This window comes from Methylobacterium sp. C1 (assembly GCF_001854385.1).
Lineage (GTDB): Bacteria > Pseudomonadota > Alphaproteobacteria > Rhizobiales > Beijerinckiaceae > Methylobacterium > Methylobacterium radiotolerans.
The window spans coordinates 3,424,021-3,539,363 of the sequence record NZ_CP017640.1 but is presented as its reverse complement, the minus strand read 5'-3'; the positions used below and the strand labels follow the sequence as shown (position 1 = coordinate 3,539,363).

Annotated in this window: 93 protein-coding genes, 1 tRNA gene and 1 other annotated feature (2 of these 95 only partly in view); of the genes, 49 read left to right on the top strand and 45 right to left on the bottom strand. The window is 71.6% G+C overall.

Translation table 11 applies throughout. The features are described 5' to 3' along the window. The 3 genes in view from trpC to glp are tightly spaced (at most 3 nt apart) and all read left to right on the top strand, a layout consistent with a single transcriptional unit that may run on beyond the window. A protein-coding gene (gene trpC / locus BKE41_RS16430; RefSeq protein ID WP_043074027.1) for an indole-3-glycerol phosphate synthase TrpC crosses the window boundary here: on the top strand, positions 1 to 533 show its 3' portion. The gene continues 355 nt to the left of window position 1, outside the view; only the last 533 of its 888 coding nucleotides appear in the window; the start codon falls outside the window, past its left edge; the stop codon is at positions 531 to 533. A gap of 3 nt (positions 534 to 536) precedes the next feature. Further along, on the top strand, positions 537 to 1,028 hold the full coding sequence (moaC, locus tag BKE41_RS16425; protein ID WP_024829527.1) for a cyclic pyranopterin monophosphate synthase MoaC: 492 nt from the start codon (positions 537 to 539) through the stop codon (positions 1,026 to 1,028). After that, positions 1,025 to 2,254: a gephyrin-like molybdotransferase Glp gene (glp, locus tag BKE41_RS16420; protein ID WP_012320044.1), complete on the top strand. Its 1,230-nt coding sequence runs from the start codon at positions 1,025 to 1,027 to the stop codon at positions 2,252 to 2,254. The genes moaC and glp overlap by 4 nt, the downstream gene beginning before the upstream one ends. A 3-nt stretch (positions 2,255 to 2,257) precedes the next feature. Here the strand turns inward: glp and BKE41_RS16415 are convergent, their stop codons facing one another. Further along, positions 2,258 to 4,042: a hypothetical protein gene (locus tag BKE41_RS16415; protein ID WP_059408410.1), complete on the bottom strand. Its 1,785-nt coding sequence runs from the start codon at positions 4,040 to 4,042 to the stop codon at positions 2,258 to 2,260. Between the two features lie 205 nt (positions 4,043 to 4,247). Here BKE41_RS16415 and BKE41_RS16410 point away from each other — a divergent pair, with 205 nt between their 5' ends. From BKE41_RS16410 to BKE41_RS16400, 3 genes are all read left to right on the top strand, one after another. Beyond that, entirely contained in the window at positions 4,248 to 5,750 is a 1,503-nt protein-coding gene (locus BKE41_RS16410; protein ID WP_070999838.1) for an NAD(P)/FAD-dependent oxidoreductase, read from the top strand. A gap of 113 nt (positions 5,751 to 5,863) precedes the next feature. Further along, positions 5,864 to 7,147, top strand: coding sequence for a PQQ-dependent sugar dehydrogenase (locus BKE41_RS16405; protein WP_043074025.1), 1,284 nt, complete (start codon positions 5,864 to 5,866; stop codon positions 7,145 to 7,147). A gap of 113 nt (positions 7,148 to 7,260) precedes the next feature. Then, positions 7,261 to 7,578, top strand: a complete 318-nt coding sequence (locus BKE41_RS16400; RefSeq protein WP_012320040.1) for a cytochrome c — start codon at positions 7,261 to 7,263, stop codon at positions 7,576 to 7,578. A 104-nt stretch (positions 7,579 to 7,682) separates the two neighbouring features. On the opposite strand, the gene lepA is transcribed toward BKE41_RS16400, so the two are convergent. From lepA to BKE41_RS16385, 3 genes are all read right to left on the bottom strand, one after another. Then, the gene (gene lepA / locus BKE41_RS16395) at positions 7,683 to 9,485 is read right to left on the bottom strand and encodes a translation elongation factor 4 (RefSeq protein WP_012320039.1); all 1,803 of its coding nucleotides are present in this window, start codon (positions 9,483 to 9,485) and stop codon (positions 7,683 to 7,685) included. Between the two features lie 309 nt (positions 9,486 to 9,794). Then, positions 9,795 to 9,995 carry a hypothetical protein gene (locus BKE41_RS16390; RefSeq protein ID WP_010682254.1) on the bottom strand — a complete coding sequence of 67 codons (201 nt, stop codon included), beginning with the start codon at positions 9,993 to 9,995 and terminating at the stop codon, positions 9,795 to 9,797. Between the two features lie 61 nt (positions 9,996 to 10,056). Beyond that, a complete protein-coding gene (locus BKE41_RS16385) occupies positions 10,057 to 10,842 on the bottom strand; it encodes a DUF2470 domain-containing protein (RefSeq protein ID WP_012320038.1) in 786 nt (261 codons plus the stop codon). A 316-nt stretch (positions 10,843 to 11,158) separates the two neighbouring features. Here BKE41_RS16385 and BKE41_RS16380 point away from each other — a divergent pair, with 316 nt between their 5' ends. From BKE41_RS16380 to BKE41_RS16365, 4 genes are all read left to right on the top strand, one after another. Next, a complete protein-coding gene (locus BKE41_RS16380) occupies positions 11,159 to 11,869 on the top strand; it encodes a response regulator transcription factor (protein ID WP_012320037.1) in 711 nt (236 codons plus the stop codon). A 17-nt stretch (positions 11,870 to 11,886) separates the two neighbouring features. Then, positions 11,887 to 13,692 (top strand): sensor histidine kinase, encoded by a 1,806-nt coding sequence (locus BKE41_RS16375; protein ID WP_024829532.1) that lies wholly within the window; start codon positions 11,887 to 11,889, stop codon positions 13,690 to 13,692. Next, positions 13,692 to 14,132: an aldolase gene (locus BKE41_RS16370; protein ID WP_024829533.1), complete on the top strand. Its 441-nt coding sequence runs from the start codon at positions 13,692 to 13,694 to the stop codon at positions 14,130 to 14,132. Before BKE41_RS16375 ends, BKE41_RS16370 begins: the two co-directional genes overlap by 1 nt. Positions 14,133 to 14,306: 174 nt before the next feature. Further along, positions 14,307 to 14,708: a PTS sugar transporter subunit IIA gene (locus BKE41_RS16365; protein ID WP_010682249.1), complete on the top strand. Its 402-nt coding sequence runs from the start codon at positions 14,307 to 14,309 to the stop codon at positions 14,706 to 14,708. Between the two features lie 10 nt (positions 14,709 to 14,718). Here the strand turns inward: BKE41_RS16365 and BKE41_RS16360 are convergent, their stop codons facing one another. The 7 genes from BKE41_RS16360 to BKE41_RS16330 all read right to left on the bottom strand — a co-directional run bounded on the left by BKE41_RS16360 (position 14,719) and on the right by BKE41_RS16330 (position 24,379). After that, complete coding sequence (locus BKE41_RS16360; protein WP_070999837.1) at positions 14,719 to 15,606, bottom strand: DMT family transporter; 888 nt, start codon at positions 15,604 to 15,606, stop codon at positions 14,719 to 14,721. A gap of 159 nt (positions 15,607 to 15,765) precedes the next feature. Then, positions 15,766 to 17,079 (bottom strand): ATP-dependent protease ATPase subunit HslU, encoded by a 1,314-nt coding sequence (hslU, locus tag BKE41_RS16355; RefSeq protein WP_012320033.1) that lies wholly within the window; start codon positions 17,077 to 17,079, stop codon positions 15,766 to 15,768. A 100-nt stretch (positions 17,080 to 17,179) separates the two neighbouring features. Next, the gene (locus tag BKE41_RS16350; RefSeq protein WP_012320032.1) at positions 17,180 to 18,676 is read right to left on the bottom strand and encodes a SulP family inorganic anion transporter; all 1,497 of its coding nucleotides are present in this window, start codon (positions 18,674 to 18,676) and stop codon (positions 17,180 to 17,182) included. Between the two features lie 60 nt (positions 18,677 to 18,736). Then, positions 18,737 to 18,792: a sequence feature (sul1 is cis-regulatory element that is thought to sense ions involved in sulfur or methionine metabolism; They are found in Alphaproteobacteria), on the bottom strand. Between the two features lie 132 nt (positions 18,793 to 18,924). Further along, the gene (locus tag BKE41_RS16345; protein ID WP_024829536.1) at positions 18,925 to 20,595 is read right to left on the bottom strand and encodes a methyl-accepting chemotaxis protein; all 1,671 of its coding nucleotides are present in this window, start codon (positions 20,593 to 20,595) and stop codon (positions 18,925 to 18,927) included. Positions 20,596 to 20,749: 154 nt separating this feature from the next. Beyond that, a complete protein-coding gene (locus BKE41_RS16340; protein WP_012320030.1) occupies positions 20,750 to 22,438 on the bottom strand; it encodes a CHASE3 domain-containing protein in 1,689 nt (562 codons plus the stop codon). Positions 22,439 to 22,917: 479 nt separating this feature from the next. Next, on the bottom strand, positions 22,918 to 23,445 hold the full coding sequence (gene hslV / locus BKE41_RS16335) for an ATP-dependent protease subunit HslV (RefSeq protein WP_024829538.1): 528 nt from the start codon (positions 23,443 to 23,445) through the stop codon (positions 22,918 to 22,920). A gap of 124 nt (positions 23,446 to 23,569) precedes the next feature. Then, positions 23,570 to 24,379 (bottom strand): GDSL-type esterase/lipase family protein, encoded by an 810-nt coding sequence (locus BKE41_RS16330; RefSeq protein WP_012320028.1) that lies wholly within the window; start codon positions 24,377 to 24,379, stop codon positions 23,570 to 23,572. Between the two features lie 332 nt (positions 24,380 to 24,711). On the opposite strand from BKE41_RS16330, the gene BKE41_RS16325 reads away from it, so the two are divergent. The 3 genes from BKE41_RS16325 (at position 24,712) to BKE41_RS16315 (ending at position 26,603) form a co-directional block, all read left to right on the top strand. Further along, on the top strand, positions 24,712 to 25,938 hold the full coding sequence (locus BKE41_RS16325; protein ID WP_012320027.1) for an MSMEG_0565 family glycosyltransferase: 1,227 nt from the start codon (positions 24,712 to 24,714) through the stop codon (positions 25,936 to 25,938). Beyond that, positions 25,931 to 26,209 (top strand): MSMEG_0570 family nitrogen starvation response protein, encoded by a 279-nt coding sequence (locus BKE41_RS16320; protein WP_024829540.1) that lies wholly within the window; start codon positions 25,931 to 25,933, stop codon positions 26,207 to 26,209. The genes BKE41_RS16325 and BKE41_RS16320 overlap by 8 nt, the downstream gene beginning before the upstream one ends. A gap of 94 nt (positions 26,210 to 26,303) precedes the next feature. Beyond that, entirely contained in the window at positions 26,304 to 26,603 is a 300-nt protein-coding gene (locus BKE41_RS16315; RefSeq protein WP_012320025.1) for a hypothetical protein, read from the top strand. A 106-nt stretch (positions 26,604 to 26,709) separates the two neighbouring features. Here BKE41_RS16315 and selB read toward each other — a convergent pair whose 3' ends face one another. Further along, on the bottom strand, positions 26,710 to 28,683 hold the full coding sequence (gene selB, locus BKE41_RS16310; RefSeq protein ID WP_071000702.1) for a selenocysteine-specific translation elongation factor: 1,974 nt from the start codon (positions 28,681 to 28,683) through the stop codon (positions 26,710 to 26,712). A gap of 371 nt (positions 28,684 to 29,054) precedes the next feature. Here selB and BKE41_RS16305 point away from each other — a divergent pair, with 371 nt between their 5' ends. From BKE41_RS16305 to BKE41_RS16260, 10 genes are all read left to right on the top strand, one after another. Beyond that, positions 29,055 to 30,572: a CYTH and CHAD domain-containing protein gene (locus BKE41_RS16305; protein WP_070999836.1), complete on the top strand. Its 1,518-nt coding sequence runs from the start codon at positions 29,055 to 29,057 to the stop codon at positions 30,570 to 30,572. A 90-nt stretch (positions 30,573 to 30,662) separates the two neighbouring features. After that, the gene (locus BKE41_RS16300; RefSeq protein WP_029357799.1) at positions 30,663 to 31,829 is read left to right on the top strand and encodes a carboxylate-amine ligase; all 1,167 of its coding nucleotides are present in this window, start codon (positions 30,663 to 30,665) and stop codon (positions 31,827 to 31,829) included. A 230-nt stretch (positions 31,830 to 32,059) separates the two neighbouring features. Continuing rightward, the gene (locus tag BKE41_RS16295) at positions 32,060 to 32,521 is read left to right on the top strand and encodes a tellurite resistance TerB family protein (protein WP_024829545.1); all 462 of its coding nucleotides are present in this window, start codon (positions 32,060 to 32,062) and stop codon (positions 32,519 to 32,521) included. A 127-nt stretch (positions 32,522 to 32,648) separates the two neighbouring features. Continuing rightward, positions 32,649 to 33,905 (top strand): Zn-dependent hydrolase, encoded by a 1,257-nt coding sequence (locus tag BKE41_RS16290; protein ID WP_029357800.1) that lies wholly within the window; start codon positions 32,649 to 32,651, stop codon positions 33,903 to 33,905. Between the two features lie 87 nt (positions 33,906 to 33,992). After that, complete coding sequence (locus BKE41_RS16285) at positions 33,993 to 35,276, top strand: beta-ketoacyl-ACP synthase (protein ID WP_070999835.1); 1,284 nt, start codon at positions 33,993 to 33,995, stop codon at positions 35,274 to 35,276. Further along, positions 35,273 to 36,040, top strand: coding sequence for an SDR family NAD(P)-dependent oxidoreductase (locus BKE41_RS16280; protein ID WP_070999834.1), 768 nt, complete (start codon positions 35,273 to 35,275; stop codon positions 36,038 to 36,040). The genes BKE41_RS16285 and BKE41_RS16280 overlap by 4 nt, the downstream gene beginning before the upstream one ends. 2 nt (positions 36,041 to 36,042) lie before the next feature. Further along, positions 36,043 to 36,360: an SH3 domain-containing protein gene (locus BKE41_RS16275; RefSeq protein ID WP_012320017.1), complete on the top strand. Its 318-nt coding sequence runs from the start codon at positions 36,043 to 36,045 to the stop codon at positions 36,358 to 36,360. Between the two features lie 11 nt (positions 36,361 to 36,371). Then, complete coding sequence (locus BKE41_RS16270; protein ID WP_012320016.1) at positions 36,372 to 37,394, top strand: zinc-binding dehydrogenase; 1,023 nt, start codon at positions 36,372 to 36,374, stop codon at positions 37,392 to 37,394. A 138-nt stretch (positions 37,395 to 37,532) separates the two neighbouring features. After that, on the top strand, positions 37,533 to 38,549 hold the full coding sequence (locus BKE41_RS16265; protein ID WP_012320015.1) for a lipid A biosynthesis lauroyl acyltransferase: 1,017 nt from the start codon (positions 37,533 to 37,535) through the stop codon (positions 38,547 to 38,549). 7 nt (positions 38,550 to 38,556) lie between these two features. Next, positions 38,557 to 39,324 carry a DUF1223 domain-containing protein gene (locus BKE41_RS16260; RefSeq protein ID WP_012320014.1) on the top strand — a complete coding sequence of 256 codons (768 nt, stop codon included), beginning with the start codon at positions 38,557 to 38,559 and terminating at the stop codon, positions 39,322 to 39,324. 16 nt (positions 39,325 to 39,340) lie between these two features. Here the strand turns inward: BKE41_RS16260 and BKE41_RS16255 are convergent, their stop codons facing one another. Beyond that, positions 39,341 to 39,562, bottom strand: coding sequence for a hypothetical protein (locus BKE41_RS16255; protein ID WP_024829553.1), 222 nt, complete (start codon positions 39,560 to 39,562; stop codon positions 39,341 to 39,343). A 223-nt stretch (positions 39,563 to 39,785) separates the two neighbouring features. Between BKE41_RS16255 and BKE41_RS16250 the strand changes: the two genes are divergently transcribed. The 5 genes from BKE41_RS16250 (at position 39,786) to BKE41_RS16230 (ending at position 46,204) form a co-directional block, all read left to right on the top strand. Further along, the gene (locus BKE41_RS16250; protein ID WP_012320012.1) at positions 39,786 to 40,502 is read left to right on the top strand and encodes a DUF1194 domain-containing protein; all 717 of its coding nucleotides are present in this window, start codon (positions 39,786 to 39,788) and stop codon (positions 40,500 to 40,502) included. Positions 40,503 to 40,533: 31 nt separating this feature from the next. Further along, the gene (locus tag BKE41_RS16245; RefSeq protein ID WP_070999833.1) at positions 40,534 to 42,036 is read left to right on the top strand and encodes a M81 family metallopeptidase; all 1,503 of its coding nucleotides are present in this window, start codon (positions 40,534 to 40,536) and stop codon (positions 42,034 to 42,036) included. Between the two features lie 120 nt (positions 42,037 to 42,156). Further along, positions 42,157 to 43,227 carry a malate/lactate/ureidoglycolate dehydrogenase gene (locus BKE41_RS16240; RefSeq protein WP_070999832.1) on the top strand — a complete coding sequence of 357 codons (1,071 nt, stop codon included), beginning with the start codon at positions 42,157 to 42,159 and terminating at the stop codon, positions 43,225 to 43,227. Between the two features lie 107 nt (positions 43,228 to 43,334). Then, positions 43,335 to 44,645, top strand: coding sequence for an MFS transporter (locus tag BKE41_RS16235; protein ID WP_024829556.1), 1,311 nt, complete (start codon positions 43,335 to 43,337; stop codon positions 44,643 to 44,645). A 35-nt stretch (positions 44,646 to 44,680) separates the two neighbouring features. Then, on the top strand, positions 44,681 to 46,204 hold the full coding sequence (locus BKE41_RS16230; RefSeq protein ID WP_012320008.1) for an altronate dehydratase family protein: 1,524 nt from the start codon (positions 44,681 to 44,683) through the stop codon (positions 46,202 to 46,204). Positions 46,205 to 46,277: 73 nt separating this feature from the next. Here BKE41_RS16230 and BKE41_RS16225 read toward each other — a convergent pair whose 3' ends face one another. Next, positions 46,278 to 47,324, bottom strand: coding sequence for a saccharopine dehydrogenase NADP-binding domain-containing protein (locus tag BKE41_RS16225; RefSeq protein ID WP_024829557.1), 1,047 nt, complete (start codon positions 47,322 to 47,324; stop codon positions 46,278 to 46,280). Positions 47,325 to 47,464: 140 nt separating this feature from the next. Here BKE41_RS16225 and BKE41_RS16220 point away from each other — a divergent pair, with 140 nt between their 5' ends. Further along, positions 47,465 to 48,277: a hypothetical protein gene (locus tag BKE41_RS16220; protein WP_024829558.1), complete on the top strand. Its 813-nt coding sequence runs from the start codon at positions 47,465 to 47,467 to the stop codon at positions 48,275 to 48,277. Positions 48,278 to 48,379: 102 nt separating this feature from the next. Next, complete coding sequence (gene putA, locus BKE41_RS16215) at positions 48,380 to 52,066, top strand: trifunctional transcriptional regulator/proline dehydrogenase/L-glutamate gamma-semialdehyde dehydrogenase (RefSeq protein ID WP_070999831.1); 3,687 nt, start codon at positions 48,380 to 48,382, stop codon at positions 52,064 to 52,066. A gap of 16 nt (positions 52,067 to 52,082) precedes the next feature. Here putA and BKE41_RS16210 read toward each other — a convergent pair whose 3' ends face one another. The 3 genes from BKE41_RS16210 to BKE41_RS16200 form a co-directional block, all read right to left on the bottom strand. After that, positions 52,083 to 53,675, bottom strand: a complete 1,593-nt coding sequence (locus tag BKE41_RS16210; protein ID WP_012320004.1) for an ABC transporter substrate-binding protein — start codon at positions 53,673 to 53,675, stop codon at positions 52,083 to 52,085. A 148-nt stretch (positions 53,676 to 53,823) separates the two neighbouring features. Continuing rightward, a complete protein-coding gene (locus tag BKE41_RS16205; protein WP_012320003.1) occupies positions 53,824 to 54,117 on the bottom strand; it encodes a DUF2218 domain-containing protein in 294 nt (97 codons plus the stop codon). A 258-nt stretch (positions 54,118 to 54,375) separates the two neighbouring features. Continuing rightward, positions 54,376 to 55,821, bottom strand: a complete 1,446-nt coding sequence (locus BKE41_RS16200; protein ID WP_070999830.1) for an FAD-binding oxidoreductase — start codon at positions 55,819 to 55,821, stop codon at positions 54,376 to 54,378. 137 nt (positions 55,822 to 55,958) lie between these two features. Between BKE41_RS16200 and BKE41_RS16195 the strand changes: the two genes are divergently transcribed. From BKE41_RS16195 to BKE41_RS16175, 5 genes are all read left to right on the top strand, one after another. Further along, a complete protein-coding gene (locus tag BKE41_RS16195; RefSeq protein WP_070999829.1) occupies positions 55,959 to 56,654 on the top strand; it encodes a fumarylacetoacetate hydrolase family protein in 696 nt (231 codons plus the stop codon). Positions 56,655 to 56,667: 13 nt separating this feature from the next. Continuing rightward, entirely contained in the window at positions 56,668 to 57,132 is a 465-nt protein-coding gene (locus BKE41_RS16190; protein ID WP_012320000.1) for an NUDIX domain-containing protein, read from the top strand. 107 nt (positions 57,133 to 57,239) lie between these two features. Further along, positions 57,240 to 57,314: transfer RNA gene (locus BKE41_RS16185), tRNA-Gly, on the top strand. 277 nt (positions 57,315 to 57,591) lie between these two features. Beyond that, positions 57,592 to 58,470 (top strand): NAD(P)H-hydrate dehydratase, encoded by an 879-nt coding sequence (locus BKE41_RS16180; RefSeq protein ID WP_070999828.1) that lies wholly within the window; start codon positions 57,592 to 57,594, stop codon positions 58,468 to 58,470. Positions 58,471 to 58,594: 124 nt separating this feature from the next. Further along, a complete protein-coding gene (locus tag BKE41_RS16175; protein WP_071000701.1) occupies positions 58,595 to 59,092 on the top strand; it encodes a hypothetical protein in 498 nt (165 codons plus the stop codon). Positions 59,093 to 59,124: 32 nt separating this feature from the next. On the opposite strand, the gene BKE41_RS16170 is transcribed toward BKE41_RS16175, so the two are convergent. Then, positions 59,125 to 62,133 carry a PAS domain S-box protein gene (locus BKE41_RS16170; protein WP_070999827.1) on the bottom strand — a complete coding sequence of 1,003 codons (3,009 nt, stop codon included), beginning with the start codon at positions 62,131 to 62,133 and terminating at the stop codon, positions 59,125 to 59,127. A 377-nt stretch (positions 62,134 to 62,510) separates the two neighbouring features. Here BKE41_RS16170 and BKE41_RS16165 point away from each other — a divergent pair, with 377 nt between their 5' ends. Beyond that, positions 62,511 to 65,000 (top strand): PAS domain-containing protein, encoded by a 2,490-nt coding sequence (locus tag BKE41_RS16165; RefSeq protein ID WP_070999826.1) that lies wholly within the window; start codon positions 62,511 to 62,513, stop codon positions 64,998 to 65,000. A 7-nt stretch (positions 65,001 to 65,007) separates the two neighbouring features. Here BKE41_RS16165 and BKE41_RS16160 read toward each other — a convergent pair whose 3' ends face one another. After that, entirely contained in the window at positions 65,008 to 65,607 is a 600-nt protein-coding gene (locus BKE41_RS16160) for a TetR/AcrR family transcriptional regulator (RefSeq protein ID WP_012319995.1), read from the bottom strand. Positions 65,608 to 65,695: 88 nt separating this feature from the next. On the opposite strand from BKE41_RS16160, the gene BKE41_RS16155 reads away from it, so the two are divergent. Both BKE41_RS16155 and BKE41_RS16150 read left to right on the top strand, forming a co-directional pair. Further along, positions 65,696 to 66,955 carry an efflux RND transporter periplasmic adaptor subunit gene (locus tag BKE41_RS16155; RefSeq protein WP_024829565.1) on the top strand — a complete coding sequence of 420 codons (1,260 nt, stop codon included), beginning with the start codon at positions 65,696 to 65,698 and terminating at the stop codon, positions 66,953 to 66,955. Positions 66,956 to 67,068: 113 nt separating this feature from the next. Continuing rightward, positions 67,069 to 70,296, top strand: coding sequence for a multidrug efflux RND transporter permease subunit (locus BKE41_RS16150; RefSeq protein ID WP_070999825.1), 3,228 nt, complete (start codon positions 67,069 to 67,071; stop codon positions 70,294 to 70,296). Here the strand turns inward: BKE41_RS16150 and BKE41_RS16145 are convergent. The 18 genes from BKE41_RS16145 to BKE41_RS16060 form a co-directional block, all read right to left on the bottom strand. Then, entirely contained in the window at positions 70,270 to 71,262 is a 993-nt protein-coding gene (locus BKE41_RS16145; RefSeq protein WP_012319992.1) for a DUF808 domain-containing protein, read from the bottom strand. The two genes, BKE41_RS16150 and BKE41_RS16145, sit on opposite strands and share 27 nt — an antisense overlap. A gap of 124 nt (positions 71,263 to 71,386) precedes the next feature. Next, positions 71,387 to 72,055 (bottom strand): response regulator transcription factor, encoded by a 669-nt coding sequence (locus BKE41_RS16140; RefSeq protein WP_012319991.1) that lies wholly within the window; start codon positions 72,053 to 72,055, stop codon positions 71,387 to 71,389. A 10-nt stretch (positions 72,056 to 72,065) separates the two neighbouring features. Then, positions 72,066 to 74,141: an ATP-binding protein gene (locus BKE41_RS16135; protein ID WP_070999824.1), complete on the bottom strand. Its 2,076-nt coding sequence runs from the start codon at positions 74,139 to 74,141 to the stop codon at positions 72,066 to 72,068. Positions 74,142 to 74,305: 164 nt separating this feature from the next. After that, positions 74,306 to 74,530 (bottom strand): Rmf/CrpP family protein, encoded by a 225-nt coding sequence (locus BKE41_RS16130; protein ID WP_012319989.1) that lies wholly within the window; start codon positions 74,528 to 74,530, stop codon positions 74,306 to 74,308. A gap of 328 nt (positions 74,531 to 74,858) precedes the next feature. Then, complete coding sequence (locus BKE41_RS16125) at positions 74,859 to 75,281, bottom strand: hypothetical protein (protein ID WP_053621132.1); 423 nt, start codon at positions 75,279 to 75,281, stop codon at positions 74,859 to 74,861. A 537-nt stretch (positions 75,282 to 75,818) separates the two neighbouring features. Next, on the bottom strand, positions 75,819 to 77,192 hold the full coding sequence (locus tag BKE41_RS16120) for a hypothetical protein (RefSeq protein ID WP_245295794.1): 1,374 nt from the start codon (positions 77,190 to 77,192) through the stop codon (positions 75,819 to 75,821). Continuing rightward, positions 77,192 to 77,509 (bottom strand): hypothetical protein, encoded by a 318-nt coding sequence (locus BKE41_RS16115; protein WP_059409804.1) that lies wholly within the window; start codon positions 77,507 to 77,509, stop codon positions 77,192 to 77,194. Before BKE41_RS16115 ends, BKE41_RS16120 begins: the two co-directional genes overlap by 1 nt. Positions 77,510 to 77,612: 103 nt before the next feature. Continuing rightward, complete coding sequence (locus BKE41_RS16110) at positions 77,613 to 78,350, bottom strand: hypothetical protein (protein WP_070999823.1); 738 nt, start codon at positions 78,348 to 78,350, stop codon at positions 77,613 to 77,615. 35 nt (positions 78,351 to 78,385) lie between these two features. After that, positions 78,386 to 79,393: a hypothetical protein gene (locus BKE41_RS16105; RefSeq protein WP_053621113.1), complete on the bottom strand. Its 1,008-nt coding sequence runs from the start codon at positions 79,391 to 79,393 to the stop codon at positions 78,386 to 78,388. Positions 79,394 to 79,442: 49 nt separating this feature from the next. Next, on the bottom strand, positions 79,443 to 80,414 hold the full coding sequence (locus BKE41_RS16100; RefSeq protein ID WP_245295793.1) for a hypothetical protein: 972 nt from the start codon (positions 80,412 to 80,414) through the stop codon (positions 79,443 to 79,445). Between the two features lie 44 nt (positions 80,415 to 80,458). After that, a complete protein-coding gene (locus BKE41_RS16095; protein WP_012319982.1) occupies positions 80,459 to 81,268 on the bottom strand; it encodes an OmpA family protein in 810 nt (269 codons plus the stop codon). Positions 81,269 to 81,375: 107 nt separating this feature from the next. After that, positions 81,376 to 82,362, bottom strand: a complete 987-nt coding sequence (locus BKE41_RS16090; RefSeq protein ID WP_070999821.1) for a serine protease — start codon at positions 82,360 to 82,362, stop codon at positions 81,376 to 81,378. Positions 82,363 to 82,442: 80 nt separating this feature from the next. Continuing rightward, positions 82,443 to 83,573, bottom strand: a complete 1,131-nt coding sequence (locus BKE41_RS16085; protein ID WP_070999820.1) for a hypothetical protein — start codon at positions 83,571 to 83,573, stop codon at positions 82,443 to 82,445. A gap of 64 nt (positions 83,574 to 83,637) precedes the next feature. Then, positions 83,638 to 84,162, bottom strand: coding sequence for a hypothetical protein (locus BKE41_RS16080; protein WP_070999819.1), 525 nt, complete (start codon positions 84,160 to 84,162; stop codon positions 83,638 to 83,640). Beyond that, on the bottom strand, positions 84,159 to 85,550 hold the full coding sequence (locus BKE41_RS16075; protein ID WP_070999818.1) for a hypothetical protein: 1,392 nt from the start codon (positions 85,548 to 85,550) through the stop codon (positions 84,159 to 84,161). Before BKE41_RS16075 ends, BKE41_RS16080 begins: the two co-directional genes overlap by 4 nt. Before the next feature lie 159 nt (positions 85,551 to 85,709). Continuing rightward, positions 85,710 to 87,044 carry a hypothetical protein gene (locus BKE41_RS16070; protein ID WP_029359812.1) on the bottom strand — a complete coding sequence of 445 codons (1,335 nt, stop codon included), beginning with the start codon at positions 87,042 to 87,044 and terminating at the stop codon, positions 85,710 to 85,712. Next, complete coding sequence (locus BKE41_RS16065) at positions 87,041 to 89,134, bottom strand: caspase family protein (protein WP_070999817.1); 2,094 nt, start codon at positions 89,132 to 89,134, stop codon at positions 87,041 to 87,043. Before BKE41_RS16065 ends, BKE41_RS16070 begins: the two co-directional genes overlap by 4 nt. 277 nt (positions 89,135 to 89,411) lie before the next feature. Beyond that, a complete protein-coding gene (locus BKE41_RS16060; protein WP_083374365.1) occupies positions 89,412 to 89,669 on the bottom strand; it encodes a hypothetical protein in 258 nt (85 codons plus the stop codon). 883 nt (positions 89,670 to 90,552) lie between these two features. Here BKE41_RS16060 and BKE41_RS30340 point away from each other — a divergent pair. The 4 genes from BKE41_RS30340 to BKE41_RS16040 all read left to right on the top strand — a co-directional run bounded on the left by BKE41_RS30340 (position 90,553) and on the right by BKE41_RS16040 (position 92,808). After that, positions 90,553 to 91,428 (top strand): hypothetical protein, encoded by an 876-nt coding sequence (locus BKE41_RS30340; RefSeq protein WP_245295792.1) that lies wholly within the window; start codon positions 90,553 to 90,555, stop codon positions 91,426 to 91,428. A gap of 49 nt (positions 91,429 to 91,477) precedes the next feature. Continuing rightward, positions 91,478 to 91,882, top strand: coding sequence for a lysozyme inhibitor LprI family protein (locus BKE41_RS16050; protein WP_051252354.1), 405 nt, complete (start codon positions 91,478 to 91,480; stop codon positions 91,880 to 91,882). A gap of 45 nt (positions 91,883 to 91,927) precedes the next feature. Then, positions 91,928 to 92,248, top strand: coding sequence for a YbjQ family protein (locus BKE41_RS16045; RefSeq protein WP_024829581.1), 321 nt, complete (start codon positions 91,928 to 91,930; stop codon positions 92,246 to 92,248). Between the two features lie 266 nt (positions 92,249 to 92,514). Beyond that, a complete protein-coding gene (locus BKE41_RS16040; RefSeq protein ID WP_245295791.1) occupies positions 92,515 to 92,808 on the top strand; it encodes a lysozyme inhibitor LprI family protein in 294 nt (97 codons plus the stop codon). Positions 92,809 to 93,146: 338 nt separating this feature from the next. Here the strand turns inward: BKE41_RS16040 and BKE41_RS16035 are convergent, their stop codons facing one another. The 4 genes from BKE41_RS16035 to BKE41_RS16020 form a co-directional block, all read right to left on the bottom strand. Then, positions 93,147 to 95,585: a PAS domain S-box protein gene (locus BKE41_RS16035; protein WP_012319972.1), complete on the bottom strand. Its 2,439-nt coding sequence runs from the start codon at positions 95,583 to 95,585 to the stop codon at positions 93,147 to 93,149. A gap of 295 nt (positions 95,586 to 95,880) precedes the next feature. After that, the gene (locus BKE41_RS16030) at positions 95,881 to 97,098 is read right to left on the bottom strand and encodes a flagellin (protein WP_024829584.1); all 1,218 of its coding nucleotides are present in this window, start codon (positions 97,096 to 97,098) and stop codon (positions 95,881 to 95,883) included. A 268-nt stretch (positions 97,099 to 97,366) separates the two neighbouring features. After that, positions 97,367 to 98,806 carry a hypothetical protein gene (locus BKE41_RS16025; RefSeq protein ID WP_070999816.1) on the bottom strand — a complete coding sequence of 480 codons (1,440 nt, stop codon included), beginning with the start codon at positions 98,804 to 98,806 and terminating at the stop codon, positions 97,367 to 97,369. 155 nt (positions 98,807 to 98,961) lie between these two features. Then, complete coding sequence (locus BKE41_RS16020) at positions 98,962 to 100,641, bottom strand: hypothetical protein (protein WP_245295790.1); 1,680 nt, start codon at positions 100,639 to 100,641, stop codon at positions 98,962 to 98,964. On the opposite strand from BKE41_RS16020, the gene BKE41_RS16015 reads away from it, so the two are divergent. Further along, positions 100,621 to 101,451 (top strand): GDSL-type esterase/lipase family protein, encoded by an 831-nt coding sequence (locus BKE41_RS16015; protein ID WP_234740640.1) that lies wholly within the window; start codon positions 100,621 to 100,623, stop codon positions 101,449 to 101,451. The two genes, BKE41_RS16020 and BKE41_RS16015, sit on opposite strands and share 21 nt — an antisense overlap. Positions 101,452 to 101,853: 402 nt before the next feature. Here BKE41_RS16015 and BKE41_RS16005 read toward each other — a convergent pair whose 3' ends face one another. Next, complete coding sequence (locus BKE41_RS16005) at positions 101,854 to 103,473, bottom strand: methyl-accepting chemotaxis protein (RefSeq protein WP_071000697.1); 1,620 nt, start codon at positions 103,471 to 103,473, stop codon at positions 101,854 to 101,856. Between the two features lie 247 nt (positions 103,474 to 103,720). On the opposite strand from BKE41_RS16005, the gene BKE41_RS16000 reads away from it, so the two are divergent. Next, positions 103,721 to 106,054, top strand: coding sequence for an EAL domain-containing protein (locus BKE41_RS16000; RefSeq protein ID WP_070999815.1), 2,334 nt, complete (start codon positions 103,721 to 103,723; stop codon positions 106,052 to 106,054). Positions 106,055 to 106,061: 7 nt separating this feature from the next. Here BKE41_RS16000 and BKE41_RS15995 read toward each other — a convergent pair whose 3' ends face one another. Both BKE41_RS15995 and BKE41_RS15990 read right to left on the bottom strand, forming a co-directional pair. Further along, positions 106,062 to 107,876 (bottom strand): thioesterase family protein, encoded by a 1,815-nt coding sequence (locus BKE41_RS15995; protein WP_070999814.1) that lies wholly within the window; start codon positions 107,874 to 107,876, stop codon positions 106,062 to 106,064. 195 nt (positions 107,877 to 108,071) lie between these two features. Next, positions 108,072 to 108,953 (bottom strand): LysR family transcriptional regulator, encoded by an 882-nt coding sequence (locus BKE41_RS15990; RefSeq protein ID WP_012319964.1) that lies wholly within the window; start codon positions 108,951 to 108,953, stop codon positions 108,072 to 108,074. Between the two features lie 207 nt (positions 108,954 to 109,160). On the opposite strand from BKE41_RS15990, the gene BKE41_RS15985 reads away from it, so the two are divergent. The 5 genes from BKE41_RS15985 to BKE41_RS15965 all read left to right on the top strand — a co-directional run bounded on the left by BKE41_RS15985 (position 109,161) and on the right by BKE41_RS15965 (position 114,788). After that, the gene (locus BKE41_RS15985; RefSeq protein WP_053622422.1) at positions 109,161 to 110,471 is read left to right on the top strand and encodes a dicarboxylate/amino acid:cation symporter; all 1,311 of its coding nucleotides are present in this window, start codon (positions 109,161 to 109,163) and stop codon (positions 110,469 to 110,471) included. 52 nt (positions 110,472 to 110,523) lie between these two features. Next, positions 110,524 to 111,363 (top strand): bifunctional allantoicase/(S)-ureidoglycine aminohydrolase, encoded by an 840-nt coding sequence (locus BKE41_RS15980; RefSeq protein ID WP_070999813.1) that lies wholly within the window; start codon positions 110,524 to 110,526, stop codon positions 111,361 to 111,363. Then, on the top strand, positions 111,360 to 111,872 hold the full coding sequence (locus BKE41_RS15975; protein WP_070999812.1) for an ureidoglycolate lyase: 513 nt from the start codon (positions 111,360 to 111,362) through the stop codon (positions 111,870 to 111,872). The genes BKE41_RS15980 and BKE41_RS15975 overlap by 4 nt, the downstream gene beginning before the upstream one ends. A 244-nt stretch (positions 111,873 to 112,116) precedes the next feature. After that, a complete protein-coding gene (locus tag BKE41_RS15970; RefSeq protein WP_012319960.1) occupies positions 112,117 to 113,151 on the top strand; it encodes a TRAP transporter substrate-binding protein in 1,035 nt (344 codons plus the stop codon). Then, positions 113,151 to 114,788, top strand: a complete 1,638-nt coding sequence (locus tag BKE41_RS15965; RefSeq protein ID WP_070999811.1) for an acyl-CoA synthetase — start codon at positions 113,151 to 113,153, stop codon at positions 114,786 to 114,788. The genes BKE41_RS15970 and BKE41_RS15965 overlap by 1 nt, the downstream gene beginning before the upstream one ends. A 478-nt stretch (positions 114,789 to 115,266) precedes the next feature. Here BKE41_RS15965 and BKE41_RS15960 read toward each other — a convergent pair whose 3' ends face one another. Continuing rightward, positions 115,267 to 115,343, bottom strand: the end of a protein-coding gene (locus tag BKE41_RS15960) for a TRAP transporter large permease subunit (RefSeq protein ID WP_012319957.1). 1,816 nt of this gene lie beyond the right edge of the window; only the last 77 of its 1,893 coding nucleotides appear in the window; the start codon falls outside the window, past its right edge — the gene reads right to left on this strand; the stop codon is at positions 115,267 to 115,269.

Sequence of the window (115,343 nt, the reverse complement as noted above, 5' to 3'; positions counted from 1 at the left end):
TCCAGGGTCGTCCCGAGTACCTGACGGCGGCGCGCGCGGCCTGCGGGCTGCCGGTGCTGCGCAAGGACTTCCTGTTCGAGCCCTATCAGGTCTACGAGGCCCGGGCCTGGGGCGCCGACTGCATCCTCGTCATCATGGCCTGCCTCGACGACGACGAGGCCGAGGCCCTGGTCGAGACGGCGCACCTCCTCGGGATGGATGTCCTGGTCGAGGTGCACGACGAGGCCGAACTCGCGCGGGCAATCACCCTCGGCACGGCGCTGATCGGTATCAACAATCGGAACCTCAAGACCTTCGAGGTCTCGTTCGAGACCGCGATCCGGCTGGCGCCGGGGATCCCGGCGGACCGGATCGCCGTGGCCGAGAGCGGGATCGGCGACCACGCCGACGTGGCGCGGCTGCGGGACAACGGCCTCGGCGTGGTCTTGGTCGGCGAGAGCCTGATGCGGCAGCCGGACGTCGCGGCAGCGGCCCGCGCCCTGCTGTTCGGCGACGCGGGGGCCACGGGCGGCAAGCCGCGGAAGAAGGCGTAAGGCATGCGACCGGGCTCGACGCTGACCCATCTCGACACCAGCGGCGCGGCCAACATGGTCGACGTCACCGACAAGCCCGCCACCGACCGGACCGCCCGGGCGGAAGGCCAGATCGTGATGAGGCCCGAGACGCTGGCGCTGATCCGCGAGGGCGACGCCAAGAAGGGCGACGTGATCGGCACGGCCCGGCTCGCCGGCATCATGGCGGCCAAGCGCACCCACGAGCTGATCCCGCTCTGTCACCCGCTCCTGCTGTCGAAGGTGCGGGTCGAGTGCGAGCCCGACGACGCGCTCCCGGGCCTGCGCATCGCCGCCGAGGTCCGTGTCCAGGGCCCGACCGGCGTCGAGATGGAGGCGCTCACCGCCGTCTCGGTGGCCTGCCTGACGGTCTACGACATGGTGAAGGCGGTCGATCGCGGCATGCGGATCGAGGGGATCCGGCTGACCGCAAAGGATGGCGGCCGCTCGGGCGCCTACCGGGCACCGGCGGAATGAGCGGCCTGATCCCGGTCGCGGAGGCGCTGGCCCGGGTGCTCGCGAGCGTCGCCGCGCCGGTCGAGGCCGAGACCGTCCCGCTGGCTCGGGCCGGCGGCCGGACGCTCGCGGCCGACGTCGTCGCCTCGCGGACCCAGCCGCCATTTCCGGCCTCGGCCATGGACGGCTACGCCGTGCGTAGCGCCGACGCCGCAATGGTCGGGGCGACCCTGCGGCTCATCGGCACCAGCGCGGCCGGCCACGGCTTCCCGGGACGCATCGGCGCGGGTGAGGCGGTCCGGATCTTCACCGGCGCGCCGGTTCCGGAGGGCGCGGACGCGATCCTCATCCAGGAGGACGCCGCCGCCGAGGCGGGCGCGGTGCGGGTCCTGGAGCCCGTGGAGCCGGCACGGTTCATTCGCCGGGCCGGCCTCGACTTCACCGCGGGCCAGACCCTGATCCCGGCCGGCACGAGCCTCGACGCGCGGCGCCTCGCGCTCGCCGCGGCGGCCGGTCATCCGCGGCTCCCGGTCCGTCGCCGGCCGCGCGTCGCGATCCTCGCCACCGGCGACGAGCTGGTGGAGCCGGGCGCGACGCCGGGCTGGGACCAGATCGTCGCCTCGAACAGCCTCGCGCTCGGCGCACTCGCCGCGGAGGCGGGCGCCGACATCGTCGATCTCGGCATCGCCGGGGACGACCACGACGCCCTGGCGGACGCGTTCCGTCGCGCCCGCGCGGCGCGGGCCGACCTGCTGGTCACCCTCGGAGGAGCCTCCGTGGGCGACCACGATCTGGTACAGGCCGCGCTCGCCAAGGAGGGGTTGGAGCTCGGCTTCTGGCGGGTCGCCCTCCGGCCGGGCAAGCCGCTGATGCACGGCCGTCTCGGCGACATGCTGGTGATCGGGCTGCCGGGCAATCCGGTCTCGTCCATCGTGTGCGGGCTGCTGTTCGTGGTGCCGGCGATCCGCGCGCTCCAGGGCGATCCGCGGGCGGGCGCCGACCGGAGCGAGCCGGCCACGCTCGGCCGCGACATGCCGGAGAATGACGGGCGGGCCGACTACATGCGGGCGAGCCTCGCCCTCGAGCCCGGCCGGCTGCCGGTCGCGACCGCCGAGCAGCGCCAGGATTCGTCGATGCTCGCCGTCCTCGGCCGGTCCGAGGCCCTGCTGCTCCGCGCCCCGCACGCGCCGGCCGCGCGCGCCGGCGATCCCTGCCGGATCATCCGCCTCGATCGCCGCCTGCTCTGATCGTCAGGGCACCACGCGCCAGGCCTTGAGCGGGCCGGGCACGTCCAGCGGCAAGAGGCGCGCGCTCCGGGCCGCGCCCTCGGCGAGTCGCGTGGCGTAAGCCGTCTCCGCCTGCAGATTCTCGGCCGGCCGTGCCGGGCAGGCCACGAGGTAGCGAACGTGGAACGCCGTGAGCACCCGGTCGAGGTCGGCCTCTGTGCCGCCCAATCCCACGATGGCCGCCGTGAGGCCGGGAATGGCGCGGTGATAGGGCGCGGCGACGATGCTGTGCGGGGTCCGGAGAAGGATCGACGGCCCCATGAAGATCGGTGCGAGCACGGTGCCTTCCGGCAGGCGCGCCAGGGGGCGGACGGCGGCGTCGTCGAGGCAGGCGGTGGTCTCGGCCGCGTCGGGCGCGGTGCGCAGGCCGGGCGCCAGGATCTCCGCCAGGAGCGCGGGGATCATCCAGAGGCTGCTGATCATCGCGGCCCCGAGGAGCGCGGCGGGCCAGCGCCGTTCCCCGGCCGGCAGGGCTTTCCGCGCCAGCGCTCGATCGAGGATTACCCCCGCCACCAGCGGCACGAAGCCGGAGACGATGTACAATCCGCGGAACTGCGCGATGCCGAGGATCAGTCCCGGCCACAGGAACAGCGCGACCACCGACCAGGCCCGGCGGTCGGGCCCGCGCCACGCCATCCCGGTGGCCGTGAGCGCCGCGAGGAACACCACGGGGTAGAAGACCAGCGCTTCCCACTGGCCGCGGGCCACGAACTTTGCCAACGGCGCCATCTCGTTGACCGTGAGCAGCCAGTGGATCCTCACCAGGGCCGGCATGTCGGGGAACGGGCCGTCGAGGCAGGACGGGAAGGCGGCGGCGAACCCGGCCAGCAGGATGGTCCCCGCCATTCCCGCCAGGGTGAGGCGCGCCGATACGGTCGCGAGGCGCTCGCCCGCGGCGGCGGCTGCGGCGACGAGGCCGAGGCCGCCCAGGGTGAGCCAGAGCCAGGGCGGCGAGAGCGCGTCGCAATGGGTGCCCCCCCACTGCGAGGGGGCCGTCTGGAGGGCGAACAGCACGGGCGCGGCCAGGCCGAGGCCCAGGCCGAAGCCCGCCAGCGACGGCAGGGCCGAGCGTCCGCGCAGGCACCACTCACCCGTGAGAAAGAGGGCCGCCAGCGCGACGAAGGGCAGGCCCTCGAGGCCGATCGCCAGCGAGCCCGCCGCCAGGATCCCGCCGATCAGGCCGGGTCGCAAACCCCCGCGGATCATGCAGAAGGCGAGACCGAGGATCGAGAGGATCTGCAGGTTGTGATGATCGACCCGCCCCGCCTGGAACTGGATCGTCACACCGAAAGTCTGCGTGGCCGCGATCACGGCCAGGAGTGCGGCCTCGCTGCCGAAGCTGTGCCGGACTCCGCGATACAGCAGCCAGCCGTAGAGCCCGAAGAGCAGCATCGGCCAGAGTGCGGCCGTCAGGCCCTCGGCGAGCGCGGGGCCCGTCAGGGGCGTGAGCACCAGGATCAGGCCGGCGATGGGCGCGTCGACGAGGCGCGACCAGTGGCCCGGCACGCCGCCCGGAGGCAGGAAGCGGTACTGGACGTTGTCGTACCAGCCCTGGCCGGCCAGCAGGTCGCGGACTTCAACGAGGCGCATGGCGTCGTCGGTATCCGGGACGCGCAGGTGGTGGATCGTCTCCCACACCGCGTGGGGGGCGTTCATCGTCGCGATGCAGAGGCCGGCGAGGACCCACAGCAGCGTGCGGGCCTCGATCCGCCCGCGCGGTCGGGAGAGAGGGAGCGCCGGAGCCGGCATGGTTGGATCACCCGGACGTGCGGTCGATGCCCGCGCCGGCATGCTCGCGCAATTCGGCTTAACGCGCGGTCAAAGGGAGGCGGACGGGCGGTCCAGCCGCCGGTCTGCCCCGCCGGCGCCAGCGATTCCTTAACCACGACCGGGCATGCTGGCGACCGGTCGGCGTCCTGCGCGTCGCGCGCCGCACCAATCGCCGGAGCATGGGATGAGCCACCACACCGAGACGCTGGTGATCGGCGCGGGGCCCGCGGGTCTGACCGCCGCCTACCTGCTGTCGAAGAAGGGCCGCTCCGTCACCGTCCTGGAGCGCGATCCGGCGCAGGTGGGCGGGATCTCGCGCACCGTCTCGCACAACGGCTACCTGTTCGATATCGGCGGCCACCGGTTCTTCTCGAAGTCCCAGGCCGTGGTCGATCTCTGGGACGAGATCCTCCCCGACGACTTCATCGAGCGCCCGCGCCTGTCGCGGATCTACTATCGCGGCCGGTACTACGCCTACCCGCTCAAGGCCTTCGAGGCGCTGCGCAACCTGGGCGTCCTCACCAGCGCGGCCTGCGTCGCCTCCTACCTCTACGCCCGCCTGCGGCCGGTCGCGGAGCCCAAGACCTTCCACGCCTGGGTCCGCAACCAGTTCGGCGAGCGCCTGTTCTCGATCTTCTTCAAGACCTACACCGAGAAGGTGTGGGGCATGTCGTGCGACGCGATCTCGGCCGACTGGGCGGCCCAGCGCATCAAGGGGCTCGACCTCGGTGCGGCGATCCGCGACGGCATCAAGCGGTCGCTGGGCCTGCGCAAGGCGCCGAAGGCCGGCGGTCCGGTCATCAAGACGCTCATCGAGTCGTTCCGCTATCCGCGCCGCGGCCCCGGCATGATGTGGGAGGCGGCGGCCGCCAAGATCCGCGCCCAGGGCGGTCAGCTGAAGCTCGACCGCAGCGTCGACTCCCTCAGCTACGATGCCCACACCGGCATCTGGACGGTGGCGGCCCGCCGCTCGGACGGCAGCCGCGAGACCTTCACCGCCCGCAACGTCGTCTCGTCCGCGCCGGTCCGCGAGCTGGTCGACGCGATCCGCCCGCGGCCGCTCAGCACCTTCAACGCCCGGGCGCTGAAGTACCGCGACTTCCTGACGGTGGCGCTCATCGCCAAGTCCGACAAGAACTTCCCGGACAACTGGATCTACATCCACGACCCGTCGGTGAAGGTCGGTCGCGTGCAGAACTTCCGCTCCTGGTCGCCCGAGATGGTGCCGGACGCGGACCACACCTGCCTGGGTCTGGAGTATTTCTGCTTCGAGGGCGACGGCTTGTGGAACGCCGACGATTCCGAGCTGGTGGAGCTCGCCAAGCGCGAGATCGGGCAGATCGGCCTGATCGACCCGGCCGACGTCGTCGATGCCTGCGTGGTCCGCCAGCCGAAGGCCTACCCGGTCTACGACGAGGAGTATGCCGGCCACGTGGTCACCGTGCGGCGGGAGCTGGAGCGGGATTTCCCGAGCCTGCACCTCGTGGGCCGCAATGGCATGCACAAGTACAACAACCAGGACCACGCGATGATGACCGCGATGCTGACCGTGGAGAACATCCTCTGCGGCCGGCGCCGGCACGATGTCTGGCGGGTGAACGAGGACGCCGAGTACACCGAGTCCGGCGTGTCGGGCTCCGACCTCGCCCTGGGCAGCGAGCGCCTCGTGCCGCGCAAGGTGGCCTGACGCGCGACAGCGCCCCGGCCGCGTCACCGGCGCGGCTTGCCGGTCCATCCCGCGCCTCTATCGTTCCCTCCCGGTAATGCCCTGGTCCAAGGGCTGCCGGGAGGATTCTTTCGATGCGATCTCTGCTTCTCGCCGCGCTCTTCGCGGGCGTGGCCCTGCCGGCGGCGGTGCTCCCCGTCCTGGCGCAGGGCGCCGCCCCTGCCGAGACCAAGGCGAAGACCGACGACCTCGAGAAGCTCGAGGGCTTCCACAGCACCGACACCCAGGCCGCCGCGGAGATCCCGCAGACCGGCCGCCGCGCCGACGCGATCCGCAAGACCCTGTCGAAGATCAAGCTGCCGGAGGGCTTCAAGATCGATCTCTACGCCGTGGTACCGGACGCCCGCGCCATCGCGGTCGGCCCCAATGCCGGGGTGCTGTTCGTCGGCACGCGCAAGAGCAAGATCTACACGGTCACCGACCGCGACAAGGACCGGGTCGCCGACGAGGTCCGCCCCTTCGCGCCGGGCATCACGTTCAAGATCCCGAACGGCGTCTGCTTCTCGAAGGACGGCGTGCTCACCGTGGTCGAGCAGAACCGCGTCCTGGCCTTCCCGGCCGCCGAGTTCTTCTACGAGAACCCGGACGTCGCCGCCGGCGTGCTGGTCAAGCAGGGCCAGCTGATCCCGGCCTCCGAGGAGAGCTTCAACCACACCGCCCGGGTCTGCCGGGTCGGGCCGGATGGCAAGACCTACATCGCGCTCGGCCAGCCCTACAACGTGCCGCCCGCCGAGAAGATGGACCTCTACAAGAAGACCGGTATCGGCGGCATCATCCGCATCGACGCCGACGGCAAGAACCGCGAGGTCTACGCGACCGGCATCCGCAACTCGGTCGGGATGGACTTCAACACCGACAAGTCGCTGTGGTTCACCGACAACCAGGTCGACGGCATGGGCGACGACAAGCCGCCGGGCGAGCTGAACCGCTCCACCAAGGCGGGCGAGAATTTCGGCTTCCCGTGGTTCGGCGGCGGCTCGGTCCGCACGGTCGAGTACAAGGATCAGACCCCGCCGACCGACGCCGTCGCTCCGCAGGCCGAGCTGCCGCCGCACGCGGCCGATCTCGGCATGACCTTCTACAACGGCAAGCAGTTCCCGGCGTCGTACAAGGGCGGGATCTTCATCGCCGAGCACGGCTCGTGGAACCGCACCGAGCCGGTGGGCGCCCGGGTGATGTTCGCCAAGCTCGGCGCCGACGGGAAGGTCGAGTCGGTCAAGCCGTTCGCAGAAGGGTGGCTCACCGGCGACGGCGAGTATCTCGGCCGCCCGGTGGACGTGGCGGTGATGCTCGACGGCTCGCTGCTCGTCTCGGACGATTCCGCCGGGGCGATCTACCGGATCTCCTACGAGAAGTAGCCTCTTGTGACCTGGCGCCTCTCCGCTCGTGAGGCGCCAGGTCGAGGGCGCGCGCGTCCCGTTCCGACGCGAGCGGGCAAGTCTTCACTGATCCCAGAGTTCGAGCTCGCCCGATGATCCGTTTGCTTCTCGTCCTGACCGCCACCCTCGTTCCGCTCTCGGCGCAGGCCGGCGACGCGACCGCGGGCAAGAAGCGGGCGACCGCCTGCCAGACCTGTCATGGGATGGACGGGCTCTCGAAGCTGCCGGAGGCGCCGAACCTCGCCGGGCAGGTCGAGCCCTACCTCGTGAAGGCACTCACCGAGTACCGCGACGGCAAGCGGCAGAACGAGATCATGAACGTGGTCGCGAAGGAGCTGTCGGACGCCGATATCGCCAACCTGGCGGCGTACTATTCCGGCATCCAGATCGACGTGCTGCCGCCGGGCTAGGCGGCACCCCCGTCACTGCGAGCGGAGCGAAGCGATCCGGTTGCGCCAAGCAAACCGACGTCGCGCTAGCCTGGATCGCTTCGCTCCGCTGGCGACGCCGCGGATCAATCGTCCATCTTCAGGGCGGCGATGAACGCCTCCTGGGGGATCTCGACGCGCCCGAACTGGCGCATCTTCTTCTTGCCTTCCTTCTGCTTGTCGAGAAGCTTGCGCTTGCGCGAGATGTCGCCGCCGTAGCACTTGGCGGTGACGTCCTTCGACAGGGCCTTGATCGTCTCGCGGGCGATGATCTTGCCGCCGATCGCCGCCTGGACGGGAATCTGGAACAGGTGGCGCGGGATCAGGTCCTTCAGCTTCTCGCACATGGCCCGGCCGCGCGACTCGGCGCGGGTGCGGTGGACCAGCATCGAGAGGGCGTCCACCGGCTCGGCATTCACCAGGATCGACATCTTCACGAGGTCGCCCTCGCGGTAGTCCGACACGTGGTAGTCGAAGGAGGCGTAGCCCTTCGAGATCGACTTGAGCCGGTCGTAGAAGTCGAACACCACCTCGTTCAGCGGCAGGTCGTAGACGACCATGGCGCGCTTGCCGACGTAATTGAGGTCGATCTGGACGCCGCGCCGGTCTTGGCAGAGCTTGAGCACGCCGCCGAGATACTCGTCCGGCGTCAGGATCGTGGCGCGGATCCAGGGCTCCTCGACCGTCTCGATCTTCATGACGTCCGGCATGTCGGCCGGATTGTGCAACTCCTTGATCTCGCCGTCGCGCATCTTGAGCCGGTAGACCACCGACGGCGCCGTGGAGATCAGGTCGAGGTTGAATTCGCGCTCCAGCCGCTCCTGGATGATCTCCAAGTGCAGGAGCCCGAGGAAGCCGCAGCGGAAGCCGAAGCCGAGCGCGGCCGAACTCTCCATCTCGTACGAGAACGAAGCGTCGTTGAGCCGGAGCTTGCCCATGGCCGAGCGCAGGTTCTCGAACTCTGCCGCGTCCACGGGGAACAGGCCGCAGAACACCACTGCCTGAACTTCCTTGAAGCCCGGCAGCATCTCGGTGGTTTGGCGCTTGTCCTCGGTGATCGTGTCGCCGACGCGGGTGTCGGCCACCTCCTTGATCGAGCCGGTGAAGAAGCCGACCTCGCCCGGGCCCAGCGCATCGATGTCGGCCATCTTCGGCCGGAACACGCCGATCCGGTCGACGCCGTAGACCGCGTCGGCGCCCATCATGCGGATGGTCATGCCCTTCTTGAGGGTGCCGTCGATGATCCGCACCAGCACCACGACGCCGAGATAGGCGTCGTACCAGCTGTCCACGAGGAGCGCCTTCAGGGGCGCGTCGCGGTTGCCCTTCGGCGGCGGCAGGCGCGTGACGATCGCCTCCAGCACCGCCTCGATGTTGAGGCCGGTCTTGGCCGAGATCGGCACGGCGTCGGAAGCGTCGAGGCCGATCACCTCCTCGATCTGCTCCTTCACCCGGTCTGGCTCGGCGGCCGGCAGATCGACCTTGTTGAGGACCGGGACGATCTCGTGATTGGCGTCGAGCGCCTGGTAGACGTTGGCGAGCGTCTGCGCCTCGACACCCTGGGAGGCGTCGACCACCAGCAGCGAGCCCTCGCAGGCGGCGAGCGAGCGCGAGACCTCGTAGGCGAAGTCCACGTGGCCGGGCGTGTCCATCAGGTTCAGGACGTAGTCCTTGCCGTCCTGCGCCTTGTACTCCAGGCGCACGGTCTGCGCCTTGATGGTGATGCCGCGCTCCTTCTCGATGTCCATCGAGTCGAGCATCTGCTCGGACATGTCCCGCAAGGCCACGGTCCCGGTGGCCTGGATCAGCCGGTCGGCCAAGGTCGATTTGCCGTGGTCGATATGCGCGACGATCGAGAAGTTGCGGATGGTGTCGATCGGGGCTGTCATCGGCATTCCGTTGGGGCGCGCGCCGGCGCGCACCGTCTGACGTCGGGACGTGTTCGGATAAAGCGGCTCCCGCGCGAGATAGCAGCGCGGCGGGGAGGCGCCAAGCGCGGCCTGAGCGCCCGGGCGGACGCGCAGCCCGACGCGAAGCACCGGCGGCGGCATTCGGCACCGCGGGCAGGACCCGGAACACTGTCGGTGACAGGCCTGCGCCGCCGGCGGGTCCTCCCGGCGGCGACATAAAAGCAACGGGGGCCGGAACGGGCCGGCCCCCGGGTCACGATCGTGTCTGGCGCCGAGGAGCGATCTGGCTCAGCGACCGCGGTCGCGGATCAGTCGCTCGATCTCGGCCTCGCCGTGGGAGCGCGCCTTGGCCTCGGTCGGATGCTTCCGGTCCGAACGCTGGTGCAGCTTGCCGTGCTTGCGGATGCTCCACTGGAACAGGGAGCCGCTCTCGCCGACCGGCTCCACGTCGAGGCTGAAGGGGTAGGTATCTGTCTGGGTATCGCTCATGGGGCCGATATGGGGCGGTCAGCGACCTTTCGCCATGCCTGATCGGCAAGTCCTTGCGCGTTTACGCGTCCGCACCGGTCGCGCGCGCCCGCGCGGCCATGGCAACGAGGCTTTTGCGCAGCGCACCCATGTCGGTGACGCGCTCCGGATAGGGGACCCGCACGGTGCGGTCGGCGGCCATCAGGTCCATGCCCTCGGGGTCCAGGCCGGTGAGCCGCCAGGGCAGATCGGCTGCGCCGCCGGCGCCGGCGGCGTAGAGCGCCAGCGCGTCCGCGTGATCGGCGTTCATGTGCTCGACCGCGCCGCGCTCGCCCGCCACGATGGCCTGCGCGTCCGAGAGGTCGAGGAGGAGCTGGTCGCGGGTCAGGGTCGCGGCCTTGGCGAAGCCGCCGTTGAGGTGGCCGGCCTCGGGCGCCAGGGCGAAGAAGCCGAAATCCGGGAAGTCGGCGTAGAGCTTGGCCTTGGGGTGGCGAGCCAGGAACCGCTCCCGCGCCCGCGCCTCGACGGTCTGGACGGCGCGGCCCACCACGGTCAGCCGGGGATGGGCGAGGGGATCGCCCTTGCCACCCTGCGAGAACAGCAGCGAGCAGCGCGGGTCGGCCAGCAGGTTGCGGGTGTGGGCCGACAGCCGCGACAGCAGCATCAGCGGCGTGCCGTCCGCGTCGGTGGCGGTCGTGACGAGGGAGGCGAAGGGCGTCCCGTCCGGGTCGAGGGTCGCGAGCGCCCCGGACCGGACGCTGCGCAGGAGCGTGCGCGACAGGCCGATCGCGTCGAACGGGGCCGCCTCGGCCGGCAGCGGACGGGCCGGTCCGCCCGCACCCGGACCCGTGTCGATCGTCTCGCCCATGCGCGATTCCTCCCCCCACCCGAGCGGCCGCCCGGTTTCGCCGCCACGTTAGCGGCGCAACGGGGGCGGCGCGAGGCGCCGCGACCGCGTCAGATGGGCCGGAGGAGGAGCGATGGGCGCCGGTGTTACGGCCAAGCTATGACCGCCGCTCGCTTTTTCCGATCGGCCGTACTAAAGCACCTGTCCCTTTGCGCGTGCCGGGTTGCGCCCAAACTGCCCGGTTCGCGTTTTTGTCTGCCCCCTCGGGGCCGGGACGTGGCGCGGCCTGTGCGAAGAGCCGGGACCGCGCCTGAGCCCGTTCAGTCAGGGACCGCGCATGCCGACCATCGCCCTCGTCGACGACGACCGGAACATCCTCACCTCTGTGTCGATCGCGCTTGAGACCGAAGGCTACCGCATTCAGACCTACACGGACGGCGCCTCCGCGCTGGACGGTCTGCGCCATTCCCCGCCCGATCTCGCGATCTTCGATATCAAGATGCCGCGCATGGACGGGATGGAGCTTCTCCGACGCCTGCGGCAGAAATCGGACCTTCCCGTGATCTTTCTGACGTCGAAGGACGAGGAGATCGACGAGCTGTTCGGCCTCAAGATGGGCGCGGACGACTTCATCCATAAGCCGTTCTCGCAGCGCCTGCTGGTGGAGCGGGTGAAGGCGGTGCTCCGGCGCTTCGCCAAGGAGGCCCCCGGCGGCACGCCCCGCGGCGAGGCCGAGGTCGCGGCCCGGTCGCTCGAGCGCGGCGCGCTGATGATGGATCCCGAGCGGCACACCTGCACGTGGAAGGGCGAGCCGGTGACCCTGACGGTCACGGAGTTCCTGATTCTCCAGGCCCTCGCGCAGCGCCCCGGCGTGGTGAAGAGCCGCAACGCCCTCATGGATGCCGCCTACGACGATCAGGTCTACGTCGATGACCGGACGATCGACAGCCACATCAAGCGGTTGCGGAAGAAGTTCAAGGTCACAGACCAGAGCTTCGACATGATCGAGACGCTCTACGGCGTCGGCTATCGATTCAAGGAGGCGTGATCTCCAGGATCCGCCCCGTGACCGTCCGTACTCAGACCCAGACCGAGGATGCCGCGCCCCGCGCCTCCCTGGCCCAGACCCTGTCCCGACCGCTCGGCTGGCCCCGCGCCGTGTGGGAGGCGATCGGCCAGCGCGCCTCGTCGAGCCTGACGCGCCGCATCGTCGTCCTCAATCTCGTCGGGTTGATCGCGCTCCTCGTCGGATTCCTGTACCTCAATCAGTTTCGCCAGGGCCTGATCCAGGCCCGGATCCAGAGTCTCGCCATCCAGGGCGAGATCATCGCTGGGGCGATCGCCGCCTCGGCGTCCGTGGACACCGACACGATCCGCATCGACCCCGACAAGCTGCTGCAGCAGCAGGCCGGCGAGGCGGCGGAGGAGGAATCGCAGCCGCTCGCCTTCTCGCTCAACCCCGAGAAGGTGGCGCCGCTCCTGTCGCGGCTCGTGACGCCGACGGGCAACCGCGCCCGTGTCTACGACCAGGAGGGCGGCCTCCTGTTCGACACCCGCACCCTGTTCAAGCGCGGCGATGCCAGCCGGCCCGACCCGTTGGAGCCGAAGCCCCACAAGCCCGGGATGCTCGAATCCGCCTTCGAGGCGATCCAGTCCAAGCTCGGCGGCCTGTTCCGCAGCCGGACCGAGACCGCCGAGGAGACCGGGCCGGTGAACGGCCACTCGCTGCGCGAGGTCCAGGCGGCGCTCGGTGGCAATCGCGGCAGCCTCGTCCGCCGGAACAAGCTCGGCGAGACCACCGTCTCGGTGGCGGTGCCGATTCACCGGGCCGGCTCGGTCCGCGGCGCCCTGCTGATCTCGACCCAGGGCGACGCAATCGACCGTGTCATCGCCTCGGAGCGGTTCGGCCTGCTCCAGGTGTTCCTCGTCGCGTCGGCGGTGATGGTGGTGCTGTCGTTCCTGCTGGCGGGCGCGATCGCGGGACCGGTGCGCCGCCTCGCGGAGGCCGCCGAGAAGGTCCGCATGGGCATCAAGACCCGCGAGGAGATCCCGGACTTCACCGAGCGCACCGACGAGATCGGCCACCTGTCCGGCGCCCTCCGGGACATGACACAGGCCCTCTACCGGCGGATCGACGCCATCGAGAGCTTCGCGGCGGATGTCAGCCACGAGCTGAAGAACCCGCTGACCTCGCTTCGCAGCGCGGTGGAGACGCTGCCGCTCGCCCGGAACGACGAGTCCCGCGGCCGGCTGATGGCGATCATCCAGCACGACGTGAAGCGCCTCGACCGCCTGATCAGCGACATCGCCGACGCCTCGCGCCTCGACGCGGAGCTGGCGCGCGCCGAAGCGCGCCGGGTCGATCTCCGGCGGCTGCTCACCACGGTCGTGTCGGTCGCCAACGAGCGGCGGCGCCCCAAGGATTGCCTGATCCAGCTCGACGTCGAGGCGACGGGCTCCGAGCAGGACGCGCCGTTCACGATCATCGGCCACGACAGCCGGCTCGGGCAGGTGGTCAACAACCTGCTCGACAATGCCAGGTCATTCTCACCGACCGACGCGAAGGTCCGGGTCGTGCTGCGCCGGGTGCGCGGCGAGGTCGAGATGATCTGCGAGGACGAGGGTCCGGGCATCCCGGAGCACGCGCTGGAGCGGATCTTCGAGCGCTTCTACACCGACCGGCCGGAGCAGGGCTTCGGCCAGAACTCGGGCCTCGGCCTGTCGATCTCCCGGCAGATCGTCCAGGCCCACCGCGGCACGATCCGCGCCGAGAACCGGCCGGGCGCTCCCGACGAGGACGGCGAGCCGACGGTGCGCGGCGCCCGGTTCGTCGTGCGCCTGCCGGCGGCGCCGCGGCAGCTCCACGCCTGATGGTCACCCTGCACGGCGCCTGCATCGCGCTGCGCGGGGCCGGCATCCTGATTCGCGGTCCATCGGGCGCGGGCAAGTCCAGTCTCGCGCTCCTGCTCGCCGCCGCGCCGGACGGGGCCTTCGTGGCCGACGATCGGGTCGTCTGCGCGATTCGCGACGGGCGGGTCACGGCCGCTGCCCATCCCGCGCTCAACGGACGCGTGGAGGTCCGCGGCCAGGGGATCCTGTCGGCGGTCGATCTGGGGCTCGACGTACGGCCGGAGGCGGTGCTGCACCTCGCCGTCGATCTGGTGGAGACGGCGTCGCGCCTGCCGGATCCGCCGGCCGACGCCGACATCCTGGGGGCCGCTGTGCCGCGCCTCGTCCTCGACCGAGGCGTCCGCGCGGCCGGCCTCGCGCCGCTCCTCGTCCGTGCGGCGCTGCGAAAACCGCGGCCGTGACTTCGCAGCCGCACAGGCGGCTCGATTCGCCCAAGACTGGTATCCCCCATGGCGCACACGCGGCGACCGTGGCATGATCGTGGGAATGTCCGGGCAAAAAAGTCGCGTTCGCCTTGTGGGGGGCTGTGCGATGCACAACATGGCGGCACACACAGGACGTTGGAACACGTGTCGATGATTGGCATGGTGCTCGTCACCCACGGACTCCTGGCGACCGAGTTCAAGGCCGCGCTGGAGCACGTGGTCGGCCCGCAGGATCAGATCGAGACGATCACGATCGGGCCGGAGGACGATATGGAACTGCGACGCCGGGACATCATGTCCGCGGTCTGTCGTGTGAATACCGGGGACGGTGTGGTGGTGCTGACCGACATGTTCGGCGGCACCCCGTCGAACCTCGCGCTCTCCTGCATGAACGGCGGTTCGGTGGAGGTCGTGGCGGGGATCAACCTGCCGATGCTGATCAAGCTGGCCAGCGTCCGCGACGAGGAGAAGCTCGGCGACGCCGTGCTCCACGCCCAGGAAGCGGGCCGCAAATACATCAACGTCGCCTCGCGGGTCCTGGCGGGGAAGTAAGTCTCCGCGATCAGGCTTCCACAACGGCCGTCGGCGGAGCGGAGCGCCGGGCGCTCACGGTGATACCCACCGACGCCGCGATCACCAGCGCGATCGCGAGCCACTGGACCGCGCTGATTCGCTCTCCCAGCAGCACGAGTCCCGCGCAGGCCGCCACGGCCGGCTCCAGGCTCATCAGCACGCCGAAGCTCTTCCGGTCGAGCCGGCGCAGGGCGACCATCTCCAGCGAGTAGGGCAGGGCGCTCGACATCAGCGCCACCGCGAAGCCCGCGGCCAGGAGACCGGGCGCCAGCAGGGCCGGACCGGCCTCCGCCACGCCGAACGGCGCCACGACGAGGGCCGCCGTGAGCATGCCGAGGGATACGGCCTGCCCACCGTCGATGCGCCCGGCGCGCTGCCCGAACAGGATGTAGAGCGCCCAGCACAGGGCGGCGCCGAGATCGAGCGCGATGCCGATCGGGTCGAGGCCGTCCGGGTTGGCGATCGGCAGCAGCAGCGCGAGCCCGGCGATCGCCACGCCGATCCACAGGAAATCCGAGCGCCGCCGCGACGCGATCAGCGCGACCGCCAGCGGCCCGACGAACTCGATGGCCACGGCCGGCCCGAGGGGCAGCCGCGCTAGGGCGAGGTAGAACAGGAGGTTCATCAGCCCGAGGGCGGTCCCGTAGAGGGCGATCCAGCCGGCCTCGCGCGCCGGGAGGCTGCGCCGCCACGGCCGCCAGATCGCGATCAGGATCAGGGCGGAGAAGCCGACCCGCAGGGCGGAGGTCCCGGCCGCGCCGACCGCCGGGAACAGGCTCTTGGCAAAGGTCGCGCCGCACTGGAGCGAGACCATGCCGGTGACCAGCGCCGCCACGGAGAGCACCGTATCCCCGAGGCCGAACCTGATCCGTGACACGCGACGACCATCCTCAGGACCGGGCCAGGGCGCTCGCTTAGCAGATGCCGCGGCCGCCGCGGCCTACGCCGGGCCTCATGGCTCACGCCAGCCCCGCGCGGGGCTCGCCACGCCGGGCTCGCACCGGCCGCCGATGCGCGACGGTGCAGCGATCTGCCCTCACAGGATGAAGCGGCTCAGATCCGCGTTCGACGCCAGATCCTGCACCCGCTCGCGCACGTAGGCCGCGTCGATCGGCACCGTCTCGCCCGACCGGTCGGTGGCGGTGAAGGAGATCTCGTCGATCACCCGCTCCAGAACCGTCTGGAGCCGACGCGCGCCGATATTCTCCACCGAGGAATTCACCTCCACGGCGACCCGCGCGAGGGCGTCGACCGCGTCGTCCGTGAAGGTCAGGGTGACGCCCTCGGTCTCCATCAGCGCGACGGTCTGCTTGAGCAGGCTCGCCTCGGTGGCGGTCAGGATCTGCTTGAAGTCGTCCACCGTGAGAGGCTGCAGTTCCACCCGGATCGGGAGGCGGCCCTGCAGCTCGGGCAGGAGGTCTGCCGGCTTCGAGACGTGGAAGGCGCCCGAGGCGATGAACAGCACGTGGTCCGTCTTCACCGGCCCGTGCTTCGTGGCCACGGTGGTGCCCTCGATCAGCGGCAGCAGGTCACGCTGCACGCCCTCGCGCGAGACGTCGCCGGACGAGCGGCCCTCGCGGGCGCAGATCTTGTCGATCTCGTCGAGGAAGACGATGCCGTTGTTCTCGACCTCGCGGATCGCCTCGCGGACCAGCGCCTCGTCGTCGACGAGCTTGTCGGATTCCTCGGCCATCAGCGGCGCGTAGGCGTCCCGCACCAGGATCCGCCGCGGCTTCCCGCGCTGGCCGCCGAGCGCTTTGCCGAGCATGTCGCCGATGTTGATCGCGCCCATGGAGGCGCCCGGAACGCCGGGAATCTCGAACATCGGCATGCCGGCGGGGGCGCTGGAGGTCAGCTCCAGTTCGACTTCCTTGTCGTCGAGCTCGCTGTTGCGGAGCTTGCGCCGGAAGCTGTCGCGGGTGGCCTGGCTCGCCGTCGGGCCGACCAGCGCGTCGAGGATCCGGTTCTCGGCGGCGGCCTCGGCCTTGGCCTTCACGCCCTCGCGCTTGGCCTGCCGGGTCAGGCCGATCGCCACCTCGACGAGGTCGCGGACGATCTGCTCGACGTCGCGGCCGACATAGCCGACCTCGGTGAACTTGGTGGCCTCGACCTTGAGGAACGGCGCGTTGGCGAGCCGGGCGAGGCGGCGGGCGATCTCGGTCTTGCCGCACCCGGTCGGCCCGATCATCAGGATGTTCTTGGGCGCGACTTCCTCGCGGAGCGGACCTGTGAGCTGCTGGCGCCGCCAGCGGTTGCGCAGCGCGATCGCCACGGCGCGCTTGGCGTCGTGTTGCCCGACGATGAACCGATCGAGTTCGGACACGATCTCGCGGGGAGAGAACGTCGTCACCGCTTTGCCATCCCTGTTCCCGGCCCGAAATCGGCCCCGCGCCGGGAATGGGGTCGCGCGCGGTCCCGCGCAAGGGGCCGCGCGTCGGCCGGTCGCCGCCTCAGTGCGCTGCCGGGACCGCCGCGGCGTCGCCCTTGTCGTGCTGGCCGAACCGCTCGACCAGGGTCGCACTGGCCTCGTTCAGGCCGACGACCGCGACGTCGCGGCCACGGGCGCGAGCCTTGAGGACGACCCGGTCGAGGGCCCCGATGGCGGAGATGTCCCAGAAATGCGCCGCGTGGACGTCGATGACGAGGCGCTCGACCGGCTCCAGCACGTCGATCGCCTCCGAGAACGTGCCCGCCGAGGCGAAGAACACCTGCCCGGTGATGGTGTAGGTCCGGGTGCGGCCGTCGGCCGAGAGGGCCGACGTGATCCGGTTGAGCCGGGCGACCTTGCCGGCGAAGAACACGCCGGAGAGCAGCACGCCGACAAGCACGCCGACGGCGAGATCCTTCGTGGCGACCACGACCAGGACGGTCACCAGCATCACCGCCGAGGAGGGCAGCGGGTTGGTGCGCAGCCGCAGGAGGGAGCGCCACGAGAAGGTGTTGATCGAGACCATGATCATCACGGCCGTCAGAGCCGCCACCGGCACGACGGCGAGCAGGTCCTGCAGCGCCACGAGGAGCACCAGCAGGAACGCCCCCGCGACCAGCGTCGAGAGACGGCCGCGGGCGCCCGAGGAAACGTTGATCACCGACTGGCCGATCATCGCGCAGCCGCCCATGCCGCCGAACACCGCCGACGCCATGTTGGCGATGCCCTGACCCACGCACTCGCGGTTCTTGTCGCTGCCGGTGTCGGTCATGTCGTCGACGATCTGCGCGGTGAGCAGGCTCTCCAGCAGGCCGACGGCCGCGAGCGTGGCCGCGTAGGGCAGCAGGATTCGCAGGGTCTCCAGGCTGAGGGGCACATCCGGCAGGGCGAAGCTCGGCAGCGCGGAGGGCAGGGCGCCGAGATGGGCGACCGTGCGCACGTCGAGGTGGAACATCGCGGTGATCGCCGTCAGCACCGCGATCGCGACGAGCGGCGCGGGGATCGCGCGGGTGATCCGCGGGAACCCGTAGATGATCGCCAGACCCAGGGCGATCAGCCCGTAGGTCGCGGGCGTCACGCCGGTGAGCTCGGGCATCTGCGCCAGGAAGATGAGGATGGCGAGCGCGTTGACGAACCCGGTCATCACCGATTGCGAGACGAAGCGCATCAGCCGGCCCAGCCGGAGGAAGCCGGCCAGGATCTGGATCAGGCCCATCAGGATCGTCGCGGCGAAGAGGTACTGGACACCGTGCTCGCGCACGAGGTCGACCATCACCACCGCGGTGGCGGCGGTGGCGGCCGAGATCATCGCCGGCCGCCCGCCCGCGAAGGCGATGGTGCAGGCGATGACCACGGAGGCGTAGAGGCCGACCTTCGGGTCGACTCCGGCGATGACCGAGAAGCCGATGGCCTCGGGGATAAGCGCCAGGGCGACGACGATCCCCGACAGGGCGTCGCCGCGCAGGTTGGAGGTCCACGACCGGACATATCCGGCGTTTCGGGTCACGGGTGTCGACATCGATGAATCCGCACGAGCGGCGCCCCCGCGTCGCTGGCGGGTCGAGGCGCGTCTCGAATGCGTGGTCCGGCGGATCGGCGGCCGGAAGAGCCACCCGGGCTTTCACCGGGTCCTTGCGAATGCGCCGACCCTAGGGGGCCGGGCACCGCAATGCAACAACGCTCAGGAAAACGGCCCGCGACGCCGTCCCCGTCGCCACTGGCGCCGCTCCGCATTCCCGCCCTGGCGGAACCGTCGGTCCGGTCCGCTCAGGCCGCGCGCACCTGCGCCACGAAGCCCGCCACCTCGCCGCCGAGCCCGTTCGAGCGGCGGGCGATATCGGCGGCGGCGTCGAGGACCTCCGCGGCGCTGACGCCGGTCTCCCGGGCCGCACCCAGGACCAGCGCCATCGTGTCGGTGACGGCGCGGGTGCCGCTGGCGGCCTCCGAGACGCTGCGGGCGATCTCCTGGGTGGCCAGCTGCTGCTCCTCGACGGCGGCCGCCACACCGAGGGCGATGCCGTGGACCTGCTCGATCGTGCCGCCGATCTCCTCGATCGCCGCGACGGCGTCGTGGGTCGCGGTCCGCATGGCGGCGATCTGCCCGGCGATCTCCTCGGTGGCCTTGGCGGTCTGCGTCGCGAGGTCCTTCACCTCGGTGGCGACGACCGCGAAGCCGCGCCCGGCCTCGCCGGCCCGCGCCGCCTCGATCGTGGCGTTGAGGGCCAGCAGGTTGGTCTGGCCGGCGATGGTGGAGATCAGGGAGACGACCTGCCCGATGCCGTCGGCGCTGCGGGCGAGCGCCTGGACGCTCGCCCGGGTCCGCCGCGTCGCCTCGACGGCGCTCTCGGCGGCCGTCGAGGTCTGGGTCACCTGGACGCCGATCTCGCTGGCGGTGGCGGCCAGCTCCTCGGTGGCGGCGGCGACGGCCTCGACGTTGTGGGCCGTGGTCTCGGCCGCGCGCGTGACCGACTGCGACTGCGTGCCGGCGTGCTCGGCGTTGCCCGCCATGGTCGCGGCGGCGCGCTCCAGCCCGGCCGCGGCACCGGCGAGGTGCTCGACCAGGCCGCCGATGCTGCCCTGGAAGCGCTCGGCCAGCCCGGCCATCTCGGAGCGCTTGCGCGTCGCCGTATCGGCCTGCATCCGCTCGTGCTCGTGCCGCAGGGTCTCGGCCTCCCGCATCGTGTCACTGAAGACCTGCATGCTCGTCCAGATCGCGCCGATCTCGTCGCGTCCCGGCTTGACGGCGGGCAGGGTGAGATCGCCGCGCGAGAGGCGCTGGATCGCGTCCGAGACCGCCCGCAGCGGCCGGGCGATCTGTCGCTGGCCGATGAGCAGTCCGAGGGCGCAGCAGATCACGGTCCCGACCAGGGCGAGGCCGAGGAGCAGCAGCGTGCGCGCCTCGAACAGCGCCTGGGTGTCGGCCTTGATCGCCGTCATCTCGGCCCGGCCCTGTTTCACCAGGGCGTCGATGCTCGCCTGGAAGGCCTTGCGGTTCGCCCGGTTGGCGTCGTTGAACCCGAGCTCGGCGGCCGCCTTGGGGCCGGTCGTGTCGCCCGCCTCCGCGAGGGCGCTCCGGAGGGCGCGGAACGCGTCGGCGTTGCGCACCATGGTCTCGAAGAGCGGCCGCTCGGCCTCGGTCACCCGCGGCGCCCAGTCGGCCCGCAGCGCATCCATCTCGGCGAGACCTTTGCGGATCCCGGCGGTGTACTTGGCGGCCTCCGCCCGGTCGGCGGAGGCGTAGACGCCGCGCGAGTCCATGGTGACTTCGGCGGCGAGGCGGTTGAAGTTGGCCGCGTCGAGCGCCCGGACCGAGGCGCTCTCGACGCTCGCCAGCGAGCGCTCGAAGCTCTTCAGCGTCGCGACGCTGACCCCCGCCACGACCAGCGTCGTCAGGCTGCAGGCGCCGACGAAGCTCAGGAGTTTTCCGCCGATTTTCATTGCTATCCAACCGTCGAGGCGCGATTGGCGTCAAAATGCAGGTTATTCGTCAAGACGTAGTAAACTGAGACGATCCGGAATTATTTGTCCTGGCTCGATACTGGAGCGCCCGTGACGCACGGGGCCGGCGCGGCGCGTGCCGCGCCGAACCCGGTCAGGCCGCCCGGACGGTGTCGAGGAAGCGGCTGACCTCGGCGGTCAGGTGTTCGGATTGCCGCGACAGCTCGGAGGCCGCGTCGAGGACCTGGCCGGCGGCGACGCCGGTCTCATCGGCGGCGCCGGCGACGCCGGAGATGTTGCTCGTCACCTCGCCGGCGCCGATCGCCGCCTGGGAGACGTTGCGGACGATCTCCTGGGTCGCCGCACCCTGCTGCTCGACCGCGGCGGCGATCGAGGTCGCCACGCCGCTGATCTCGCGGATCCGGTCGGTGATGCCGGCGATCGACGTGACCGCCTGCCCGGTCGAGGCCTGGATCTGAGCGATCTGGCCGGCGATCTCGTGCGTCGCCTTGGCGGTCTGCTCGGCCAGCGCCTTGACCTCGGAGGCGACCACCGCGAAGCCCTTGCCGGCGGCCCCGGCCCGGGCCGCCTCGATGGTGGCGTTGAGCGCCAGCAGGTTGGTCTGGCCGGCGATGTTGGAGATCAACCCGACCACGTCGCCGATCCGCGACACGGAATTGCTCAGCTCTTGGACGAGGGCGCCGGTCTGATCGGCATCGGAGACGGCCCGCTGCGCCAGGAGCGCCGAACCGTCCACCTGCCGGCCGATCTCCTGCACCGACGAGCCGAGCTCCTCGGCCGCGGCCGCGACGGTGTTGACGTTCGAGGCGGCTTCCTCGGCGGCTGCCGCCACCGTGTTCGACTGGCTCGACGTCTGGGACGCCGTCGCCGACATGGTCCGGGCGGTCGCCTGCAGCTCGGTGGCCGAGGATGAGACCATGCCGACGATCCCGCCGACCGCCCGGTCGAAGCCGTCGGCGAGCTCGATCATGGTCCGGCGCCGCTCGGCCGCGGCGGCCGCGTCGGCGACGCGCTTCATCTCGGCCTCCTCGGCGGCCTTCTTGGCGACCATCGCCTTGATGCCGTCCACGGCGCGCCCGACGGCGCCGATCTCGTCGCCTCGGGCGGCCTCCTCGATCTCGGCCTCGATCTCGCCCCGGGCCATGCGCTGCAGCACCGCCACGAGACGGCCGAGGGGCCGGGTCAGCATCGCGAAGACGAGGAAGGCCAGCAGCACCGCGATGACGACGCTGGCGAGGCTGCCGAGGAGGCTCGCGAGGTAGGCGGCGCCGAAGGAGCGCGCCTGCTCGTCGCTCCGGGCCGTCAGGAGGTCGCGTTCGGCCTTCTCGGCCTCGCCGATCTTGGCGCGCAGCGCGTCCATGGACGCCTTGCCGGCGCCGCTCGCCTCGATCTGCCGGGCCTTGTCGAGGTTTCCGGCCTCGACGAGGGCGATCTCCTTCGCGGCGATGTCCTTCGACCACGTCTCCGCCGAGCCGCGCACGGCCTCCAGGCGCGCCTGCTGGGCGGCATTGTCCGCGGTGAGCGACCTGGCGCTCTCGAGGGAAACCTTGAAGGACTTCTGGCCGGCGTGGAGCGGCTCCAGAAATTTCGGGTCGCCCGCGATCAGGTATCCGCGCAGTCCGGTCTCCTGATTGACCATCGCCTGCGTGAGGCCGTCGAGGGCCGAGATGACCTGATACGAGTGCTCCGTCAGATGATTGACGCGCTCGATCGAAGAAAGATGAGTGTATCCGATGACGCTGATCCCGACCGTGACCGCCGCCAAGGTGCCGAAAGCGGCAGTCAGTTTCGTTACGATCCGGACGTCATTGATCGAGCGCATAGTCAGTCCTCAGGGTCCCATTCGGGAATTCGGTTCTCGTTCCCTGCGGTCAGTAATAATTTATACGATGTAAATTTTGTCTTACTTTGGGCATTAACGCCGTAGACAGCTCTGACGAAAGGTGTTGAGAGCGCGCCGCCCGCGATCAAATTTCTGTGCGCGCCCGGCGTTCTTCTGTCGTCGGCGGTTACAACCTCAGATGAGTGTTGACCGGTCAAGGTCTTCGTCGGCGCTACGGTCGCATTACCGGTACAGACGGGTGGCGGCAGACCCGAAAATCGGTGCAGGACCGTATTCGCGCGCGGTGCAGCTCGCGCGGAAGCTGTGGTGCGCTGCCGTCAGCCGGACGCGCGCCGTGCTGTGCTGCTGAGCTTCGAGCGCCAGCGACGGCAGGCGGGCGCGGCGAGGAACGCCTTGCGCGCGCGACGCCGCGGCGAGGACGGTCGGGCCGGCGCGACCCGGCCCCGCGGAGCCCGGTCTCAGGCGTCCAGCGCCTCGATGACGAGGTTGCCGTTGGTATAGACGCAGATCTCGGCGGCGATCGCCATGGCCCGCCGGACGATCGCCTCAGCGTCGAGGTCGCCCTCCTCCAGCGCCCTGGCGGCCGCTAGGGCGTAATTGCCGCCGGAGCCGATGGCCATGACGCCGCTCTCGGGCTCCAGCACGTCGCCGGAACCCGACAGGAGCAGGCTGACTTCGCGGTCGGCGACGAGCATCATCGCCTCGAGGCGACGTAGGTAGCGGTCCGTCCGCCAGTCCTTGGTCAGTTCCACGCAGGCCCGGGTCAGCTGGCCGGGGTACTGCTCCAGCTTCGCTTCGAGGCGCTCGAACAGCGTGAAGGCGTCCGCGGTGGCGCCGGCGAAGCCGCCGATCACCGCGCCCTTGGCGAGGCGCCGGACCTTGCGGGCGTTCCCCTTCACGATGGTCTGGCCGAGGCTGACCTGACCGTCGCCGCCGATGACGACGCGACCGCCCTTGCGGACCATCAGGATGGTGGTCGCGTGCATCTGGGGGACGGCGCCCCGGTCGTCGTACCTGAATGCGTCCTGGCTCAAGATTCGGCTCCGCTCTCGATCGCGCCGAGATGGGGAGCATCGCCGGCCGAGTCCAGCCGGTCCGGGACCCGGGCGCCTACTCGGCGACCGCCTGGGCGCTGCGCAGCGGGCCGGCATCCTGCAGGATCGACTGCGCGGCGGCCTCGGCCAAGAGTGCGTAGCCGCGATCGGCCATGTGCAGGCCGTCGGCGGCGAAGAGCTGCTTGGTCGTCAGCTTACCCTCGCGGACCCAACCGTGCATCAGGTCGGCCCGCCGGATCACCGGCACGTCGAGCTCGTCGCCGATGCTGCGCACGGCGTCGCGGAAGCGGGAGGCGCCCGGCGTGGATTCGAGCTTCGGGCACCATTGCGGCTCCATCAGCACCACGTCGATGCCGGCATCCCGGATCCGGCGGATCGCCGACACGGTGGCCTCGCGGAAATGCTCCAGCGAGACACCGCGCAGAGGGTCGTTGCTGCCGGTCTGCCAGATGACGAGCTGGGGCTCGGCCGCGATGACGTCGCGGTCGAGCCGCGCCAGCATGTCGTCGACGTGCTCGCCGCCGATGCCGCGATTGATGACCGCGACGTCCAGCCCGTGCAGCTTCTTGCGGAGGTCGATCTGGAGGCGGGCCGGGTAGGCGTTGGCCGGGCTCGAGGCACCCACGCCCTCCGTCGAGGATGATCCGAAGGCCACGATCTTGAGCGGGGCGCCGATGGCAATCTGGCGGGCGACGTGCGGCAGGTCCGGGCTGTCGCCCAGGTCGAAGCCCAGCATATCCAGGGATTCGGGGAGCAGGTCCGCGTAGGCGAGCACCGCGGTCGGCAGAACCAAGAGGGCGCCCAACAAGCCGAGGCGGCGCAGCATCCTGCGGGCGGGAAAGACAGTGTTCAGCGACTTGGACACGGGACCGACGGCTCCGGCTCTCGTGAGCGGTAGATACAATCTGACACAGGGCCCTGAAAAGAGCGGTTCCAGGCAGAGTTTGAAAACACACTGAATTCGTAACACAAAATTAGGCGTTAGTTGGGAGCGGCGGCCTTGCGCGAGGATTCCCGGCAACATCGACCGGCCCATCGGCGCCGCCTGTCGCGGCGACCGCGCTTTCGAGCGCCTCCCGGCCGACTCGGCATGAACCATGCGACCGCTTCGAAACGCGTCTCCGAGAGGGCGGCGGAGCGCGCGGTCGGGCGACGCGGCGCGTCCCCCGACCGGCCGCGGGCTCCACGCGCCGTCCCATGGTCGATTGCTTGCGCATCGCGATCCTCACGCACTCGACCGACCCGCGCGGCGGCGTGGTCCACGCTCTGGCGCTCGGGGAGGCCCTGGGCAGGCTGGGCCACGAGGCGGTCGTCCACGCGCCCGATCCGACCGGCGGCGGCTTCTTCCGCGCGGCGCAGTGTCCGGTGATCTCGGTCGCGGCCAAGCCGGCCGCGGGGTCCGACGCGGCGCTGGTCGGCGCCCGGATCGCCGATTACCTCGCGCATTTCTCGACCCCCGCCGCCTGCGACTTCGACGTCTTCCATGCCCAATGCCGCGTCAGCGGGAACGCGCTCGCGACCCTGACCCGCCGCCGGCTCATCCCGGGCTTCGTGCGCACGGTCCACCGCATCGACACGTTCACCGATCCGCGGCTGGCGCAGTGGGAGGAGCGCGCGATCCTCGATGCCGGGCGCCTGCTCTGTGTCAGCCGGACCTGGGCGGCGACGCTGGCCGCCGAGTACGGCGCGCGGGCCGACGTGGTCGGGACCGGCGTGGACGCGGCCGCCTTCACGCCCGATCCCGGGCCGGAGGACGACGCGCTCCGTCGCCGCCTCGGCCTCGGCGGCGGCCCGGTCTTCCTCGGTGTCGGCGGCTTCGAGGCGCGCAAGAACGCGCTGGCGATCATCGAGGCCTTCGCGGCCCTGCGCCGGAGCTTGCCCGGCGCGCAGCTCGTCGTGGCCGGCGGCGCGTCGTCCCTCGATCATGCCGGGTACGAGGCCCGGTGCTGCGCCGCCCTCGAGCGCGAGGGGCTCGAGGTCGGCCCCGGCCGGCCGGTGATCCGCACCGGCGCCGTGGCGCAGGCGGACATGCCGGCCCTCTACCGGCTCGCCGACACCCTGGTCTTCCCCTCGCTGGTGGAGGGCTACGGCCTGTGCGTGCTGGAAGCCATGGCCTGCGGCACGCCGGTGATTGTGTCGGGAAGACCGCCCTTCACCGAGTACATCGCCCCGGGGGAAGCCCTGTCGGTGAATCCGGAGGACACAGAGGCCATCGCGGCCGCCATGCGGGCGAGCCTGGACCCGAGCCGGCGGGCGCGACTGCGCAACGCCGGCCGCGAGGTCGCCCGGGCGCATGTCTGGGACGCCTGCGCGGCGCGCCACCTCCCGACCTACGCGGAACTCGCGCCCGGGGACGCGCCGTTGATGGCGGCGGCCACGGGGGCTGCGGCCTGGAACACGCTGCGGGTCCCGCGCGATGCCTGAGATGCGCTTCCATATCCGGTGGCCGGACGGGACCCGCGAGGCCTGCTACTCGCCGTCGCTGGTGATCAAGGACCACCTCGCGGTCGGGCAGGACTACCCCCTCGACGAGTTCGTCGCCCTGAGCCGTCTGGCCCTCGGCATCGCCAGCGATCGCGTCCGCGCTCGCTACGGCTTCCCCTGCGGCCGCGCGCAGGCGCAGCTCGCCCGGATCGAGGAGGGGGCCCGCCGCCAGGAGCCCGGGACCGTCCACGTCGAGGCCTTCGAGGACTAGCCCGGGCCCGCCGCGTCGCCTTGCGGCGAGCCGACGCAGCGCGGGCGACGGCCGCGCCGGGTTGTTCGCAGGACCGATGGCGGAGGCGAAGGCGATGATGACCCGGATTGCGACGGCCCTGGTCCTGGCCGCGTCGCCGGTCGCGGCTCAGACGCGACCGTCCAGCACGACGATGACCTGCCAGCAGACGATCCGCCTCATCCAGGCCCGCGGCGCTCTCGTCCTCGGGACCGGCGGCATGACCTACGACCGGTTCGTCCGCGACCGCTCGTTCTGCGAGCCCACCGAGATCGCGCGGCGGGCCTTCCGGCCGACCCGCGACAACCCGAACTGCCTGATCGGGTACACGTGCTACGAGCCCGGTCGCGGCGATTGGTTCGGCGCGGATGACTAGAGCCGGCGCTGACCGCGCTGGCGCGCGCCTTTCCCTCGTCGAGGAGACACCGGCTCAAGGGCGCCTCGGGTGCGAGTGTGCCGCGGTGCGGAGATTCCCGGCCCCGTCACGAATGGGACGCGCCGTCCTGGGCGCCGCGTCGGCCCGCGTCCGGGCCCGCGCGCCCGGTCTCGAGGGCGACGATGACCCGGCGATCTCCCGCCCGTCGGGTGAACCCCGTGGCGTCGAGATGCTCCAGCAGCGGGATGGAGAATTTGCGCGAGATCCCGAGGGTCGCGCCGGCCTCCCGGGCCAGGAAACCGGTCTCGGCCGTCCGCGCCGTCGGGAAGGCGTCGATCAGGCGGGTCTTGGCGCTGTCCACCGCCTCCCGGTGGAACAGCACGGCGCGGCGCTGGACCCGGTCGACGGCGCGGATCACCGTGCCGGCCCCCACGAGGTAGGTCAATGCCTCGCGGCGGCGCACGTCACGGCCGATGGCCTCGGCCTCGTCGGGCGGGTTGAGGCCGGCGCGGCGGAAGACCTGCTCCAGCCGGCGGGCGGCCTCGCTCTCGTTGCGGGCGGGGTCGAATTCGGCCCGTCGCCACAGGGCTGCCGCCTGGGCGACTGCGCCGGCGGCCGCGAGGTCGCGCAGGACGGCGCCGGTCACTGCCTCGGGCAGCGCCAGGGCGCGCGACAGGCGCTCGAGGGCGATGCCGTGCTCCATCGGGTAGTCGCGGTGGTGGTGCGCCAGGGCTGCCAGCGTGCCGGTACGCAGCGCCTCGAAGGCCGCGGCCCCGACGAAGCGGTCGCCGATCGCCCGGGCGCCGCCTTCGGAGAGCACCTGCCGGGCCCGGTCCGGCGCCACACCGGCGATCCGGGCGAGGTCGATGAGCGGCGCTCCGGCCGCGCCGAGCTGCCCGAGGCGGACCGTGATCGCGTCGGCGGGACCGCCCGCCGCCAGGGCGGCCAGGTCGGCCATGACCCGGGGATCGTGGCGCCGCCGGCGGCGGCTCGCCGGATCGAGGATCCGACCGCCCGCCACCGTGACGGAGGGCGAATCGAGCCGCAGCACGAACGGCTCCCGCGCCGGCACCGCCACCGGCTCGCCGAGATGGAGCTGCGCCCGGGTGCTGGCCCCGGGCTCCAGGGCGTCGCGGTCGAGCAGCCGCAGCCGCGCCTCGACCTCGGTGGTCCCGAACAGCAGGCGACAGGCCGTGCCGCCCGCCAGCGCGTCCGACAGGCTCGCGGCCGCGGTGATCGCCACGTCGAGCCACGGGCTCGGCGCGAGCTGGCCCGGCAGCGACAGCGCCTGCCCGCGGGCGATCTGGTCGAGGTCGATCCCGCGCAGGGCGACCGCCGTGCGCCGCCCCGGCTCGGCACGCTCCACCGCGCGCCCGTGGATCTGCAGGCCGCGCACGGTCGCGGTGCGGCCGCCGGGGGCGATCTCGACGGTGTCGCCGACCGCGAGCGGCCCGCGCCGCAGCGTCCCGGTCACGACGGTGCCGAAACCCGGCCGGGAGAAGACCCGGTCCACCGGCAGGTAGGGGAAGCCGTCGTCGCGGCCGGGCTCCGTCTCGGCCAGAAGCGCCGAGAGGGCGGCCGCGAGCTCCGGCAGGCCGTCGCCCGTCACGGTCGAGGTCGCGATGACCGGTCCGGCCTCGATCCCGGCCCGGGCGGCCGCGGCGGCGATCTCGGCGGCGCGGGCCGCTACGGTCTCGGGTGTCGCGAGGTCCGCCTTAGTCAGCGCCAGCACGCCGCGGCGCACGCCGATCAGGGACGCGATCTCGAGATGCTCGACCGTCTGCGGCTTGATGCCCTCGTGGGCATCGACCGCCAGCAGGACGGCCCGCATCCCGGTCGCGCCGGAGATCATGGCGCGGACGAACCGCTCGTGGCCCGGCAGGTCGACGAGGTCGATCTCGCCCTGTCCGGAGGTCAGCAGCGCGAAGCCCGGCACGATGGACACACCGCGGGCGCGCTCCTCCTTGAGCCGGTCGGTCTCGACGCCGGTGAGCGCGCGGACGAGCGCCGTCTTGCCATGATCGACGTGCCCGATCACGCCGACGAGGAGTGTCTTCAAAGCAGCCACCGACCGGATCATCTCCACGGTGCCGCCGTCCACAAGGGGCGCACCGCTCGCTCGGATGGGAAATCCGCCGCGCCGGCGCGTCGTGGCGCCGTGTGCCGCCGGGCGGTCGGGGCCGGGGCTGCGTGGCAGATCGATTGTGGACAATTTGTCTTGCCACGCCGTGCCGTTCTGGGAAAGCGCGATTTTAACGCAGCGCAGCATCCATCTGCCGCGCGGAGGAGCGGCGTCGCAGCTTGACGACGGGAACGCCGCCCCCCTTTGCTGAGTCAGGTGCGTCGGACGGTCACGCCCCGATGCCGGTGTCGCGCGGCGCGATGTGGGAGCCGATGCAACCGGAGCCCATCCCTACCTCGTTAGCGGTGGCAGGCGACGAAGAGGAGCGTATGAGCGATACCGATAGTAACGCCGGGGAGGAGCCCCGCGAGGTCGAGCTGAAGCTCGACTGCGCCGGCCCGGACCTGACGGCGCTCGCGTCCCATCCCCGGCTGACGGACGCGTCGGCGACCGAGCCCGAACTGCTGGTCACGACCTACTACGACACGCCCGACCGCGCCCTCCGCGAGGCCGGTCTGACCCTGCGCGTCCGCGCCAAGGGCGGCCGCCACGTCCAGACCGTGAAGGCCGGGAGCGGCGGCGTCGGCCTGTTCGATCGGGCCGAGTGGGAGACCGAGATCGGCGGCGAGGCGCCGGAGCCAGCGGCCTGGGCCGACACGGCCGCCGAGCCGGTCCTGCGCGAGGCCGACTCGCCGCTGGAGCGACTGTTCGCCACCGTCGTGATGCGTCGGGAGATCCCGGTGATCCAGGGCGAGTCCCGCGTGCTCGTCACCCTTGACGAGGGCAGGGTCGAGACCGCCTCCGGCGACGCGCCGCTCTGCGAACTCGAGCTGGAACTCCAGTCCGGCGAGCCGGCAGACCTGTTCGCGCTGGCGCGGGAGCTGGCCGAGACCGTACCGCTGCGCCTGGGCGTGAAGGCCAAGAGCGCGGTCGGCTACGCGCTTCTCGACGGGAAAGGGCCGGGCGTCGTGAAGGCCGAGCCGGTGGAGCTGCCCGAGGGCGCGAGCGCCGGGGAGGTCTTCCGCCGGGTGGCGCGCGCCTGCCTGCGCCACATGCGCCTCAATGAGACCGCGTTCCTGGAGGGGGGACGGCCGCCCGAGGCGCTCCACCAGATCCGCGTCGCCCTGCGCCGCCTGCGCTCGGCGCTGTCGCTCTTCGGACCCATGCTGGAGACCGATCCCCGGGCCGCGGCCTTCAATGACGAGATCAAGCGCGTCACCGAGCCCTTCGGCCACGCGCGCAACCTCGACGTGTTCCTGAGCGACACGCTGCCGGACATCGCGGAGCAGCGCCCCGACGAGCCCGGCCTCGACGCGTTGCGCGCTCGCGCGGAGGCGGAGCGCGCCACCGCGTACGACGCGGTGTCGGCGACCCTGGAGAACCCGCAGTGGCGCGCGCTCATCATCGACTTCGCCGGCTGGGTCGAGGCGGGGTCGTGGGCAGCCGGGCCGGACGCGGCCGTCGACGGACGGCACTTCGCCGCGCAGGTCCTCGACAAGGCGCGGGCGCGCCTGAAGAAGCGCGGCCGAGGCCTCCGGCACCTCGATCCGCACACGCGGCACCGGGCGCGGATCGCCGCCAAGAAGCTCCGATACGGCGCGGAGTTCTTCGCCGGTCTCTACCGGAAGAAGAAGGCTGTCCGCCGGCAGGAGAAGTTCGGTGCCGTGCTCTCCGACCTGCAGGACCATCTCGGCGCGCTCAACGATCTGGAGACGGCCCGGACGATGACCGAGAGCCTGTCGGGGCCGCCGATGCCGGGTCCGGACGATCCTGGGGCACAGAAATTGCTGGACGCGGCCGCGGACGCGCGGTCCGAGCTCCTCGACGTCAAGCCCTTCTGGCGCTGAGGCTTTTCGTGCCGCCGGTCGGGCCGGAACCCGGCCGGTGCGGCGGCGTTCGCCGGACAACGATCGGCCCGTCCGGGGCAGGGAGCGCGGATGGCCCACGCCTACAGGTTCGGCATCGAGGAGGAGTTCTTCCTGGCCGATGCCCGCACGCGCGGCACACCGCGCGCCGGCCTCCGCGCCTTCCACGCCGCCGTGCGGGCCCGCCTCGACGATGCCGAGCGCGAGCAGCTCCAGTGCCAGGTGGAGGTGGCCTCGCCGCCGACCGCCGACCTCGCGGAGGCGCGGGCGCATCTCGCGGGCCTGCGCGCGAGCCTCGCGGAGATCGGCGGCGAGCGGGGCATCCTGACCTTTGCGGCGGGCACGCATCCGACCGCCCGGTGGCGCGACCAGCGGCCCACCGACAAGGCGCGCTATCACGGCATCATGGCCGACCTCCGGATGCTCGGCCGGCGCAACCTCGTCTGCGGCCTCCACGTCCACGTGGAGGTGCCGGATCCCGCGGCACGGATCGGGCTGATCAACCGGCTGCTGCCCTACCTGCCGGTGCTGCTCGCGCTCTCGACCGGGTCACCGTTCTGGCAGGGGCAGCAGACCGGTCTCGCCGGCTACCGGATGCGCGCCTACGCCGAGCTGCCGCGCACCGGCGTGCCCGAGCTGTTCGCCGATGCCGACGACTACGCCCGCTACGTCGACGTGATGACCCGCTCGGGTGCCATCGCGGATGCCAGCTATCTCTGGTGGCACGTGCGCGCGTCCGTGAAGTACCCGACGCTGGAGCTGCGAATCGCCGACAGCTGCGCGCGCCTCGACGACGCGCTCTGCATCGCCGCACTGTTCCGCTGCCTCGTTCGCCGGGTCGTCGGGGACAGGCGGCTCAATGCCGGCCTGACCGCGGCCTCTCGCGGCTTCGTCCTGGAGAATCTCTGGCGGGCCGAGTGCGACGGCGTCCGCGCGACGCTCATCGACGAGGCGCGGGTCCGAGCCGTGCCGGTCGCCGCAGCGGTCGAGGGCCTGCTCGCCGACATCGCCGAGGATGCCGATGCCCTGGGCTGCGGCGCGGCCTGCGCGCACGCGTCGCGGATCGTCGCGGAGGGGACGAGCGCCGACCGGCAGATGGCCGTCTTCGCGGCCGCGCGCCGGTCGGGCGCGCGGGAGCGCGCGGCGCTGTCGGCAGTGGTCGATCATCTCGCGGCGGAGACCGCCGCCGGCTCGAAGTCCGGGCCTGGGGGGCACCCGAACATCGCTCCGGCGGCGTGACGACGGGCGCGGACACGGCTGAGGGGGGATCGTCGAGGCCGCGGTCCGTCGGCCGCGCTCGAGGACGCGGTCGCCCACACGAGTCGCATGGCCATGTTGCCGAAGGATGTCTGGCCGCTGGTTTCGCCCGCGTATATGGCCGGTCGCGCGGCGACGGGTTCCCTCCGTGTCGTCCTCTGCTATCCCTCGCGTCCCAGCAGCTACCCCGACTCCGCGGCCGAACCTCCGGAATGAGCCTCCTGCGCGACCTCTTCGGCCATGTCGGCCGTACCGTGACGGCCTATGCCGGTGACAAGGCGCTGATGCTCGCGGCGGTCTCGGCCGCCGCCAACGTCATCGTGGCCGACGGCGAGGTCGCGGGCCCGGAATTCGACGCGGCCCTGCACGGCCTGAAGGCCGACCCGGTCCTGATGAAGGGTTACGACGCGCTGATGCTGGAGACGGAGCTCTACGAGGGCATCGCCCGGGCCCGCACCCGGCTCGGCCGGGCCGAGAACCTGCGCCACGTCGCGGCGGTCGCCGAGCGACCCGCGAACCAGCGCGAGAACGTCTTCCTGATCGCCGCGGACGTCGCCGACCAGGACGGGATCAGCAACATCGAGGCGGGCGCCCTCGGCGAGATCGCCGTCGCCCTCCGGGTCGACGCGATCGCTCTGCTGCGCGCCAACCCGGTGCGGCGACCGCCGGCCTGACCGGGTCGGTTGGCATCGCGGTTGCTCGCCGCGGGAATTGTGAGGTGGGAGCGCTGCCAAGGGGCTGGCGCCCCATAACGTTTGCGTCGCACGGCGACCCGCCGTGAAAGGAACCGGCATGGCCGAGATGAGCCTCAGCAAGACCCACAACCTGCGCGCCAACGGTGCGCGCCTCTGGGCGACGATCCTGGAGACCGCGGAATTCGGCGGCACGCCGGCCGGCGGCATCAACCGCCTGACGCTCTCGGCCGAGGACGGCCAGGTCCGCGACTGGTTCCGGGAGGCCTGCGAGGCGGCCGGGCTGACCGTGTCGGTCGACGCCCTGGGCACGCAGTACGCCCTGCGGCCGGGCCGGGACATGAGCCGGAAGCCGATCGCCTTCGGCTCGCACCTCGACACCCAGCCGACCGGCGGCAAGTTCGACGGCGTCCTGGGCGTCCTGGCGGGGCTGGAGGTGATGCGCAGCCTGAACGATGCCGGGATCGAGACCGAGGCGCCGCTCCTCGTGGTCAACTGGACCAACGAGGAGGGCTCGCGCTTCGCCCCCGCCATGATGGCCTCGGCGGCCTACGCGGGCGACTTCACCACGGACGAGATCCTGGCCAAGCGCGACGCCGCCGGCACCACCGTGGCGGAGGCCCTCGACGCCATCGGCTATCGCGGCGTCGAGGCCGTGGGCACCCGGGAGATCGGCGCCTTCGTCGAGCTGCACATCGAGCAGGGTCCGATCCTGGAGGCCGAGGGCAAGACCATCGGCGTGGTCGAGGGCGGCCAGGGTATCATGTGGTTCGACGGCGTGATCACCGGCTTCGAGAGCCACGCCGGGACGACGCCGATGCCGCGCCGCCGCGACGCGCTGCTCGCGCTCTCGGAATTCGCCCTGGCCGCTGAGCGGATCGCGCTGGGCCACGCGCCCTCCGCGGTGGCGACGATCGGCGAGGCCGCGATCCTGGCGCCCTCCCGGAACGTCGTGCCGGGCCGGGTCGCCTTCACGGTGGACGTGCGCGACCCGCGTTCCGAGACCCTGGACGCGATGGAGGCGGCGCTCGGTGAGGCGGCGGCCGAGATCGCGGCGCGGCGCCACCTGGAGATCGCGCTGACCCGGATCTGGCGGAAGGAGCCGGTGCCGTTCGACCCCGCCGTCGTGGCGGCAATCGACGCGTCCGCCGAGAGCCTGGGGCATCCGCGCCGCCGGATCATCTCGGGCGCCGGCCACGACGCCTGCAACCTCGCCGCGAAGGTTCCGGCCGCGATGATCTTCGTGCCGTGCAAGGACGGGGTGAGCCACAACGAGTCGGAATCCGCCACGCAAGGCGACTGCGCGGCCGGCGCCGACGTGCTGCTGCAGACCGTGCTCCGCCTCGCCAACGCGCCGGGCGCCTGAGCCGCCCTGCCGTCACGGCGGTGCCCCGCGCGCGGCACCACCCGCGCGGAGGTGTACCGCGGCGGAAAATCCCGTAAGGACCGCTCCATGAGCGCGCGATCCTACCGCGACGCCAGGGGCCGGCCGCTCGTCGCGGTCACCGGCCTCGGCGTCGTCTCCTCCCTCGGTCAGGGACAGGCCGACACCTGGGCGGCCATGACCGAGGGCCGGTCGGGTATCCACGCCATCGCGCGGTTCCCGACCGACAACCTGCGCACGCGCATCGCCGGGACGGTGGACTTCCTCGACACCGACCCCCTCGTCGCGCCGCTCCTGTCCGAGCGGTTCGCCGCCGTCGCCGCCGAGGAGGCGGTGGCGCAGGCCGGGATCGGCGCCAGGGGCGATTTCCCGGGCGCCCTGTTCATCGCGGTCCCACCGGTCGAGATGGAGTGGCCCCAGCGCCAGGCCCTGGCCGAGGCCGCGGGCGGCGACGGTCCGGTCGACTACGCCGGTCTCCTGCGGGCGGCGGCGACGCGCCGCTTCGATCCCTGGCACGACCTGTTCATCTTCGGCACGGTCGCCGACCGCATCGCCGACCGCTTCGGCACGAAGGGCTCCCCGATCTCGCTCTCGACCGCCTGCTCGTCGGGGGCCACGGCGATCCAGCTCGGCGTCGAGGCGATCCGGCGCGGCGAGACCGCGGCGGCGCTCTGCATCGGCACGGACGGCTCGGTGAACCCGGAATCGCTGATCCGCTTCTCGCTGCTCTCCGCGCTCTCGACCCGCAACGACGACCCCGCCACCGCCTCGAAGCCGTTCTCGAAGGACCGGGACGGGTTCGTCATGGGCGAGGGCGCGGCCGCCCTCGTGCTCGAGGACGCCGAGGCCGCCGTCGCCCGGGGCGCCGCGATCCTCGGCTACGTCCTCGGCTGCGGCGAGAAGGGCGACGGCTTCCACCGCACCCGCTCCAGCCCCGACGGCGCCCCGATCATCGCGGCGATCCGGGCGAGCCTGGACGATGCCGGCGTGTCGGCCGAGGCGATCGACACGGTGAACGCGCACGGCACGTCGACGCCGGAGAACGACAAGATGGAGGCCCTGGGCCTCGCGGCGGTGTTCGGCGACCGCGCTGCCGCCCTGCCGGTCACCTCCAACAAGTCGATGATCGGCCACACGCTGACGGCGGCCGGCGCCATCGAGGCGGCGGTCTCGCTGCTGACGATCCGCCACGGCCGCATCCCGCCGACCATCAACCACCGGGTGCCGGACCCGACCATCGCCCTCGACATCGTGGAGACTGCCCGCGACCTGCCGGTGCGGACCGTGCTGTCGAACTCGTTCGGCTTCGGCGGCCAGAACACCTGCCTGGTCCTCGGCGCGGAGCCCGCGTGAGCGTCGCCGTCACACCGCGCCGGGTCCTCGTGACCGGCGGCGCGTCCGGGATCGGCGCCGCGATCGTCCGTGGCCTGGCGGGAGCCGGTCTCGGCGTCGACTTCACCTACCGCGCCTCGGCCGAGGCCGCGCAGGCGCTGCTGGCCGAGCTTCGGGCGACCTACCCGGACCGGCCGTTCGCGGCCCATGCCGTCGACCTCGCCGACCGGGCGGGGCTGGAGCTGTTCTGCGAGGCCGCCGAGGCGACGGGCTATTACGGCCTCGTCCACAATGCCGGCCAGTCCTGCGACGCCCTCGCGGCGATGCTCGATCAGGAGCGGGCCGAGGCCGCCATGCAGGTCAATTTCTTCTCGCTGACGCGCCTCGCCAAGACGCTGGTGCGGGAGATGACCCGCGCGCGCGCGGGCCGCATCGTGGCGATCGGGTCCGTCGCCGCCCTGCGGGCCAATGCCGGCAACGCCGCCTACGCGGCGACCAAGGGCGCGCTCATCGCGTATTGTCGGACCCTGGCGATGGAGACGGCCAAACGCGGCGTGACCGTCAACGTGATCGCCCCGGGCTTCGTCGACACCGCCATGATGGAGCGCTACGCCGCCTACCGGGACGGCATGGAGCGCCAGATTCCGATCGGCCGCTTCGGCCGGCCCGAGGATGTCGCGGCGCTGGCGGCCTTCCTGATGGGCGAGGGGGCATCCTACATCACCGGCACCGTGCTGCCCGTCGATGGCGGCCTGACCGCCATGATGGGTGTCCACCGGACCTGACGGTGGCGCCGCCGAACCGGACGACCCTGACGATGCGCGCCAGCCTCGCCCTCACCGCCGCCCTCTGCGGCGCGGCTCTCCTGGCCCCGGGCCACGCCCGGGCGGAGCCGCAGGTCTACCGGGTCTCCGGCCTGCCGCCGGGCGAGCCGCTCAGCGTCCGCGCCGAGCCGGACCCGTCCGCCGAGCAAGTCGGCGAGATCCGGACCCGCGCCCTGGTCTTCGGCTGCACCAACGACACGCCGAGCCGCACCACGTGGTGCCGGGTGAAGGCCGGACGCGCCCTGGGGTGGGCGCGGCGCCGCTACCTGGCGCCGGAGTGACGAGAGACACGATGCGAGCCCTCCAGCTTTTCGGCGACCGCGACCTGCGCCTCACCGAGATCGAGCCGCCGCCCGCGCCCGGGGCCGACGAGGTCCGGATCCGCATCCGCGCGGTCGGCCTCAACTTCATCGACGTCTGGGGCTTCCGCGGCATGGCCTTCGCCAAGCGGAAGATGCCGCTGATCGTCGGCGCGGAGGCGGCCGGGACCGTCGAGTCGGTCGGGGCGGGCGTCACCGGCCTCGTCGCGGGCGACCGGGTCGTGCCCTACGGCGCCATGACCTGCGGCCGGTGCAAGGCCTGCCGCGAGGGGCGCGACAACCTCTGCGAGGACGTGTCCGGCGTGATGGGCTTCCATCTCGACGGCTTCGCCCGGGAGCTCGTGACCATGCCGGCCCGCCTCGTCGTGAAGGTGCCGGACGGCGTCAGCGACACCGACGCCGCCTGCGCGGGCATCGCCTTCGGCACGGTCCAGCACATGCTGTTCGACAACGCCCGCCTGGAGCCCGGCGAGAGCGTCCTGGTCCATGCCGGCGGCTCGGGAATCGGCACCGCGGCGATCCGCATGGCCAAGGCGATCGGCTGCACGGTCTACACGACGGTCGGCGACGACGAGAAGGGCCGTAAGGCGGCAGAACTCGGCGCCGACCACGTCATCAACTACCGCACCGAGCGGTTCGAGGGCGAGGTCCGCCGGCTGACGAAGCGCAAGGGCGTCGACGTGGTGTTCGAGCACGTCGGCGCCGACACCTGGAACGGCTCCCTGCTCTGCCTGAAGCGCGGCGGTCGCCTCGTGACCTGCGGATCGACCTCGGGCGTCTCGGCGACGATGAACCTGATGCAGCTGTTCCAGCAGCAGTACCGCATCACCGGCTCGTTCGGCTGCTCGCTCGCGAATATCGGTCAGGCCCTCGCCAAGATGGACGCGGGTATTCGACCGGTTGTCGATACCGTGTACCCGCTGGCGGACTTCGCGCAGGGTCTGGAGCGACTCGAATCGCGCCGGGTCTTCGGCAAGATCCTCGTCAGCCTGTAGCGCCGGCCACGGCACACCGGCACGGCGCGACACCGGACCGTAGGCGGCGATCCGCATTTCGCGCCGCGACAGACTTGGCGTAAACGTCGCCGTACGGGTCGCTGGGGGGCCGCCCGTACCGTATCCCTGGAATCGATCGTGCTGCGTCTCGCCCTCCTGCTCAAACGGTCGTACCCGCGCCTCGCGGGCTTCGCGATGATTCCGGTGATCCGCGCCCTGGTACTGCTGGCGCGCGTCCTCGGGCCGGAGCGGTCCACGGCGTTCGGCGCCGCGCTGCTGCGCACCCTCGGCCCGCTCCTGCCGGCGCACCGCACCGCGATGGCGAACCTCAGGGCGGCCTTTCCCGACATGCCGGAGGCGGAGCGGAAGCGGATCGCCCTGAAGGCCTGGGACAATCTCGGGCGGACGGGGGCCGAGTACGCCCACCTCGACACCCTGTTCGATTACGATCCCGCCGCCACCGGCGCGTTGCGGACCGAGGTCACGGGGATCGAGCATTTCTACGCCCTGCGCGACGACGGCCGGCCGGGACTGATCTTCTCGGCGCACTTGGCGAATTGGGAATTGCCGGCGATCTGCGCGGCCAAGTTCGGCCTCGATGCCACCGCGGTATTCCGGCCGCCGAACAATCCCGCGGCCGCGCGCCTCGTCCAGGAGGTCCGCCGCCGGACGATGGGCGGCCTTGCCGCCTCCACGCCGGGTGCCGTGTTCGCCATGCGCGACGTGGTCGAGACCGGCGGCCACCTCGGCCAGCTGATCGACCAGCACTTCACACGCGGTGTCGTGGTGGAATTTCTCGGCCGGCCGTGCCTCGCCAACCCGCTGCTGGCCAAGCTCGCCCGCCACTATGACTGCCCGGTGCACGGCGTGCGCGTCGTGCGCCTGCCGGAGGGCCGCTTCCGCCTCGACCTGACGCCGCCCCTCGACCTGCCCAGGGCCGCCGACGGGACCGTTGACGTCGCCGGCGCGATGCAGGCGATGACGGCCGTCGTCGAGGGCTGGGTGCGGGAGAATCCGGGCCAGTGGCTGTGGATGCATCGTCGCTGGCGGCCCGATATGCTGCCCAAGCCGAGAGTTGCGCCGGCGCCACTTCAACCGAAGGTAGAGGCCTCTCAAGCCAACGTGATTTCACCTTCGGCTTCGCAGACGGTCTGATGGATCGATGACGCCCCGGCACCGCGCCCCGACCCGCGACCGCCGCGCGCTCCGCGCCGCGCTGCTTGCCTGCGCGACGCTGGCCGCGATACCGGCGCGGGCCGAGCCCGTTCGCGCCGTGGTGGAACTCTTCACCAGCCAGGGCTGCGGCGCCTGCCGGTCCGCCGACCCGGTCCTGCGCGACCTCGCCCACAAGCCCGGCGTCATCGCCCTGACCCTGCCGGTGACCTACTGGGACTACCTCGGCTGGAAGGACACGCTGGCGCTGCGTCCGCTGACCGAGCGTCAGCGCGCCTACGCGCGGGGCCGCGGGGCCCGACAGGTCTTCACGCCCCAGGTGGTGGTCGACGGCAACGGCTTCGCCGTCGGGTCCGACCGGCCGGCCCTGGAGCGCCTGATCCGCGATGCCTGCCAGCACGGCGGGCTGCCGGTGCCGGTGCGCGGGGAGACCAAGGGCGACCGGATCCTGGTGGAGGTCGGGGCGGCCCCGGAGGCCAGGACCGAGATCCGCGGCGACGTCTGGCTGGTGCCCGTGCTGCGCAGCCGCGCCATCGCGATCCAGGCCGGGGAGAATGGCGGCCGGACGGCGACCTACGTCAACGTCGTCCGCGGCATGCAGCGCCTCGGTCCCTGGACGGGCCAGCCGGCCCGCTTCGAGGTGCCCGACATCCAGGCCCGCGTCGCCGATGCGGACAGCTGGGTCGTGCTTCTCCAGGGTGCGGCCGACGGCAAGCCGGGCCGCATCTTCGGCGCCGCCAAAGGCCCGGGGCTCTAACGCCTGTACGCGCCCGCTACTCCAGCGAGATCGGGTCGATCTGCCGCCGGCCCTCGCGCCGGTGGCGCGCCCGGGACTCGTCGGCGAGCGACGCCAACTTGGCGTCGAGGCGCTCGGACAGGCGACCCACCAGCCCGATCAGCCCGTCGATCATCCGGCTGACGAGGGCGACCGTCCCGGTCACGGCTCCGACGATCCCGTTCTCGATGGCGCGACCGATTCGGCGAAGACGCTGCATGTCGACTGACTCTGGCTGGGCGGCGCCGGCGGCGCCTCGATCCGCAGCAGGTAGGGCGGGCGCTCCGGCGTGTGATGCGGCCGAAAGCGGCGCGGATCCGCGCTGCGCGGGTGGAACCTTCGCGCGGTGCGGCCGGACGGTCCGAACCGGCGGGTCGGCAGGCTCGTTGCATGGGTGTGGCTGCCCGCCGTCCCGCGCGGGCGCCCGAATTCGAGGGTCGGCCATGCGGCGACGCCCGTTCCTGTCCGGGATGCTCGCCGCCCTGTCGGTGGTCGGCCGTCCCGCCCGCGCGGCGGATGCGAGCGTCGACCTCCTCCTCGTCCTCGCGGTGGACGTGTCGCTCAGCATCAGCGAGGCCCGGTTCGATCTCGAGCGCCGCGGTTACGCCGAGGCTTTCGGTGATCCGGGCGTGCTGCGCGCCATCGGCGACGGCCCGACCGGGCGCATCGGCGTCGTGCTGTTCGACTGGGCCGGGCCCGGCGAGCAGCAGGTGGCGGTCGACTGGATGGTGATTTCCTCGGCGCGGGACGCTGCCGCCTTCGCGGCGCGCCTGCGCGCCGCGCCGCGGCCGTTCTACGGACGCACCGCCATCGGGTCGGCCATCGGTTTCGCCGCGGACCTGCTGGCCCGGGCGCCCTTCCGCGCCGACCGTCGGGTGATCGACATCTCGGGCGACGGCACCGGCAATGCCGGGCGCCCCATCGCGGAGGCCCGCGACGCGGCCGTGGCGGCCGGCATCACGGTGAACGGCATCGTCATCCTCACCGAGCCGGAGGGGATGCCGGCCTTCCTGAAGGAGCACACCAACCCGGCAGGCGGTCTCGCGGCGTATTACCGGAGCGTCGTCATCGGCGGAGAGGGCGCCTTCGTGATGACCGCCGAGAGTTTCGCGGCTTTCGGCCGCTCGCTCGTCGCCAAGCTGGTGCGCGAGATCTCCTGACCGTCACCCGATCTCAGAGGGCCGACCATCGATGCGCCTTGCCGTCCTCCAGTTCACCCACGAGACCGTGACGTTCCTTCCGAACGACACGACCCGTGACGACTTCGTCTATCCCGGCTCGCCGGCCACCGGGGCCGCGCTCCTCGCCACCGATCCCAAAGGATACATGGGCGGCTTCGTGCAGGTGGCGCAGGAGTACGTCGGCGTCGAGCTGGTGGGGATCACCTCGCCGCTCTGGCCGCGCACCGGCACCGCCTCGGGCTGGATCACCGCCGACGCCTACGCGCACTTCCTCGGGCGGATGGCGGAGGAGCTGCGGGCGCGGGGGCCGTTCGACGGCGTCTACCTCGCCCTGCACGGTGCCATGGCGGTGCGCGGCGTCCCCCGGCCGGAGGCCGACATCGCCCGGCAAGTCCGCGCCGCGGTGGGCGAGGGGGCGATCCTGGTCGGGACCTTCGACCTTCACGGCAACGAGGATGCGGCCTTCCTCGACCACGCCGACATGGCCTTCGCGGTGAAGTACTTCCCGCACTACGACGGCCACCTCCAGGGGCAGCGCGCCGCCCGGATGCTGGTGCGCGCCGTGCGCGGCGAATTCCGGCCCGCGCACCGGACCTTCAAGGTGCCCATCCTCTCGCCCACCGTGGTGCAGTGGACCGGCGCAGCGCCCTGGTCCGATCTCGTGCAGCGGGCCCTCGTCTGGGAGGCGCGCGAGCCGGACGTGTACGTCAACGTCTACTTCGGCTTCCCGTGGGGCGACGCCCCGGACGCCGGGATGACCGTGCAGGCGATCACCAATGACGACCCGGCCCTCGCCGAGCGGGTGGCGCGGGACGTGGCGGATTTCGCTTGGCGGCGGCGGCGCGCGCTCCTCGAGGCGACGCGGATCCACACGATCGCCGACGGCGTCCGCCTCGCCCGGGCGGCGGTGGCGGAGGGCGCCGCCCCTGTGGTCCTCGCCGACCACAGCGACCGGTCCGGCCGGGCGACTTGGCTGCTGCGCGAGATCCTCCGGCAGGGCCTCACCCGCACCCTGGTCGCCACCGTGGCGTCGCCCGACATCGCGGCGGCGGGGACCTTCGCGGCGGGCGACCCGTTCGACGCGCCGGTCGGCGGCGGCGGCGACCCGTCCGCGGGCGATCCGGTGCGGATCGCCGGAACCGTGCTGCGCGTGGTCGAGGCGCCGGAGCCGGGCGTCGCCGGCAGCGGCGGCGGCGGTACATGGATCTGCGTCGCGTTCGGGGCCGGCAACGTCCTCGTGCTGAGCCCGCAGCTCGCGCAGATCGTCGAGCCCGACGAGCTGTGGCGTCTCGGCCTGGAGCCGGCGGATTTCGACATCGTGGCGATCAAGTCGCGGGTGCATTTCCGGCGCGGCTTCGACGACGGCGGCTACGCCCGCACGATCCTGCTGGTGGAGCCGCCGGAACCGTTCCTCGGCACGGTGCGGCTCGATCACCTCGCCTACGCGCACATGCGGGCCGCCGACTTCTTCCCCTACGGCGATCCGCCCGGGCCCGCCCCGTCCGGGCCGTGACCGGTTCCGTGGGGACGACAGGTGGCGGCCGCCGTCACCCGCCGGTGCTCGCCCTGCACGTGCGAGGACGCTAGGTTCATCCCGCACGCGCTCGGTGAAGCGCGGCGAGGGAGAGACGGGATGCGGATTCCGGCCGACAGGCTGACCGCCTACGTGCGGGACATTTTCGTGCGCGAGGGCTGCGCCGAGCCGGAGGCCGAGCGGATCGGCCGCTTCCTGGTGGCGGCGAACCTCACCGGCCACGACAGTCACGGCGTCGTCCGTGTCACCCGCTACGTCGAGTGGCTGCGCGCGGGCGAGGTCGAGGCCGGCCGCACGCCCGAGATCGTCACCGACGCGCCGAACTTCGCCCTCGTGGACGCGCATTACGGGTTCGGGCAGACGGCCGGCCCCTTCGCCACCGATCTCGGGATCGCCAAGGCGCGGGAGAACGGCGTCGCGATCATCGCCCTGCGGCACGCCGGGCATATCGGCCGGATCGGCGAGTGGGCCGAGCGGGCGGCGGCGGCGGGGCTCGTCTCGGTGCACTTCGTCAACGTGGCGGGGAGCCTCCTCGTGGCACCCTTCGGATCCGTGGAGCGCCGATTCTCGACGGCCCCCTTCGCGGCCGGCTTCCCGGTCCCGGGGGGCGACCCGATCATCCTCGATTTCGCCACGTCGCTGGTCGCCGAGGGCAAGGTGCTCGTCGCCTCCCGGGGCGGCAAGCCGCTGCCCGAGGGCGCGCTGATCGAGCCGGGCGGCCGCCTCAGCGCCGACCCTGCGACCCTGTTCGGCCCGCTGGAGGGCGTCGAGCGCGACAACCAGCGCGGCGCCGGGGCGATCCGGGCCTTCGGCGAGCACAAGGGCTCCGGCCTCGCGCTGATGTGCGAGCTCCTCGCCGGCGCGCTCACCGGCTCCGGCACGGCCGGCCCCGGGCAGCGGCGGATCTGCAACGGCATGCTGTCGATCTACGTCACGCCGACCGCCCTCGGCACCGAGGACGCCCTCGCGGTCGAGACGCGGGCCTATCTCGACTTCTTCAAGAGCGCCAAGCCGATGCCGGGCGCCGAGGTCCTGCTGCCCGGCGAGCCGGAGCGGCGCATGCGCGCCGAGCGCCTCGCCGAGGGTGTGCCGCTGCCGGAGCCCGTCTGGGAGACCCTGCTCGCCGCCGGCCGGCCGCACGGCCTCGACGGCAACGCCTACCGCACCTGAGCCGGACGAGGGCCGGCACGACACCACGCTCGGCGGCGACCCTCGGCCCCAACGGGGGCGCCGCACGGACCGGGGACGCCATCACCGGAAGACGGGAGGAGCCCACGATGCCTCGCCTGCGCTGGCTCATGATCGGCCTCTGCATGGCCGCCAACGCCATCAACTACATCGACCGCGCCAATCTGGCGGTCGCCGCGCCCTCCATGTCCAAGGAGCTGGGGCTCGACGCCACCGACATGGGCCTGATCCTGTCGGGCTTCTTCTGGACCTACGCGATCATGCAGCTGCCTTTCGGCTACGTGGCCGACCGGTTCGGCGCGCGGCTCTCGCTCGTGGTCGCGGTGGTCTGGTGGTCGGCCTGCACGGCGCTGACCGCGGTCGGACGGGGCTTCCTGTCGCTGCTCGGCCTGCGCATGCTGCTCGGCATCGGCGAGGCCGGGGCCTACCCGTCCTTCGCCAAGGTCGCGGCCTCGTGGTTCCCGCGCAGCGAGCGGAGCTTCGCCAGCAGTATCTTCGACAGCGGCTCGCGGGTGGGCTCGGCGCTGGCGATCCCGCTGGTGTCCTGGGTCATCGCGACGCTGGGCTGGCGGGAATCCTTCGTCGTCACCGGTGTGCTGGGCTTCGCCTGGGCTGTGTTCTGGATGTGGCTCTACCGCGAGCCCGAGAACCACCCGAAGGTCTCGCCGGAGGAGCTCGCCCGGCTCCAGGCCGCGCAGGAGCGGCCGAAGACCGTCGACGCCGCCGACGCCCAGAACCAGGTGCCGTGGCTGTCGCTGTTCCGCTACCGCACGGTCTGGGGCATGATGGCGGGATTCTTCTGCCTGAACTTCGTGATCTACTTCTTCATCACGTGGTTCCCGACCTACCTGGTCAAAGCGCGGGGCTTCTCGCTGGCGGAGCTCGGCACGCTCGGCAGCCTGCCGGCCCTGGCGTCGATCCCCGCGGGCTGGCTCGGCGGCTTCGCGTCGGACGCCCTCTACCGCCGCGGCTGGAGCCTCACGGCGGCCCGCAAGACCTGCCTCGTCGGCGGCATGCTGATGTCGTCGGTGATCACCCTGTCGATCATCGCGCCGAACGTCTACGTGGCGCTGCTGTGCTTCGCGGTCGCCTACGGCAGCCTCGCCTTCACGGCCGCGTCGATCTGGGCACTGCCCGGCGACGTGGCGCCGACCCCGGCCCACGTGGCCTCGATCGGCGGCATCCAGAACTTCGCGTCGAACGTCGCCGGGATCGTGACGACGACCTTCACGGGCGTCATGCTGACCGTCACCCAGGGCTCGTTCGTGATCCCCCTGATCGTGGCCGGCGGGTTCTGCCTGCTGGGCGCCTTCATCTACCTGTTCGTGGTCGGCGAGATCGCGCCGCTGCCGGTCCGCGACGCCCGCGCCCCGGCTCTGCGCCCCGAGGCGGCGCGGTGACGGCGAGCGGCCCGATCGAATCCGAGGAGAGACCGATGTCGACCTACCCCGTGATCACCCTTCGGCCGGCCGATGGTGTCGCCGTGGCCCGCGGCGCCATCGAGCCGGGAATGCCGGTCGCCGACGGCGTCGCGGCGGCGGAGCGGATCCCGGCCGGCCACAAGGTCGCGGTCCGGGCCCATCGCGCTGGCGAGCCGGTGACCAAGTACGGACAGATCATCGGCTTCGCCAAGGACGACATCGCGGCCGGCCGCCACGTCCACGTCCACAATCTCGGGATGGGCGAGTTCGCCCGGGACTACGCGTTCGGGGTCGACGCGAGGCCGACCCATCTGGTGACGCCGCCCGCGACCTTCCAGGGCATCCGCCGCCCCGACGGGCGCGTGGCGACGCGCAACTACGTGGGCATCCTCACCTCGGTGAATTGCAGCGCGCACGTCGCCGACCTGATCGCCGACGCGTTCCGGCGGCACCCGATCCTCGGCCTCGACCCGCTCGCTCCCTATCCCAACGTCGACGGTGTCGTGGCGCTGACCCACAAGACCGGCTGCGGCATGGCGATGGGCGAACCGCTGCGGCTCCTGCGCCGGACGCTCGCGGGCTACGCGCGGCACGTCAACTTCTCCCACATCGTGATGATCGGGCTCGGCTGCGAGGTGAACCAGATCGGCGCCTTCTTGGAGGAGCAGGGGCTCGGCGACCGGATCCGCAGCATGAACATCCAGAGCCTCGGCGGCACACGGAAGACCGTCGAGGCCGGCATCGCGTTCGTGAAGGACATCCTGGCCGAGGCGAACGTGGTCCGCCGCGAGCCGGTGCCGGCGAGCGAGCTGATCGTCGCCCTGCAATGCGGCGGCTCGGACGGCTATTCCGGAGTCTCGGCCAACCCGGCTCTGGGAATCGCCAGCGACCTCGTGGTGCGGAACGGCGGCACGGTGATCCTGTCGGAGACCACCGAGACCTACGGCGCCGAGCACCTATTCACCCGCCGCGCCGTCAGTCCGGAAGTCGGCCAGAAGCTCGTCGACCTGATGCACTGGTGGGAGGAGTACACCCGCAAGGAGGGCTCGGAGATCGACGCCAACCCGTCGCCGGGCAACAAGGCCGGCGGCCTGACGACGATCCTGGAGAAGTCGCTCGGCGCCATGGCGAAGGCCGGCAGCACCAACCTCGTGGACGTGCTGCGCTACGCCGATCCCGTCACCGCCAAGGGCTTCGTGTTTATGGACACGCCCGGCTACGACCCGGTCTCGGCGACCGGGCAGGTCGCGGGCGGGGCGAACCTCGTCTGCTTCACCACGGGACGCGGCTCCGTATTCGGCTGCAAGCCGTCGCCCTCGATCAAAATCGCCACCAACTCCGCCATGTACCGGCGGCTCGAGGAGGACATGGACGTCAATTGCGGCACGATCCTCGACGGTGAAGAGAGCGTGGAGCAGGCTGGGCGCCGGATCTTCGACCTGATCCTGCGGGTCGCCGGCGGCGAGCGGACGAAGAGCGAGCAGTTCGATTTCGGCTCGTCGGAATTCGCGCCCTGGCAGATCGGCGCGACCGTGTGAGGGGCCCGGGCGTGCGCTCCGCCGTCGTTGCGAGCGCAGCGACGGTCAGGGCGATCGCCGAGCAGGCCGCATCTCAAAGGTCCGTTCGCACCACGCCCGGGAAATCCAGGATGAAGTCCGGCCCGAAGGCCGTCACCGGCGTGTGGAAGCCCGCCGGCACCGCGCCCGAGGCGAGGCGGCGGGCGACCTCCAGGGCCGTCGCGGCCGTGAGCGTGTAGCCTTCGGGCGTCTCCATCCGGCTCGCCGCCTCCCGCCCTGCGCCGTCCCAGGCTTCCGCCAGGAAGGTGCTGCGGGCCTTCTCGCGCGCCGTTGCGGAGGGACCGGCGGGCAGCCGGTCGATGCCGCGGTTGATCAGGCGCTGCGCGGTGCCGCCCGCGACGATGCGCCGGATGCCGGCGGGCAGGCCGGCCGCCGCCGCCATGGCGGGGAAGGCCTCGAAGTAGACATCGATGTTCCGGACGCCGGTCGAGTACCACGCGCTCGACACGTCGCCCCAGCCGAGCCCGACGGTCCGGCGCGGTCCGGCGCCGAAATCGGCGGTGGACCGCGGCGGGCTCGGCAGTTCGACGATGCGCCCGTCCCGGCGCACCCGCGTGCCCCAGGCGATGCCCTCCACCATGGTGCGGGCCGTGCCGCGGCTGAAGCCGCCGAATCCGCCGATGGAGATGCGCAGGTGCGTCGCCCCGGGCAGTCGCCCGGCCACGTGGGCCGCGAGGCAGTCGCTCGGCACCACGTCGAAGCCCGCCGCCGGCAGGAAGACGATGCCGGCGGCTTTCGCCTCTGCATCCCTGGCCGCGAGAGCCTCCAGTACCGCGATCTCGCCGGTGATGTCGACGTAGTGTGCGCCCGCCGCGAGGCAGGCCTCGGCCATCGGCCGCGCGGTTCGCGAGAACGGGCCGGCCGCGTGGATCACCGCCGCCACGCCCGCGAGGGCCGCGCGCAGACCTGCGCGGTCGTCGAGGCGCGCGGACCGCATCTCCAGGCCCAGCCGGGCTGCCAGCGGCCGCAACTTGTCCGGATCGCGCCCCGCCAGGATCGGGCGCAGCCCCCGCGCGACGGCGTGCGCGGCCAGGAGCTGCCCGGTATAGCCGGTGGCGCCGTAGATCAGGATCGCGGTCATCCCGGGGTTCTGACACCGCTTCGGCCTGTGTCAAAGCGCGCGCCGCGTCGCCGCGCCGGATGCTAGGGCTGCGTCGATCCGATTGTCCCGCGGTGGGGACCGGAAACTCGCCGTCCCGCCCAAACAGGAGCCGAGGCCCGATGTACCAGCGTGATTTCCCGCTGCGCGGGCGACGAGCCCGCCGCAGGGTCGGCGGCTGGGGCGCTGTGCTCCTGAGCCTGACCGCGCCCGCCTGGGCCGCCGACGGGCCCGTGACCCTGGTGGCGTCGTCCGACGCGCGCCCCGGAATCGCCGCCATGCCGCAGATCGCCGCGCCGGCGGACGAGGCCGAGCGGCGGATCAACGCGGCGTTGAAGCGTCTCGATGCGCGGGCGCTCAAGGCCGAGCAGGCGTGCAGGGCCCAGGGCGGGAAGAACAGCTCCTGGGAGCGCTCCGTCCAGGCACCGATGCGCGGACCGCGCTTCCTGAGCTACGTCATCTCCGACAGCTGGTTCTGCGGCGGCGCGCACCCGAGCAGCAACACGATGTCGATCGTCTACGACCTCACCACCGGCGCCCCGGTGGATTGGACAACCCTGCTGCCCGCTTCCCTGACCGGGAAGCTCGCCCTGGCGGAGGGCCCGGGCGGGACCAAGATGGTGACGCTCGCGTCCGGGAAACTGCACGCCCTCTATCTCGCGGGCTATCGCCCGAAGACGGGCGATCCGAAGGCGGACGACGCGGACAAGGAGTGCCGCGAGGCCGTCGCCGAGACCTACGACGGGCAGCCGCCGGCCATGATGGCGTGGCTCGATGCCAAGGCCGGCGGCCTGGCGGTGCAATTCGACCTCGCGCACGTCGTCCAGGCCTGCGCCGATCCGGTGGTGATTCCCGTAGCAGCCCTGCGCCGGGAGGGCGCCCAGCCGCTCCTGGCCGTCGCGCTGGAGGCTGCGCACGCGCGAGCCCCCAAGTGACGGGATCGCCCCGCGCGTCTCAGGCCTCGACGCGTGTCCTGAACGGTGTAGCGTGAGGCCGCGACGGCGCGGTGTCACCGGGCCGTGTCCGAGGGGCGGCCCATGTCCGGATCCGGCGTTGTCGACGACGCAGCCGTCGGGGCCAGCGAGCCGTTCGGCCTGTTCGCGCCCGCCCTGGCGGACCGCTCGCCCCTGCGGCAGGCGGTGATCGCGGCCTGCCGGCGGCCTGAAGCGGATTGCGTGGCGGCGCTCCTCGCCGAGGCGCGCCTGCCGCCCGATGCCGCTCGGCGCGTCGCCGAGCACGCGCGGCGCCTCGTCGAGAGCCTGCGGCGGCAGGGCCGACGCGGCGGCGTCGAGGGTCTGATCCACGAATACGCGCTGTCCAGCCAGGAAGGCGTGGCGCTGATGTGCCTCGCCGAGGCGCTGCTGCGCATCCCCGACGCGGCGACGCGGGACGCGCTGATCCGCGACAAGATCGCGGGCGGCGACTGGGCGGCCCATCTCGGGCACAGTCCGTCGCCCTTCGTCAACGCGGCGACCTGGGGCCTGCTCGTGACCGGCAAGCTGACGGCGACCCGGGACGAGGCCGGCCTCTCCGCCGCGCTCACCCGGCTGATCGCCCGCGGCGGCGAGCCGGTGATCCGCAAAGGCGTCGACCTCGCCATGCGGATGATGGGCGAGCAGTTCGTGGCGGGGCGGACCATCGCCGAGGCCCTGCGGCACGCGGCGCCGCTCGAGGCGAAGGGCTTCACCTACTCGTACGACATGCTCGGCGAGGCCGCCGTGACCGCCGAGGACGCCGAGCGCTTCCGCCGCGCCTACGCGGAGGCCATCGCGGCGATCGGCGCGGCATCGGCCGGCCGCGGCGTGCTCCTCGGCCCCGGCATCTCGATCAAGCTGTCGGCGCTCCACCCCCGCTACGTCCGCGCGCAGCGTGACCGGGTCCTGGCCGAGCTCTATCCCCGCGTGCTGGACTTGGCCCGCCGCGCCATGGGCCACGGCATCGGCCTCAACATCGACGCCGAGGAGGCCGACCGCCTCGACCTGTCGCTCGACATCCTTGAGCGGCTCGCCGCCGACCCCGAACTCGCCGGCTGGGACGGGCTCGGCTTCGTGGTCCAGGCCTACGGCAAGCGCTGCCCCTTCGTCATCGACGTGCTGATCGACCTCGCCCGGCGGTGCCGGCGCCGGCTGATGGTGCGGCTCGTGAAGGGCGCCTACTGGGACAGCGAGATCAAGCGGGCGCAGGTCGACGGTCTTTCGGACTTCCCGGTCTTCACCCGGAAAGTCCACACCGACGTCTCGTACCTTGCCTGCGCGCGGCGGCTGCTCGCCGCGCCCGACGCGGTCTTCCCGCAATTTGCCACCCACAACGCCCAGACACTGGCGAGCATCGTCGCGATGGCCGGCCCGGATTTCCGGCTCGGCCAGTACGAGTTCCAGTGCCTGCACGGCATGGGCGAACCGCTCTACGAGGCCGTGATGGCCGACGCCGATCTGCAGCGGCCCTGCCGCATCTACGCACCGGTAGGCACGCACGAGACCCTGCTTGCCTACCTGGTGCGGCGCCTCCTGGAGAACGGGGCCAACACGTCCTTCGTCAACCGGGTCGCCGACGAGGCCGTGCCGGTGGCGGACCTGATCGCCGACCCGGTCGCCGCCGTCGAGGCCGCGCCGGATCCCGGCGCGCCGCACCCGCGGATCGCGGCCCCCCGGGCGCTCTACGGCCCGGCCCGCGCCAACGCGGCCGGGCTCGACCTCGCCGACGAGGTGGAGCTCGCCCGGCTGTCGGGCGGGCTGGCGGCGAGCGGACGCACCGCGTGGCGGGCGGTGCCGTCGGGCGCGGATGACGCGGCGGCCGACGAACCCGTCCACAATCCCGCCGACCACCGGGACGTCGTCGGATTCTACCAGGCGGCGACGGTCGAGACCGTGGCGGTCGCCGTGCGGCGCGCGCAGGCGGGCGCGGCCGGCTGGGCGGCGACGCCAGCCACAGAGCGCGCCGCCTGCCTGCGGCGGGCCGCCGACGCCCTCGAGACGCAGATGCCAACGCTGATCGGGCTCGTCGTGCGTGAGGCAGGCAAGACCTACGCGAGCGCCGTCGCGGAGATCCGCGAGGCGGTCGATTTCCTCCGCTACGACGCCGCCGAGGCCGAGCGGACCCTCGGGGACGCGCACGCGCCGCTCGGCCCGGTCGCCTGCATCGCGCCGTGGAATTTCCCGCTGGCGATCTTCGTCGGTCAGGTCGCGGCCGCCCTGGCGGCGGGCAACACGGTCCTGGCGAAACCCGCCGAGGAGACCCCGCTGATCGCGGCGGCTGCCGTCCGCGCGCTGCACGCGGCCGGGATCCCCGCGGAGGCGCTGCACCTCCTGCCGGGCGACGGCAGAGTCGGCGCCGCTCTGGTCGAGGATCCGCGCGTGCAGGGCGTGATGTTCACCGGATCGACGGCCGTGGCCAAGGGCATTCAGCGCGCTCTGGCGGAGCGACTGAACCGCTTCAACGAGCCGGTGCCGTTCGTTGCCGAGACCGGCGGCCAGAACGCCCTCGTGGTCGATTCCTCGGCGCTCGCCGAGCAGGTGGTGGCCGACGTGATCGCCTCGGCCTTCGATTCCGCGGGCCAGCGCTGCTCCGCGCTCCGGATCCTGTGCCTGCAGGAGGAGATCGCCGACCTGACGCTGCACATGCTGAAAGGCGCTCTCCGGGAGTTGCGAGTGGGCGATCCGCGGCGCCTCGCCGTCGATGTCGGGCCGGTCATCACCGCCGAGGCCGCCGATCGGATCATCGGCCACGTGGCGCACATGCGCGCGCGCGGCTTCCCGGTGGCGCAGTTCCCCCTGCCGCCCGAAGCCGACGCCGGGACCTTCGTGCCGCCGACCATGATCGAGATCGGGGCCGTCGCCGATGTCGAGCAGGAGGTGTTCGGGCCGGTGCTGCACGTGCTGCGCTATCGCCGCGACGCCCTCGACGCGCTCCTCGCGGCGATCGACGCGACCGGCTACGGACTTACCTTCGGGCTGCACAGCCGCATCGACGAGACCATCGACCGCGTCCTCGGCCGCGTGCGGGCCGGCAACCGCTACGTGAACCGCAACATCATCGGTGCGGTCGTCGGCGTGCAGCCCTTCGGCGGCTCCGGGCTGTCGGGGACGGGCCCGAAGGCCGGCGGCCCGCTTTCCCTCGGCCGCCTGCTGCGACGCGCGCCCGCCGCCGCCCGCGACGGGCTGGCCGCCGACGACGGGGCGCTCCGTCCCTACACGGCGTGGTTGCGGTCGCGGCACCGCCACGACCTCGCGGACCGGCTCGAATCCGTTCGCTATCCCGGCCGGGGTGCGACCGCTCTGGCCGGTCCCGTGGGGGAGCGCAACCTGTACGCGCTGCGTCCCCGGGGACGGATCGCGGCCGTCGCCGCGACCGAGACGGCGCTCCTTCTCCAGCTCGGTGCGATCCTCGGCACCGGCAACGCGGCGGTCGTCGTCGGGCCGGAGGGGCGCGGGCCGGCCCTGGGCGATCTGCCGGCGACGTGCGCGGCGCGGGTCGCCCGAGCCCCGGATCTCGGGCGCGCGAGCGATATCGACGGCGTCCTGTTCGCGGGCGACGACGCTGCCCTGAGGGCCGTGAACAGGGCCGTCGCGGCGCGCGACGGCGCGATCCTGCCGATCCAGGCCCGCTGCCCGGAGGCGCTGGCGGCCGGCGACCTCTACGATCCGGCCGGCCTGGTGGAGGAGGTCACCACCACGATCAACATCGCGGCGGCCGGCGGCAATGCCAGCCTGATGAGCGTCGGGTGAGCCCGCAACTGCCCGGTCAGGCCGACCGGCGCAGATTCCAGAACAGCGGCAGCCCGGTCAGCATGCCTTCGAGGTCCCGCCGGTAGGCGGTCGGCTGGAAATACTGGCCGCAGGGCAGGTAGGCGCCGACCTCCAGCGCCCGCGCCTGGATCCGCGCCGCCAGGGCCTTCTGGGCGTCGAGGTCCGGCGCGTCGAACCACGCGCCGCGCAGCTCCTCCAGGGGCGCGTCCGTCAGCCAGCTTGGCACGCCGGCCCGGCCGTTCCCGCGGACGGCCAGGTGGTAGGCCGGCGAGAGGTGGTCCAGCCCGCCGGAGAAGATGCCGAACATCGACCAGCCGCCCTGGTCCAGGGGCTTGGCGTTCAGGATCCGCTGGTTGACCGTGCCCCAGTCGGTGGCGACGACGTCGAGGTTCATCCCGATCTTCCGGCAGGCATCGGCCATCACCTCGCAGATCGCGTTGATCCGCGGCACGTCGGTCCCGGAGAGCAGCACGACGCGCTCGCCCTTGTAGCCCGCCGCCGCCAGAGCCCGTTTCGCGGCGGCGAGGTCGCGGGGGCCGGTCAGCGCCTCCATGCCGGCCGACGACGCCATCGGTCCGCCGGACGTGAAGATGCCGACGGGCCCGCGCCGGATCGCCGGGTCGCTGCCGGCGACGGCGTCCATCATCTCGGTCTGGTCGACGGCCGCGAGGAGCGCCCGGCTGATCGCGGGATTGTCGAAGGGCGGCAGGGTGTGGTTGAGGCGGATCTGGCCGATCAGCCCGGCGGTCTCCACCAGATCCACGCGCACGGCGGGCTGGCGGCTCAGGTCCGGCACGAGGTCGACGAGCGGCTGCTCCCACCAGTCGATCTCGCCCGAGCGCAGGGCGCCGGCCGCGGTCGCGCCGTCGGGGATCGTGCGCCACTCGACGCGGTCGAAATGCGCGATCCGCGGTCCGGCCGTGAAGCTCGGCGTGCCGTCGGCGCGCGGTCGATAGGCCTCGAACCGGCGGTAGACGTTGAGCGAACCCGGGACCCGCTCGTCGGCGGCGAAGCGGAACGGGCCGCTGCCGACCATCTCCGGCACCGGCTGCGTCGCGGGTGTCGCGCTCAGGCGCTCCGGCATGATCACCGGGACGTAGGAAGTCGGTTTGGCCAGGGCGTCCGGCAGGAGCGGGAAGGGCCGCTTCAGGCGGAACTGCACGACCGTGTCGGTGGGCGCCGTGAGTTCATCCACGGTCGCGAACAGGGCCCCGCCGTAGGCATCGCGCTGCGCCCAGCGCTTCAGGCTCGCCACGACGTCGCGGCCGAGGACCGGCGTCCCGTCGTGGAAGCGCAGGCCGTCCCGCAGGGTCAGGCGCCACGTGAGGCCGTCGGACGCGACCTCGTGCCCCGCCACCATCTGCGGTTGGGCGCGGTAGGCGGTGTCGAGGCTGTAGAGGGTGTCGAAGATCATCAGCGCGTGGGTGCGCGTGACGTAGTTGGTGGTGATGATCGGGTCGAGAAGCGCCAAGTCCGCGTAGGGCACGAACCGCAGGGTCGTCGCCGAGGCCGCGCGGACCAGTGCCGGCTTGGCGAGGGCGCCGGCCATCAGGGCTCCGGCGCCTGTCAGCAGGGTGCGTCGCTTCATCAATCGATCCCGGTCGCGGCGGCGCCCGATCTGGCCGCAAGCCGGGTTCGCGTGCAAGTGGTGCGCCACTGCCGCGCTTCGGGCGGGATCGGGCAGCCCGCCCGGGCCGGCGTCCGGACGGGTCGGCGTGATCGCGCCGCGCGGTCCCTCAGGCGGCGCGCGACCAGCGGATGTCGCCGAGGCTCTCGCGGAAGGCGAAGCGGGCGAGGTGGTCGGCCACGACGTTCTCGAGCCGGGTAAGGTTGACCGGGTCGGAGCTGTCGATGCGCATCACCAGGGCGTCGGGCTCGGCATCGAAGGTGCAGACGCGGTCCTCGCCGAAGGGCACGGTGCCGTGAACGGGGGTCGCCTCGACCTTGAACTTGTGGCTCCAGTGCCGGCAGAGCTGCTGCAGGTAGCGGCTCGCCTCGGTGGTCTGCACGCGGGCCTGAGAGGTGGGCATTCCGTCGGTCTCCAGATGGGTATGAAAACAGCCTGTCGGTGACGGTTCGTCGTTCGATCTCGCATGTGCGAGATAGGGAGGCCTCAGAGCAATTGCCATGCCTGGCGCTGACGGATCCGTCTCCGCCGTCTGTGATGAAGGTCTGTCCGAAGCGTTAGCAGCGGCTTAACGCGACGGGCCGCCCGGCCGGTTGGCGGCGCGGCGTGGCCGTCCTGCACCCGCCTGCGCGCCGAATTATGGCGCGATGCACAAATTTCCTCAGCCCGTCGGCGCGGCGCGGTCGGTCCGCACGAGGACCTTGCCGGGGTTGAGCAGGTCTTCCGGATCCAGGGCGGCCTTGAGGCGCCGCATCAGGTCGAGCCCGACCGGGTCGCCGTAGCGCGCGAGTTCCTCGCGCTTGATCAGCCCGACGCCGTGCTCGGCCGCGATGGAGCCGCCGAGCGCGTGCACGAGGTCGTGAACGATCCGGTTGAACCGACCCCACGCGGCGAGGAACTCTGCGGGCTCCATGCCGAGCGGTTGCGACAGGTTGAAGTGGATGTTGCCGTCGCCGAAATGGCCGAAGCCGCAAGGCCTCAGGCCCGGCATCTCGGCGAGGCAGGCCGCGCCCGCCCGCTCCAGGAACTCGGGCAGGCGGGAGAGCGGCACCGAGACGTCGTGCTTGATCGAGGCGCCCTCGCGGGTCTGCGCCTCGGGAACGCCTTCGCGCAGGCGCCAGAGCGCGGCGTTCTGGGCCCCGCTGGTCGCGATCGTGGCGTCGGCGATCATCCCGTCCTCCAGGGCCTGCCCGAGGGCCGACTCGAGTTCGGCCCCCGTGTCGGCATCGGGGCGGGCGGACGCGACCTCGATCAGGGCGTAGGCGCCGTGCGCGCCGTCGAGGGGCCGAACCGTGCCCGGCACGTGGCGCAGCACGATCTCGAGGGCGAAGGGCGGCAGGTACTCGAACGCCGTGAGGTCGCGGTCCATCCGCGTCCGCAGGAAGACGAACAGGTCCAGGGCCGCCCTGGCCGAGGCGAGCCCCACGAAGGCGACGCTCGTCGAGCGCGGCCGCGGGAACAGCTTCAGAACCGCCGCCGTGACGACGCCCAGCGTGCCTTCCGACCCGATGAAGAGCTGCTTCAGGTCGTAGCCGGCATTGTCCTTGCGCAGGGCCTTGAGCCCGTTCCAGACGCGCCCGTCGGCGAGGACGACCTCGAGCCCGAGGACGAGGTCGCGGGCGTTCCCGTAGGCGAGGACCGCGATGCCGCCGGCATTGGTGCTGACGCCGCCGCCGATCCGGGCGGATCCGCGCGACGCGTAGGAGAGCGGGAACAGCATGCCGGCGGCCTCGGCCGCCTCCTGCACGTCCTGCAGGATCATCCCGGCCTCCACCGTGATGGTGGCGTCCACGGGATCCACCGCGCGCAGGCGGTTCACGCGCTCCAGAGACAAAACGACGCCGCCGCGCGGCACGCCGGCGCCGGTGAGGCCGGTGTTGCCGCCGAGCGGCACCACGGCGACGCCGGCCTGCGTGCAGGCGCGGACCGCGAAGGCGACCTCCTCCGTGCTTCCCGGCCGCAGCACGGCCAGGGCCGACCCGGTGAACAGGCGTCGGCTCTCCGTCAGGTAGGGCGCCAGGCCGTCCGGGTCCGTCAGCACGTGCCGCGCGCCGAGCCCGTCCCGGAGGGCGGTCAGCAGGGTGTCGAGGTCGGCTGTCGGCGTCATCGCGTGGATTCTGTAGGCCAGAGGAGGCCGTACGCAAGCGCCGGTATGGCGCGCGCCGATGCGAACCTTACAACGGTGATGTAGGGCCCGTGCGTCGTCGCGCCGGGCCACCCGGACGATCCAACGCAGAGGCAGAGATGCTCTCCGTCATCCAGAACCCGCCCCGCATCGCGCTCCCCATCGTCGGCAGCAGCGACTTCTTCCCCGTGCGCCGCGTCTACTGCGTCGGCCGCAACTACGCCGCCCATGCCCGTGAGATGGGTGCGGACCCGGACCGTGAGCCGCCGTTCTTCTTCATGAAGCCTGCCGACGCCCTGCAGATCGTCGGCCCGGAACCCACGGCCCACGCCTACCCGCCGAAGACCGCCAACTACCATTTCGAGGTGGAGATGGTGGCGGCCCTCGCCAGCGGCGGCAGCGACATTCCGGCCGAGACCGCGCTGGAGCACGTCTACGGCTACGCCATCGGCCTCGACATGACCCGGCGCGACGTCCAGGACGAGGCCAAGAAGATGTCCCGGCCCTGGGACACCGCCAAGGCCGCCGACGGTTCGGGCCCGGTCGGCGCCCTCCACCCGGTCTCCGTCATCGGCCACCCGGCGAAGGGCGCGATCACCCTGTCGGTCGACGGCGAGATCCGCCAGAAGGGCGACCTCGCCGACATGATCTGGTCCGTCGCCGAGCAGATCGCCTACCTTTCGGGCTACTTCGTCCTACAGGCCGGCGACCTGATCTTCACCGGCACGCCCTCCGGCGTCGGTCCGGTCCAGCGCGGCCAGCGCATGGTCGCGGCGATCGACGGTCTCGGCGCCATCACCCTCGACGTCGTGTGAGCCGCGCAGCCGCATGATCCTCGATCGGCCGGTCCTGCGGCGCCTGTTTCACCTCGGGGCGCTCGCGTCCCGGGGCATGACCCTCGGCGTGCGCGGCGTCGCACTCGACGGGGCGGGGCGGGTGGCCCTGGTGCGCCACACCTACGTGAGTGGCTGGCACCTTCCTGGCGGCGGCGTCGAGCGCGGCGAGACCGCGCGCGACGCGATGGTGCGGGAGTTCCGCGAGGAGGCGGAGATCGTCCCCGAGGGAGAGCCGCGCCTGCATGGCCTCTATCGGAACGTCGCCGCCGCTCCCCGGGACCACGTCGCCCTGTTCGTCCTGCCGGCCTTCACGGTCCTGTGTCCCAAGGCGCCGGATCGGGAGATCGCCGAGTGCGCCTTCTTCCCGGTGGACGCGCTCCCCGAGGGCACAACGCGGGGGACCCGCGCCCGTCTCCGAGAGCTCCGCGAGAGCCTCCCGCCGGAGCCGAATTGGTAAATCGTCACGGTTCGCGAAAAGGGCGCTTGCGTCGCCCGGCGGAATGGTGTTTAGAGAGCCGCGCCGGGGGCCGCCGGCACGAAAGTCCGGGCGGCGCGGCACAGTGAGCGGGTGTAGCTCAGGGGTAGAGCACAACCTTGCCAAGGTTGGGGTCGAGGGTTCGAATCCCTTCGCCCGCTCCAGTTTTCCCAACCATACGAGCGACGTACAAGGCCGCAGCTCTGCGGCCTTTGTCGTTTCCGGCCGCCTTCGCGGTGCGCTCCAGGCGCGTCGGAGAGGGCACGCGGCTCGTCCCGCTCCGAGCGGGGCGATAGCCCGAGCGGTCGGTCGTCGGAACCAACTGTCATCCTGCCGGGCTGTCATCGGCAAGCCCGGACCGCCGCGCCGCGACCTCGGGGCGGCGATAGCCCATGGCAGAGCGATCATGAGAATCCGACCTACTGCGGCCACGCTCGCCCGATGAAGCACACGCCCCTCACGGCCGCTTCTCTCAGGGAGCACCCGCTGCCGCTCCCGCAAGCGGGGAGCAAGGACGCGCGCGGCAGGGCGCTCGTGGTTGCCGGCTCGGCCTCGGTCCCGGGGGCGGCCCTGCTGGCCGCCGTCGCCGCCCTGCGCGCGGGCGCCGGGAGGCTGAGGATCGCGACCGTCGCGCGCGCGGCCGCCGGCATGGGACTGATGGTGCCCGAAGCCATGGTCGTCGGATTGCCGGAGACCGCGGATGGCGCCGTCGATGTCGCGCAGGCTGCGACCAGCCTGCGGACGCTGGCGGACGGATGCGACGCCGTCCTGATCGGGCCCGGAATGCTCGGCGAGGCGCCGACCGCGGCACTCGCGGTCGAGCTGCTCGGCGCCGACGCGTCCTTCATCCTCGACGCCACCGCACTGTCCGAGCTCCGCGCCCGTGCGGGGGCCGTCAGGGCCCGCGCCGGGCGGGCGGTAGTCACGCCCCATGCCGGCGAGATGGCGCGGCTCCTGGACCGCCGCCGCGAGGCGGTGGAGGCGGATCCGCTCGAGGCGGCGCGCGCGGCAGCCGAGCTTCTGGGATCGGTCGTGGTGATGAAGGGGGCCACGACGTGGATCGTGGAGCCGCAGGGCGGGCGCTGGCTCTATGCCGGCGGTGGCATCGGCCTCGCGACGTCGGGCTCGGGCGACGTTCTGGCCGGCCTCATCGTCGGGCTCCTCGCGCGCGGCCTGCCGCCGATCTCGGCCGCTCTCTGGGGCGTGTTCCTGCACGGCGAAGCCGGCCGGCGCCTCGCCGGGGCGATCGGCCCGGTCGGCTTCCTTGCCCGGGAACTGCCGGGCGTCGTGCCGGAACTGATGCGAGAGACGATGGGCTAGGGCGCCGACTGCGGGGCGATCCGGATGTGGCGCGGTTCCACGGGCGCTGCGGACCGCCGCACGCTCGGAACAGCGCGTCCCGCCGCCGCCTTGCCCTTGGACAGTGAACGCGCGGACGGGCGACATGCAGGGCTACGCGACCTCTTTCGGCATCGGGTTCGTCGCGGGGATGCGGAGCCTGTCGGCCTGCGCCGCCCTGACCTGGGCCGCCTCTGGAGGACGGACGCGCCGCGCGCCGATCCCGGCCGGTGTCGCCGCGCGCGGGGTGGCGACGGCGGCCGCCCTGGCGGAGATGGCCGGCGACAAGATGCCGTTCGCGCCCGATCGCCGCATCCCTCCCTCCTTCGCGTTCCGACTGGCCATCGGTGCGGTCGGCGGATGGGCCCTGGCCGGGCAACGCACCTCACCCGAATTTGGGGCCCTGGCCGGCGCGGCCGGCGCGGTCGCGGGCACGCTGATCGGCCGGTCGGCACGGGGTGGCGATTCTCGTACCGCGTCCGGCCAGAGCCGCGGCTTGGCCGAGGACGCGGCCGCCGTCGTTCTCGCGGCGCTGGTGATCGCGTCGGCGGAAGGCCCGACCCGCGCGCCGCGGGTATCGCGGGCCCGCGGCACCCGGACCTGACGCGCCCGCGCGAGAGCCTGTCAGGCCGCGTCTCAGGCGGCGGCGCTCGGCGCTTCCTGCATCGCGGCGAGGGGGGCTTCGAGCCGGCAGATCAGGCCGGTCGGGGCGAAGGTGAGCCTGACCTCGCAGCCGACTTCGACGGAGAAGCTGCGCTCGATCAGCCGCGAGCCGAAGCCGCGCCGCACGGGGGGCGCGAGGATCGGCGGTCCACCCGTCTCCGACCATGTCAGGCAGAAGCGCGGCTCGGCGGCCTCGTGTACCACGTGCCAGCGGAGATCGACGCCGCCCTCCGCGGTCGAGAGCGCCCCGTACTTGGCCGCGTTGGTGGCGAGTTCGTGCAGCGCCAGCGCCAGGGCGAGCGCCGGCTTGGCGGCGAGGAGCACGCCGGGCCCGCTCACGCGGATGCGCGTCCCGGCGCCGCCCTGATGCACCGCGAGAGCGCCGTCCACCACGTCGGCGATGGGTGCCTCGGTCCAGCTCGCCCGGGTCAGGATGTCGTGCGCGCGGCCCAGCAGGATCAGGCGCGCCGAGAAGGCGTCCCGGGCCGCGTCCAGGTCGGCGGCGTTGCGGAACGTCTGGTTGGCGATGGCCTGGACCATCGCCAGCGTGTTCTTGACCCGGTGCTGCAACTCACCGGTGAGAAGGCGCTGATGCTCCTCGGCGCGCTTGCGCTCAGTGATGTCGAGCATGGCACCGATCATCCGCACGGCCTGCCCGGCCGCGTCGCGCAGCACGTAGCCGCGGTCGAGAACGTAGGCGTAGTCGCCATCCGCTTTCCGGAAGCGGTACTCCTCGGACCAGTGCTCGATGCTGTCGTCGATCACGGCGTAGATGCCGGCCGTCACGCGCGCCCGGTCTTCGGGGTGGATCTGCGCCTTCCACCACGACCCGCTCGCGCCCACCGCGTCGGCCGCGTAGCCGAACAGGGTCTGCACGGCCTCGTTCCAGAGGATGTGGTCGCTCGCCAGATCCCAGTCCCAGATCGCGTCGTTGGTCGCACGGGCCGCGAGCCGATAGCGCTCCTCCGCCTCGCGGGTCGCATTCTCGGCGCGCCGGCTCGCGGTGACGTCGCGCGTGGTGCCGATGAATCGCACCGTCCGCCCGTCCGCCGCGAAGGCTTGACCCTTAGCGGCGACCCAGCGCTCGACCCCGTCCTGCAATCCGACAACGCGAAAGGCGATGTCGTAGGTGCCGAGACCGGTCGGGTCGATGGCGCGCTGGACCGCCGCGTCGACCCAGGCGCGGTCATCCGGGTGAAGCCCGGCCAGGAAGACGTCGTAGCTCACGGGCGCGTCGGGCGGCAGGCCGAACAGGGCGCGGGTGCGCGCGTCCCAGGTCAACACGTCGGCGACGAGATCGTAGTCGAAGATCCCGGTGGCGGTGGCCTCGACGGCCAAGGCCAGCTGCTCCCTGGCCTCACGCAACTCCAGTTCGGCGCGGCGCCGGTCATGGATGTCACTGTTGCTGCCGAGCCAGCCCACGACCGCGCCGCTCGCGTCCTTCAGGGGCTCGGCCCGAATGAGGAACCAGCGGTAGGTGCCGTCGTGGCGGCGCAGGCGGGCCTCGGTGTCGTACATGACCTCCCGGCTCCGCGCCGTCTCCCACGCCTGCAGCAGGCCCGGGAGGTCGTCCGGATGGACCGGCCGGTCCCAGCCCATCGGCAGCGCCTGCTCGGGCGTCTGGCCGGTGTAGGCGTACCACCGGTCGTTGAGGTAGTTGAGGCTGCCGTCCGGATTGCCGAACCAGATTATCGCCGGGGCCAGCTCGGTCAGGACCTGGAAGCGCTCCTCGGCCAACTTGCGCTCGTGGATATCGATGGTCGTGCCGATCCAGCTGCGCCGCTCGCCGTCCCCGTCGCGGACGGGGTGGGCGCGGGAGAGGAACCAGCGGTACTGCCCGTCCGCGCGCCGCAGGGGGAACTCCACCTCGTAGAGACGCCCCGCGCCGGCCGCCGCGAGCCACGCCGCACGCGTCGCCTCCCGGTGATCGGGATGGATGACGCTCATCCAGCTCTGCTCGCCGGTCGCGCCGGCGGGTAGGCCCGTGTAATCGTACCAGTAGGCGTTGCAGTAGGTGACGCTGCCCTCCGCGTTGGCGAACCAGACGATCTGCGGGCTGACCTCGACGAGCGAGCGGTAGCGCAGCTCGCTGGCCTCCAAGGCGGCGTCGGCCGCGCGCTGCTCGGTGCGGTCACGCAGGATCTTGACGAACCCCACGAGGGCGCCGTCCTCGGATCTCAGCGGCATGATCTCGCCGCTGGCCCAGAAGCGGCTGCCGTCCTTGCGCAGATGCCAGCGCTCGTCCGGCGCGCTGCCCGACTCGAGGGATTGCCTCATCTCACGCGTCGGCCGCTCGGCGGCGCGATCCTCGTGGGTGAAGATCACCCCGATCGTGCCACCCAGCATCTCGGCTTCCGACCAGCCCAGGATGCGCTCGGCACCGGCGTTCCAGCGGGTGACGCGTCCCTCGGGATCCATCGCCACGATGGCATAGTCGGTGGCGCTGTCGAGGATGCGCGCGTGCAGCAGGCGCTGCTCGGCCTGCTCGCGCAGGGAGCGGCGCAGCTCCATCTGCGCCATCGTCTGGCGGGCGAGCCGGAGCAGGCCCGCGCGCTGCCGGTCGCTGAGCTGATGGGGCTTGGTGTCGAGGACGCAGACGGTGCCGATTGGATGACCGTCGGCGGTCTTCAGCAGCGCCCCGGCATAGAAGCGCAGCCCCGGCTCCCCCGTGACGAGCGGATTGCCCTGGAAGCGCGGGTCCCGCGTCGCGTCGGGTACGTGGAGGAAATCCTGCTGCAGGATAGCCTGGCGACAGAACGAAGTTTCGATTGGCGTCTGCCGTATGCCCAGTCCGACTTCGGCCTTGAAGAATTGCCGCCCGTCCCCGACCAAGTTGACCACCGCGATGGGAGTCCCGCACAGCTCGGCGGCCGCCTCGGCAATCTCGTCGAAATCCTGCTCACGCGGCGTGTCGACCAGGCAGTAACGGTCGAGGGCGCGCAGGCGCGCCGCTTCGTCCTCGCGTATGCGGGAGAGGTCCATCGGAATGGTAGTTTCGCACGGTCCGGATGGTTCCGTGAGAGGGGTTCTCGGGCGGCGAAAGTATGGCCGCCGGCAATAAACATCGGGCCGGCGGCATTTCCCCGCGGGATCCCGCGCCGACACGACGGGTTCGGATCGCCATATACGGCGCGGCAGCGATCGCCCGCGCGGGATCCGAATCTGGGAACATCGCGCGTCGACAACGATCATCGTCGGCGACCTCGGGACGACAGGTGACACGGACGGCATGACCGGCAGAACCTCATCTCGCGCCGAGTACCGGGCCACGCGGCAGCCTCCGATCGGGGCGGGCGCCCGCTCGACCGGGCGGAGCGCGCGCGGTCACCGAGACGTCCCGCCGGCGGCACGGTTCCGTCGTGGCTGATCCGTTCAGGTTCCTGCCGCCCGGCGGTCTGACGGGGACGGAGATCCGCGCCCGTGACTGGGCGGAAACGCCGCTCGGGCCGCCCGACGGGTGGCCGTCGGCCCTGCGCAGCGCGCTCGGACTGATGCTGTCCTGCCCCACCGCGATGTTCCTGGCCTGGGGACCGGACCTGCTCTGCTTCTACAACGACGCCTACCGGCCGGTCCTCGGCTACCGCCTCGCCACGGCCCTCGGTCGTCCCTTCCGCGAGGTCTGGGCCAGCATCTGGGACGAGATCGCACCCCTGGTGTCTGCGACCCTCGCGGGCGAGAGCCAGACCCTGACCGACGTCATGCTCGACCTGTCGCGGGACGGCCGGTCCGAGCAGGGCTGGTGGTCCTTCACCTACTCGCCGGTGCTGGACGATGCCGGAGCGATCAGCGGCCTGTTCTGCGTCACCGCCGAGACCACGGCGCGCGTCCTCGGCGAGGCGCGGCTGCGCGAGAGCGAGGATCACTTCCGCCACACGGTCGAACTCAACCCGCAGGTGCCGTGGACCTGCGACCCGCAGGGCAACATCACCTCCTACTCCAAGCGCTGGCTCGACCTGACGGGACAGGCGCCCGGCGAGCCGGACGGCACGGGCTGGACCAGGGCGCTGCACCCGGATGATCTGCCGTGGACCATCACGGTGTTCACGCAGTGCCTCGCTTCGGGCGAGACGGTCGATGTCGATTACCGCATCCGCGTCGCGCGGACCGGGACTTACCGGTGGATGCGCGCCCGCGCGCAGCCGCGCCGGGCCGAGGACGGTGCCATTGTCCGCTGGTACGGCGTGGTCGAGGATATCCACGACCGCAAGCTCGCCGAGGACCGTCTGCGCGAGATGAACGCCACCCTGGAGCGGCGCGTCGCGGAGGCCCTCGCTCAGCGCAAGCTCTGGGCGGACGTGTTCGAGACCACCGACGCGCTCGTGGGCGCGCTGGATACCGAGTACCGTTTCCTCGCCGTGAACGCGGCTTACGCTGACGCGTTCGAGGCGATTTACGGCCTGCGCCCGGCCGTGGGGGCCAATCTGCTGGATCTGCTGTCCGGCTATCCCGAGCAGCGTGCCGCCGCGCAGGCGGTCTGGTCACGCGCCCTCGCGGGCGAGGAGTTCACCGTCGCGGAGGCCTTCGGCGATCCCGGCCGCAAGCGGCCCTCTTACGAGCTGAAGTTCACGACGCTGCGCGACGCGCGCGGTCGACGGATCGGCGCCTTCCAGTACGCCCAGGACATCACCGAGCGCCTGCGCCACCAGGAGCAGATCGCGCGCGCCGAGGAGGCGCTGCGCCACGCGCAGCGGATGGAGGCGGTCGGCCAGCTCACCGGCGGCGTCGCGCACGACTTCAACAACCTGCTGACCATCATCCGCTCGTCCGTCGAGTTCCTGCGCCGGCCAAATCTCGCCGAGGAGCGCCGCACCCGTTACCTGGAGGCGGTCTCCGACACGGTCGACCGCGCCGCGCGGCTGACGAACCAGCTCCTGGCCTTCGCCCGTCGCCAGCCGCTCGCGCCCGAAGTCTTCGATGTCGGGGCGCGGCTGGGCGAGATGGCCGACATGCTGAACGCCGTGACGGGCGGGCGCGTCCGGATCGTGACGGAGATCTACGACGCGCGCTGCCACGTGCGGGCCGACCCGAGCCAATTCGAGACGGCTTTGGTCAACCTCGCAATGAATGCCCGCGACGCCATGGACGGCGAGGGCACGCTGACGCTCAGGCTCACCTGCGGCGCCGCCCTGCCGCCGATCCGCGGCCATGCCGGCGCACCCGGACCGTTCGCCGCCGTCGCGGTGACGGACGAGGGGCCTGGCGTGGCGCCGGATCTGCTGGGACGGATCTTCGAGCCCTTCTTCACCACCAAGGCCGTCGGCAAGGGCACGGGGCTCGGCCTCTCACAGGTGATCGGCTTCACCAAGCAGTCGGGCGGCGACGTCGAGGTCGTGAGCCATGTCGGTCGCGGGGCGACCTTCACCCTCTACTTGCCGGAGGTCGACCCGCCGCCCGCGGCGGCGGACGACGGGGCCGTCATGGACGCGCCGGCAGGCGAGGACCGCGCGCTCTGCGTGCTGGTCGTGGAGGACAATCTCGAGGTCGGGCGCTTCTGCACGCAGCTCCTGGAAGATCTCGGCCACGCGACCGTCTGGGCCCACAACGCCGAGGCCGCGCTCGCCGAGATGGAGAAGGTGCCGTTCCGGTTCGACGCCGTCTTCTCGGACGTGGTGATGCCCGGGATGGGCGGCGTCGAGCTCGCGCGCCGGCTGCGCGCCGACCACCCCGCGCTGCCGGTCATTCTGACCACCGGCTACAGCGACGCGCTCGCGCGGGACGACGCGCACGGATTCGAGCTCGTGCGCAAACCTTACTCGGCCGAGCAGGTCGCGCGGGCGCTGCGCGACGTCCTGGCCCGGCACCGTCCAGGGTCGATCGACCGGTCCGGGGTGCAAGATCGCGCCGGGTAAGCGCGTCTCAAACGTCCTCCCCCTTCGCGAAGGCCCGCAGCGAGACGCGCGCGACTTCCCGCAGCGCCTCGCGGTCGGCGCCCGAGGAGGCCAGCACGCCCATGCCGGAGGCGACGGTCGACAGGAACCGTGCGAGGGCGACCGGATCGGCGTCCGCCGGGAGGTCACCGTCCTCCCGGGCCCGGACGAAGCGCTCGCGAAGTTCCATCTCGCTCTGCGCCCGCCGGGCTGCCAGCTCGAACGGGATGTTCTCCGAACCCGCCCCGCAGGCGAGCCCGCCCTGGACCAGGAGGCAGCCGGGCGGGTTCGCCGGATCGGTGTGGCTCTCGGCGATGCTGCTCAGGAAGCGCTCGGCCACGTCGTGCGCGGTCTCGCCCGCCAGGACGAAGCGCATGTGCTCGGAACGACGCTGCGCGTATCGGTCGAGGGCGGCCTTGAGCAGCCCCTCCTTGCTGCCGAAGGCCGCGTAGAGACTCGGAGGCTTGATGCCCATCGCCTTCGTCAGCATCGCGAGGCTCGCGCCGTCGTAGCCGTGGCGCCAGAACACCTCCATCGCCTCGTCGAGGGCCTTGTCCGTGTCGAAGGACCGGGGGCGCCCCATCACCATTGCCTCTGGACTCCAACTTTTATATCGAGTGGTAGATAAGTCACTTGACGCCCCGCGTCCATGCCGACATGTGTAGCGACCTGTACAGATGTCGGAGTCGCTCGTGGAACCTCAGCGTCATCCCTCTCGCGGTCCTCTCCCCGTCCGGCGCTTCGCCGCCGGCGGTCTCGCCATCGCACTTCTGGCGGGCGCTGCCTACGCTCTCGTACCGGGGACGCTGATCCGAGGAACCGCGGCCATCGCCGCGACGCCACCGGCCGAGGTGGCGATGCCGGCCGCGGTCGCGACCGTCGAGCCGCGCGACGTCATCCTCTGGGACGAGTTCTCGGGGCGCCTGGAAGCGGTCGAACGCATCGACGTGCGCGCCCGGGTCGGCGGTGCGATCCTGGCCACGCATTTCGCCGAAGGCGAGCTGGTCAAGGCCGGGGACCTGCTGGTGACCATCGACCCCGCGCCCTACGCGGCCGAGGTCCAGAGGCTCGAGGCCCAGGTCGCGGGCGCCGAGGCGCGCGTCGGCCTGACGGCGAGCGACCTCGAGCGTGGGCAGAAGCTGTCGGATCAGCACATCGTTACGGCACGCGACCTCGACGTCCGGGCCAACGCGTTCAAGGAGGCTCGGGCGAGCCTCGACGCGGCGAAGGCGGCGCTGGAGGCCGCGCGCCTCAACCTCGGCTACACGCAGGTGCGGGCTGCGGTGAGCGGCCGCGTCGGCCGCCGCGAGATCACGCCGGGCAACCTCGTGGCGACGGGCGCGGCGGCCGCCGTGCTGACCACGCTGGTCTCGGTCGATCCCGTCTACGCCAGCTTCGACGCCGACGAGGGCGTGGTCCTGAAGGCGCTGGCCTCGGTCGCCGAGCCGGGCGGCCGGCGCGGCAAGCTCGGCCGCATCCCCGTCGAGATGGCGACCGCCGACGGCGCGCGCGCCAGCGGGCATCTCCAGTTCATCGACAACAAGGTCGATGCGCGCAGCGGCACGGTCCGCGTGCGCGCGACCTTCTCCAACGGTGACGGCCGCCTGATCCCGGGCCAGTTCGCGCGGATGCGCCTCGGTCAGGCCGCTCCGGAACGCCTCGTCCTCGTCGACGAACGGGCCGTCGGCACCGATCAGGACAAGAAGTTCGTGCTCGCGGTAGGGGCGGACAACCGGGCCGAGTTCCGCGCCGTGACCCTCGGTCGAGCCGTCGACGGACTCCGCGTGGTCACCTCCGGCCTGTCGGGCGGCGAGCGCATCGTGGTCAACGGCCTGCAGCGCGTCCGTCCCGGGACGCTCCTGAGCCCCGAGCCCGTGGCGATGGGAGCGCGGCCGCAGGACAGCGGGTCCGGACCGCGCAAGCTCGCCCAGCGCTGACGGAAGCCGCTCGGGCGCGCCTCCCTTCCCCCGAGTCAGATCCCCGACGCGACGATGACGGCGGCCGCCTACGGCCGCCGGGACGCCCCTGCCTCGAGCCCTCGGAGGGCGGCATGAATCTCTCCAAGTTCTTCATCGACCGCCCGATCTTCGCGGGCGTGCTCTCGATGCTCATCTTCATCGGCGGCCTGCTCTCGCTCTTCGCGATGCCGATCTCCGAGTACCCGGACGTGGTCCCGCCCTCCGTGGTCGTCCGCGCCACCTTCCCGGGCGCCAATCCCAAGGTGATCGTCGAGACCGTGGCGACGCCGATCGAGGAGCAGATCAACGGCGTCGAAGGCATGCTCTACATGTCGAGCCAGGCCACGACCGACGGCATCATGACCCTGACCGTCACCTTCCGGCTGGGGACCGATCCCGACAAGGCGCAGCAGCTCGTCCAGAACCGCGTCTCGCAGGCCGAGCCGCGCCTGCCGGCCGTGGTGCGCCAGCTGGGCATCGTCACGGTGAAGAGCTCCCCCGACCTAACGATGGTCGTGCATCTCGTGTCGCCGAACGGGCGCTACGACATGACCTACCTGCGCAACTACGCGGTGCTGAACATCAAGGACCGCCTGGCCCGGCTCGACGGCGTCGGCCAGGTCCAGCTCTTCGGCTCCGGCGACTACGCGATGCGGATCTGGCTCGACCCGCAGAAGGTGGCCGAGCACGGCCTGTCCGCGCGCGACGTCGTGCGCGAGATCCAGGCCCAGAACGTGGAGGCCGCGGCCGGCGTGATCGGCGCGTCGCCGGCCGTCCCGGGCCTCGACCTGCAGCTCTCGCTCAACGCCGAGGGACGCCTGAGCAGCGAGGAGCAGTTCGGCGACATCGTGGTCAAGACCGGCACCGACGGCGCGATCACCCGCCTGCGCGACGTCGCGCGGATCGAGCTCGGCGCCTCCGACTACGCCCTGCGCTCGCTCCTCGACAACAAGTCGGCGGTGGCGATCCCGATCTCCCAATCGCCGGGCTCGAACGCGATCCAGATCTCGGACGAGGTCCGCCGCACCATGGCGGAGATCAAGCGGACCATGCCGGAGGGCGTCGATTACCAGATCGTCTACGACCCGACGCAGTTCGTGCGCGCCTCCATCGAGGCCGTGATCCACACGCTGCTGGAGGCCATCGCCCTCGTCGTGCTGGTGGTGATCCTGTTCCTGCAGACGTGGCGGGCGTCGATCATCCCGCTGCTCGCCGTGCCGGTCTCCATTGTCGGCACCTTCGCGGTGATGCACGTCTTCGGATTCTCGATCAACGCGCTGAGCCTGTTCGGCCTGGTGCTCGCCATCGGCATCGTCGTCGACGACGCGATCGTGGTGGTCGAGAACGTCGAGCGCAATATCGAGAGCGGCCTGTCCCCGCGGGAGGCCAGCTACCAGGCCATGCGCGAGGTCTCGGGCCCGATCATCGCCATCGCCCTCGTGCTCGTCGCTGTCTTCGTGCCGCTGGCCTTCATCAGCGGGCTGACCGGCCAGTTCTACAAGCAGTTCGCCCTGACCATCGCGATCTCGACGGTGATCTCGGCGATCAACTCGCTGACCCTCTCGCCGGCGCTGTCGGCGCTGCTGCTGAAGGACCACCACGCGCCGAAGGATCGCCTGACCCGCGTCCTCGACCGGCTCCTCGGGTGGTTCTTCCGCCGGTTCAACCGCGCCTTCGGGCGGGCCTCGGACGGCTACGGCCGCGGCGTCGGCTTCGCGGTGTCGCGCAAGACCGTGATGATGGTCCTATACGTCCTGCTGGTCGGACTGACCGGCGGCCTGTTCCGCCAGATCCCGGGCGGCTTCGTGCCCGGGCAGGACAAGCAGTACCTCGTGGGCTTCGCGCAGCTGCCCGACGGCGCGACCCTCGACCGGACGGAGGAGGTCATCCGCCGCATGAGCGAGATCGCCCTCAAGGAGCCCGGCGTCGAGAGCGCCGTCGCCTTCCCGGGCCTCTCGATCAACGGCTTCACCAACAGTTCCAACTCGGGGATCGTGTTCTCGACGCTGAAGCCGTTCGACGAGCGCAAGGACCCGTCCCTCAACGGGGCGGCGATCGCGCAGTCGCTGAACAAGAAGTATGCCGCGATCCCCGAGGCCTTCATCGCGATGTTCCCGCCGCCGCCGGTCAACGGCCTCGGGACGATCGGCGGCTTCAAGCTGCAGATCGAGGACCGCGCCGGCCTCGGCTACGAGGCGCTGAACGACGCCACCAAGGCGTTCATGGCCAAGGCCGCCCAGGCACCGGAACTCGTCGGTCTGTTCTCGAGCTTCCAGATGAACGTGCCGCAGCTCTTCGCCGACATCGACCGGACGAAGGCACGTCAGCTCAACATCCCGGTGACGGACGTCTTCGACACGCTGCAGATCTATCTCGGCTCGCTCTACGTGAACGACTTCAACAAGTTCGGCCGCACCTACTCGGTGCGCGTCCAGGCCGACGCCCCGTTCCGGGCCCGATCTGACGACGTCGGCCTCCTGAAGGTCCGGGCCGGTTCGGGCGAGATGGTGCCGCTCTCCGCCCTGCTGCGCGTCCGCCAGAGCGCCGGACCGGAGCGGGCCATGCGCTACAACGGCTTCCTGTCCGCCGACATCAACGCCGGCGCGGCGCCCGGATACTCGTCGGGCCAGGCCCAGGCGGCTGCGACGCGGATCGCGGCCGAGACGCTGCCGCGGGGCTTCGCCTTCGAGTGGACGGATCTCACGTACCAGGAGTTCATCGCGGGCAATTCCGGGATCTGGGTCTTCCCGCTGGCGCTGCTCCTGGTCTTCCTCGTGCTCGCCGCGCAGTACGAGAGCCTCGCCCTGCCGCTCGCCATCCTGCTGATCGTGCCGATGGGCCTGCTCGCCGCCATGTTCGGCGTGTGGCTGTCGGCGGGCGACAACAACGTGTTCACGCAGATCGGCCTGATCGTGCTCGTCGGGCTCTCGGCCAAGAACGCCATCCTGATCGTGGAATTCGCGCGCGAGCTCGAGTTCGCCGGGCGGACCCCGCTCCAGGCGGCGATCGAGGCGAGCCGCCTCCGGCTGCGGCCGATCCTCATGACGTCGATGGCCTTCATCATGGGCGTGCTGCCGCTGGTCACCGCGACCGGCGCCGGATCGGAGATGCGCCGCGCGATGGGCGTCGCGGTGTTCTCCGGCATGATCGGCGTGACCGCCTTCGGGCTGTTCCTGACGCCGGTCTTCTACGTGCTGCTGCGTCGTCTGAGCGGCAACAGGCCGCTCAAGCACCACGGCACTCCCGCAGGGACGACCGCGCCGGTCCCGGCGGCTCCCGATCACGGCCTTCCGTCAGGCGCGCCGCTGCCACAGGCCTGACAGGGCCCGCCACGCCGGCGCCAGCACGAATGTCGTCAGCGGGATCAGGGCTCCGCCGACGACCAGCCCGATCACGCCCGACACCGTCGCGGTGACGAGCCACGCGACGAGGCCCGCGGCGAACGGCACGCGCGCCGCAGCGGCCTCCGCCATCGCGTGGGCGGCGTGGGCCGGCGCCGACAGGCCGTAGGCCTCGAGCCCGTGCATGAGGATCCCGCCGCCGACCCAAATCATCGCCGCCGTCCCGATGATCGCCAGGATCGTGAGCAGGATCGGCATGCCCCTGACCACGCCGCGGCCGAGCCCGCGGATGAGATTTCCGACCGGCGGGCCGGCGGTGCTGCGGGCGAGGGCGAGACCGGCATCGTCGGCCTTCACGATCAGCGCGACCACACCGTAGACGCCCGCGGTGATGCCGACGGCGACGATGGCCAGCACCGCCGCGCGCATCCAGAAGCTGCCCTCCGGCAGCGCCGCGAGGGTGATGGCCATGATCTCGGCCGAGAGGATGAAGTCGGTCTTGATGGCGCTCGCCACGCGGCGGTCTTCGCGGGCCTGATCGCCGCCGGCGCCACCCTCCTGGTCCGCCTCGTCGCCGTGCCCGTGATGGGCGAACACGGCCTCGTAGACCTTCTCGGCGCCCTCGAAGCTCAGGTACGCGCCGCCCAGCATGAGGAGCGGCGTGATCGCCCAGGGGGCGAAGGCGCTGAGCGCCAGGGCACCCGGCAGCAAGAAGAGGATCTTGTTGCGCAGCGACCCGAGGGCGATCCGGCCGACGATCGGCAGTTCGCGCTCCGCGGCGAAGCCGACGACGTAGCGCGGCGTCACGGCCGCGTCGTCGATGACGACGCCGGCGGCCTTGGTGCCGGCCCGCGCCGCTTGGCCGGCGACGTCGTCGAGGGAGGCCGCCGCGGCCCTGACCATGAAGGCAACATCGTCCAGCAGGGCGATCAATCCGACGCTCACCCGTCTCCCCTCATCCGTGACCGGTCCGCCAGAGAGACGATCCGCGGGAGGATTTGATCCCTGACGGATGAAATTCGGCGCGCCCGACCTTCGGCGGGACGATCCTGCCGACGCTCGCTCGGGCCTAGCGGAGCGCCAGGGCGTCGAGCCATCCGTGCGCGGCGGCGTAGCGGATGATCTCCGCGCGCGTGCGCAGGCCCAGCTTCTCGGCGGCCCGCGCCTTGTAGGTCTCGATGGACTTGACGCTGAGATCGAAGCGCCGCGCGATCTCCTTGTTGCTGAATCCCTGCGCGATCAGCCGGAGCACGTCGGTCTCGCGCGGGCTCAGGGCCTCGGCCGACGGCTCGGTGTCCCCGCCCTGAGTCGGGGTCGCGGGATGCGCCATGGCGTGGCTCGCCACCGAGGGGTCGAGGTAGATCCCGCCCGCCGCGACGGCGCGGACCGCGCGGAGCAGGTCCTCCGCGGCCGAGCGCTTGAGGAGGTAGCCCCGGGCCCCCGCCTTGAGCAACGGCTGGACGTAGGCCGCGTCCTCGTGGACCGTCAGCACCAGCACGCGCGTCCGCGGGCACGACCCGGCGACGCGCTCGGTGAGCTCCAGGCCGTTGAGACCCGGCATCGAGACGTCGACCACGGCGACGTCCGGGTCCGCGGCGTGGATCATCGGCAGCGCCTCGCTGCCGCTGGTGGCCTCGCCGACCAGCTCGATCTCCGGGTCGGCGTTCAGGAGCGTCCGGATCCCCGCGAGGACGATGGGGTGGTCGTCGGCCAGGGCGACGCGGATGCGGTCCGTCATTCGCTTCTCCTCAGGTCTCGGGATGGTGCGGGATCGGGATGGTGACGAACAACGTCGTGCCGATGCCCGGAGACGATTCCAGCGTGAGGGTCCCGCTCAGGAGCGACAGCCGCTCGCGGATGCCCGACAGGCCGAGCCGCAACTTGGCCGGCGTCTCGCCGCTGGCGCGCTCGCGCAGGTCCTCGGTGACGAAGCCGATGCCGTCATCCTCGATGACGACCCGCATCTCGCCCGGACGCTTCTCCAGCGAGACGCTGACGCTCGCGGCCCGGGCGTGCTTGAGGACGTTCGTGAGTGCCTCCTGCACGATCCGGTAGACGGCGGTCTCGATCGCGGCCGGCAGCCGGGTCGCCTCGCTCAGGAATTCCAGATCCGCGCGGATCCCGTGCCGCTGGCTCCAGTCGCGCAGCAGGGTGGCCAGAGCCTCGCGCAGGCCGAGATCGTCGAGGGCGGTCGGCCGCAGGTCGACGGCGGCCCGGTGGATGTCGCGACCGATCTCGCCGGCGAGGGATTGCAGCCACTCCACCTGCCGGCCAGCCTCGGCCGTGGCCCCGCGTGCCAGGAGCCGCTCCATGCTCTTGAGGCCCAGCGACAGGCCGGTCACCGTCTGGCCGACCTGGTCGTGCAGTTCGCGGGCGATCCGGCGCTGCTCGTTCTCCTGGGCCTCGCCGAGGCGGCGCAGCAGCGCGAAGCGCTCGGCCTCCGCGCGCTTGCGCGGCTCGATGTCCGACACCACGCCGTAGATCAGCCCGGCCGGAGTATGCTCGTGGAGCTGCGGCACGCGGCCGGCGACCCGCACCCAGCGCGGGTCCCCATCACCCTGGATCACGCGGAACTCGACGTCGAGCGGGGTGTCCTCGGCGAGGCTCCGGTGCAGGGCCTCGCTCAGGCGCCCGCGATCCTCGGGATCGACAGCCTGCAGGACGGTGTCGGCGTCCACATCGCTGTCGCGCCCCTCCGCGGCCGCCGTCCACCCGAGGAGATCGGCTGCGCGGGCCGAGCCGGTGACCCGGTGCGCGACCGTGTCCCAGCGCAGCGTGCCGAGTTCCGCGGCCTCGGCGGCCACGGCGCCCTGCTCCTCGCTGGAGCGGAGGGCGAGGGAGAACCGGGCTTGCTCGCCCGCCCTGCGCTGCGCCATGTCTCGGCCTACCAGTCCCACCAGTGCGAGGGCGAGGCCGATGCTGACGAAGCTGCCGCCGCCCAGCACGACGTAGGACCGCGACACCGGCGCGTTGAGCGTCGCGACCGGCATGCCGAAATGCACTGACCAGCCGCCGGTATGCTTCAACGTCCGGTAGACCACCTCGACATTCGCGCCTTCCAGCGTCGGTCCGGTGTAGAAGCCGTTCGGGGCGTGCCGGATGGCCGCCTGGAGCGCCGGGTTCGCCGGGTGGCCGAGTTCCTCCACCTCGGCCCGGGTTCGGGCGATCGTATTGCCCTCCGCGTCCACGATGGTGCCGACCCAGCCCTCGGGGGCGCCGGCGTCGCGCAGGATCGAACTCACCGCATTGGTGGCGAGCCGGATCGACAGGACGTAGCGCAGCGTGCCGTCGCGGATCACCGGCACGCGCAGGGCCACGAGGCGCTTGCCCGAGATCGATCCGGCCGGGCCGATCCCGCCGATCACGGGCTGCCGCGTGCGCACCACCGCGTCGAAGCTCGTCCGGTCCGAGGTCGGTCCGAGTTCCTCCTCGAGGGAGCGGAGCAGGTTGACGATCTGGGCGCCGTCCGGTCGGGCGAGCTCCACCGTCTCCCAGAGGGGGTGCGCCTGCCTGAGCCGCTCGGCCTCGGCGTAGAAGGCCGCGAGGTCCGGCCGGTCGAGGGTCGCGGAGGCCGCCTCGGCCTCAAGGACAGCGATCTGGGCAGCGATGTCGGAGGCGACGCGCTCGGCGACCCGGGTCGCGCTGGCGACGGCGGCGTTTCGGGCGAGGTCGCGCTGCTGCTGCGCCATCAGCGTCGCGACCCAGCCGCTCAGCAGCAGGACGGGAATCGCGGCCGCGAGGGCGAGGGCGACGAAGGTGCGGCGGCTGCCGCGGCTGAGCTGGGGCTCGGGCCCCCGGATGGCTTCGCGGGGTCGGACGGTCATGCGTCCGTGTGCGGGCACGCTGCGCGTCGGTCCGCACCTGCCGCCCATCGCTCGGACGGCCTGACCACCCTACCGCGCCGTCCCGAGCGCATCGTCGCCCGCCTCCCCAATCACCGCATCGCCTTGGAAGTCCCCCGCTCTCGTACGGGAAAGTCGCCCCGCCGTCAGGCCGGGGATGCGGGGTCGGACGCGGCATTGCCGTCGCAGAGGGTCGATCCGGGCAGCATCCGGGCCGGGTGCGGCATCCGCGTCGCCACCGCCCACGATGAGCCGTCGTAGCCCTCGAACCAGGCCCGGCGCTCGCGCGACTCGCCTGGATACGGACAGGCATCGCGGGGCCGACCGACGGAGCGCGCGCGGGCGCCCTGTTTGACGATGTCCATGAGCATGGGCGCTGATCTCTCCGGCTGCTCGGGAGCATGTCCCGCCCGGTCAGAAGCGCCGAGATCGAACAGCCGAGCAAGCTGTTTCGAACCGGGATATCGCTCACACCGACGCGTGTCGGGCTTATCCCGACACGCGTCGGAACGATGAACGGTTGACCATTGCACGAAAGTGGCACCGGACCTTGAGGTACTTGCGCCGATCCATCCGAATGCCGCGCGGAAGGCTATCAGATCCTCGCGTCGTCAAGCGCGAGGAAGACCGGGCGCGGCTCGGCGCAGGACGCTGTCCGGAAAGCCGCGATGGCCCGGCCTCGCGGACCGGACGGCCAGCCTAGTAGTAGGCGCAGCCGTAGCCGGCCGGTGCGTAGCGGTAGCCGTAAGGCCGCCCGTAGGCCGCACCGTAGAGACCGGGGCGGGCGGCGCCCGCCGCGAGGCCCAGGCCGGCGCCGGTCGCGAAACCCAACCCGCGGTGACTGCCCCAGCCACCGTAGCGATACGCGTAGGGCCGGTAACCGTAGCCGGCGGGGCGGAAGTGGACGCCGCGGTATCCGCGATACCCACGGTGCCGCCGGTAGTGCCGGTGGAGACGGTGATGCCGATGGCGGTGCAAACCGTGGCGTCGCCCCCTCCAGGCACCGTGGCCGAGATGGTGGGGCCCATGATGGAAGCCGCGGCCGTGGGGCCGCGCCTCACTCGACGGCGCGAACAGGACGAGGCTGGACAGCGCCGTGAGGGCGATCGCAAGACGTTTCATGGGTCTGCTCCAGAGACGGTGAAGGACGTCCGCGCGGATCGGACCCGATGCCGGATCCGGACGCGCGGCGCGGTCTGTCGGGGTGGCGATGCCGGCCGCCATCGCCGGCCACCGCTCGTCCCCTGAGGGGGCCGTCGGCGGGTCGCCGCCGGTCGCTGCCCCGCACCCTCATCTGTGCCGTCGCGGGCCGATCAGCAGTCGGAGAGATCGGCATTCGTGTCAGGGTCGGCCCGACATGCCCGGGCGCCCGGCCTGGATTAGCTTGGCCGTGGGCATTCGCGCTCGCGCCAGAGGGGGACGGCATGAGGAAGGCGTTGGGGCTGCCGGTGCAGCGGGCGCGATCTTGGTACCGGCGCTACGGACGCCTGGGGGAAGCGCAGACATCGCGACCCGTCGTTTCGGGCCCGCACGTCGCCCGCGGACGGACGCTGGAGGACTGGGCGCGGCTGGGGGGCGGTCTACTCACACCCGAATCCGCCGATGCACCGCCTGCGGAGAGCCGCGCGCCGACCGAGCGGCGGTCCTCCGCCGCCTCGATCAGTCCGACGGGCTGAAGACGGCGTCGCCCACGAAAATCATCTCGTGGTCGATCTCGGGGGGATTCTTCTGGGAGCCGTAGGCGAAGAACAGGCGCCGGGTCCGGCCATCCGCTGTGATCAGGGTGAGCGTGTGGCGATCGAGGGCGTAGTGGCCGCCCTCCGGCGCGCGCCGACGGCCGATCGCCGTGCCGACCCCGGTGCTGGCCCCGGAATTCGTCGCGCCGACCGAGCCGCCGCGGCCGTAGCTCCCGTCCGCGTGGAAATCGTAGCGGCTCTCCACGGCGATCGCCACGTCGCCCCCCAGGGCGGTGTTGCCGCCGCCCGACAGCCGCCGGTACGCCCGCGCCACGCGCTCGCCCGAAGCGGCCGGGAAGGCCCGGAAGAAGCTGCCGTCGCCGAGGGCGTAGTCGCTGGCACGGCCGCGCCCGTCCGTCAGCACGAAGCCGGCCCCCTTGGCGGTCCACCGCCCGAACCGCTTGGGTCGGGCGCCCCGCTCGGCGGCGAGGTCCACGTCTTCCAGCGCGGTGTCGTCGATCTCGTAGTAGGTGCCGTCGCGCAGGAAGATCAGCGGCTCGAAATCGATCGTCATGAGACCACCGACGCCGAATCCCGTGGTCGACCGGAAGTACACGCCCTCGACCGAATCCCAGTTGGCCGCGTGGCGCGGGGGTTCGGGCGCGGCCGGCGCGGCCGGGCTCTCCGCGGCCGACGGCGGCTTCGGGCCCGCGCGTCCGGCCCGGTCCTTCGGCACCAGCCCGTCGTCAGTCAGCGCCAGGGTCCGCAGCGTCGCGACCGGGATGAACTCCTTGGACAGGCCCGCGAGGAAGCGCGGCAGCACGCCGAGCCGCTTGGCCGCCTGCCAGCCGGCATGGTGGAGCACGGCACGCAGCTTGACCTGCTCGGCGAAAGCTGCGCGCGCGGCCGGCTGGGACAGGGGCGGCCGCTCCGCCATCGGGGCCACGAACCGGCTCCGGATCGCCCGCAGGGCCGACGGGCTCGGCTCGATTGTCGCGTCGTTGGCGACCATCCATTGCAGGGCGATGAAGGCAGTGAGCACGTCGCCCGCATCGTCCGGCCGCAGGGGCGTCCCGTCGAGGAAGCCGCGGAAGACGGAGTCGTAATCGTGCCGGGCGAGTTCCCGCGCCGTCTCGTCCGCGGCGATCGGGTTCGCCGCGCGCTGGTCGCGCACCGCCCGTACCACCGTGGCGGCCCTCAGGTCGGGCGTGGAGGCGTAGGGCAGGGCCGGACCCTGCGCCTCGGCCGCCTGCGCCCGTGCCGACGTCGCTGACGCGGCTATCGCCACGCTCGACAGCGGGACGGCTGACAACCCGAGGCCGAACAGCGCGGCCGCGCGCCAAATCGCATGTCGCATCATCGCCGCCGCCACGCCTTGAGGAGCATCAGCAGGCCCTGCAGCCCGGTGAGCAATAGTGTCAGGGCCATGAAGGGCAGGAATGGGATCAGCAGCCAGCCCGTCATCGTCAGCGTGTAGAGCAGGTCGCCGATATCGTGTCCGGCTACCGGGCACGGGTGCGTGCCCGCCTCGTTCACCGTGCATCCGGTCAGGCTCGTCAGCGTGAGGCCGAGGGCGAAGGGCAGGACCGGCAGCCACGTGATCAGCAACAGGATGAGGATCACGCGCCGGCGTCGCCGGGACGGGCTCGGCCGCGCCGTGCTGTGGATGTTCATCGGTCAGAGTCCTGCACACAGGCGCCGGTCCGCGAGGCATGCGGAGGCCGGTCGCGCGACGCATCCTGCGCGGGCCCGGGGCGGCCGCGTCTCGCCGCGCCGCTCATGGCTGGCGGCGGTAGAGGCCGCGGAAGGAGACGTTGAGCCCTCCGCAGGCGAGGTTGTCGTCGACGATCAGCCAGGGGCCGACCCGGCGCAGCCAGACCTTGCAGTCGGAGGCGTCCCCGGTCTCGACGGGCAGCGCCCCGCTCTCGCCGACCGCGAAGCTCGCCGCGTCGCCCTGCGGCGCGACCGTGCCGGCGAATTCGCCGATATGGACCCCGCCGCGGCGTACCCGCTCCGGGTCGCCGGCACCCCATGTCGCGTCCCCCGCGAAAGTGAGCATCCCCGGCTTGTCGACCGGCTTGTCGCCCGGCGTGAAGCGGATGCGCGCCTCCGGCCGGGTCCAGGTGCCGAGCCAATCCGCCGGTGCGACGGTGCCCGACGGCTCGACGGCGACAGCTTCGGCCGGGAGCCAGCCGGACCGGCCCATATCGTCGCCCGCGCCACGATAGTGGGCGCAGACATAGGCGCCGCGCCGCTCGCCGAGAATGACGGGATCGGCGGTCACCAGGTAGGCGCGCTCGCGGCAGGCGGCGCTCGGGTCCGGGCAGTTGGCGCGGGCGAGTCCGTCCTTGACGAAAGCCGTGCGCCCCGGGGCGGTGATCCGTCCGAAGATCGGGGGCGGACCTGAGGCCAGCGACGGTGGCCGCCGGCACTCGTTCTCTTCCGCATGTGCCGGCCCCGCGAGCAGCGCGAGGGTGGCGAGCAGGATCGAGGGAGCGAGGGGCGAGAGACGCATCGGGCAAGCGCTTTCGATTTCGGGCCGGAGATCGGTCAGCGCATCGCCACCGAAGCGGCGACGCGGTCGGCCCGGTCCAGGGCGTCGGTGCGACCGGCGTCGGCGAAGCCCAGAACCCGCAGGTAGCGCTTGCCGTCGAACACCATCGTCTGCGTCACGCCGAGGGCGCGGCCGCTCTTGGTGTCGGTTCCGGTTCCGCGCAGCCGCACGACTACCGCCCCGCCGCGGCTGGACCGCGCCTCGTCGGTGACCTTCACGTCGGCGAAGTCCTTCTGCGACGCGAGCAGCCGGCGGGCGACCGCGACCTCCGCGCCCGATGGGACCGGCGCCTGACCGAGCGACGGCGCGACGACGATCACCGGCTGCTCGCGCTCGGGATCGACGTCTTTGGGGCCCTCGGTGAGGAGCAGGCTGCTGCCCGCGAAGACCGCGGCCGGACGGTAGCCCGCCATGTCGCCGACCGTGTAGGGCAGCGCCGCGACCTGATCGGTCAGGCCCGCCTTCGGCCGGAACGCGATGGTGCGGAGGGCCGCCTCGACGGCCGCGGCGGGCACCTGCCGGGCCGCCTTCTCGGGCACCTGCACGGTGACGAGCCCGGTCCCCGGGGCACCGCGCACGACGGCGACCCACTTCGCGTAGGTGAGGCCGTTGGCGGGCTGGGTGCCGCGCAGGACGAAGCCCTCGCCGCCCGCGACCGGCAGCGTCTCCGCCCCGCCCTTCACCCGGAAGCCCGTGGCGGCCAGCGCCTCGGGCGTGAACCGGCCGTTGATCTGGTCCCAAGCTTCCGGCGGCATCTCGACCAGGATGATCGAGGCGCCGGCCGGATGCTCGAAGCCGGCGAAGCGCCGGCTCACGCTCATCCCGGCCGGCGGCGTGAGGCCGAGGGCGCCGGCGGCCGGAAAGACCGGATCGGCGCAAGCCTCCGGGGCCGGTCCCGCGATCGCCAGCGGCGCCACGACCAAGCCGACCAGCAATTCGCGCCGCGCCGGTCGGCGCGGGCCAAGACGGGAGAGGACGCCGCGCAGGCGCTCGCGAACCGACATGGTCAACCTCCAGGTCAGGGGGGACGAAGGGGCGCGACGGTGAGACCGGCTACCGCGTCGCCACGCGGCTGATGACGAAGGTGTTGCCCGAGAACTGGACCTGCCCCGGCGCGCTCATGTGCTCCAGCATCAGGCGCAGGTTCCGGCCGAGCCGGGTGGAATCGGAGCGGGTCTCGTACCAGTACTCGGTGCTGGCCCCGCTCGCGCGCACCGGACGGTGGTGCTCGTAGCAGCGGAAGGCCGCCATGTACTCCTCGGCCGCCTGGACCTCCTGGTTCGAGAAGCCGTTCAGACGGACGACGTAGGCGCTGGGCAGGCCCCCGCAGCCCTCTGCGCCGGGCGCCGCCGTTACGGCGCCGCCGATTGGCGCGGGGTCGGGCGGCGCGGCGCCGGCATCGGCCCCGCGGCGGGGCGCGATGACGCCGTCGAGCTTCGCGGCGAGCGCGGCCGCGACGTCGGCGGCCACGGTCTTCGCCTCGGCGCCGACGCGCTCGAGCAGGCACTCGCGATCGCAGCCCTGGGGCAGGGGCGGCAGCTGGAGCCCGGCCACCTCGAACGACCCGAGCGACTGGCCGGTGCGGACGTTGAGGAGGCGGCCGGGGATACGGATCTCCGGCCTGACGATATCCGAGTAGGCGGATTTCGACGCCGACGCGTAGATCTGGAACACCGCCACCACGTCGAGAGGCGGGTTCTGGACCGCGCGGGCCACCTCGATCAGCTCGGCATCCCGACGGCGCACCCGGTTGGCCTGGGTGAAGCCCATCGCCACGGCGGTCTCGTCGTAGACGTTGTAGCCGCGCAGGTTCATCGTCTCGGACAGTTCGTGAATCACCCGCTGGAAGATGCGGTTGCCCCGCGGCACCGCGTCCTCGTCGGCGTCCTCGCCCATCACGACGATGTTGGGTTTGGTCTGTGCCCGGGCCGGTGCCGCGTAGGTGGATCCGAAAGCCAGGACGGCGAGGCAGGCAGCGCGGAACGCCGTGGTGCGGACGAGGGGCATCGGGATCCTCCAGGACATCGCGGGTCTCTCGGTGATCGGAGCGCGGGAGAGGGGGGCGGGCTTCATTCAGCGCATGGACGCGGCGTCGGCGCCGCGCCGAAATCGTCGAGGTCGAGATCAGTCCGCAGGCGCGGATCGGCCGAGTCCGTGCAGGTGTGATCCGCCACCGGAAGGACGAAGCGCAGGGCGCCGCTGCGGGCGGGCGCGATCAGGCTGACCTCCACCCTGCGGTTCACCCGTGACAGGGGCGCGTCGGGATCCTTCGGTCGCGCGGGTCCCCAGCCGTGGACGCGCAGGCGCTCCGGCGCGAGGCCGTAGGTCTCGACGAGATGCGCCTTCACGGCGCGGGCCCTGGCCAGGGAGAGGCGGCGATTGTAGGCGCGGCCGCCGGCGGCGTCGGTGTGACCGGCGATCAGGAAGGCGTGACCGGCCAGGGGCTGGGCGCGCAGGGCCTCACCGAGCGGTTCGAGCTGGATCCGGGCTTCCGGCGTCAGGCGGGCGCTGTCGTAGGCGAAGAATACGGTGAGATCGACCGCCCGTGCCGGAACGACCCGCACCGCGGGGCCGCCGTCGTCGGGGCTGATCGTCAGCGGACGCGCGGGTGCGCCCGGATCGCCGTCCGCGAACGGCGCCAGCGACCGGATGATCGCGGTGGCGCTCGGATTCGTGGCCCGCGCCTCCTCGGCCTGCGCCCGGTCCGCGACCGGGTCCGGCGGCGGGGCCGCCGCGTCCGGTTGTGCGGCCCGGGCACCCGGCACCTCGGTGAGCGGGTTCGCCCGGGCGGGCACGACCAGAGCGAGGCCGATGGCGAGCAACAGGCCCGAGCGGCCGAGGCGCGTCCGCGCGGCGCGTGGCAGATCGTGGGTCCGCATCGCTTCCCTCTCCGAATGCCGGGCCTCGCTGCGGCCCCTCTCACCCCGTTCATGGTCGACCCAGAGCGATTTCCGTCGCGAGGCGGAGCGGTTTTCGACGACGGCGCTCAGCGCCCCCGCAGGATGGCGTTCATCCCGGCCGGATCGAGCGGTCCGTCGGTCGCCGGCCTGGGCTGCGGCGCCGGGCCGGGTGCAGGCGGGACCGGCCTGCCCCCCGGATCGACGGCGGCGACCGGTCGCCCCTGGGCCGCCGCGATCCGCGCGAGGATCGGGCTCCGGCCCAGGATGGCGGAGAGCCGGGTCGCACTGTTGAAGCTCGTCGGATCCTTCGGATCGAGGCCGCCCTCCTTGTGGAGCGCGATGCCGGCGACGGACGCCTCGAACATCAGCGACCCGGAAGAGCCGCCGAGGGTGTCGCAGCGGTGGCGCAGGTCCGGACCCTCCGCCTGATCCTTCACGGCGAAGCAGCGGAAGCGGCTCATCACCTTCGGACGCCCGAGGGGATGGTGGATGACCAGCATCGAGCGGTTGGCCGTCACAGGCTCGCCCGAGAGCCGCGCGGCGCCGTAGGTCGCGGTCGGATTGCCGGCGACCCGGGCGAGGGCGAAGTCGAGGCGCGCATCGTACTCGACGGGTTTCGGGTCGATCTCGAACCGTCGGGAGCCCTTCCCGTCAAGGGTCAGGTAATCCATCAGGATCGACGCTTTGACCGGGTGCAGGTCGCCCGATTGCGGCAGGCAGTGGTGGTTGGTCAGCACGTAGTCGCCCGGCAGGAGCGTCCCCGTGCAGGAGGCACCGACCTGCTGACCGGTGCGGCCGTTCTGGAGCACGATGTCGACGCGGCCGATCGGCCGAGCGAGCGCCGCGAGGCCGTCCTTCGGGTCGAGTTCGCTGACCGGCTCGAAGGCGCCCTTGTTCTGGTCGACATAGGCCGCCGCGTCGCCGGTCGTCTGACGCAGGGGCAGCTGCGCCCGGCCGTAATCGGCGGGATCGAAGCCGACGCTCTGCGCCCGCGCGGCGTCGCCGCGGCCGAGCACGATCAGCGCGCAGGCTGTTCCCAGCAGGAGAGGGCCTTTCCGGCGGATCGAGATCATCCTCTCCCTCCTCGCGGTGCGGGGCTCCGGCCGGTGCTCGCGGCGTCGATCGACAGCATTCGGGACACGTCGGGCTCCCATCAGCGCGTCAGGGCGTGGACCAGACGGCCGGCCGACGCGGGGCCCCCGGCCTCCGGAACGGCCTGGACCGTGTAGACGAGGTTCTGCCGCGCGCCCTCGCGCAGGAAGTAGCCGAGAGTGCCGTCCGCCAGCCGGATGGCGGGAAGGGCGGCGTCGCGCAGTTCCGCCCCGACCTGCACGCGCAGACCCGGCTCCGCACCGATGGCGAGCCCGCACAGATCCGGCGTGAGCCGGCTCGCGGCCAAGCGATCGCCCGCCTCCGCCCGCACCGGACGCCGCTCGGGCGGATCAGCCCCGAAGGCCACGCGCCGGCAGGAGGAGCCCGCCGGGGCACGCAGCTCCGCGACGTGGACCCGCTGCGCGATCCGGGCTTCGGTCCCGGCCGGCGTCTCGTCGGGAACGGCCGGCGCGTCGCGCCGCGGGTCGCCCTCGGGGCCGGGCCTCGTGGCCCCGAGAGCGAGCACACCGGCGAGGCCGGCCGCCGCGACGGCGCCGGCCGGCAGCGCCAGACGTCGCCATCGCGGCGGCGGCGAGGCGGCGGCTTGCTGCGGTCGCTGAGGGGCCGCCAGCCCGGCCAGGGCCGCGGGCACGCTGTCCGATGGCAGGAGCCTCACGTCTCGGCCGAGGTCGCGCAGGGCGGCCTCGGCCTCGGCGCGCTGCGGCCCCTCGGGCAGGAGGACGGCCAGCGCGGCGCCCGGAGCCTCGGCGATCAGCGAGGTGCAGCGCGCGATCTTGTCGAGCAGCGCGTAGTCGCCGGGCAGGACCGAGAGGTCGAGATCGACCGCGCCGGTCGCCCAGAGGATGAGGTCGGCCTCTGCCGGTGTCGCGGCCAGCGGGTGGCCGCTCTCGACGAGGCCGTGCGCCAGGCACACCGGGACTTCCCAGGAGCGTCCGGCATCGAAGGAGCCCGACAGCCGCAACTCGTGGGGCTCGGGCGGGCGGCCCATCCATCGGGCGAGCGGGCCGCCGGCACCGCAGAGCCGCGCGTAATCGGCCGACCAGGGTAGCGGCCGGTAGTCGCCGTCCGCGAAGGCAGCCGGGGCCGGAAGGCCGGGGCGCGGCCTGAGCGCGCGCAGTACCAGCGGTCCGCGGGTCGTGGGCACCACGACGAGGATGGCCGGACGCGTCATGCCCGAGCCGGCCCTCCGGACCCGGACGGGCCCGGACGGGTCCGCCTCCTGTCCCACCGGTTCGTCAAAGCAGGAACACCGCGCAGGCCGGGTCGCGCAGCATGCGGCCGAGGAGGGCCGCATCCGGCACGGCAGGGTCGAGGGCGAGCACGACCGCGCCCTCGGTCGCCGCGCCGAGGTCGAGCCGTGCCGTCTCGTCGTCGAGCCACGCCTCGATCACCCGCGGCATCTGCCCGGCCTCGCCGCGCAGGACGAGGAGCGGCGGCGCGCCGTCCGCGGCCTCCAGGATCTCCAGCGCGTAGGCGCCGACCCGGCGTCGGACGATCGCGCCGTCCGAGGCGGCCGCGGCGAGCGGCGCGTGGGCCAGCGCCACCGCGCCGAGCATCGTCCTGTAGCGGCGGCCGGTCGTGGGGTCGCTGCGGATCGCCCGTACCGTCGCGAGGTCGACGGGGCCGTGGGGCGCCCGGGTCGCGTGGGCCCAGAGCCTCGCGTGGTCCGGCCGGGCGCTCGCCTCTGCATCGCGCAAGCCATCGCGCACGAGCGCGCGGGCCGCGTGGATCTCGGCGAGGAGCCGCGCCGCATCGCTCACGCGGCGGCCTCCCTGGCATAGGCCGCCGCGAACGCGACCGCGAAGATGCCGCGATCCGCCGGGAACAGCGCGTCCAGCGGCCGTTGGTGGGCGAGGCCGTCGAGCGACCGGTTCAGGTCGGCCGCCGCCTCGGCGAGGCGCAGCAAGGCTGGCTCCGCGGCGGCGAAGCCTGCCGAGAGACCCTCCCGATCGTCGAAGCCGGCGCGGCGGACGCGGTGCAGGTCCGCCTCGGCGGCCTCCAGCGCGGATCGGACCGCCTCGGGCAGCGCGTCGCGGTCGGCGATCCGGAGCGCCGCCGCGATGCGGAGCATCCGGGTGAGATGGGCAGCGAGCAGTCCCGCGCGCGCGCGCAACGCGCCGTAGCTCTCGGCCTCCAGACAGCTCGCGCGCTCGGCGATGTCGGCGCCGCCTCCGCCGCGGCGGAGGCGGTTGGCGATGCCGGACTGAACCCGGCCGAAGCTCACGGCCCTGAGCGTCGTCAGCGGGCGGGTGCGGTGGTAGGGCTCGAGGCGCAGGAAGTCGGTCAGATCCTCTCGCTCGGCGCCGGTGAGGATCTTCGGGCCCTGCGGCCAGTCCGCCAGGAGGGTCGCCAGCGCCGCGGCGGGCTCGGCGGCCGCGAGATCGCCCAGTGCCGCGTCCAGCCTCTCGTCCCAGCCCTCGTGAGCGTCGAGGGCCGCGGGCGTCGAGAGGGCCTCGAGACCGTCGAGAAGGTGGCCGGCCGCCTCGAAGGTCACGAAATGCTCCGCGACCGTACGGAAGCCCGGCCGCTCGCCCGTCGCCATCTCGGTGCACCAGAAATCCAGGATGTCGTCGTCCGTGACGGACCGGCGCCCGCCCAGGAAGGTCAGCAGCGCCCGGAAGCGCCGTTCCAGCGGCGCCAGCGGCAGATGGGCGGTCCGGTAGGCGGCGAGATGCCGGGCCAGGCGCTTGGCCAGGATGGCCGCGCTGTCGGGGTCAGGCGCGGCGGCGAGTTCGTCGAGCCAGCTCGCCACGGTGGCGAACTGCGCCAGATCCTCGGCGGTGAGCACGAACTCGGCGAGCGCGAGGAGCCGGGCGAGCCCGGCCCAGCTGGTGGACCAAGCGGTGCCGAGCACGGGTCCGCGGTCGTCGACGGCCGGGCCGTCGCCGAACCGCGCCGCGAGGGCGGCCGGTCGCGCGAGGCCCGGATCGAGGGCGAGGGTGATGAGATCGCGCCCGTCGCGGGCGCCGGTCGCCCCGGCCAGAGCCGCGAGGGCGTGGGCGAGGTCCCACACGGGCTTGTCGCGGTTCGGTCGCACGGCACCGGTGACCACGCGGGCGAGCCAGGCACGGTCGGCGCGGGAGAGATCGCGGCCGTCGCCGACATTGGCGAGGTCGGCCGCGCAGCGCTCGTCGTATCCGCCCGTCATGCGCCTCCCGGTCGCGGGCTGCCACGCAACCCCTTGGGATCGTTCGATTCGCCTTATGGTTACCTCGCGACCGGCCATCCGTCGACCTCCGGCAGCCATCCGGGCGCCACCCGTCCGATCTGTGCGAACCAGACGCTGTTCTGAGTCCGTCGCTCCGCCTCAGCGGACCACGATGCGCGCGGTGGCCTCGGTGACCCCGGGGGTGGCCCGGATCCGGTCGAGGAGGTCCAGCACGTCCGGTGGCTGGAGAAGGCGCGCCTCGCCGGCCGCGCCCGGCGCCGCCGCCAGCCACCGCGCGGCGAGTTCCGGCGGCAGGCCGCCCGGCACGCCGAAGCAGGCGAACAGGTTCTCGAACGCTTCCCCCGCCACGATCTCGTCGAGGCCGTAGCCGCGCGGGTAGCGCCGCGACTCTCCCGGTGTGAGGGCCAGCTGCGAGGCGGCGTTGTCGCGCACCGGAAGGGCGACGAAGGCGGTCTCGTCGGGCGCGACCACCCAGCAGTACAGGTTCTGCGCGACCCGGGACTCGATGCGCATCTCCAGGCGCTGACCGGCCGCGAACGGCGTGGCGGCGGCCGCCACCGAGAGGCGGCCGGCATCCGTGCGCGCCGTGGCGGCGAGGTGGTCGAGAAAGGGCCGCGGGACGGGATCGCAGCCGAGGCCCTCCGTGGCGATGCGGCGTTGCCCCGTCGGGGCCAGCACGGCGCCGTCGCGCTGGAACTCGACCTCCAGCCAGGATTGCCGGTCGTGATCGGTGCGGAAGCGGCCGCGCGCCGTGATGGGGCCCGCGCACCCTGTGCCGGGCGGCCGGCGGCGCACGTCGAGGCGCGCGCCGCGGAGCACGCGGTTGGCCGACCGGGCCTCCGCGTCGAGAGCGATGACGAGGCGGTCCGTGAGGGCGCCCGCGCAGGTCGAATGGCCACCCTCCGCCACGAACGGGCAGACTTCGACGGCGGCGGCGCTCGGTACGGCCTGCGCCAGGGCCTTCACCGCGCCGTCGAAGACAGCGTCGACGTCGGCCACGCCGGCACCGACGTGGATTGGTACAACCAGAGGCTCGCTCGTCGCCTTGCAGGCGGCGCTCTGCGTCACGGCCTGGAGCCGGATAGAGGCGGTCTCGCCGGCCCGACGGGGCTCGACCAGGAACACGGCGGCGTCCCCCGCGAAGGCCGACCGGATCTGCGCCTCCGCCTCCGCGCCCGACAGGCCCGTCGTGCCCTCGCGCAGGGCCTTGATCCGCACCACGTCGGCCGCCGCCGCGAGCCTGACCCGACCCGTTGCCTGGAGCCGGGTCTCGACGGCGAGGCGCACCTCCTCGGACTGCTCGCGCGACAACGCCGTCTGGCCGGGCTCGACTCCCACGACCGCGAGCGTGAAGTCCGGACGGCCCGCACAGGCCGCCACCGCGTCGAGGAACGGTGTCAGCGCCTGCGTGGCGGGATCGGCGCGCGCCGCCGCCGGGGCGAGCAGTAGCGCGGCGAGGAGGAGGCGCCTCATTCGGTCTCGTTGGCCCGAGCGTACTGGTCGAGGGCGCGGACGAAGACGGGGTTGAAGCGACCGTCGAGGGCGCCGGTGTAGTAGTCCGCGTCCTTGATCGCGCGCTGCACCGAGCGGATCGTCTCGGGCTTCAGCTTCTGGGCGGCGGTGTCGGTGGCCGAGACCGAGGCGGCGCCGAGTTCCCCGTGCTTGAGGGCGCGCATCACCATGTCGGCGGAGCGCACACCGGGGAAGTACCGCCCGAAGCCGTTGTCGATCAGCGTCGCCATCGTGGCCATGGCGACCGGGTCGCCCCGGTCCGCCGCCTGCCGGAAGAGGTCGAAGCCCTGGCGCAGGTCCTTCGGGAAGCCGTAGGCGCCCGTCGCGTAGTGCGGCACGAGCTTGCTGATCGAGGCGACGTCGCCCCCGGCCACGGCGCGGCGATACAGGGCGACCGCCTGCGCCTCGTCCTTCGGGATGCCGTTGCCGTATTCCAGCATCCGGGCCGCGTTGGCGAGCGCGACCACATTCCCGCCTTCGCCCGCCTGCCGGTAGAGGCGGAACGCCTCGGCCTGCTGGCGCTTCACGCCCTGGCCGTTCTCGTAGAGGGCGGCGAGGTTGTTCAGCGCCGACACGCTCCCGGCCTTGGCAGCGCGGTCGTAGGCGGCGAAGGCCTCCTTGTAGCGGTCGGCCCGGTCGTAGGCGCGGCCGAGCTGGTAGGAGAGGCGGCGCAGGTCCGGATAGGCGGCCGCAGCCCCGCGGCAAGCGTCGATCGCGGCTGCCGGCTCGATCCGGCCGAGCTTCACGCCGGTGACCCCACTCGGACGATCGGGATCGTCCGTGCCGGCGGCGAGCTCGTCGCATCGTTTGACGCGCGGATCGGCACTCGGATTCTTGCCGCCGAGATAGCCCTCCGCGAGGCTGCGATAGGCGCAGACCTCGCCGCAGGAGTCGAGATAGGCCTGATACCGCCGCTGGGTCCCGAACCTGGCCCAATTCTCCTGGTCGATCGCCGCCGCGTCCCGGCGCCGTCCGGCCAGGAGCCTGTCCATGGCCTGAGGCCGGTACAGGCAGGTCTCGCCGCAGGCGCCGATATAGGCCTCGAACGCCTCCCGGGTGCCGAGCGTTTCGGCCCGCCGCCAAGCCGCCTCGTCCCGGATGGCAGCGACGCCCTGCGCGACGGCCGCCACCGGCAGCGAGGCCTTGAGGACGATCGGGGCCTCGTCGATCTCGGGCACCTGCTCGCGGCCCGACGCGCGGCGGGCGGCGTCCTCCACCTCGCGGCGGAGGTAGCGCTTCAGCTCCGTCCACTGCACGAGCCCGTCGCCGTCGCCCTGCTGGTCTCGGGCGTCGGCGAGACCCGACACGCCCATCAGGAACCGGCTGGTCAGCAGGCCGAGCCTGTTCGCCTCGTCCCAGTTGGCGGGCGTCGCGCCCGAAGTCGCGACCAGCCGCACGATGCCGCCCTCCGCCTTGGGACGGGCGGGCGCGAAGCCGGGCGCTGACACCGCCAGGAGGCTCTCGCCCTTGCGCCCGGTCTCGCCGGTAAAGCAGGCATCGACCATCACGACGAGCTGGTGGTCCGGGCCGATCTTGCGCTTCACGAGCTCGAGGTTGCGGTACAGGGTTTCCAGCGAATACCCGCTCTCGCCCTGGTTCGGATTGCCGTCTTCCGGCAGCAGGAACGGCTGCTTGGTGGTCAGATCCGGGACTCCGTGGCCGGAATAGTAGACGAAGACGTTCGAGCGGCCCTCGCGCACGCTGCGCCAGAGACGGCCGGATTGCGGATTGCGCTCGGTGCCGAAGACTTGGTTGAACTCGTTGAGCGTCGCGTCCTTCAGCAGGAAGACGTTACCTTCGCGGTATCCGAGACGCTCGATCAGGTAGGCGCGGATCGCCTCGGCATCGTTGTGGGCGTAGTCGACCGGCACCGTCTGCTTGTAGCTGCGGTTGCCGATCACCACCGCGACGGCGTCGGCATTGTCGGCGAAGGCTGCGGGATCGGCGGCTGCCCGGGCCGGCGCGACCGGGGCTAGGGAATTTATCCCGAGCAGGATGATCGCGGTGCGGGCGGCCCGCCGCAGCGCGGATACCGGGTTGGCTCTCGGCAAGCGCGTCCTCCTGTCCGGGTCGCGGCCCGGATTCACCGTCCTCGAAGCGGGGCGCGCCCGGTCGGCACGCGCGACAGGGTTATCCGCTGGGGGATCGGGAAACAATCTCACGCGTCGGACGCGTCCGGCGAATGCAGTCCTCGCGGCCGCGCGACCGACGTCCAGGACACGGTTGCGGGCGGTGGGGGCGCAGCTCAGCCCCAGCCCAGATACGCGACGATCAGGCTGAGGGCGGCGAGGTGGAGCGGCGAGAGGGCGGTCAGCATCGCCTCGCTCCTCACGGCAGGTAGAGGCCGCGGCCGCAGCGGCGCGCGCGCCGCGCCTCGAAGTAGCCGGTGTAGCGATTGTAGACCTCGACCGTGCGGTAGACGCAGTAGCGGCCTGAGTTGCGGCCGTTGAAGTAGACGCCGCCGCTGTCGAGATCGACGCCGATAAACTCCTGATTTCCGCGCTGCGGCGCCGCGTCCTGGGCGCGGGCGGGACCCGCGGCGCACAGGAGGCTGGCGGCGAGCACGAGCATCTTCGTCTTGGTCACGTCAGTTCTCCCTGATCGGGCGGTGGATCGTCCGCCTCGTCAGAGGCATGGGCCGGCCAGACGCGGTTTCGCGCGGCCTGCACGGTCAGCGGGGAGGTTTCTCACGCGACAGCCGCGCCGAGACCGTCATCGATCGTTCGGCGATCGTTCGGAGCCGGTGGCATTCGCCCGTGCCGGAACGGGCAGGGTCAACGACGGCGAATGTTCATCGCCCGGCCGGATCCTCAGCGAATTACTGAACCGGTAACACTATTTCCGCCGTTTCGTTGACCTATGACTCGATCTGGGTCAATGCAACGTGGATCGATCCGCAGATTACGGCTCGGAGGCCGGCGGTTGTTGTTGGCACAGTTTCTTCGACGGGAACCATGATCATGAATACTATCGTCGCGGGGGCGCTGCCGGGCACGGGGGCGGCCATACCGGGAGCGGTGGCCCGGCATCCTGAACCGGCCATCTGACCCGCTGACGGGCTTCCGCTGGCGACTGCCCGGCCTCGATCCACCACACCTGCGCGATCGCGCGCGGGCTGCAGAGCTCCTCTCGGCGCCGATAAGGTTCTCACGCGGTGTCGATGCGGCGACGCGATCTCTCCGGGGCCGACATGCGCCAGGCGTTTCAGGATCCTCCTCAGGCAGCCCGCCCATCCGTCCGCCCGCGGGGGCGTTACACCCGAACGGCTTCCGCTCTCCTGAGCGTCGAGATCGCGGGCGCTGCGCTGCTCGGCCCGGCCACGCCGGCGCGAGCGGTCGATGGGCCGAGCTACGAGGATGACCGACGCGGCATCTTCCTGCCTTTCCTCAACGCCCCGCAACCCGGTGGCGCCATCACCCGCTCGCCGCGCCTCGGACTGTCGTTCGGCGGCGCGGCTCGTCCGGTGCTCGTGGATACGGGTTCGACGGGCATCGTGGTCTCGGCCAGTCGCATTCCGGGCAACGAAGCCCTGCCGAGCGAGCCCGGGCGCCTGACCTACTCGAGTTCCGGTCGGATCATGGTCGGACGCTGGGTGCGGGTGCCGGTGACCCTCGTCGGCCGCGACGGCGCGAGCGTGGTCACGCAACCCATACGGGTCCTCGCCGTCGACCGGATCGACTGCACCGTTCGCGCGCGCGAGTGCACGCCTCAGGAGGCGCCGGCCCACGTGGCGATGATGGGGATCGGATTCGGCCGGGAGGACGACAGCCAGACCGAGAGCACGCCGGACACCAACCCGCTCCTCAACGCGGACCTGCCGGGACCCGGCGGGGTGCACCGCGGCTACGTTCTGACCCGGCGGGGCGTGCATGTCGGCCTGACGCGCGCCAACACCCGCGGACGCTACCGCTTCGTGAAACTCGATCCGCACCCGCACGTGCCGGGAGACTGGCTCGGCGTTCCCGCCTGCATCGCCGTCGACGACCGTGAACCCGCCGCTTGCGGCCGGGCGCTCCTCGACACCGGCGTAACCGGCATGTTCCTGACGCTGCCGCCCGCGCAGGTCGCCGACAGCCTCCGGGCCGATGCGGCCGATCGCGCGGTCCTTCGCCCGGGAACGCGCCTGAGCTTCCGGTTCGGCGACGCGGCCGGCTACGCGATCACGGTCGGCGATCGCGCCGCGCCGCTCGCGCCCGAGCGCATCATCCTCAACACGACGCGCCCGCAGCCCTTCGTCAATACGGGGCTGCACGTCCTGAACGGCTTCGACGTCCTCTACGACGCCGACCGCGGGTATTACGGATTCCGGGCACGCGACTCGGGCGCGGCGTCGGAGGAACCATGATCGGCCCCCGGCCCCCGTGTCTCACGCCCGCCTCAGATCCGAGATCGCCATGCTGCGCAACGCGCTCATCGCCGCCCTGCTTCTGGTCCCGGCCGTGGGGCTCGCGGCGGAGGTCGATTGCAGCACCTCCGCGAACCAGATGGACGCCAACATCTGCACGGGCCAGGAATTGGATCGGGTCGATGCGGAGCTGAACCGGCGCTACGCGACCCTGCGCAGCAAGCTCGACGAGAACGGCCGACGCAATCTGGTCGCTGCCGAGCGCGCCTGGATCGCCTTCCGCGACCTCGAGTGCAACCTGAGGACCGGGTTCGACACGCTGGCGCCCGGCAACAACGGAAGCATCGCGCCGATGCTCCTGGGCCAATGCAAGATCGCGTTGACGCGCCAGCGAATCCAGGACCTCGCGGCTCAGATCAGGTGTCCGGGCGGCGACCTGTCCTGCTCGCCGTGACCGCGCCCCGTCGCCCTCTTCCACCACCGCCCTGAGCGAGATCCCATGATCATCGTCACGACCGAGAACATCCCGAACTATCACGTGCGCGAGGTCCGGGGCCCGTGCTTCGGCGCCGTGGTGCACAGCCGCGGTGCGGTGGGCAATCTCACCGCCGGCCTGCGCAGTCTGATGGGCGGCGAGATCAACGAGTACAGCCAGTTGATCGAGCAGGCCCGGTCCCAGGCGATCGACCGCATGGCGCAGAACGCGGCGCAACTCGGCGCCAACGCCATCGTCATGATGCGCTTCGATACGGCAGACACCGATCAGTCGATGATGGGCGTCGTGGCCTACGGCACCGCCGTCATCGTCGACGCCCGCTGAGGCCGCAGGCCGGGGCCGTCCAGGGCTGCGGTCCGCGCCGACCTCTCATCACCAACCGCGCGCAGGATCCCCCTCTGCCGGGTAGCGGAGCGCGCGAACCGGATCCGATCGCCATGAACCACGTATGCTCACGCCTGTTGCGGGCCTCGGCTCCCGTCCTTGCCGGGCTGCTCGCATGCCTCGCGGTGTCGACGGGTTCCAGAGCCGAGCCGCCCTCGGCCAAACTGTGCCTGACCGAGACCTCGACACCGGGCACGACGGATTGCATGAACCGCGCGTTGCACGAGGCGGATGCGAGGCTCAACGCGGCCTACAAGAAGGCGCTGTCGGTGATCGACCACGACGATCGCACGCAGGATCCCGACGCCAGGGCGCTGTGGAAGACGCGACTCGAGAAGGCGCAGCGCGCCTGGATCGCCTTCCGTGACGCGGATTGCGGCGACCTGACCTTCAGCGAGTGGGCCAACGGGAGCGGCGCGAACCCGGCTGTCCCCGCTTGCCTCTACGACAAGACCGTCCAGAGAACCGCGGATCTTCTCGGCCGGTACCCGCTGCATTGAGGGGCGCGACAGTCCGGCGCTTGCCTGATGACGCGCGGACGCGGCTTCGATGGCGTTGCCGATCGTTGGCCGCGTTCGTCGGAAGACGGGCCGATCCGGCCCGCGGCATCGGACGGCCGAACGCTCAGCCCGCTTCGATCGGCCCGGGCGGTCGCGGCGTGGGCGGCTCGGCCGGCGGGTCTCCGTCGGGCGGTGCGGGCTCGGGCAGCGGATCGTCGATGGGGGGCAGCGGATCGTCCCCGGGCCGCGGCGTATCCGATGACATGGCGTGCTGTCCTGTCCGATCCTTCTAACCGTCGCGGACGTAACGCGCGGCGGTCCGGTCGGATGCAGCCGCGTCAGCCGAAGGTCAGCGCCGACCGTTCCCGCAGCGCCCTGCGGAGGGCACGGCTGAGGTCGGCGACCGAGTAGGGCTTGTGCAGGAGCTCGAACCCGTGCGTGCCTTCCGAGGCCAGAACGTGACTGTAGCCTGAGGCCAGCACGACGGGCAGGTACGGACGGCGGCGCCTGATCTCCCGGGCCAGATCGACGCCGTTCATGCCCGGCATCACCACGTCGGAGAAGACCACCTCGATCTCCTGGTCGTTCGCCTCGATCGTGGCGAGGGCTGCCTGCGCGTCCTTGACCCAGACAGCCTCGTATCCGAGCTCCACGAGGGCCTGCCGGGCGAAGGCGCCGACCTCCTCGTTGTCCTCCACCACGAGGACGGGCGTGCCGTGCCCCTCGGCCAGCGGCTCCGGTTCGTCCGGCGCGGCATCGCTGACTTCCGCTTGGTGCGATCGCGGCAGGAAGAGGGTGAAGGTCGTACCGACGCCGACGACACTGTCGACCGCGACGTCACCGCCCGACTGCTTGGCGAAGCCGAATACCTGGCTGAGTCCGAGCCCGGTGCCGTGTCCGACGCCCTTCGTCGTGAAGAAGGGCTCGAAGATGCGCTCGAGCAGATCTGCCTCGATGCCCGAGCCGGTGTCCGAGACCGACACGGCCACGAAGTCTCCCGGCACGGCCGGATGCGCCCGCAGCGCCGGGATGCGGTCCGCGCGTCGCACCTTGATCAGCAGACGGCCCTCGCCCTGCATGGCGTCGCGGGCGTTCACCACGAGGTTGACGAGGGCCGTGTCGAACTGGCTCGGGTCGGCATCGACGTGGCAGCGCAGGGTCCGGCCGCCCGAGTCGGTGCCGGCATCGGTGTCGGTCGCGACGTGGATGCGCGCGCCGGTCAGGGTACCGACCATGTCGGCGATGGCGGCCACGGACTGGACCACGTCGAAGATCGCCGGTCGAAGCGCCTGCCGGCGCGCGAATGCCAGCAACTGGCTGGTCAGCTTGGCGGCGCGGTCGACCGTGTCGGAGATGGCGTCGACGTAGCGGCCCCGGCGATCCTCGCTCAGGCCCGGACGCTTCAACAGGTCGGTCGACGACTTGATGACGGTCAGCAGATTGTTGAAGTCGTGCGCCACGCCGCCGGTCAATTGCCCGACCGCCTCCATCTTCTGCGACTGGCGCAGCTGCTCCTCGAGGGTCCGGCGCTCCGTGACGTCCCGCCCGGTCGCGTGGAACCGGTCCCCGCGCGCGATGGCGTTCCAGGAGATCCAGCGGTACGCGCCGTCGGCAGTCCTGAAGCGGACGTCGAGGTCGGACAACCTGTGGTCGATGCGCAGTGTTTCGAACGCGCTGGCAGCCGTCTCGCCGTCGTCCGGATGAATCAGGCTGTCGATGCGGATGCCGACCAAGCTGCCGGCCGGCCAACCGAGGAGCTCCGTCCAGGCCGGATTGACCGCCTGACAGGTTCCGTCGAGGGCGCAGACGACGAGAAGGTCGCGGCTCGTCCTCCAGACGAGGTCGTGCTCGATCCGCCGGTCGCGAATCCGCGCCTCCCGCCGCTCCTCGTCCGACTGCTTGACGGCAAGATCCTCGAGGAGGACGGCGACGCGGCTCTGGATCCCTGTGCCGATCCGCATCGCGTGAACCTCGAGGACGGGCCCGGTTCGCGACATGGAGCCCTTGAAACGGGCACTGCGCCCGGATCGCGCGACCTCGCCGAGGATGTCGAGCCAGTGTTGCGCGTCGTCCGGCAGGAACTCGCTCATCCAGCGGCTCTCCGCGGCGGCGAGGCCCGACCGGCGCTCGAAGGCGGCGTTGGTCTCGACGAGCTGGCAATCCCGGGTCCTGCCATCCGCGTCGAAGCGCAGCTCGACGATGCAGAAGCCGACCTCCTCGTCCGCCGGCGGACCCCGCAGGTAGGAGGCCTGCGCGACCGCCTGGGCCTCCCGCTCCCGGAAGCGCGTGAGGTCGAGCTGGCTGCCGAAGAAGAACAGCAATTCGCCGTGCGGACCGAACACGGGGCTGATGTACAGCTCGTTGACGAAGGTGCTGCCGTCGCGCCGGTAGTTCAGCAGTTCCACCACGACGTCGCGTCGCGCGGCGATGGCGGCCCGGACGCGGGCGATGTCGGCCGGGTCGGTCGCCGGCCCCTGAAGGAAGCGGCAATTGCGCCCGATCAGCTCCTCCGCCGTGTAGCCGGAGAGTTCCAGGAAGGCGCGGTTGGCGAAGACGATCGGATTGTCGGGCAGGTTCGGATCGGTGACGATCATCGCCATCCGGGTCTTGTCGGCGGCGGTGAACAGGAGGTCGGACCGGGCGGTCCCGACACCGGCCAAGCTCGTGGTCGGGACGGCCGGGAGCTGGGTCGCGCGCAGGCGCGCGTTCTCCTCCACCAGCGCGCGCTCGCGCCGACGCAGCCGCTCGACCTCCCCCCGAAGATCTTCCATGCTCATGGTGCGGTCTTATCCGGAGCCGCTGCCGGGTCCAACGGCTACCCGCACCCGGACGCGAGGCGGGGGTGTGACCTCTGGTCCCGACAGGAGCGTTCGTCGTCGCGCGGCGTTCGGAGGTCACGACCTGGGGGAGGGGCCGTGCGGCCACCCCGATCCCGGCGCAGGACCAGGAAGGGCGCGTTCGGTGTGGCCGAGGCCTGATACGTGAGAGCCGCCCGGTTTCGGAATCGGCGCCCCGCGAACGCGAACGGCCGGGGCGCTGCCCCGGCCGTTGCGGCGTTCTAAGGGTCGCGGCTTACCGCAGGAGCTGGAGGACGCCCTGCTGGGCGGAGTTGGCCAGCGACAGGGCCGAGATGCCCATCGACTGACGGGTCGACAGCGCTTGCGAGTTCGCCGCCTCCTGGTTCAGGTCGGCGTTCGTCAGGTTGGCCGAGCCCGTCTGCAGCACGTTGATCAGCTGCTTGGAGAAGTCCTGGCGGTTCTGAACGACCGACAGGTTCGAGCCCAGCGTGCTCGCCGCGGAGTTCAGGGTCGCGCCCGCCGTGGTCAGGGTGGCCAGCGTCTTGTTGACGTCCGAGTTCAGCAGGAAGTTGCCGAGACCGTTCTGGCTGGTCGAGCTGTTCGAGTTGGTGATCGAGGTCAGGCCGAGGCCGTTCGAGGTCGCGTCGACCGAGGCGACGTTGAGGTTGGAGCTACCGGTGTCGTTGAACTTGATGTTCATGTCATTGCCCTTGCCGGCAATGAGGTTGACGCCGTTGTAGCTGGCGTCGCTGGCGAGCTGCGTGATCTGGTTGAGCAGGTTGTTGTACTGGTTCGCCAGCGAGGCGCGCTGGGCCGTGCCCGAGATCGACAGGTCGCTGGAGACGACAGTGCTGGCGGCGGTGCCGTAGGTCGAGGCGGTGGTCGCCGAGGCGGTGAAGCCGAGCGCCGTCTGGCTGCCGGAGTTCTGGAATTCGACGTCCGCCTGGGCGTTCAGGACGATCTTGGTGCCGGTGCTGTCGGCCGAGAAGATCGCGCCGGCACCGAAGGCACCGCTCGACGAGGTCGAGGCCGAGCTGACCGCGGCGTTGAGCGCGGCCACCGTCGCGCTGATGCTCGAGGAGGCGTTGATGGTGGCGGAGACCGAGCTGCCGTTGATCGTCAGCAGGACCGTCTGGGAGGCGGTGCTGGCGCTGTAGGCGTTGGCGGCGGTGCCGGTGGTGGAGAGCTGGGTCGAGAGCGCCTGGTTGGCGATCGACTTGGCCTGGTCCACGAGCTTCTGGATCGAGGTGATGCCCTGGTTGGCGGCCTGGATCGACTGGATGCCGTTGGAGATGCCGTCGAGGAGCGTGTTCAGGCTCGAGGAGCGGCCGTCGAGGGCCTGAGAGGTGAAGAAGTTGGTCGGGTTGTCGAGGGCGGAGTTGACCGTCTTGCCGGTGGCGAGACGGTTCTGCGTGGTCGCCATCAGCTGGGCGGTGTCCTGCAGCGAGAGCAGGTTCTGGCGCGTCGCGGCCGACAGGGTGATGGAGGACATGGATCGCTATCTTTCCAACCGGAGCAACCCGATTCTCGGGGATGCCTAAGAATACCGGTTAGGGTTAAGTCCGAATTAACTGCGCGAGTATTTTCGGCGAATCGGTAGCCTTACCGGGAAGTGTACGAGCGACGGGCACAAACTTGGCCCGTCGGCATCGGTCAGGGTCGCGGCGGCTCAGCTGCCCACGGAGATTTGCGCAGTTGCTTCCGCGCATTGCTGCACGGGCTGAACAGTCGATTGAGTCGCCGCGCCACGCGACGCATCCTCAGTCGAGGGCGTAACCGAGCAAACCTTCGGACGTGTGTCCCTCGCAGTCCGCTGCCGTCGACACGAAATGATCTTGGCCGCCGGCGATGCAGCGGTAGATCGGGTGGCTGCCCGGCCTGTGCGCCTCGTAGACGTAGCCGGTCTGGCCGAGGGGCGTCTGGCCCTCGCACCGCGGGTCCCGGCTGAGGAAGTGGTTCTGCCCCGCCGCGCAGCTCATCAGCATCGCGGTCCCAGGGGCCGGAAGCGTCAACGCGGTGCCGACGCTGCGCTCGACCGTGTAGCCCGGCCCGATAAAGCCGGTCGTCACCCAGTGGCCGTCGGGCCCGAAGGCGCGCCGCAGGGGAAGGCGGTCGGCGCCGCTGGGCCGCCGCGCCTCGGTGATCCGCCACGTACCGGGGTAGGGGTCGCCGCCCGAGAAGAACACCGTGACGTCCGGCAGGAACGGCGTCAGCGAGCCGGCTCCGTCGCGCTGGAAGCCGGGGCTGTGGTTCAGGTAGAAACCGGTGACGTCGGAGTTCAGGTAGCCCAAGGGCGTCCAAGTGGCCGGCGCGCCGCTCAGCACCGCCTTCAGGGGCATCTTGAACAGACCCATCTGGTAGGTTTCCCGGTCCGGATTGCGCCCCGGGTCCTTGCAGGCCACCTGCTGACACACGCGACCTGGCAGCCCGGTGATGACGTAGACCTCGCCCGCCTTGGGGTCGTAGGCGAAATCCGAGTTCGGGTTGATGGTCGAGCCGTCGGTGGCGACGTTGGGGACCCGCGCCGGCGCCCCGAAATGCACGCCGTCGGCCGTGTGCCGGACGTAGAGGTCCCCGAAGCCCCGCACGCCCTGCGGCCCGGTGAGATCCGTCGTGAAGACGAAGACGCCGGACCGGCCGTCAGAGAAGGTCGCGGGCTGGCCGGTGCCGTAATTGCCCTGCGCGACGACCGGGTTGATCGGCTTGATGACCGGTTCCGGGTAGTCGACCCACGTCACCTTGTCGTTCGAGAAGGCGAGGCCCGTCTGGTTGTTGTGTCCGGGTAGGTTGTCGGCTCCCGAGTAATACATCGCGTAGGCGTAGCTCTGTCCGTCCGCCGGGTTGACGAAGCGGCCACGGATCACGCTGGGATCACAGACGTACTGCCGGTTCCAGGAGCCGGGCGTCGGCTGGAACACGATCCGCGCCGGCGAGAAGCCGGTTTGCGGCGTGTAGGAACGGTGGAAGATGACGTCGGTCTTGCCCTGGCCGCACCACCAGATGTCGGTGGTCCCGTTCTCGGTGATGACGCTCGGCGCGTAGTTGTAGCCGGCCGGATTGGCCTCGTTGACGAACAGCGGCTGCGCCTCCGGCCCCATCCAGCCGGCCTCACCCGCCACCGGCGCGGCGAGCACCGCCAGCAGCACCCCGACGAGAGCGCTCCTCGGCGAAACGAAATCCGGTAACACGCTCACACCCATCCCTCGCTCCGGTCCGCTCCTGCACCCGTGACGCCGCGGCGCTCCGGCGGAGGCTGACGACGCGAATGTGGCCGTCTGATATCCGGCGGCTCGGACCGTCGGATCGTGTCCGGACCTTCCACCGGGGCGGAGAGGCCCTTCAGCCGGGGGCAGGGTCACGCACCGGTCTTGGGTTCGGCAGCGCGGCGGCAGATCGGCCTCAGGGCGCGGTCGAGCAGCGATTGCCGGCCGAGGATCATCTCGAAGAAATCGTACTCACCCGGCCTGAAATTGGCTTTCAGGAACTGGAAGTGCATGTGGAAAGGCTTGAGGCGCAGGCGCTTGTAGTCGTCCTCCGGTATCCTGTCCTTGACTCCTGCGGAGCGGATGAGCGGGTTGCAGGCGAGGAACGCCGGTCGTCCGAATCCGAGATCGAAGATCGGATTGAAACCGTAGCAGTTGAGCCAGTCCTGGGGCGCCTGGTAGTCGCACCAGACGATGCGGTCGCTGAAGACGAGCGTCGCGATGTCTCGGCGCAACGTGCGGGCCTCGTGCTGAAGCGCGACGAAGGGCAACCCCGAGCCCAGCGTGACCAGGGACAGCCGCGGATGCGCTCGATCGTCGGTCCCGAGGCGCGCGAGGACTTGCGCGGCGACCTCGACCGCCATGGCGGCGCCCAGGGAATGGCCCACGATCAGGACCTCGTCGGGCGCGTCCGCGGGGTTCGCACGCCAGTGCGCCATTTCGGCCAGAACACGGTCCCGGAAGACCGCGATCCGGTCCACGTAATCCGGTCGCCGGCCCGTCGCATGCTGCCAGAAGAAGATGCGGATGCTCAGGATATGCCAGAAGAACAGGCGGCCCAGCGCCTTCTTGGCGCCGTACAGGAGCGCGAGCGCGGCGGCGGCGAGAAACAGCGCCACGCAGACCGTGTCCGCCACCGCCGACGGGCTGACGGCGGCGAAGATCGCGGTGCCGAGCGCGATCAGCAGCGCCGGGGCGACGAAGGCGACGAAGAACGGGAAGGCGCTCAGCAGGGTGTAGGGCCATCCGAACCGGGACGTCTTGAAGAACAATCCCTGCGTGAGCCCCGCTACGGCGCTCCGGGCCAGCAGCGCGAGCTTGCGCGACGCGGGGCGCGCGAGATCCGAATGGACGATATCGCTCCAGACCAGGGTCTCGCAGCGGACGGCCGCGCCGTCCCCGTCTGCCGGCGCGCCGACCTCCCAGCTCCGGCTCAGACCATCGGGGTCGGTCCGGATCTCCGAGACGGCGCGCGGCATCGCCCCGAACCGGGCCGTGTGACGGTGGAGTTCCCGCTTGAAGAAGGCGGGGAAGCGGATGCCGCTGCGGGCGTCGAACCCGTGGATGAAAAAGACGTGCCGCCGCGCCACCGGCGCCGGATGAAGGTCTCTCAACTTGAAAGGCGTGAATGATAAGTAGCCGCGGACCATGTGATCGAACAAGAACGAGAGCACGAGGCCGATGCGTGGCGGTCGGCGGCGCCGGCAGGGGCGGCTCCATTGCACGATCGCGGAGGGCTCCACAACAGCGCGCGGGTGAAATCGGTTCCGCCGCCGGCCAGCATTCATGATCCGGCCGGCGTCACGGCCTCTGTCACCCGGCAACACCGCCGGCGTCAAAAAGCGGCGCCGTGCGCGAGAATGACTGGACTTGGGAAAACTGAGCCTCCTACGGTGCGGGACGCGGGGGCGGTGTTCAAGATTCGTATGGGCTTTATCGAGGCCGTGAGGGCGCTCCGCAGCAACGCCCTCCGACGTCACAAGATCGGCCACATCCAGGCCGTCTTCGACGCTGCACCGAGTGGTTGCATCGTGCTCGCGGGCGATTCGCACGCGGCTCACCTGCCGCGACCGGTCGTTTCCCGTCCCGTCCTGAATGTCGGTCTCGCGGGTTCGACGGCGGGTTCCTATCGCCGCGCCCTCGACCTGCTGCGCGCGCCCTTGCCGGCCTTCCTCGCGATCCTGATCGTCGGGACCAACGACATCCGCTCGCCGTCGGCGCTCGCGAGGTCGGCGACCGAGGACTTCTCCAGCCACGCGGATCGCATGGTCGATCGCTTCCAGGCCTGGACCCTCGACACGCTGGTGTCGGCGCTGCCGCCCACGCCGGTCTCGAAGGCCTCCGAGCGCGACCCCGCAGCGGTCGAGGTGTATTCCGATCTCCTCCGCGACGTGTGCGTGCGCCGGGGCGTCTCGTTCTTCGATCCGTTCGCGTCGCTGCGCGGGGCCCGGTTCGGGCTGGCGGAGGATGACGCCTTCATCGACGGGACGCATCTGCGCGATTACGCGGCGGTGGCCGCACGCATCACCGGCCACATCCGCGATCGATATGGGCTGGAGCGCTACCTGGAGACTCCGCTCCCGGGTTTCGATGAGGAGTATTACAGGAGCTGGTACGCCGACACGTGCCAGTACCCCCACGGTCTGGCGCGACACTACCTCGATCTCGGCTGGCGCGAGGGCCGTGATCCGAGCGGGCATTTCAGCACCGACGGGTATCTCGACGCGAATCCGGATGTCCGCGCGGCGGGCGTCAACCCGCTGGTCCACTTCCTGGAGGTCGGCTTCGCGCAGGGGCGGACCGGCTGGCAGAAGTCGCGGGCGCATCCGACGCGCTGTCGCGGCATCGACGCGGGCATCTGACGGCGGCGCTGCCGGCCCCGCGCACGCCATCGTGACCGACGCCGCCGCAAAGCTGGCGCAGGTCCGTGTACGCATGCGACCATGCGCATCCTCCTCGCGGTCCCTCTCATCGTCCTCGTCAGTGCCGGAGCTTCGGCCGGAGAGCCCCTCCTCGACGGTCCCGTCGTCGCCGGCGGATTCGGGATGGGGGGGGCGGACTATTACGGCGATGTCCGCAGCCGGATGCCGTTCACCGGGGAGGCTCCGCCGCGGCCGGTCGGGATGGCCGACATCGTGCGCGTCCGGGCGGCCCGCGGGCGCGCCGCTACCGCTTCCCGGCGGCAGGCCCCGCATCGACCGGCGCATCGCGGCTGAGTTTCTCCGGGCTCCGCCGATCCGGAGCGACGCGGTCCAGGTGTGGGCTCAGTGCCGGTAGCGTTCGGCCAGGGCCATGAGGGCCTGGGCGAGTTCGGTGAGGTTGGCGGACGCGGCCTCGACCTGCCGGGTGCCGGCGGCCGTCTGCTGGCTGGCCTGGCGGATGTTCTGCAACGCCCCCATCACCTGCTCGATGCCCAGCTGCTGCTGGTTGGTCGAGGCCACGATCTGCTGGAACGTCTGCACGTTCTCCTCCACCCGCGCGGTGATCTCCTCGATCGTGCGCTGCGTCGTGTCCGAGCGCGTCTTGCCCGCCGCCGCGCGCTTGACCGCCTCCTCGGTCAGCATCACCGACGTGTTGATGCCCCGCTGGATCTCGCCCAGGATCGCCCGCACCTGACCGGTCGCCGCCTTGGCCTGGTCGGCCAGGAGCTTCATCTCCGCGGCCACCACCGCGAAGCTGCGCCCGCTCTCGCCGGCCGCGGCCGCCTCGATGGCGGCGTTGAGCGCCAGCAGGTGCGTGCGCTCCGAGATGTCGTTGACCGTCTCGATGATGTCGCCGATCGTCTGGGTCTTCTCCGACAGGCTGACGATGTTGCCCGCCACGGCTTCCGCCTGCTCGCGGATCGCGTCCATGGCCTTGGCGGTGTCCGACACCGCGCGCAGGCCCTGGCGCGAGGTCTGCGCGGTCGCCTGGGCGGTGGCGATCACCTCCGTGGCGCGCTTGGAGATCTGCGCGCCCGAGTGGGTGATCTCGTCGACCGTGGCGGCCGTCTCCTGAACCGCGGCGAACTGCTGCTCGACCGAGGCGGCCTGCTCCTGCGCCGAGGCCCGGATCTCCGCCGCCGCCGCGTTCAGGTCCGCCGTCGCCGCGCGGTTCGTCCGTGCCAGGTCCGACAGCCCCGCGACCATCGTGTTCAGCGTCGTGCTCAGACGGCCGACTTCGCCGCCAGCGCGGACATCGAGCTTGCTCGACAGGTCCCCCTCGCCGACCCGTCCCACGAAGCCCATCACCCCCACCAGCGGCCGGACGACGAGGCGGTTGATGGCGACCCCGATGCCCAGGCAGATCAGCAGCGTGATCAGCGTGCCGCCCCAGAGGGCCAGGCCCTCGTTGCGCTCGCCGCGCGCGACGCGCTCGGCCAGCCCGGCCCGCACCGCCCCTTCGAGGCCCTCGATGGCCGCGAGCTTCTCGCGGAAGGTATCGAACAGCCGCTTGCCCTGACCGTCCGCCTCGATGTGGACAGCCTCGTCCCTCTTCGCCGGATCGGCCGCGATCCGGACGGCGACCTCGCCCACCTCGGTCTGCCAACTGCGCGCCGCCGCCACGGCGTCGGCCAGAAGGCGCGTCCGCTCGGGATCCTCGCCGATCAAACTTCTGAGCCTGTCGATCGCCTCGTCGAGCGTCTGGCGACCCAGGCGATACGGCTCCAGGCTGCCGTCGCGGCCGGTGATCAGGTAGCCGCGCAGTCCGGTCTCCTGATTGAGCATGGCCGCGCGGAAGCCGTCGAGGGCGCGGATCAGCTGATTCGACCGGCTCCGGGCATCGGTCGCGTCCCGCAGCTGATCGGCCGTGATCAGGACCGCGCCGCTGGTGAGGACCGACACTAGGGCGATGACACCGATCGCACCGCCCAAGATGCGGTTTAGTCCCAGCGTTCGCGGCATGGTCTGCTTCATCCTGCTCGGCCCTGCGGACGGCTCTGGCTGGGCCGCGACCCGTACACGCTCGCCTCTTAGCGCCGCCGACCGGCCGACGCGAGCCGCATCGTCCGGCTCAGCCCCGATATTTACGAGTTATAAACCTACAAGCGACTTGTACTTGTGCAAGCGAGCGATCGTGTATGCATCTAAACAGCCGTAGCCCCAGTTTTCGATCGTAAAGGCTTTTCAGAAGGCGTTTGCGTCGCGCGAGATGTTGATTTCTTTCCTGATCGATACCGATCGCAAGGCGGATCCACTCGACGCGAACCTTCGCGCGCGCGCCCGCGTCGAGCAGCTGGACGTCGCGCTGCGCTTGGTACCCTTCACGATTCTTGTGAGTCTCAGCGTCGTACAGGTCATCGTCTACCTGTTCTGGAACCCGGCCAATCGCGCCTATCTCGCCGGTCTCGAAACGCTCATCCTGCCGCTGGCGGTGGTCTCGCTCCAGCAGTGCTGGCGCTGGCGCTCCCGTCCCAAGCCGCTCCAGGTGCCGTCGTCGTTCGTGCAGGGCGTCGTGCTGGCCGCGCAGGCCTACGGGTTTCTCCTGGCCTCCATCCCGGTCATGCTCTTCTCCGGCGCCGACGCGCACGGGCGGCTGCTGATCGCCTCCAGCATCGCGGGCCTGATCGCGACCGGCATGAGCGCGGCGGTGCTGCCGCGGGTCGCCATCGGCTATTCCGGCCTGATCATCCTCGGCTCGTTCATCGCCCTCGGGACGACCGGGGAGGCCTTCTACATCTACGTCGCGGTCCTGCTGTTCTTCTACGCGATCTTCATCTGCTTCACGATCCTGCATCTGAGCCGGCTCCTGACGATGCGGGTCATCGCGCAGATCGAGCTGGAACGGCAGCAGGAGTTCACCCACCTCCTGCTCAACGAGTTCGAGGAGAGCGCCAGCGACTGGCTCTGGGAGACCGATGCCGACCTGCGCCTCCAGCACGTCTCGCCGCGCCTGATCGAGGTCGCCGGCTCCTCCGAGCGCCAGCTGATGGGCCTGCCGCTGGAGCGGCTGCTGCTGCCGCCGGTGGCGCCGCCCAGGAGCCACTCGAGCACCACCCTCTGGAGCTGCATCGCCGAGCGGCGGGCCTTCCGGAACCTGCACCTGCAGCTCGATATCGCCGGCGAGCGGCGGACCTGGTGCCTCAGCGGGAAGCCGACCTTCGACCGGGCCGGCGCCTTCTCGGGTTACCGCGGCGTCGGCTCGGACGTGACGGAGAAGCGGCGCTCCGAGGAGCGCCTGTCCTATCTCGCCCTGCACGATTCCCTGACGGATCTGCCCAACCGGGTCCTGTTCCACCAGCTCCAGGAAGCGGCGCGGGAACGGCTCGCGCAGGGCGATCGGTTCGCCGTGCTGGCCCTCGACCTCGACGAGTTCAAGAGCGTCAACGACACGTTCGGCCACGCGGCCGGCGACAAGCTCCTGAAGTCGGTCGCCGAGCGGCTCCGGAGCTTCGAGGCCTCCGATGTCCAGCTCGCCCGCCTCGCGGGCGACGAGTTCGCGGTCCTCGCCACCGGCCGGAGCGCCCGGGACCTGCACGCGATCGAGGCGCTCGCCAACGGCATCGTGGAGGCGCTCGCGTCGCCGTTCACCATCGACGGCATCCGGCTGACCGTCAGCGTCAGCATCGGGATCGCGATCGCTCCGCAGGACGGTTGCCAGGAGATCATGCGGCGCGCCGATCTCGCGCTCTACCGCATGAAGAGCGAGGGCCGGAACGGCTACCGCTTCTACGAGGCCGAGATGGACGAGCGGATCGAGGCCCGCCGCGCCCTGACGGCCGATCTGCGGGGCGCCCTCGATCGGGACGAGTTCGTCCTCTACTTCCAGCCGATCGTGGCGGCCAAGGAGTGCCGCGTGCGCGGCTTCGAGGCGCTGATCCGGTGGAAGCACCCGGTGCGCGGCTTCGTCTCGCCCGGCGAGTTCATCCCCCTCGCCGAGGAGACCGGGGTGATCATACCGCTGGGCGAGTGGATCCTGCGGGAGGCATGCCGGATCGCGGCCGGCTGGCCGGGGGATGTCCGCATCGCCGTCAACCTGTCCCCGCGGCAGTTCCGCCACTCGGACCTGACCCAGCTCGTCCGGTCCGCCCTGCGCACGAGCGGGCTGGCCGCCGCGCGCCTGGAGCTCGAGGTGACCGAGTCGGTGTTCCTGGAGGCCACGCCGGCGATCAACGCCACGCTCTCGAAGCTGCGCGAGATGGGCGTGCGGCTGTCGCTCGACGATTTCGGAACCGGCTATTCGAGCTTGAGCTACCTGCGCCGGATCGCCTTCGACAAGATCAAGATCGACCAGAGCTTCGTCCGGGACCTGCCGCAGGAGCGCGGCGCGGCGGCGATCGTGAGCGCGATCATCGACATGGCGACGAGCCTCGACATGACCATCACCGCCGAGGGCGTGGAGACGGACGCGCAGCGCGCCTGCCTGCTGGAGCAGGGCTGCCACGAATTCCAGGGCTACCTGTTCAGCAAGCCGCTGCCGGCCGAGCAGGCCGCGGCGCTGGCGCGCAGCCGTCAGCTCCTCCCGGCGGCGGTCCGGGCGGCGTGAGTCGGCCTCAGACGCCGAGGGGCGCGACCTCGGTCGGGCCGCCCCCACCCGCGACGGCGTGCGGAGACGTCTTCGGCCAGTACGGCAGGAAGCCCTCGATGATGGTCCGCGGGATATCGAGGGGCCGATAGTGGACGGTGTCCACGAACATCAGCGACTGTTCACCCCGCCCGAGCAGCCCGTTGACCTCGCTGTGGATCTCGTGCGCCAGGGTCACGAATTTCCGGTTGTGGCTCGCGATCGAGATCCGGACCGTGACAGGCTCGAACTCCATCGCCTCTCGGCGAAAATCGTGATGGAAGGACTTTGTCAGGATGTAGAAGTCCGTCGATTTCAGGTCGAAATTCGGCATGCAGATGTTGAAGAACAGCTCGCGCGCCTTGCCGACCCAGCGGACGTAGTTGGCGAAATAGACGTTCCCGACCGAATTGGTGTCGTCGTAGGTCGGGATCAGGCGCAGGACGAACCAGTGGCCGTCGAACCCGTGTGACGCCACGGCATCCGTCTGGTCCACCGCGACGGGTACCGGCGCCGCCCGCGGCGTTCGCTCCGCCGCCGGGATCAGCTCAGCGACCGGCGGCGCCGCGCGCCAGCCGAGGATCTCCGCGATCATCGGGAGGGCGCCGATCAGGCCGATCAGCGGCGCGATGGCGAGCAGCGCCCAACTCGGCGCCAGGTAGCCCGTCGCGAAGATCAGGCACGCCGTCGCTCCGATCATGGACGTGAGGACCGAGTCGTACCGGCGCGTCGCGCCGAGCGTCTCGCATACGAGACACGCCGCCGCCCCGACGAGGAGCGTGGCGAAGGGCATCATCAGGTAGAGGAGCGAGAGGTTCGCCCAGATCGCCGCCGCCGCGGTGGCGAGCGCGGCACCGAGGATCCAGACCGGCGACGCCACGAGTCCCGCCGGCACGAAAGCGAGGAGCGGCGAGTTGCTGCGCGCCGTGATCGATGTCCCGAGCCAGCGCGTGGCGGTGTAGAAACTGTCGATCGTGGTCGCGGCGGCGATCGCCGTCCAGATGACGAAGGCCGCAACAGCGCCGGCCGCGGGGTCGCGACCGATCGCCTGCGCCACGGCCGCGTAGGCTCCCGGAACACCGTCCGACGAGATGATCGGCGTGCCGAGTCCCGCCCGCGCGGCGAGCAGCGCGTTGATCGTCAGGAGGCCGAGGAACAGGAGCGCGCCGGTGACGTAGGCCGCGCGCACCGATCCGCCCGACCGCCGGATCTCCACGGCGCGCTGCCACTGCTGGATGTCCATCCAGGGCCCGAGCAGGAAGCCGACGAGCGAGGGGATGACGAGCCCGTAGAAGCGCTCGTCGAAGGCCTGGAGCGGGACCTCCCAGCCGCTCCCGTCCCCGGGCAGCCCTCCGAGCAGGACCGCGCCCGCCGCGAGCCCCACAACCAGCGCCCCGCCGTGGATGACCCGGATGCCGCGCAGCGGGACCGCGTGGCCGATCGAGCAGGCGACGAGGACCAGCGCGACCACGCCGACGGCGGCCTCGTGGCCGAACAGCGGGATCCACGCGTAGGCGGCGAATCCGAAGATCGTGATCGCGACGGCGAAGAACTGTGCCCCCATGAACAGCAGGGCGTACGGCCCCTGAACGGCGGCCACGATCGTGTCGAGGTTCCGGCGGGGCGCGCCGAGGACCCAGCCGAACAGGCCGAGCCCCGTCGCGTTCGGCAGCGCGAAGGCAAGAAACCCGAGCCAGCCGTAGGTGAGCGTCACATGGATCGCGTAGAAGAACCCGAGCCCCCAGAACCACGACAAAGCAATCGTGGGCGCCCAGGCCGCGGAGCGGATGAACTGGGAAGGCATTGTGGCTGCAAGCGCTCCGAACCTAGAGCAGCAATAGCGTATCAGATTCGTTTCGGGAATATGGCGGCCAAAAAAGAAGGCGGATATAAGATATCCATTAACGGAAAAACATCGGGCTTCTGGCCTGCGGTGGGCGCTCCGAGGAGCCCGTATTCCCGCGGCTCTCGGCCTGTGTCGTAGGGTCCGGTGCTCCGCCTAGTCGGCGGTCTTCTGACTGTCGCGGACCAGATCGACGAAGTTGCCGACCAGAGCGGCTTTCGCAGGGGTCCACAGCGCGAAGACGTCGGCGCGGATGCGGGGCCCGTCCAGCGGCCTGTAGACCACGCCGGCGTGCGCCAGCCGGGCGACGTATTCCGGGATGATGGCGATGCCCAGGCCGGACGCGACGAGGCTCGTCAGCGAGGCGGCCTCGACGGCCTGATGGGTGATGGTGGGGACGAACCCGGCCTCGACGCAGCAATCCCAGAGGTATTTGGCGAACAGCGAGTCGGACATGCGCAGGAACACGAACCGCTCGTCGCGCAGGTCAGCGAGCCGCAGCCTGCCCCGCGCGAGGCGGTGCCCGTTCGGCAGGACGGCCTTCACGGTCTCGCTCCACGCGCGGACTCGGACCAGATCGGCATCCTGCGGTGGGGCCCGCAGGAAGCTCACGTCGGTCTGGCCGGCCTTCAGCATCGCGATCTGACGGTCCGGCGACATCTCGTGGATCCGCAGATCCACGGCCGGGTAGGCCTGCGCGAAGCTGCGGATCGCGTGACCGAGCGGCCCGGCCAGCATCGAGCCCGTCAACCCGACATTGATGATGCCGGCGGTGCCCGCGCCGATGGCCCGAGCCCGCTCGACGGCCTCGGCGGCCCGCTCCAACAGGTTGATGGCCTGCATGTGAAAGTCCTGACCGGCCCGTGTCAGCGCCACGCGCCGGGTCGTCCGCTCGAAGAGGGCCGTCCCGATCTCGTCCTCCAGATCGCGGATCTGCTGGCTGAGCGGCGGCTGCGCGACGCCGAGGCTCTCCGCCGCGGCGGTGAAGCTCAGGTGCTTGGCGACGGCGACGAAGTAGCGGAGATGGCGCAGTTCCATCGCGTCATTAGAACTCTCAAAGTTTCAATCTAAACGAAATAGATATTTGACGTCTAGATCGTCCGGCACGATTTTGCCGCCGGGAAGGCCGGCCCGGCACTGCGCCGCCTCAGGCCGCCGCGCGCCGCGATCGCGTCGATCGAACCCGCCCACGAGAGGCGGGGCGTTCGCGGCCGGGTCCGGGCTAGCCGTTCCAGGGAGGTTGCGTTGAAGCGCTTGTTCGGGTCGCTGTTCGGGCAGGTTGTCGCCGCCCTGATGATCGGCATCCTCGTCGGCCGGCTCTGGCCCGACTTTGCCGTCACCCTGAAGCCGCTGGGCGACGTCTTCATCAAGCTCATCAAGATGGTTGTCGCGCCGCTGGTCTTCGGCGTCGTCGTGCACGGCATCGTCGGTGCGGGCGACCTTCGGAAAGTCGGCCGCGTCGGCCTCAAATCCCTGATCTATTTCGAGGTGGTGACGACCATCGCGCTCACGCTGGGCCTCGTCCTCGCCTACGTCGTCGCGCCCGGTCACGGGATGAACGTCGATCTGGCGACGCTGGATGCCAAGTCGCTCGCCAGCTACACCGACCGGGTCGGTCAGGTGACGGGCACCGTCGACTTCCTGATGAAGCTGGTGCCGACGACCTTCGTCGACGCCTTCGCCAAGGGCGACATCCTCCAGGTCCTCCTCCTCGCGCTCCTGTTCGGCTCCGGCCTCTCGCTCCTCGGCGAGCGCGGCAAGCCCCTGGCCGACAGCCTGGAGCGCATCACCGAGGTCCTGTTCCGGATCATCGGCTTCATCGTGCGGCTGGCGCCGCTCGGCGTGCTCGGCGCGGTCGCCTTCACGGTCGGCAAATACGGCGTCGGCTCCCTCAAGCAGCTCAGCATGCTGGTGGTGCTGTTCTACGCGGGGGTGGCGCTCTTCGTGGTCCTGGTGCTCGGCAGCATCATGCGGCTCGCCGGCTTCAGCCTGTTCAAGCTGCTCGTCTACCTGCGCGAGGAACTGACCGTCGTGGCCGGAACCGCCTCCTCCGACTGCGTGCTCCCGCAGGTCATGCGCAAGATGGAGCGGCTCGGCATCAAGGAATCGACCGTCGGCCTCGTGATCCCGACCGGCTACTCTTTCAACCTCGATGCCTTCTCCCTTTACCTGACCCTCGCCACGGTGTTCATCGCCCAGGCGACCAACACCGACCTGTCGTTCGGCCACCTGATGCTGATCCTCGGCATCGCGCTCCTGACCTCGAAGGGCGCCCACGGCGTGCCAGGCTCGGCGATCGTCGTCCTCGCCGCGACGCTCTCGGCGGTTCCCGAGATCCCGGTGATCGGGCTGGTCCTCGTCCTGTCGGTCGACTGGTTCGTCGGCATCGCCCGCGCGCTCGGGAACCTGATCGGCAATTGCGTGGCGACCGTCGTCATCGCCGCCTGGGAAGGCGACATCGACCGGGCGCAGGCCAACCGCGTCCTGAACGGCGAGGACACCACCGACACGGCGGAGATCCTCGACGCACCGGTCGCGGAGCCGCACACCGCGTGACCGATCCCCGGCCCGACGTTTACAGCTTGAAGTCGAATCGCGGAGACCGACCATGAGCGCTGGAGCCTACAATCCCCCCTGCGGAGGCCTGCCCGGCCAGACGCGGCTGATGACGGGCCGGGCGGTGTTCACCGAGGCCTACGCGGTGATCCCCCACGGCGTGATGAGCGACATCGTCACCAGCCGCCTGCCGGGCTGGGACGATGCCCAGGCCTGGATCTTGGCCCGGCCGCTCTCGGGCTTCGCCGAGACCTTCGCCCAGTACCTCATGGAGGTCGCCCCCGGCGGCGGCAGCCAGGCCCCCGAGCCGGAGCCGCAGGCGCAGGGCGTCCTGTTCGTGGTCGCCGGCACGGCCAACCTCACACTGGACGGTGCGCGCCACCCCCTGCGGCCGGGCAGCTACGCCTACCTCGCCCCCGGCGCCGCCTGGGCCCTGCGCAACGACGGCCACGAACCCGTGCGCTTCCACTGGGTCCGCAAGGCCTACCAGCCCGCCGCCGGCCTGGACGCGCCGAGCTCCTTCGTCACGCACGAGTCGGCGGTCGAGCCGGCCGGCATGGTCGGCACCGACGGTGCCTGGGCGACCACGCGCTTCGTCGCCTCCGACGACCTGCGCCACGACATGCACGTCAACATCGTCAGCCTGCGCCCGGGCGCCTCGATCCCGTTCGAGGAGACCCACGTCATGGAGCACGGGCTGTTCGTGCTGGAGGGCAAGGCGGTCTACCGGCTGAACCGCGACTGGGTCGAGGTCGAGGCGGGCGACTTCATGTGGCTGCGCGCCTTCTGCCCGCAGGCCTGCTACGCGGGTGGCCCGGGCCCGTTCCGGTACCTGCTGTACAAGGACGTCAACCGGCACCCGGCGCTGGCGCCGCGCGGGCTCGGCCGGTGAGCGCGGACCCCCGCACGCTCGTCGCCCGGCCGCTCACGGCCGAGGCGTTCGCGCCATTCGGCACGGTGATCGACGCGGCCGCGGTGGCGCCGCGGCCGATGAACGGCGGGATGGCGCGCCGCTTCCACGACATGGCGGCGGTCGAGGTCGTCGGCGAGGGCTCGCGCGTGGTGATCGGGCTCGTGGAGGCGCAGCCCTACCCGATGCCGCTGCGGCTCGACCTCGTTGAACGGCATCCGCTGGGCGCGCAGGCATTCCTGCCACTGAGCGCGGCGCCGTTCCTGGTGGTGGTCTGCCCGGACGCGAGCGGGCGTCCCGGGCCGCCGCGCGCCTTCGTGACGGCGCCGGGGCAGGGGATCTGCTACGCGCGCAACACGTGGCACGGCGTGCTGACGCCCTACGGCCAGCCGCAGGACTTCGTCGTGGTCGACCGCGGCGGCCCGGGCGCGAACCTCGAGGAACACACCTTCGCCGAGCCCTGGACGGTGCATCTGCCCGGCCAGGACTGAAGGCCGGCGCGGATCGCGCCATCCGCGCCGTCGCCGCGCGACCTCGGTCACGCGCGTGCGGGACCGCCACGCGCGGTGCAGAGCGTGTCAGGGGGCACCCGGATGCAATCATTCCCGGGGGCGAGGCTGCGAAAGTCCGTTGACTGGCACCGGTCAGCGGCTATCGAGGCCGCAACCAGAGAGTCCGCACCAACGCGGACCCGAGGAAACGCCGGGCCGGCAGGCCCGCACCGGAAAGGCCGCCATGTCACTGGACCGCACGCCCCTGTCCCGCCGCCGATTCCTGGTGACCGGCTCGACGGCCCTCGTCGCCGGCACGCTGGCGGCCCCGCACGTGGCGCGGGCGCAGAAGGCAGAGTTCACCTACAAATACGCCAACAACCTGCCCGACACGCACCCGATGAACATCCGCGCCCGCGAGATGGCGGAGGCGCTCCGCACTGAGACCGGCGGCCGGTTCGACCTCAAGATCTTCCCGACGAGTCAGCTCGGCTCCGACACCGACACGCTGAGCCAGCTGCGCTCGGGCAGCGTCGAATTCTTCACGATGTCGCCCCTGATCCTCTCGACCCTGGTGCCCAACGCGTCGATCAACGGCATCGGCTACGCCTTCCCGAGCTACGATGCCGTCTGGCCGGCCATGGACGGCGAGCTCGGCGCCTGGGTCCGCCAGCAGATCGCCAAGGCCGGCCTCGTCGCCATGGAGAAGATCTGGGACAACGGCTACCGGCAGACCACCTCGTCCACCCGGCCGATCGCCACGCCCGACGACTTCAAGGGCTTCCGGATCCGCGTCCCGGTCTCGCCGCTCTGGACCTCGATGTTCAAGGCCTTCGACGCGGCACCCGCCTCGATCAACCTGAACGAGACCTACTCGGCCCTGCAGACCAAGATCGTCGAAGGCCAGGAGAACCCGCTCGCGGTCATCTCCACGACGAAGTTCTACGAGGTGCAGAAGTACTGCTCGCTCACGAACCACATGTGGGATGGGTACTGGTTCCTGGCGAACCGCCGCGCCTGGGAGCGCCTCCCGCCGGACCTGCGCGAGACGGTCGCCCGCCACATCAACGCCGCCGGGATGAAGGAGCGGGCCGATGTCGCCCAGCTCAACGCCAACCTGCAGGCGGAACTCTCGAAGAACGGCATGGTCTTCAACAAGCCCGACCCTGAGCCCTTCCGCGACAAGCTGCGGAAGGCCGGGTTCTACGCCGAGTGGAAGGGCCGGTACGGCGAGGAGGGCTGGTCGCTGCTCGAGAAGGCCTGCGGGAAGCTCACCTGATGGTCGCCGCGGGGGCGCCGCGCGGCGGGGTCGCGCCGTGCTCCCGGCGGGTGATGAATCTCGCCCATTTCCTGCGGAGGGCCGCGCGCCGGTTTCCGGACGCGATAGGGCTCGCCTGGGGTGCGCGGCACTGGACCTGGGCCGAGCTCGACGCCCGTGTCGACGCGATGGCGGCGGCGCTCGCCGCCCGCGGCGTGACCAAGGGTGACCGCGTGCTGGTCCAGGCGCGCAACAGCAACCAGCTCTTCGAGTCGATGTTCGTCTGCTTCCGGCTGGGGGCGGTCTGGGTGCCGGCCAATTTCCGGCAGACACCCGCGGAGATCGCCTATCTGGCGCGCGCCAGCGGCGCCTCCACGCTGATCTGCGGCGCGGGGTTTCCGGACCACGCCGCCGCCGTGCGCGAGGCCTGCCCCGACCTGGACCGCGTCGTCGAGATCGGGGGCGCAACCTTCGGAGCCGATTACGACACGCTCGTCGCCGACCATCGGGGCGCGGCCGCCCCCGTCGCCGATGTCGAGCACGACGATCCGTGCTGGTTCTTCTTCACCTCGGGGACGACGGGCCGCCCGAAGGCGGCGGTCCTGACACACGGCCAGATGGCCTTCGTCATCACCAACCACCTCTGCGACCTGATGCCGGGCACGACGGAGGCCGACGCGTCCCTGGTCGTCGCGCCGCTGTCGCATGGGGCCGGCATCCACCAGCTCGCGCAGGTCGCGGCCGGCACCAAGACAGTGCTGACCGCCGGCGAGCGGCTGGACCCCGCGGAGGTCTGGGCGCTCGTCGAGGCGTGGCGCGTCACGAACCTCTTCACCGTGCCGACCATCGTGAAGCTTCTGACCGAGCATCCGGCCGTGGCGGCGCACGATCATTCGAGCCTGCGCCACGTCATCTACGCGGGCGCGCCGATGTACCGGGCGGACCAGCAGCACGCGCTGCGGGTGCTCGGCCCGGTGCTGGTGCAGTACTTTGGCCTGGGCGAGGTGACCGGCAACATCACGGTGCTGCCGCCTCGCCTGCACGCGGCCGAGGACGGGCCGGACGTGAAGGTCGGCACCTGCGGGTTCGAGCGCACCGGCATGCAGGTCCAGATCCAGGACACGGAGGGCCGCGAATGTTCGCCCGGCGCCACCGGGGAGATCTGCGTCTGCGGCCCAGCCGTGTTCGCGGGCTACTACGACAATCCGGAGGCCAACGCGGCGGCCTTCCGCGACGGTTGGTTCCGGACCGGCGATCTCGGCCACCTGGACGCGGAAGGCTTCCTGTTCATCACCGGCCGCGCCTCGGACATGTACATCTCCGGCGGCTCGAACGTGTATCCGCGCGAGATCGAGGAGAAGCTCCTGACCCATCCGGCAATCACCGAGGCCGCGATCCTCGGCGTGCCGGATCCCGCCTGGGGCGAGGTCGGCGTCGCGGTCTGCGTCGCGCGTCCCGGAACCGCGGTGGAGGAGGGCGAGCTGATCGCGTGGCTGTCGGCCGACGTCGCCCGCTACAAGCTGCCGCGGCGCGTGTACTTCTGGGACTCCCTGCCGAAGTCCGGCTACGGCAAGGTGACGAAGCGCGCGATCCGCGAGGGACTGGAAGAGCGGGGCGACCTGCCTCTCGACGGGCGGACGGTCCGACAGAGCCGATGAGGCACTCGGCGATCCCGCCCGGTCGATGCGGCGCCCTCTGTCCTCGCGCCGCCGAACGGATCTGATCCCCTCGCGAGGCCGGCTGTGTCCAAGCCGGCACCGACTCGGTACGAGGATCCGAGCGCGCGTCGCCGCCGCACTGCACCGACCGACGGCAGACATACGTCCGAGGCGAACGGCCCGGTCCGCTTCGCTCCGCGCGCATCATGATCCCGCTGCATGACAGCTCGGAGATGCGGAGCCCCTGACATGTCCCCACGGCCCGCGCATATTGCATTGCAGCAATCCGGGCGCCCCGCCCGGCCCTGAGCGGGATCCGAATCCGATGACAGTGCTCGCGAACCTCGTCAGCCGTCTCGAGGATGCAGTGCGACGCGCCGCGGCCGAACGCTACGCCGAGCAGCGCGAGCGGATCATTCGCACCGGCGGCGCCGGCATGATCTGACCGCGCTCGGCGCCTACGCCTTGGTCGCGGTCGTCAGAGGAAGCCGATCGAGAACCAGGGGACAAGGATGATGACGAGGAGGCCGATCAGCAGGGCCACGATGTAGCCGA

Bases quoted from the DNA above. Each gene is read 5' to 3' on its own strand.
- moaC (WP_024829527.1), top strand. From the start codon at position 537: ATGCGACCGGGCTCGACGCTGACCCATCTCGACACCAGCGGCGCGGCC.
- glp (WP_012320044.1), top strand. From the start codon at position 1,025: ATGAGCGGCCTGATCCCGGTCGCGGAGGCGCTGGCCCGGGTGCTCGCG.
- BKE41_RS16415 (WP_059408410.1), bottom strand. From the start codon at position 4,042: ATGCCGGCTCCGGCGCTCCCTCTCTCCCGACCGCGCGGGCGGATCGAG.
- BKE41_RS16410 (WP_070999838.1), top strand. From the start codon at position 4,248: ATGAGCCACCACACCGAGACGCTGGTGATCGGCGCGGGGCCCGCGGGT.
- BKE41_RS16405 (WP_043074025.1), top strand. From the start codon at position 5,864: ATGCGATCTCTGCTTCTCGCCGCGCTCTTCGCGGGCGTGGCCCTGCCG.
- BKE41_RS16400 (WP_012320040.1), top strand. From the start codon at position 7,261: ATGATCCGTTTGCTTCTCGTCCTGACCGCCACCCTCGTTCCGCTCTCG.
- lepA (WP_012320039.1), bottom strand. From the start codon at position 9,485: ATGACAGCCCCGATCGACACCATCCGCAACTTCTCGATCGTCGCGCAT.
- BKE41_RS16390 (WP_010682254.1), bottom strand. From the start codon at position 9,995: ATGAGCGATACCCAGACAGATACCTACCCCTTCAGCCTCGACGTGGAG.
- BKE41_RS16385 (WP_012320038.1), bottom strand. From the start codon at position 10,842: ATGGGCGAGACGATCGACACGGGTCCGGGTGCGGGCGGACCGGCCCGT.
- BKE41_RS16380 (WP_012320037.1), top strand. From the start codon at position 11,159: ATGCCGACCATCGCCCTCGTCGACGACGACCGGAACATCCTCACCTCT.
- BKE41_RS16370 (WP_024829533.1), top strand. From the start codon at position 13,692: ATGGTCACCCTGCACGGCGCCTGCATCGCGCTGCGCGGGGCCGGCATC.
- BKE41_RS16365 (WP_010682249.1), top strand. From the start codon at position 14,307: ATGATTGGCATGGTGCTCGTCACCCACGGACTCCTGGCGACCGAGTTC.
- BKE41_RS16350 (WP_012320032.1), bottom strand. From the start codon at position 18,676: ATGTCGACACCCGTGACCCGAAACGCCGGATATGTCCGGTCGTGGACC.
- BKE41_RS16345 (WP_024829536.1), bottom strand. From the start codon at position 20,595: ATGAAAATCGGCGGAAAACTCCTGAGCTTCGTCGGCGCCTGCAGCCTG.
- BKE41_RS16340 (WP_012320030.1), bottom strand. From the start codon at position 22,438: ATGCGCTCGATCAATGACGTCCGGATCGTAACGAAACTGACTGCCGCT.
- hslV (WP_024829538.1), bottom strand. From the start codon at position 23,445: ATGCACGCGACCACCATCCTGATGGTCCGCAAGGGCGGTCGCGTCGTC.
- BKE41_RS16325 (WP_012320027.1), top strand. From the start codon at position 24,712: ATGGTCGATTGCTTGCGCATCGCGATCCTCACGCACTCGACCGACCCG.
- BKE41_RS16320 (WP_024829540.1), top strand. From the start codon at position 25,931: ATGCCTGAGATGCGCTTCCATATCCGGTGGCCGGACGGGACCCGCGAG.
- BKE41_RS16315 (WP_012320025.1), top strand. From the start codon at position 26,304: ATGATGACCCGGATTGCGACGGCCCTGGTCCTGGCCGCGTCGCCGGTC.
- selB (WP_071000702.1), bottom strand. From the start codon at position 28,683: ATGATCCGGTCGGTGGCTGCTTTGAAGACACTCCTCGTCGGCGTGATC.
- BKE41_RS16305 (WP_070999836.1), top strand. From the start codon at position 29,055: ATGAGCGATACCGATAGTAACGCCGGGGAGGAGCCCCGCGAGGTCGAG.
- BKE41_RS16300 (WP_029357799.1), top strand. From the start codon at position 30,663: ATGGCCCACGCCTACAGGTTCGGCATCGAGGAGGAGTTCTTCCTGGCC.
- BKE41_RS16295 (WP_024829545.1), top strand. From the start codon at position 32,060: ATGAGCCTCCTGCGCGACCTCTTCGGCCATGTCGGCCGTACCGTGACG.
- BKE41_RS16290 (WP_029357800.1), top strand. From the start codon at position 32,649: ATGAGCCTCAGCAAGACCCACAACCTGCGCGCCAACGGTGCGCGCCTC.
- BKE41_RS16285 (WP_070999835.1), top strand. From the start codon at position 33,993: ATGAGCGCGCGATCCTACCGCGACGCCAGGGGCCGGCCGCTCGTCGCG.
- BKE41_RS16270 (WP_012320016.1), top strand. From the start codon at position 36,372: ATGCGAGCCCTCCAGCTTTTCGGCGACCGCGACCTGCGCCTCACCGAG.
- BKE41_RS16260 (WP_012320014.1), top strand. From the start codon at position 38,557: ATGACGCCCCGGCACCGCGCCCCGACCCGCGACCGCCGCGCGCTCCGC.
- BKE41_RS16255 (WP_024829553.1), bottom strand. From the start codon at position 39,562: ATGCAGCGTCTTCGCCGAATCGGTCGCGCCATCGAGAACGGGATCGTC.
- BKE41_RS16250 (WP_012320012.1), top strand. From the start codon at position 39,786: ATGCGGCGACGCCCGTTCCTGTCCGGGATGCTCGCCGCCCTGTCGGTG.
- BKE41_RS16245 (WP_070999833.1), top strand. From the start codon at position 40,534: ATGCGCCTTGCCGTCCTCCAGTTCACCCACGAGACCGTGACGTTCCTT.
- BKE41_RS16240 (WP_070999832.1), top strand. From the start codon at position 42,157: ATGCGGATTCCGGCCGACAGGCTGACCGCCTACGTGCGGGACATTTTC.
- BKE41_RS16235 (WP_024829556.1), top strand. From the start codon at position 43,335: ATGCCTCGCCTGCGCTGGCTCATGATCGGCCTCTGCATGGCCGCCAAC.
- BKE41_RS16230 (WP_012320008.1), top strand. From the start codon at position 44,681: ATGTCGACCTACCCCGTGATCACCCTTCGGCCGGCCGATGGTGTCGCC.
- BKE41_RS16225 (WP_024829557.1), bottom strand. From the start codon at position 47,324: ATGACCGCGATCCTGATCTACGGCGCCACCGGCTATACCGGGCAGCTC.
- BKE41_RS16220 (WP_024829558.1), top strand. From the start codon at position 47,465: ATGTACCAGCGTGATTTCCCGCTGCGCGGGCGACGAGCCCGCCGCAGG.
- putA (WP_070999831.1), top strand. From the start codon at position 48,380: ATGTCCGGATCCGGCGTTGTCGACGACGCAGCCGTCGGGGCCAGCGAG.
- BKE41_RS16210 (WP_012320004.1), bottom strand. From the start codon at position 53,675: ATGAAGCGACGCACCCTGCTGACAGGCGCCGGAGCCCTGATGGCCGGC.
- BKE41_RS16205 (WP_012320003.1), bottom strand. From the start codon at position 54,117: ATGCCCACCTCTCAGGCCCGCGTGCAGACCACCGAGGCGAGCCGCTAC.
- BKE41_RS16200 (WP_070999830.1), bottom strand. From the start codon at position 55,821: ATGACGCCGACAGCCGACCTCGACACCCTGCTGACCGCCCTCCGGGAC.
- BKE41_RS16195 (WP_070999829.1), top strand. From the start codon at position 55,959: ATGCTCTCCGTCATCCAGAACCCGCCCCGCATCGCGCTCCCCATCGTC.
- BKE41_RS16190 (WP_012320000.1), top strand. From the start codon at position 56,668: ATGATCCTCGATCGGCCGGTCCTGCGGCGCCTGTTTCACCTCGGGGCG.
- BKE41_RS16180 (WP_070999828.1), top strand. From the start codon at position 57,592: ATGAAGCACACGCCCCTCACGGCCGCTTCTCTCAGGGAGCACCCGCTG.
- BKE41_RS16175 (WP_071000701.1), top strand. From the start codon at position 58,595: ATGCAGGGCTACGCGACCTCTTTCGGCATCGGGTTCGTCGCGGGGATG.
- BKE41_RS16170 (WP_070999827.1), bottom strand. From the start codon at position 62,133: ATGGACCTCTCCCGCATACGCGAGGACGAAGCGGCGCGCCTGCGCGCC.
- BKE41_RS16160 (WP_012319995.1), bottom strand. From the start codon at position 65,607: ATGGTGATGGGGCGCCCCCGGTCCTTCGACACGGACAAGGCCCTCGAC.
- BKE41_RS16155 (WP_024829565.1), top strand. From the start codon at position 65,696: ATGTCGGAGTCGCTCGTGGAACCTCAGCGTCATCCCTCTCGCGGTCCT.
- BKE41_RS16150 (WP_070999825.1), top strand. From the start codon at position 67,069: ATGAATCTCTCCAAGTTCTTCATCGACCGCCCGATCTTCGCGGGCGTG.
- BKE41_RS16140 (WP_012319991.1), bottom strand. From the start codon at position 72,055: ATGACGGACCGCATCCGCGTCGCCCTGGCCGACGACCACCCCATCGTC.
- BKE41_RS16135 (WP_070999824.1), bottom strand. From the start codon at position 74,141: ATGACCGTCCGACCCCGCGAAGCCATCCGGGGGCCCGAGCCCCAGCTC.
- BKE41_RS16130 (WP_012319989.1), bottom strand. From the start codon at position 74,530: ATGCTCATGGACATCGTCAAACAGGGCGCCCGCGCGCGCTCCGTCGGT.
- BKE41_RS16125 (WP_053621132.1), bottom strand. From the start codon at position 75,281: ATGAAACGTCTTGCGATCGCCCTCACGGCGCTGTCCAGCCTCGTCCTG.
- BKE41_RS16120 (WP_245295794.1), bottom strand. From the start codon at position 77,192: ATGCGACATGCGATTTGGCGCGCGGCCGCGCTGTTCGGCCTCGGGTTG.
- BKE41_RS16115 (WP_059409804.1), bottom strand. From the start codon at position 77,509: ATGAACATCCACAGCACGGCGCGGCCGAGCCCGTCCCGGCGACGCCGG.
- BKE41_RS16110 (WP_070999823.1), bottom strand. From the start codon at position 78,350: ATGCGTCTCTCGCCCCTCGCTCCCTCGATCCTGCTCGCCACCCTCGCG.
- BKE41_RS16105 (WP_053621113.1), bottom strand. From the start codon at position 79,393: ATGTCGGTTCGCGAGCGCCTGCGCGGCGTCCTCTCCCGTCTTGGCCCG.
- BKE41_RS16100 (WP_245295793.1), bottom strand. From the start codon at position 80,414: ATGTCCTGGAGGATCCCGATGCCCCTCGTCCGCACCACGGCGTTCCGC.
- BKE41_RS16095 (WP_012319982.1), bottom strand. From the start codon at position 81,268: ATGCGGACCCACGATCTGCCACGCGCCGCGCGGACGCGCCTCGGCCGC.
- BKE41_RS16090 (WP_070999821.1), bottom strand. From the start codon at position 82,362: ATGATCTCGATCCGCCGGAAAGGCCCTCTCCTGCTGGGAACAGCCTGC.
- BKE41_RS16085 (WP_070999820.1), bottom strand. From the start codon at position 83,573: ATGACGCGTCCGGCCATCCTCGTCGTGGTGCCCACGACCCGCGGACCG.
- BKE41_RS16075 (WP_070999818.1), bottom strand. From the start codon at position 85,550: ATGACGGGCGGATACGACGAGCGCTGCGCGGCCGACCTCGCCAATGTC.
- BKE41_RS16070 (WP_029359812.1), bottom strand. From the start codon at position 87,044: ATGAGGCGCCTCCTCCTCGCCGCGCTACTGCTCGCCCCGGCGGCGGCG.
- BKE41_RS16050 (WP_051252354.1), top strand. From the start codon at position 91,478: ATGCTGCGCAACGCGCTCATCGCCGCCCTGCTTCTGGTCCCGGCCGTG.
- BKE41_RS16045 (WP_024829581.1), top strand. From the start codon at position 91,928: ATGATCATCGTCACGACCGAGAACATCCCGAACTATCACGTGCGCGAG.
- BKE41_RS16040 (WP_245295791.1), top strand. From the start codon at position 92,515: ATGAACCGCGCGTTGCACGAGGCGGATGCGAGGCTCAACGCGGCCTAC.
- BKE41_RS16035 (WP_012319972.1), bottom strand. From the start codon at position 95,585: ATGAGCATGGAAGATCTTCGGGGGGAGGTCGAGCGGCTGCGTCGGCGC.
- BKE41_RS16030 (WP_024829584.1), bottom strand. From the start codon at position 97,098: ATGTCCTCCATCACCCTGTCGGCCGCGACGCGCCAGAACCTGCTCTCG.
- BKE41_RS16025 (WP_070999816.1), bottom strand. From the start codon at position 98,806: ATGGGTGTGAGCGTGTTACCGGATTTCGTTTCGCCGAGGAGCGCTCTC.
- BKE41_RS16005 (WP_071000697.1), bottom strand. From the start codon at position 103,473: ATGCCGCGAACGCTGGGACTAAACCGCATCTTGGGCGGTGCGATCGGT.
- BKE41_RS16000 (WP_070999815.1), top strand. From the start codon at position 103,721: ATGTTGATTTCTTTCCTGATCGATACCGATCGCAAGGCGGATCCACTC.
- BKE41_RS15995 (WP_070999814.1), bottom strand. From the start codon at position 107,876: ATGCCTTCCCAGTTCATCCGCTCCGCGGCCTGGGCGCCCACGATTGCT.
- BKE41_RS15990 (WP_012319964.1), bottom strand. From the start codon at position 108,953: ATGGAACTGCGCCATCTCCGCTACTTCGTCGCCGTCGCCAAGCACCTG.
- BKE41_RS15980 (WP_070999813.1), top strand. From the start codon at position 110,524: ATGAGCGCTGGAGCCTACAATCCCCCCTGCGGAGGCCTGCCCGGCCAG.
- BKE41_RS15970 (WP_012319960.1), top strand. From the start codon at position 112,117: ATGTCACTGGACCGCACGCCCCTGTCCCGCCGCCGATTCCTGGTGACC.
- BKE41_RS15965 (WP_070999811.1), top strand. From the start codon at position 113,151: ATGGTCGCCGCGGGGGCGCCGCGCGGCGGGGTCGCGCCGTGCTCCCGG.